At 47.1% G+C, this 115,343-nt stretch carries 96 protein-coding genes and 5 pseudogenes (1 of these 101 running past the window's edge); 82 read left to right on the top strand and 19 right to left on the bottom strand.

Going from position 1 to position 115,343, the window contains the following annotated elements; translation table 11 throughout:
- The 7 genes and pseudogenes from BLT91_RS19905 to BLT91_RS19880 all read left to right on the top strand — a co-directional run.
- Window positions 1–547, top strand: partial view of an SDR family oxidoreductase gene (locus BLT91_RS19905; RefSeq protein WP_090824119.1) — the 3' portion only. It extends 236 nt beyond the left edge of the window; only the last 547 of its 783 coding nucleotides appear in the window; its start codon lies off the left edge, out of view; it ends in the stop codon at window positions 545–547.
- Between the two features lie 193 nt (window positions 548–740).
- Window positions 741–1,013 (top strand): YolD-like family protein, encoded by a 273-nt coding sequence (locus BLT91_RS33960; protein ID WP_090824117.1) that lies wholly within the window; start codon window positions 741–743, stop codon window positions 1,011–1,013.
- Window positions 1,014–1,458: 445 nt separating this feature from the next.
- Window positions 1,459–2,043: an NADPH-dependent FMN reductase gene (locus BLT91_RS19895; RefSeq protein WP_090824115.1), complete on the top strand. Its 585-nt coding sequence runs from the start codon at window positions 1,459–1,461 to the stop codon at window positions 2,041–2,043.
- Window positions 2,021–2,182, top strand: coding sequence for a hypothetical protein (locus tag BLT91_RS32350; protein WP_217635255.1), 162 nt, complete (start codon window positions 2,021–2,023; stop codon window positions 2,180–2,182). The genes BLT91_RS19895 and BLT91_RS32350 overlap by 23 nt, the downstream gene beginning before the upstream one ends.
- Window positions 2,179–2,925, top strand: a complete 747-nt coding sequence (locus BLT91_RS19890; protein ID WP_090824113.1) for an MgtC/SapB family protein — start codon at window positions 2,179–2,181, stop codon at window positions 2,923–2,925. The genes BLT91_RS32350 and BLT91_RS19890 overlap by 4 nt, the downstream gene beginning before the upstream one ends.
- Before the next feature lie 202 nt (window positions 2,926–3,127).
- Window positions 3,128–4,066, top strand: a complete 939-nt coding sequence (locus tag BLT91_RS19885; protein WP_090824111.1) for an AraC family transcriptional regulator — start codon at window positions 3,128–3,130, stop codon at window positions 4,064–4,066.
- Between the two features lie 44 nt (window positions 4,067–4,110).
- A pseudogene (locus BLT91_RS19880) lies at window positions 4,111–4,269 on the top strand (NAD(P)-binding domain-containing protein); the annotation flags it as partial.
- Here BLT91_RS19880 and BLT91_RS19875 read toward each other — a convergent pair.
- Both BLT91_RS19875 and BLT91_RS19870 read right to left on the bottom strand, forming a co-directional pair.
- Entirely contained in the window at window positions 4,269–4,478 is a 210-nt protein-coding gene (locus tag BLT91_RS19875) for a hypothetical protein (RefSeq protein ID WP_090824107.1), read from the bottom strand. The pseudogene BLT91_RS19880 and the gene BLT91_RS19875 overlap by 1 nt on opposite strands.
- Before the next feature lie 94 nt (window positions 4,479–4,572).
- Entirely contained in the window at window positions 4,573–5,007 is a 435-nt protein-coding gene (locus tag BLT91_RS19870) for a hypothetical protein (RefSeq protein WP_090824105.1), read from the bottom strand.
- 328 nt (window positions 5,008–5,335) lie between these two features.
- On the opposite strand from BLT91_RS19870, the gene BLT91_RS19865 reads away from it, so the two are divergent.
- Both BLT91_RS19865 and BLT91_RS19860 read left to right on the top strand, forming a co-directional pair.
- Window positions 5,336–6,079: an SDR family NAD(P)-dependent oxidoreductase gene (locus BLT91_RS19865; protein ID WP_090824104.1), complete on the top strand. Its 744-nt coding sequence runs from the start codon at window positions 5,336–5,338 to the stop codon at window positions 6,077–6,079.
- 108 nt (window positions 6,080–6,187) lie between these two features.
- Window positions 6,188–7,239, top strand: a pseudogene (locus BLT91_RS19860) (hypothetical protein).
- Window positions 7,240–7,314: 75 nt separating this feature from the next.
- Here the strand turns inward: BLT91_RS19860 and BLT91_RS19855 are convergent.
- Both BLT91_RS19855 and BLT91_RS19850 read right to left on the bottom strand, forming a co-directional pair.
- Window positions 7,315–7,974 carry a M50 family metallopeptidase gene (locus tag BLT91_RS19855; RefSeq protein ID WP_090824102.1) on the bottom strand — a complete coding sequence of 220 codons (660 nt, stop codon included), beginning with the start codon at window positions 7,972–7,974 and terminating at the stop codon, window positions 7,315–7,317.
- 287 nt (window positions 7,975–8,261) lie between these two features.
- Window positions 8,262–9,119, bottom strand: coding sequence for a LysR family transcriptional regulator (locus BLT91_RS19850; protein WP_090824100.1), 858 nt, complete (start codon window positions 9,117–9,119; stop codon window positions 8,262–8,264).
- Window positions 9,120–9,235: 116 nt separating this feature from the next.
- On the opposite strand from BLT91_RS19850, the gene BLT91_RS19845 reads away from it, so the two are divergent.
- The gene (locus BLT91_RS19845; RefSeq protein WP_217635254.1) at window positions 9,236–10,162 is read left to right on the top strand and encodes a ketopantoate reductase family protein; all 927 of its coding nucleotides are present in this window, start codon (window positions 9,236–9,238) and stop codon (window positions 10,160–10,162) included.
- A 114-nt stretch (window positions 10,163–10,276) separates the two neighbouring features.
- The gene (locus BLT91_RS33610) at window positions 10,277–10,399 is read left to right on the top strand and encodes a hypothetical protein (RefSeq protein WP_302847523.1); all 123 of its coding nucleotides are present in this window, start codon (window positions 10,277–10,279) and stop codon (window positions 10,397–10,399) included.
- Window positions 10,400–10,775: 376 nt separating this feature from the next.
- Here BLT91_RS33610 and BLT91_RS19840 read toward each other — a convergent pair whose 3' ends face one another.
- Together BLT91_RS19840 and BLT91_RS19835 are read right to left on the bottom strand one after the other, a co-directional pair.
- Entirely contained in the window at window positions 10,776–11,549 is a 774-nt protein-coding gene (locus tag BLT91_RS19840) for an SDR family NAD(P)-dependent oxidoreductase (protein WP_090824096.1), read from the bottom strand.
- A gap of 85 nt (window positions 11,550–11,634) precedes the next feature.
- Window positions 11,635–12,207 carry a DMT family transporter gene (locus BLT91_RS19835; protein ID WP_090824094.1) on the bottom strand — a complete coding sequence of 191 codons (573 nt, stop codon included), beginning with the start codon at window positions 12,205–12,207 and terminating at the stop codon, window positions 11,635–11,637.
- Window positions 12,208–12,476: 269 nt separating this feature from the next.
- Here BLT91_RS19835 and sigK (BLT91_RS19830) point away from each other — a divergent pair, with 269 nt between their 5' ends.
- Both sigK (BLT91_RS19830) and BLT91_RS19825 read left to right on the top strand, forming a co-directional pair.
- Window positions 12,477–13,055, top strand: a complete 579-nt coding sequence (gene sigK, locus BLT91_RS19830) for an RNA polymerase sporulation sigma factor SigK (RefSeq protein ID WP_090824092.1) — start codon at window positions 12,477–12,479, stop codon at window positions 13,053–13,055.
- A gap of 55 nt (window positions 13,056–13,110) precedes the next feature.
- Complete coding sequence (locus BLT91_RS19825; protein ID WP_090824090.1) at window positions 13,111–13,782, top strand: ABC transporter ATP-binding protein; 672 nt, start codon at window positions 13,111–13,113, stop codon at window positions 13,780–13,782.
- A 232-nt stretch (window positions 13,783–14,014) separates the two neighbouring features.
- Here the strand turns inward: BLT91_RS19825 and BLT91_RS19820 are convergent, their stop codons facing one another.
- Together BLT91_RS19820 and BLT91_RS19815 are read right to left on the bottom strand one after the other, a co-directional pair.
- Complete coding sequence (locus BLT91_RS19820) at window positions 14,015–14,191, bottom strand: hypothetical protein (protein ID WP_175532415.1); 177 nt, start codon at window positions 14,189–14,191, stop codon at window positions 14,015–14,017.
- 112 nt (window positions 14,192–14,303) lie between these two features.
- A complete protein-coding gene (locus BLT91_RS19815; protein WP_090824086.1) occupies window positions 14,304–15,479 on the bottom strand; it encodes an MFS transporter in 1,176 nt (391 codons plus the stop codon).
- Window positions 15,480–15,960: 481 nt separating this feature from the next.
- Here BLT91_RS19815 and BLT91_RS19810 point away from each other — a divergent pair, with 481 nt between their 5' ends.
- The 7 genes from BLT91_RS19810 to BLT91_RS19780 all read left to right on the top strand — a co-directional run bounded on the left by BLT91_RS19810 (window position 15,961) and on the right by BLT91_RS19780 (window position 24,410).
- Window positions 15,961–17,298 carry an extracellular solute-binding protein gene (locus tag BLT91_RS19810; RefSeq protein ID WP_090824084.1) on the top strand — a complete coding sequence of 446 codons (1,338 nt, stop codon included), beginning with the start codon at window positions 15,961–15,963 and terminating at the stop codon, window positions 17,296–17,298.
- A 22-nt stretch (window positions 17,299–17,320) separates the two neighbouring features.
- Window positions 17,321–19,099: a cache domain-containing sensor histidine kinase gene (locus tag BLT91_RS19805; protein ID WP_175532414.1), complete on the top strand. Its 1,779-nt coding sequence runs from the start codon at window positions 17,321–17,323 to the stop codon at window positions 19,097–19,099.
- The gene (locus BLT91_RS19800; protein WP_090824080.1) at window positions 19,077–20,618 is read left to right on the top strand and encodes a helix-turn-helix domain-containing protein; all 1,542 of its coding nucleotides are present in this window, start codon (window positions 19,077–19,079) and stop codon (window positions 20,616–20,618) included. Before BLT91_RS19805 ends, BLT91_RS19800 begins: the two co-directional genes overlap by 23 nt.
- Before the next feature lie 136 nt (window positions 20,619–20,754).
- On the top strand, window positions 20,755–22,065 hold the full coding sequence (locus tag BLT91_RS19795; protein ID WP_090824078.1) for an extracellular solute-binding protein: 1,311 nt from the start codon (window positions 20,755–20,757) through the stop codon (window positions 22,063–22,065).
- A gap of 67 nt (window positions 22,066–22,132) precedes the next feature.
- Window positions 22,133–23,068 carry a carbohydrate ABC transporter permease gene (locus tag BLT91_RS19790; RefSeq protein WP_090824076.1) on the top strand — a complete coding sequence of 312 codons (936 nt, stop codon included), beginning with the start codon at window positions 22,133–22,135 and terminating at the stop codon, window positions 23,066–23,068.
- Window positions 23,068–23,889, top strand: a complete 822-nt coding sequence (locus BLT91_RS19785) for a carbohydrate ABC transporter permease (protein WP_090824074.1) — start codon at window positions 23,068–23,070, stop codon at window positions 23,887–23,889. Before BLT91_RS19790 ends, BLT91_RS19785 begins: the two co-directional genes overlap by 1 nt.
- 74 nt (window positions 23,890–23,963) lie before the next feature.
- The gene (locus BLT91_RS19780) at window positions 23,964–24,410 is read left to right on the top strand and encodes a hypothetical protein (protein ID WP_090824072.1); all 447 of its coding nucleotides are present in this window, start codon (window positions 23,964–23,966) and stop codon (window positions 24,408–24,410) included.
- 242 nt (window positions 24,411–24,652) lie between these two features.
- Here BLT91_RS19780 and BLT91_RS19775 read toward each other — a convergent pair whose 3' ends face one another.
- Window positions 24,653–25,108 carry a hypothetical protein gene (locus tag BLT91_RS19775; RefSeq protein ID WP_090824070.1) on the bottom strand — a complete coding sequence of 152 codons (456 nt, stop codon included), beginning with the start codon at window positions 25,106–25,108 and terminating at the stop codon, window positions 24,653–24,655.
- 954 nt (window positions 25,109–26,062) lie between these two features.
- Here BLT91_RS19775 and nagA point away from each other — a divergent pair.
- The 22 genes from nagA to sigK (BLT91_RS19660) all read left to right on the top strand — a co-directional run bounded on the left by nagA (window position 26,063) and on the right by sigK (BLT91_RS19660) (window position 58,092).
- Window positions 26,063–27,223 (top strand): N-acetylglucosamine-6-phosphate deacetylase, encoded by a 1,161-nt coding sequence (nagA, locus tag BLT91_RS19760; protein WP_090824065.1) that lies wholly within the window; start codon window positions 26,063–26,065, stop codon window positions 27,221–27,223.
- A gap of 297 nt (window positions 27,224–27,520) precedes the next feature.
- A complete protein-coding gene (locus BLT91_RS19755) occupies window positions 27,521–28,867 on the top strand; it encodes an ABC transporter substrate-binding protein (protein WP_090824063.1) in 1,347 nt (448 codons plus the stop codon).
- Window positions 28,868–28,975: 108 nt separating this feature from the next.
- A complete protein-coding gene (locus BLT91_RS19750; RefSeq protein WP_254777030.1) occupies window positions 28,976–29,926 on the top strand; it encodes a carbohydrate ABC transporter permease in 951 nt (316 codons plus the stop codon).
- Window positions 29,923–30,804, top strand: a complete 882-nt coding sequence (locus tag BLT91_RS19745; RefSeq protein ID WP_090824060.1) for a carbohydrate ABC transporter permease — start codon at window positions 29,923–29,925, stop codon at window positions 30,802–30,804. The genes BLT91_RS19750 and BLT91_RS19745 overlap by 4 nt, the downstream gene beginning before the upstream one ends.
- A gap of 12 nt (window positions 30,805–30,816) precedes the next feature.
- Window positions 30,817–33,537 (top strand): alpha-mannosidase, encoded by a 2,721-nt coding sequence (locus tag BLT91_RS19740; RefSeq protein ID WP_090824058.1) that lies wholly within the window; start codon window positions 30,817–30,819, stop codon window positions 33,535–33,537.
- A 29-nt stretch (window positions 33,538–33,566) separates the two neighbouring features.
- Window positions 33,567–34,484 carry a class II fructose-bisphosphate aldolase gene (locus BLT91_RS19735; RefSeq protein WP_090824056.1) on the top strand — a complete coding sequence of 306 codons (918 nt, stop codon included), beginning with the start codon at window positions 33,567–33,569 and terminating at the stop codon, window positions 34,482–34,484.
- 38 nt (window positions 34,485–34,522) lie between these two features.
- Window positions 34,523–38,011 carry a glycoside hydrolase family 38 N-terminal domain-containing protein gene (locus tag BLT91_RS19730; RefSeq protein ID WP_090824054.1) on the top strand — a complete coding sequence of 1,163 codons (3,489 nt, stop codon included), beginning with the start codon at window positions 34,523–34,525 and terminating at the stop codon, window positions 38,009–38,011.
- A gap of 67 nt (window positions 38,012–38,078) precedes the next feature.
- Window positions 38,079–38,804 (top strand): MBL fold metallo-hydrolase, encoded by a 726-nt coding sequence (locus BLT91_RS19725; RefSeq protein ID WP_090824052.1) that lies wholly within the window; start codon window positions 38,079–38,081, stop codon window positions 38,802–38,804.
- A gap of 24 nt (window positions 38,805–38,828) precedes the next feature.
- Window positions 38,829–41,264: an alpha-mannosidase gene (locus BLT91_RS19720; protein WP_090824050.1), complete on the top strand. Its 2,436-nt coding sequence runs from the start codon at window positions 38,829–38,831 to the stop codon at window positions 41,262–41,264.
- 13 nt (window positions 41,265–41,277) lie between these two features.
- Window positions 41,278–43,872 (top strand): glycoside hydrolase family 2 protein, encoded by a 2,595-nt coding sequence (locus BLT91_RS19715; protein WP_090824048.1) that lies wholly within the window; start codon window positions 41,278–41,280, stop codon window positions 43,870–43,872.
- A gap of 214 nt (window positions 43,873–44,086) precedes the next feature.
- Window positions 44,087–44,893, top strand: coding sequence for a DeoR/GlpR family DNA-binding transcription regulator (locus BLT91_RS19710; RefSeq protein ID WP_090824046.1), 807 nt, complete (start codon window positions 44,087–44,089; stop codon window positions 44,891–44,893).
- A gap of 156 nt (window positions 44,894–45,049) precedes the next feature.
- The gene (locus BLT91_RS19705) at window positions 45,050–46,429 is read left to right on the top strand and encodes a sedoheptulokinase (protein ID WP_090824045.1); all 1,380 of its coding nucleotides are present in this window, start codon (window positions 45,050–45,052) and stop codon (window positions 46,427–46,429) included.
- Window positions 46,419–47,081, top strand: a complete 663-nt coding sequence (locus tag BLT91_RS19700; RefSeq protein ID WP_090824043.1) for an aspartate/glutamate racemase family protein — start codon at window positions 46,419–46,421, stop codon at window positions 47,079–47,081. Before BLT91_RS19705 ends, BLT91_RS19700 begins: the two co-directional genes overlap by 11 nt.
- 179 nt (window positions 47,082–47,260) lie before the next feature.
- Window positions 47,261–49,693, top strand: coding sequence for an alpha-mannosidase (locus tag BLT91_RS19695; RefSeq protein ID WP_090824041.1), 2,433 nt, complete (start codon window positions 47,261–47,263; stop codon window positions 49,691–49,693).
- A complete protein-coding gene (locus BLT91_RS19690) occupies window positions 49,694–50,353 on the top strand; it encodes a class II aldolase/adducin family protein (RefSeq protein WP_090824039.1) in 660 nt (219 codons plus the stop codon). It abuts the gene before it with no gap.
- Window positions 50,350–51,654: a four-carbon acid sugar kinase family protein gene (locus BLT91_RS19685; RefSeq protein WP_090824037.1), complete on the top strand. Its 1,305-nt coding sequence runs from the start codon at window positions 50,350–50,352 to the stop codon at window positions 51,652–51,654. Before BLT91_RS19690 ends, BLT91_RS19685 begins: the two co-directional genes overlap by 4 nt.
- Before the next feature lie 15 nt (window positions 51,655–51,669).
- Window positions 51,670–52,302, top strand: a complete 633-nt coding sequence (locus BLT91_RS19680) for a D-sedoheptulose-7-phosphate isomerase (protein ID WP_090824034.1) — start codon at window positions 51,670–51,672, stop codon at window positions 52,300–52,302.
- Window positions 52,299–53,276, top strand: coding sequence for an ROK family protein (locus BLT91_RS19675; protein ID WP_090824032.1), 978 nt, complete (start codon window positions 52,299–52,301; stop codon window positions 53,274–53,276). The genes BLT91_RS19680 and BLT91_RS19675 overlap by 4 nt, the downstream gene beginning before the upstream one ends.
- An 11-nt stretch (window positions 53,277–53,287) precedes the next feature.
- A complete protein-coding gene (locus tag BLT91_RS19670) occupies window positions 53,288–55,420 on the top strand; it encodes a Sip1-related alpha-galactosidase (protein WP_090824031.1) in 2,133 nt (710 codons plus the stop codon).
- A gap of 20 nt (window positions 55,421–55,440) precedes the next feature.
- Window positions 55,441–55,569 carry a hypothetical protein gene (locus BLT91_RS33605; protein WP_302847522.1) on the top strand — a complete coding sequence of 43 codons (129 nt, stop codon included), beginning with the start codon at window positions 55,441–55,443 and terminating at the stop codon, window positions 55,567–55,569.
- A gap of 218 nt (window positions 55,570–55,787) precedes the next feature.
- Window positions 55,788–57,308 carry an FGGY-family carbohydrate kinase gene (locus BLT91_RS19665; protein ID WP_175532413.1) on the top strand — a complete coding sequence of 507 codons (1,521 nt, stop codon included), beginning with the start codon at window positions 55,788–55,790 and terminating at the stop codon, window positions 57,306–57,308.
- Between the two features lie 244 nt (window positions 57,309–57,552).
- A complete protein-coding gene (sigK, locus tag BLT91_RS19660) occupies window positions 57,553–58,092 on the top strand; it encodes an RNA polymerase sporulation sigma factor SigK (RefSeq protein ID WP_090824134.1) in 540 nt (179 codons plus the stop codon).
- 902 nt (window positions 58,093–58,994) lie between these two features.
- Here the strand turns inward: sigK (BLT91_RS19660) and BLT91_RS31770 are convergent.
- Window positions 58,995–59,171 carry a hypothetical protein gene (locus BLT91_RS31770; protein WP_175532412.1) on the bottom strand — a complete coding sequence of 59 codons (177 nt, stop codon included), beginning with the start codon at window positions 59,169–59,171 and terminating at the stop codon, window positions 58,995–58,997.
- A gap of 192 nt (window positions 59,172–59,363) precedes the next feature.
- On the opposite strand from BLT91_RS31770, the gene BLT91_RS19650 reads away from it, so the two are divergent.
- The 9 genes from BLT91_RS19650 (at window position 59,364) to BLT91_RS19610 (ending at window position 73,187) form a co-directional block, all read left to right on the top strand.
- Entirely contained in the window at window positions 59,364–61,325 is a 1,962-nt protein-coding gene (locus tag BLT91_RS19650) for a putative thiazole-containing bacteriocin maturation protein (RefSeq protein WP_090824026.1), read from the top strand.
- Window positions 61,322–63,265, top strand: a complete 1,944-nt coding sequence (locus BLT91_RS19645) for a TOMM precursor leader peptide-binding protein (protein WP_090824024.1) — start codon at window positions 61,322–61,324, stop codon at window positions 63,263–63,265. The genes BLT91_RS19650 and BLT91_RS19645 overlap by 4 nt, the downstream gene beginning before the upstream one ends.
- 72 nt (window positions 63,266–63,337) lie before the next feature.
- Window positions 63,338–64,918: a SagB family peptide dehydrogenase gene (locus BLT91_RS19640; RefSeq protein WP_090824022.1), complete on the top strand. Its 1,581-nt coding sequence runs from the start codon at window positions 63,338–63,340 to the stop codon at window positions 64,916–64,918.
- A 709-nt stretch (window positions 64,919–65,627) separates the two neighbouring features.
- On the top strand, window positions 65,628–66,836 hold the full coding sequence (locus BLT91_RS19635) for an ROK family transcriptional regulator (RefSeq protein ID WP_090824020.1): 1,209 nt from the start codon (window positions 65,628–65,630) through the stop codon (window positions 66,834–66,836).
- 41 nt (window positions 66,837–66,877) lie between these two features.
- Window positions 66,878–68,233, top strand: a complete 1,356-nt coding sequence (locus BLT91_RS19630; RefSeq protein WP_090824018.1) for an ABC transporter substrate-binding protein — start codon at window positions 66,878–66,880, stop codon at window positions 68,231–68,233.
- Window positions 68,234–68,302: 69 nt separating this feature from the next.
- A complete protein-coding gene (locus BLT91_RS19625; protein ID WP_090824016.1) occupies window positions 68,303–69,187 on the top strand; it encodes a carbohydrate ABC transporter permease in 885 nt (294 codons plus the stop codon).
- Between the two features lie 35 nt (window positions 69,188–69,222).
- Entirely contained in the window at window positions 69,223–70,050 is an 828-nt protein-coding gene (locus BLT91_RS19620; RefSeq protein WP_090824013.1) for a carbohydrate ABC transporter permease, read from the top strand.
- 27 nt (window positions 70,051–70,077) lie between these two features.
- The gene (locus tag BLT91_RS19615; RefSeq protein WP_090824010.1) at window positions 70,078–72,111 is read left to right on the top strand and encodes an amylo-alpha-1,6-glucosidase; all 2,034 of its coding nucleotides are present in this window, start codon (window positions 70,078–70,080) and stop codon (window positions 72,109–72,111) included.
- Window positions 72,112–72,188: 77 nt separating this feature from the next.
- Window positions 72,189–73,187 (top strand): BadF/BadG/BcrA/BcrD ATPase family protein, encoded by a 999-nt coding sequence (locus BLT91_RS19610; protein ID WP_141225039.1) that lies wholly within the window; start codon window positions 72,189–72,191, stop codon window positions 73,185–73,187.
- A 663-nt stretch (window positions 73,188–73,850) separates the two neighbouring features.
- Here BLT91_RS19610 and BLT91_RS33000 read toward each other — a convergent pair.
- Window positions 73,851–74,194 (bottom strand): annotated as a pseudogene (locus tag BLT91_RS33000) (IS110 family transposase); the annotation flags it as partial.
- A 144-nt stretch (window positions 74,195–74,338) separates the two neighbouring features.
- Here BLT91_RS33000 and BLT91_RS33600 point away from each other — a divergent pair.
- Complete coding sequence (locus BLT91_RS33600) at window positions 74,339–74,470, top strand: hypothetical protein (protein ID WP_302847521.1); 132 nt, start codon at window positions 74,339–74,341, stop codon at window positions 74,468–74,470.
- A 241-nt stretch (window positions 74,471–74,711) separates the two neighbouring features.
- Here BLT91_RS33600 and BLT91_RS19595 read toward each other — a convergent pair whose 3' ends face one another.
- The 7 genes from BLT91_RS19595 to BLT91_RS19565 form a co-directional block, all read right to left on the bottom strand.
- Window positions 74,712–77,153: a hypothetical protein gene (locus tag BLT91_RS19595; RefSeq protein ID WP_090824006.1), complete on the bottom strand. Its 2,442-nt coding sequence runs from the start codon at window positions 77,151–77,153 to the stop codon at window positions 74,712–74,714.
- 86 nt (window positions 77,154–77,239) lie between these two features.
- On the bottom strand, window positions 77,240–77,944 hold the full coding sequence (locus BLT91_RS19590; RefSeq protein WP_090824004.1) for a sulfite exporter TauE/SafE family protein: 705 nt from the start codon (window positions 77,942–77,944) through the stop codon (window positions 77,240–77,242).
- A gap of 15 nt (window positions 77,945–77,959) precedes the next feature.
- Window positions 77,960–79,411 (bottom strand): aldehyde dehydrogenase family protein, encoded by a 1,452-nt coding sequence (locus BLT91_RS19585; RefSeq protein ID WP_090824002.1) that lies wholly within the window; start codon window positions 79,409–79,411, stop codon window positions 77,960–77,962.
- Window positions 79,412–79,442: 31 nt separating this feature from the next.
- Complete coding sequence (locus BLT91_RS19580) at window positions 79,443–80,285, bottom strand: carbohydrate ABC transporter permease (RefSeq protein WP_090824000.1); 843 nt, start codon at window positions 80,283–80,285, stop codon at window positions 79,443–79,445.
- Between the two features lie 11 nt (window positions 80,286–80,296).
- The gene (locus BLT91_RS19575; protein WP_090823998.1) at window positions 80,297–81,175 is read right to left on the bottom strand and encodes a carbohydrate ABC transporter permease; all 879 of its coding nucleotides are present in this window, start codon (window positions 81,173–81,175) and stop codon (window positions 80,297–80,299) included.
- 60 nt (window positions 81,176–81,235) lie between these two features.
- Window positions 81,236–82,474: an ABC transporter substrate-binding protein gene (locus tag BLT91_RS19570; RefSeq protein ID WP_217635253.1), complete on the bottom strand. Its 1,239-nt coding sequence runs from the start codon at window positions 82,472–82,474 to the stop codon at window positions 81,236–81,238.
- Window positions 82,475–82,824: 350 nt separating this feature from the next.
- Complete coding sequence (locus tag BLT91_RS19565) at window positions 82,825–83,613, bottom strand: creatininase family protein (protein ID WP_090823994.1); 789 nt, start codon at window positions 83,611–83,613, stop codon at window positions 82,825–82,827.
- A gap of 106 nt (window positions 83,614–83,719) precedes the next feature.
- On the opposite strand from BLT91_RS19565, the gene BLT91_RS19560 reads away from it, so the two are divergent.
- From BLT91_RS19560 to BLT91_RS19415, 30 genes and pseudogenes are all read left to right on the top strand, one after another.
- Entirely contained in the window at window positions 83,720–84,649 is a 930-nt protein-coding gene (locus tag BLT91_RS19560; RefSeq protein WP_090823992.1) for a U32 family peptidase, read from the top strand.
- Window positions 84,650–84,670: 21 nt separating this feature from the next.
- Complete coding sequence (locus BLT91_RS19555) at window positions 84,671–85,699, top strand: Gfo/Idh/MocA family protein (RefSeq protein WP_090823990.1); 1,029 nt, start codon at window positions 84,671–84,673, stop codon at window positions 85,697–85,699.
- Window positions 85,696–86,433: an amidohydrolase family protein gene (locus BLT91_RS19550; protein WP_090823989.1), complete on the top strand. Its 738-nt coding sequence runs from the start codon at window positions 85,696–85,698 to the stop codon at window positions 86,431–86,433. The genes BLT91_RS19555 and BLT91_RS19550 overlap by 4 nt, the downstream gene beginning before the upstream one ends.
- A 39-nt stretch (window positions 86,434–86,472) precedes the next feature.
- Window positions 86,473–87,240 (top strand): amidohydrolase family protein, encoded by a 768-nt coding sequence (locus BLT91_RS19545; RefSeq protein WP_175532411.1) that lies wholly within the window; start codon window positions 86,473–86,475, stop codon window positions 87,238–87,240.
- A gap of 5 nt (window positions 87,241–87,245) precedes the next feature.
- On the top strand, window positions 87,246–88,364 hold the full coding sequence (locus BLT91_RS19540; RefSeq protein ID WP_175532410.1) for a mandelate racemase/muconate lactonizing enzyme family protein: 1,119 nt from the start codon (window positions 87,246–87,248) through the stop codon (window positions 88,362–88,364).
- 46 nt (window positions 88,365–88,410) lie between these two features.
- Entirely contained in the window at window positions 88,411–89,514 is a 1,104-nt protein-coding gene (locus tag BLT91_RS19535) for a DUF4432 family protein (protein ID WP_090823982.1), read from the top strand.
- Window positions 89,511–90,344 carry an amidohydrolase family protein gene (locus BLT91_RS19530; RefSeq protein WP_175532409.1) on the top strand — a complete coding sequence of 278 codons (834 nt, stop codon included), beginning with the start codon at window positions 89,511–89,513 and terminating at the stop codon, window positions 90,342–90,344. Before BLT91_RS19535 ends, BLT91_RS19530 begins: the two co-directional genes overlap by 4 nt.
- A 23-nt stretch (window positions 90,345–90,367) precedes the next feature.
- A complete protein-coding gene (locus tag BLT91_RS19525) occupies window positions 90,368–90,775 on the top strand; it encodes a RidA family protein (RefSeq protein WP_368086834.1) in 408 nt (135 codons plus the stop codon).
- A 17-nt stretch (window positions 90,776–90,792) separates the two neighbouring features.
- A complete protein-coding gene (locus BLT91_RS19520; RefSeq protein ID WP_175532408.1) occupies window positions 90,793–91,605 on the top strand; it encodes an AAC(3) family N-acetyltransferase in 813 nt (270 codons plus the stop codon).
- Window positions 91,606–91,608: 3 nt separating this feature from the next.
- Window positions 91,609–92,406, top strand: coding sequence for an IclR family transcriptional regulator (locus BLT91_RS19515; protein ID WP_090823976.1), 798 nt, complete (start codon window positions 91,609–91,611; stop codon window positions 92,404–92,406).
- Between the two features lie 24 nt (window positions 92,407–92,430).
- Window positions 92,431–93,522 (top strand): lactonase family protein, encoded by a 1,092-nt coding sequence (locus BLT91_RS19510; protein ID WP_090823974.1) that lies wholly within the window; start codon window positions 92,431–92,433, stop codon window positions 93,520–93,522.
- A gap of 343 nt (window positions 93,523–93,865) precedes the next feature.
- A complete protein-coding gene (locus BLT91_RS19505; RefSeq protein WP_141225038.1) occupies window positions 93,866–94,789 on the top strand; it encodes a hypothetical protein in 924 nt (307 codons plus the stop codon).
- Between the two features lie 848 nt (window positions 94,790–95,637).
- Complete coding sequence (locus tag BLT91_RS19500) at window positions 95,638–96,930, top strand: neutral/alkaline non-lysosomal ceramidase N-terminal domain-containing protein (protein ID WP_090823970.1); 1,293 nt, start codon at window positions 95,638–95,640, stop codon at window positions 96,928–96,930.
- A 10-nt stretch (window positions 96,931–96,940) separates the two neighbouring features.
- The gene (locus tag BLT91_RS19495; RefSeq protein ID WP_090823968.1) at window positions 96,941–98,269 is read left to right on the top strand and encodes a hypothetical protein; all 1,329 of its coding nucleotides are present in this window, start codon (window positions 96,941–96,943) and stop codon (window positions 98,267–98,269) included.
- Between the two features lie 25 nt (window positions 98,270–98,294).
- Window positions 98,295–99,563: a DegT/DnrJ/EryC1/StrS family aminotransferase gene (locus tag BLT91_RS19490; RefSeq protein ID WP_175532407.1), complete on the top strand. Its 1,269-nt coding sequence runs from the start codon at window positions 98,295–98,297 to the stop codon at window positions 99,561–99,563.
- 20 nt (window positions 99,564–99,583) lie between these two features.
- Window positions 99,584–100,486: a Gfo/Idh/MocA family protein gene (locus tag BLT91_RS19485; RefSeq protein ID WP_090823963.1), complete on the top strand. Its 903-nt coding sequence runs from the start codon at window positions 99,584–99,586 to the stop codon at window positions 100,484–100,486.
- A 7-nt stretch (window positions 100,487–100,493) separates the two neighbouring features.
- The gene (locus BLT91_RS19480) at window positions 100,494–101,282 is read left to right on the top strand and encodes a glucosamine-6-phosphate deaminase (RefSeq protein ID WP_175532406.1); all 789 of its coding nucleotides are present in this window, start codon (window positions 100,494–100,496) and stop codon (window positions 101,280–101,282) included.
- Window positions 101,283–101,482: 200 nt separating this feature from the next.
- Window positions 101,483–103,282 (top strand): sensor histidine kinase, encoded by a 1,800-nt coding sequence (locus BLT91_RS19475; protein ID WP_090823961.1) that lies wholly within the window; start codon window positions 101,483–101,485, stop codon window positions 103,280–103,282.
- Window positions 103,275–104,330, top strand: a complete 1,056-nt coding sequence (locus tag BLT91_RS19470; protein WP_090823959.1) for a response regulator — start codon at window positions 103,275–103,277, stop codon at window positions 104,328–104,330. The genes BLT91_RS19475 and BLT91_RS19470 overlap by 8 nt, the downstream gene beginning before the upstream one ends.
- Window positions 104,331–104,461: 131 nt before the next feature.
- A complete protein-coding gene (locus BLT91_RS19465) occupies window positions 104,462–106,060 on the top strand; it encodes an extracellular solute-binding protein (protein WP_175532405.1) in 1,599 nt (532 codons plus the stop codon).
- Window positions 106,061–106,129: 69 nt separating this feature from the next.
- Entirely contained in the window at window positions 106,130–107,029 is a 900-nt protein-coding gene (locus BLT91_RS19460) for an ABC transporter permease (RefSeq protein WP_090823956.1), read from the top strand.
- An 11-nt stretch (window positions 107,030–107,040) separates the two neighbouring features.
- Entirely contained in the window at window positions 107,041–107,913 is an 873-nt protein-coding gene (locus tag BLT91_RS19455; RefSeq protein WP_090823953.1) for a carbohydrate ABC transporter permease, read from the top strand.
- 11 nt (window positions 107,914–107,924) lie between these two features.
- Window positions 107,925–109,088 carry an N-acetylglucosamine-6-phosphate deacetylase gene (locus tag BLT91_RS19450; RefSeq protein ID WP_090823951.1) on the top strand — a complete coding sequence of 388 codons (1,164 nt, stop codon included), beginning with the start codon at window positions 107,925–107,927 and terminating at the stop codon, window positions 109,086–109,088.
- An 18-nt stretch (window positions 109,089–109,106) separates the two neighbouring features.
- A complete protein-coding gene (locus BLT91_RS19445; RefSeq protein WP_090823949.1) occupies window positions 109,107–109,931 on the top strand; it encodes a sugar phosphate isomerase/epimerase family protein in 825 nt (274 codons plus the stop codon).
- On the top strand, window positions 109,928–110,959 hold the full coding sequence (locus BLT91_RS19440) for a Gfo/Idh/MocA family protein (RefSeq protein WP_090823947.1): 1,032 nt from the start codon (window positions 109,928–109,930) through the stop codon (window positions 110,957–110,959). The genes BLT91_RS19445 and BLT91_RS19440 overlap by 4 nt, the downstream gene beginning before the upstream one ends.
- Window positions 110,960–111,027: 68 nt before the next feature.
- On the top strand, window positions 111,028–111,846 hold the full coding sequence (locus tag BLT91_RS19435; protein ID WP_175532404.1) for a sugar phosphate isomerase/epimerase family protein: 819 nt from the start codon (window positions 111,028–111,030) through the stop codon (window positions 111,844–111,846).
- A gap of 63 nt (window positions 111,847–111,909) precedes the next feature.
- Complete coding sequence (locus tag BLT91_RS19430; protein ID WP_090823942.1) at window positions 111,910–112,614, top strand: sulfite exporter TauE/SafE family protein; 705 nt, start codon at window positions 111,910–111,912, stop codon at window positions 112,612–112,614.
- A gap of 411 nt (window positions 112,615–113,025) precedes the next feature.
- Window positions 113,026–113,661, top strand: a pseudogene (sigK, locus tag BLT91_RS19425) (RNA polymerase sporulation sigma factor SigK); the annotation flags it as partial.
- Window positions 113,662–113,746: 85 nt separating this feature from the next.
- A pseudogene (locus tag BLT91_RS19420) lies at window positions 113,747–114,400 on the top strand (ABC transporter ATP-binding protein).
- A gap of 187 nt (window positions 114,401–114,587) precedes the next feature.
- Window positions 114,588–115,016 carry an IS110 family transposase gene (locus BLT91_RS19415; RefSeq protein WP_254777029.1) on the top strand — a complete coding sequence of 143 codons (429 nt, stop codon included), beginning with the start codon at window positions 114,588–114,590 and terminating at the stop codon, window positions 115,014–115,016.
- Here BLT91_RS19415 and BLT91_RS19410 read toward each other — a convergent pair.
- Window positions 114,994–115,343: MarR family winged helix-turn-helix transcriptional regulator (locus tag BLT91_RS19410; RefSeq protein ID WP_141225037.1), on the bottom strand; the 350-nt coding region annotated here is incomplete at its 5' end. The genes BLT91_RS19415 and BLT91_RS19410 overlap by 23 nt on opposite strands.

Here is a 115,343-nt window from a genome sequence, read left to right as displayed (position 1 = left end):
CCAGCAGGAATGGGGAGCACTCGACGTCTTCATGGCCAATGCGGCCGCCACTGCGTTTAAGCCCGCCATGGAAACGAAAGACTACCATATCGACCGGACATATCAGGTCGTAATCAAAAGTGTTCTTCACGGCGTTCAACGCGCCGTACCGTTGATGGAAGGAAGACAGGGTCGCATTATTACCGTGTCCAGTCTGGGCAGCCGCTTTACGCTTCCGAACTATTCCAATATCGGCTCGGCAAAGGCTGCTCTTGAATCGCTGACGCGCTACCTGGCGACAGAGCTTGGACCGAAGGGCATCACGAGCAATGCGATCTCTCCTGGTGTAGTGGAGACCGATTCGGTGCGCTTCTATGCCAAGGACGAATACGAGACGTTTAAAACGAACGTGACCAGCCGCACGCCGCTTGGTCGTCTGACGCAGGCGGAGGATGTGGCAGGGCTTGCGCTGTTCCTGGCCAGTGATGCGGCCAGCTTCATCACAGGCCAGATCATCGGTGTTGACGGCGGTCTGACACTGATTATCTATGGCCCGGACGGCCGCTAATCTTGGGAATCAATACCATTACACTACAATGTAAGCGGGTTTAGTTGTCAGCTTGTTTTTTTGTCTTTTCACAGACCTCGTAATTTGTCCGGATTTCGATTATTTTGGTTGTGGTCGACTTCTACGTCTGGCGGAACGGCTAAATTGAAAATTTAGGGTAGTACCAGCTTCGCTGGCTCCAAGGGCAATGTAGATGGAAGTAAATTACAAAACTGCAATGAGGTGGTGTTTTAAAGTTATGCTTTTTGAAAATCGAGAACTTAGTAAAATTGCTTTGAAAGTAATCCAGGCATTTCAAGATCAACAGTTCGTCAAAATAAAGGTAATTAATGAAACAAATAACCATCAAATCATCGGTATAATTACTAAAATCGATCAGGTAACCCGTCGAATAAAATTATCACATGATCGAGGGATTGATTGGCTTCCTTTCGACGACATATTGAATGTGGAACCCGTAAATTAACTTAAGTTTTTTAATGAAATCAATTATAGCTTTAGAGGAAGAACCTATATAGCCCACTAAACCAGTTGGACACTTCAACCAGAACGTCTATATTGAGTCCTTTCACAGCAACTTGGAGTAGGAACGCGTGGATCGATTTATCCGCTACCACAACAATGAGCACATTCACGGCAGCCTCAGTGACTGGCCACCAAAGGAAAACTTCGTATGGTAACCCCTGGGGCTAAAGCCGAAAAAAATTGCGTTATATTACAAGGCTGCAAGAATGAACATGGCTAGTGTCCAAACTTAGGGGGTTGAACAAAGCTCTAGAACCCTTTATTTATCTGGGGTTCTTTATTTTTGGAAGCATAAGTTTGCCGCGGTAATTTGGAAGCATAAGCTTGCAAAAGCGTCAAACTTATGGGTTAAGTTACATATTTTTATTGAAAAGGATTATTTTCGAATGAGGACACATCTTCATTTTATTGGAATTTCATTAAGCCGATACAAGACTTCTTACGATCGACTTTTGTTGGATGCCGCCGGGCGGTTGCTGCCGAAGGATACGACCTTCGAAGTGCGAAGAGTCACAACATTGCCCGTCTTTAACGATCAGTACGGAATACCGGAATGTATATACGAGATTGCCGACACGATTAAGTGTAGCAGCGGATTGTATATCACAATACCGAATCACATCTATACATGCTCACTGACATTAACCAATATGTTGGGTTGGTTACATGCGTTAAACGATTATCCGCTTATGAACAAACCGGTAGCGGTTTTGGGAGCTTCGAAGGGAAGCTTTAAATCGTTTGGCGGCCATAAACTTATCATGAGTCAACTGCAGTACCAAGGCGCCGTGACTTTATACCGGAAAGAAGCAAATATAGATCAAGCGGCACAAAAGTTCGATGCTGACGGTAATTTATTGAATGAAGCATCCAAATTTTTTATATGGAAGCTCATGGGGGAACTCGTTGAGCTGTCCCAACGTTTGGGCAGCCCGTTAAAGTTGTTTCATGAAGAAGAAGCGAAGTTATAGCGAGAAACGGCCGTTCCTTAGATGGATCGGTGTCACGACGATCATCATTGAGATTCTTGCCAGTGAATTATGGAAAAAAGAAAATAAATTAAAAGCTTCACGCCTCAGGGACCGATCGGAGAGTGGGAAATTAAAATGAATAGTGTATGGCATATAAGCAACGTTGAATATTCACTCAGAATTTTGCTTGCGCTCCTTTGCGGCGGGCTCATTGGATTCGAACGGGAGTGGAGTCGTCATGCTGCTGGGTTTCGTACACATATACTCGTTTGTTTAGGCTCAGCCGCACTTATGCTGCTTTCCATATATGGTTTCTCCCAATTCGTAGCGGAAGCGAACGTCAGATTGGACCCAACCCGGCTTGCAGCACAAGTCATTAGTGGAATCGGTTTCCTAGGTGCAGGCGCCATCATGCGTAACGGTAACGTGATAACGGGGCTTACGACGGCAGCCTCCATCTGGATTGTAGCAGCCATTGGTTTATGTCTGGGGGCAGGCTTCTACTACGTGGCCTCTCTGTCTACGGCTCTCGTGCTCATAAGCTTGTTTGTGTTTTCCAAATGGGAGCGGAAGTTGCTGCATAGACGCAGTCACCATGAAGTAGTAATACATGTTGTCTATAACTCAGGTATCATCGAGGATATCATGAACATCTTTCAAGAGCAAAAGGTTCAGGTGGTCGGGATGGAAATGAAAGAAGCGTCTCATTCTATTGGAGAACAGGGAATGGAACTACGCTTTCGACTAAAATCATCGAGTTTGGAGCAGATAATTAAAGCAATTGCGCGAATCGGAGTACGAGGAGAGGTCGTTACGATGGATGCCGGAAAGTTGGAAGTTTACTCCATTATCGGTGCTCGTACGGCGGCCGCCAAGCGATAGTACTATCCACTATATTCATTGATGATTAAATAAATTATGTAGTAAAGAGACGTTATCGGGGTCACCGACTGTAACAGCAGACCTTAACACATTTGTAATAAGGAGAGGGATTTAAAAATTACGATGAAGTGAAGAGAACGAACAGAGTGGTGGAAGTTCCGTTCCCAAAAGGACTTATAACAACAAAGGCAGGTAAAACTGAATGTCAGACCAAAAACTCGGCACTTTATTGGAAGAGAGCATCTCCATTCATCAAGAGGCGTTGGATCAAATCATTGCGATGTCGGAAAGGATTACCACTGCAGAAGGTAGCACGCAAACCTTCATTCCGTTTCTTACAATTTTCCGTAAAAGCCTTCAAACTACGCCGATTCCTGATATAGTGACCCCTTCATTTTGTATCCTTCTTCAAGGAACAAAGAAACTTCACTTTGGCCGAGACCTCATTCAATATTACCCGGGCGAATTTTTTGCATCTTTGATTGATATCCCTGCATCACAAAATATCATCGATGCTACAAAGAAGTCACCTTTTATCTGTCTTCGCATTGATTTTACGTCGAAAGAAATCGCTTCTGTGGTGATGGAGGCTGAAATCAGCATGAAACCAAGGGATACTAAGCTGAACGCCGGAGCGATCATTGGAAAATCCGATGCTGACACTTTTGACTTACTTATGAGGTTACTGAAGCTTATCGACAAACCCAAAGAAGCACGCTTTCTGTCTGCACTCATCAAGCGTGAAATGATATTCCATCTACTGTCACGAGATAATGGGCTCTTATTTTTCCAACAGGCGGTCTTAAACCAGCAAACTGACGGAGTCGGCAACGCCATCGAATGGATTAAAAATAATTACACTCGTTCCTTTACCGTCGAGGAGCTTGCAAAATCAATTAACATGAGCCTCTCGGGACTGCATCATAAGTTTAAAGCCATCACGACAATGAGCCCTTTGCAGTATCAGAAGTTGCTCCGCCTTCAGGAAGCAAGACGCATCATGTTGAGCGGTTCTATGGATGTAACGACTGCCGCTTGTGAAGTCGGCTATGATAGTCCATCGCAATTTAATCGAGAATACCGGAGGCTTTTTGGCCTGCCTCCTCTTCAAGATATAAAGACTGTGCGGAAAGCTCCATAGCCGACTCATTCAAGCATCGTTAGGTGCACGGCTAATCTTTTTACTTGAGTGAAGGGGATATTCTCATCGACGGCGGAAACGCATATTTCCCCGATAAGCAAAGAAGAAATAAAGAACTGCAAGCCAAGCGCCTCCGCTTTATCCGTGCGGGTATTCCGAGCGGCGAAGAGGGGGCGCTGAATGGCTTTGCGATTATGCAGGGCTATCCAGCATATTCATCATTATCACCGAGCCCATAAATTTCTTTTATATCATCTTGTTCTTCTATCCTTTTTGCTTCCCCTTCGTTAACTTCTGTTTTTTCGTGATTTCCTTTACCTATTTTCGACACTTCTTTGACTTTGCCACCATTAATGGTAAGTATGTTAACAATGTCGATATTCATATCTTCCTTGTTTTCCAATCCAGACATAAGAAAAGACCTCCATGGATTTTTTCCGAAATTAAGATTGCCAATAATCGATATATTATTCAGGTACGGGAAACGATAGCAAAAACGGGTAGATTTATGTTTTGGAGGGAGGCATCTTTCCGACGTCCGACTTCAGTTGTTGCTTGAGCTTCGCGATTTCGTCACGTAGTCGGGCCAATTCTTCGGTCTGCTGCTTCCTCACTTTCTGTAAATCGATAATTACTAGCTCTTGAGCTACTATTGTCGCAGCGCGATCCCCGAGCGTTTCGTCGTGACGTTTGGAAAGCTCAATTCGTTCTGCCGCCTCCGTTTTTATCATGCCGACGAACAGTTCTACGCTCCGACGCGTGTGATACTCTAGCTCTTCGATTTGCTTCGCATATCCGCTGCCGTTACCTACCTTGAGTTGTTTCAGTTCGTACAGCGCCGCCAGATGCTTTATAAGCGCATCCTGAGTCTCTAAGCCGCTCTCGGCCGTTAGCCGTTCAAGCTTTTCCATCAGTTCCGGGCTAATATTGTTCACCTTCATCGTTTTCGCTTCGTTAGAAATATGTATCTCCGTCCATACAATAAGTTAACTTCCAGCTTCCTTATTGTATGAATGGTTAACCAGGTTTACTTAGGCCTAAATGCATGCGATGTTATCATGTTTATTTTATGCGAAAAGTATACGTCAAGGCCAATTTTGCCTAAATGTTAGCTTGATATGAACGGAATGCGATAAATGAATGAAAGATCATAAAATATTGCACAATAAATTTTTAGAAAATGGAGTTGACAATCCAAAAATAGTCTGATAGTATTTGTTTTGAAGAATGGATTAATTAATCCATAAAAATGAAGGGAGACAGGATATCATGAATTCGAATCAATCTACAGCACTGATTACAGGGGGAACAAGTGGTATCGGCCGGGCGGTTTCAAATCAGCTCGCCGCGCTTGGCATCCATGTCGTGGTTACGGGGCGCAATACGGACCGCGGCGAGAAAACGGTTGCAGCAATACGCGCAGCGGGAGGTAAGGCAGATTTCGTGCAGACGGATCTTCGCGATGCGTCAAGCGCACGAAGCCTGGCAAAGCGAGCAGTCGAACTTGGTAACGGCCGAGTCGACATTCTTATCAACAATGCAGGGATCTTTCCGTTCGGACCGACGCATGAAACGACAGAGGAAGATTTTGAAAGCGTGTATGCGCTGAACGTCAAAGTACCATTTTTTCTCGTCGCCGAACTGGCACCGCTGATGGCGGAAAGAGGCAAGGGTTCGATCGTCAACATATCGACAATGGTCGCCGATTACGGAATGTCCGGCATGAGTCTTTACGGCTCGAGCAAAGCTGCAATCAGTCTTCTTACCAAAGCGTGGGCGGCTGAATATGGCCCAAGTGGTGTTCGTGTCAATACCGTCAGCCCCGGACCTACGCGTACGGAAGGCACTGATGCAATGGGCGAAGGGCTTGATCAGCTTGCTGCCCAAGCACCGGCAGGCCGCCCTGCTTCAGCGGATGAGATTGCTGAGGCCGTTGTCTTCCTCGCGACGGATCGTTCCAGCTTCATTCACGGAGCAAACCTCGCCGTCGACGGAGGACAAACCGCAATTTAATTATTGACAGTGATTCGAGAGGCGTAATGAGAGATCTCTCCGCCTAGGTTCAGAAAAAGGGGCGTGTCTTCAGATCTAGTGACGATCTGAGGGCACCCCCTTTTTACCTTGTATAATTTGTTTGTTGATAGGGAGCTGCCGCAATCGTTCAACTTGATTGGTCTTGGAAGAAGAGAACTGACTGATGAATCATTTCAGGCAAGTGTCGAACAATCCATTCGTAATTTTTCCAGACGCGAAGCGAACAATAATGCATTGATCAAAGCTTTCTTGATCGCATTCCGTTACTGCGTTCTAGATATTGGCTGTAAAGAAGATTATAAGAAGTTGTTACAACTGATTTAACAGAGGGAAGAGGAGCTACGCATTTCGCCGAATCGCCTGTTTTATTTATCCGTTGGACCTGAATTTTTCGAAACGATCGCAGCTAACATTGAGGGAAGCGGGCTCGGTTCCGCGAATGGTTGGAAGCGTCTGGTGATCGAGAAACCTTTCGGCCACAACTTGCAATCTGCTCGGGATTTAAACTCGAAGCTGAGCAAAGCTTTTGAGGAGCATGAAATTTTCCGAATCGATCCTTATCTCGACAAGGCGATGGTGAAAAAGCTTGAGATTCTGCAGCAAAATCCGGTCCTTCAGGCATTATGGACCAATCTTACAAAAAGAGCGTTCCTTTTTATATCCGAACAGGCAAAAGATTGAAGGAGAAATCAACGCGGATCGTGATTGAGTTCAAGGAGATATCTAAGACTTCACAAGCAACTGCCGATGGAAAAGTCCCTAATCTCCTGGTAATTGAAATCAGTCCTAACGAGGGCATTACGCTGCAATTAAATACGAGGGATCCTCAGCATAAAGGGGAGTTTATGCCCCTTTAAATCGACTTTCATGAGCACCAAGACGATGTTCCCGAAGCTTACGAAAATTTAATTTACGACGCTTTGCACGGAGATCCCACATTCTTTGCGCATTGGGACGAAGTCGAATTGTCATGGAAATGGGTTCAACCCATCTTAGAAGCATTCGAAGAGAAATTGATTCCGCTCCATCTGTATGAAGCGGGATCATACGGATCTGCCGAATCCGATGCTTTATTAGCGAGGGTGCTGATATGGGTAAGCCAGCGTTTAAGATCGAAGCTAGTGGGAATATCAAATTGATTAGATAACTTGCTCTTTTGAGATGGTTATTTGTTGTGCTTATTGAAGTATTATAGATTAATTCTATTATGTTGCCTAATGAGTGACGAAGTGTACAAATATATAATATGCAGCATAAAGTGATTGGACAAAGAACAACCAACCCCAGATTTGAGCAGGTATATAGGTGGCATTGGCTAAATTGGTTGCATCACCAGCATTTTTACTATCACGAATGCTGAGTTTCAGAACTATAAATGAAGAACTTACAGATTGTGCAAGAACGATTGCTGATAGTAAAAAGCTAGCATGCAAAATTAATATGCCAAAATCTTTATAAACGATAAATCCAATAATACAAATAAAGGATATTACCCATATTAGTCCATATATATTCCTTATCCAAAATAACAAGCAAACTAGCAGGAGCACAATAAAAGATATTAGGATCAGCTCATATCTAGCCTTGGATAAAGCAAAGTAAAGACCAATTGCAGCGAGTGATGATCCCGAATAACCGGCATACGAAATTAAAATTCTTGACATCCAGTTTCTGGTGCTTACCCTGGCTTCCCCACTAGTATCACTAAATAGAGACATTGAGTGAACCTTACCGCTAAATAGTAAAGCACTTAAGCAATGCGAAGCTTCATGGATAATTGTATTAGCGACAGCCATGTATTTTCCTACAATGGGAATGTTTGTGATGAGTAGAGCAATAACTAAATAAATATAAATTAGTGTTACATGATTCATGTGATAACTCCTTATTGTCTGTTGTGAGGTTAGTTAAGATGTTGAATCACTTAAGGAAATCAAGGCAAAATGAAAATTAGACCTACAACTGTCCAAGGTTGTAAGTCCAATTTCCGGGGTCTCATTGATGTAAAAGGGTTCGTCTTTAGAATAGCTAAGATTGCTTAAACCAACCTTAAGTTTATATAATAATTGTGTGAAGAAACCACAGGTGAAGGCAAGTGTTGAGCTGGTGCGTTTTTTTCTCGCAAGGATTTGAAGATGAACAATTCATCAGTCTCGAGCGATTATAAAACAAGTGTTGCCGGTTTGAACGTCTCGAGAAATGCGTTGAGCGCTTTACTGACAAAGCGGTCCTTGTGGCGAATAAAGCTGGTCTTGGTGTACTTATACTGCTCGGGCAGCGGATGGCTGCTCAGAGGCAGACGAGTATTACTGATCACGGATAGCGGCAACAATGAATTGCCGAATCCGGAGTCGACGCAATTGAGCAGAGTTTCAAGCGTACCAATCTCCAAATATTTCGGGGCTGTCAACCCTTCGGATTTTAACCATTGCTCCGTAATCGAGCGATATAGGCAGCCTTTCGGAAATACAACCCACGTTTGTTTCGCCAAGTCGTCGGGGAATTTGCTAGAATTTGTAACCAAGCGAATTTCTTCCGGATGCTCGAAATCGTACGCCAGCTTTTTCGATGCTGCCTCCCCCGTTATAAAAGCGCAGTCCAGTTCCCGTTTCAGCACCCGGGCGGTCAGTTCCTGGGAAGATCCGGTACGCAGGGTCAGCTCGACGTCGGGATACCGGGACTGAAAATCGGCGAGCTTCGTCATAAAACGGCCGGTCGCGAACGTTTCCACGATGCCGATCAACAAAGGGCCGCTCGGATAGCTTGTGGACCGAACTCTACTGATCACTTCCTCCAGACGTTTGGTAATGTCGTAAACTTGCTCGTAAAAAATTTGTCCTTTCTCCGTCGGCACAACACCACGTGGATGCCGCTGGAACAAAGAAACGCCCAATTCTTCCTCTAGCTTGCGCAGACGAGTAGTGACATTCGACTGCACGTACCCCAAACGCTCCGCTGCGCGAGATAAGTTCTCCTCCTCGTAAGCAGCGGTAAAAATGTAAAGATCCGATAATTCCAATGGAAACATCCTTTTCAGATATCACTGATAGTGATGATGTGTTTATTTTTAATCATTTTACACTATATCGGATAATGTCTACAATAAAGAAAAAAGCAATTGGAGAGGTTGATAGTATGAATATCGTCATCGTCGGAGCAGGCGCGGTCGGAGGGTATTTCGGTGGGAAAATGATGAAAGCCGGTGTTCCGGTCAGCTTTTTCGTCAGAGAAAACCGGTTTCGGCAGTTGAGTGAAAATGGGCTTCGTGTACGCAGCATGCACGGTGATTTTTCGGTTCGTCCGAAATTAACCAAAAGCGCGGAGGAAGCGGGGCGACCCGATATAATCATCGTGGCTGTCAAAACGTATCAGCTGGAAGGTACGTTCCCGGCGCTCGATGTCTGGGTTTCGCAAGGCGCGAAGGTGGTACCTCTCCTCAACGGGATCGAGGCGGCAGAACGATTGGTGGAACGTTACGGCGATAGAACAGTACTGGGTGGATTGAGCTATGTCGAATCGACGCTCGACGCGGAAGGACAAATCGTACAAACGAGTCCCATGCAGGAAATCTTATTCGGAGCGCTTAACACGGACAGCGAAGCGGCTGCGATGCAACTGATGCAAACGCTACGGTCTTGCGATTTCAAAGTGACGCTTAGCGACAACATCAAACGAGACATGTGGGAGAAATATATGTTTCTGACCGTACTCAGCGGTATGACTTCGGCGACAAGAAAGCCGCTGGGCGATATTTTGACCGATGAAGCAGCTTCGCATTTTTTACAAGATATGCTGGATGAGTTGGCTCAGCTTGCTCGCGCGGAGGGCATTACTTTCCCAAAGGACATTAAAACCAAAATAATGGGAAGATACGCAAATGCCTCGAGAACTATGACATCATCCATGTATCGCGATCTCGTTAATGGATTGCCTCTGGAACTAGAAAGTTTGCACGGATACGCCGTTCGATTAGGGGAGAAACATCGGGTCAACACCCCCTTTGTACGGTCCGTATATGCATTGCTTCACCCACATTCACATGGACAATCAGGCAGCATATAAAAAAATGCGATTCCATGAAAACACTTTTGCAATGCTACACAAGTAACCGGTGGAACGGGTATAAGAACATACAGAGGGAACCGCCAGAACGAGTTCTCGCTTATCTTTGAAATAATGGTACAGCTACAGCTGGGGAGTGTTATCAGACCGAACAAAGTGCTGAGTGCCCAGGAGCCTCTGCTGAGCCAACTGGACAGCATGGAAGCGCTGCGGCGATCTTGCAGCTTAAGAAAATAATGTATTCCAGCGAACATTCCAACTAAAAAGGCGTGCAAAGACCGCTTTTTTCAGAATAACCGAAAGAGTCAAAAAACGAGCCCTAGAATCGCTTCTAGGCTCGTTTCGCGTTTAAAGAGACATATCGCAACCTAAATTTCTTGGATTTTTCCAATGAAGATGAAGGAATAACACAACCTTCTGAGCAAAAGTCGTTTTGTTTTGACATAGCCTTGCCCTTGGCTAAAAGTAGGCGCTCGCCAGTTCTCATTATGGATTTCACCCTATAGATGCACCCGTACTGAGTGTACATACATAAATAAATAGAGAGCGGAATGGTTATCCGCTCTCTCTGTTTTTGAGATTTCAAGCGATATTAATCATTTTCCAATTCTAATCAGACTCCATTATGTGTAACGCCCCCATCAACAAATAAGTTTTGCCCAGTTACGTAACCCGAACTTTCTGAGCAAAAAAATAGAACAGGTGCGATCATTTCCTCCAATCGGCCAAACCTTCCCATTGGCGTCCGTTGCTCGATTAACGTCTTGAAATCCGGATTGTCAAGAGCCTTTGCGTTAAGGGCAGTTCGAATAAACCAAGGACTAATTGCGTTTACGGTAACGCCGAATTTTGCCCATTCATTGGCGAGCTGTCTCGTCAAATGCACGACAGCTGCTTTACTTGGTCCATATGCCGATGAGAAGGATAATGTTAATTCAGAAGCCGCGGAAGCGATATTGACAATACGTCCGCTTTGGCGCTCAACCATATGCTTGCCAACCGCTTGAGACATGAGGAAAACGGACTTGAAGTTGGTATCGACGACTAAATCCCATTCATCCTCGCTCAATTCAAATGCAGTATGACGAACGTTCGCGCCAGCATTATTAACTAATATATCGATATTTCCAAAAATATCCAAAACCTGGTGAACAACTGAATCAATGGAGTTTTTGTCGGTAACATCGCAAGTAATGCCAAGCGTACGTCGTCCTGTTGCATTATGTATTTCATTTGCAGCCTCCAACACCTCAGCTTCAGTCCTAGCAGTCAAAACGACATCTGCTCCCGCTTGTGCTAAGCCTTCTGCAATAGCTCGCCCTATCCCTCGTCCAGCACCGGTAACGATAGCTACTTTTCCGTTTAAATTGAAGTTGACTTGTGTCATTGCAACGCACCTCCCACTAAAAAGTTTTTATCTAATTTAACATAATTTCTGCTTATTTATACTTTTCTTTATGCTGATTTAACTATTATACCTTTTGGGGAGAAACTTCTTGATTCCGTTTTATAGAAGTTAGTAACATACCGATTATCACAATTAGTCCCCCGGCAATTTGTGAAATCACCAGGCCCTGACCTAAGGAAACCGCAATAATAGCTGTAAAAACAGGAATCAAATTCATGGTTATGCCAGCTTTTCCTGCACCTAACACCTTAATGCCTTGATTCCAAAAGATAAACGAGTCGACTGCTGGGAATACCCCCAAATATATAATCCCTATAATGCCGAATGAAGTTACTTTCTCATACTGAAGTGGTTGCAAAAATAAAAAAGGAAGCATAAGAATACTACCAACAATCGCTCTCATCGCTACCAAAGTAACAGATGGAATGCCCTTTGCTTTTTTTACAAGTAATGAATAGACTGTCCAGGATAACATGACCAGAAACATGATTGCATCGCCCTTGTTATACTGGGTATGAAACACTAGCAGCGGGTTTCCTTTGGTCAAAACAATCAGGACACCTATAAATGAAGTGATTAATCCGATGAACTGAAAGGTACTTATTTTTTCTCTTAGGAATATCAACGAAAAGAGCATGATCAAGGCTGGAGTGAAGGTAGTTCAGCTTCAGCAGACTGACCTTTTATTATTACGTTTATTCTTCTTAGTGATAACTATATTCTATGACTATGAGTATGGTATTGGAATTATCTTTTACTAAGAAATTGACAATTTGCCTTAACGAACCTTTCTCCAATGGTGCTTAATACAATTTCTTCATCATGAGATTCAATTATTACATTCTCACCTATAAGTTCACCTTGTAAAAAGATCGAGATTGGCTGCTGAAATACACAGATAATTTCATGGAACATTATCAATTCATCAAGGTGGCTCATCACGGCAATAAAACATTTACGTTGCTTCGTGTTCACAACCTCAAAAAATTCGACAATACTGGGGAAGATTTAGAGGATTTGATCTCCATCGGGACGATTGGATTGATTAAGGCGATCGAGTCGTTCTCACCGAACAAAGGAACAAAGCTGGCAACGTTTGCGGCTCGATGTATCGAGAACGAGATACTTATGCATCTGCGTTCATTGAAGAAAACGCGGAAAGACGTGTCGCTGCACGATCCCATCGGAACGGACAAAGAGGGGAACGAGATTACGTTGATCGATATCCTCGGAACGGAAGCCGATGATGTGGTGGATAAGGTTCAGCTAAAGATAGAGAAGTCGAAGATATATCGGAATTTAGAGATATTGGATGAGCGTGAGAAAGAGGTTGTCGTGGGTAGGTTTGGATTGGAACTGGGTGGCGAAGAGCGGACGCAGCGGGAGATTGCGAAGGAGCTGGGGATTTCGCGTTCGTATGTGTCGCGGATAGAGAAAAGGGCTCTTATGAAGCTATATCATGAGTTTTATAAGGCGAAGCGGTAAGGATAATGAATGGCATACTTCATTTATTTGGGATCAAATAATGGAGGTGAAGTTCATGACTTTAATTCATATTGAAAATGCCAGTAAATATTATACGATGGGCGAGGGAACCATTAAAGCGTTAGATGACGTCTCGTTGGATATTGAACATGGAGAGTTCGTGGCTATCATGGGCCCGTCTGGTTCTGGTAAATCCACACTCATGAACATAATCGGTTGTTTGGATGTCGCAGATAAGGGTGTTTATGACCTTGATGGTCAAGCAATAAACTTACTTAAGGATTCTGGGCTTGCTGAGATTCGCAATCAAAAGATTGGCTTCGTTTTTCAAAGCTTCAACTTGCTGCCGAGATTAAGTGCGTATGAAAATGTGGAGTTGCCTTTGATCTATCGGGGAATGACGAAAAAGGAAAGAGAGCCATACGTTCTGCAGGCATTAGAATCGGTGGATTTACTGGATCGCAAGAACCACTTTCCTTCGGAATTATCCGGCGGTCAGCAGCAGCGTGCAACTATTGCCCGAACGTTGGCTGGAAATCCGCCGATCATTCTGGCCGATGAACCAGGTGCGCTGGATTCGAAAACGGGTGTAGAGATTTTGGGTATTTTGAAGAGACTAAATGAACAAGGACGGACGATTATTTTGATTACGCATGACATTTTGATTGCTCAGCAGGCGAAGCGGATTGTGCGTTTTCGGGATGGGCGATTGTATACAGATGTTTAATATTTAAAAGACCGGAACTCCGAGAAATGGGTTCCGGTTTGTATTATTTTCTTTGAGTTATTCAATGAAAATTTCAATAAATGGGCAGATTAGCGGTAATTACATTAAAAGAAATCCGAAATGAACGTTCGGACGTACCATAAATAAAACCGGTTTTCGAAATACGAAGGCATTTTTTTGTGTTTCGAAAAATTCAGCTTGTATAACCAATACGTCGTGTGAACCTTTGCAGTCATCCACATACTTCCTCTTCCTCTACTACCTCGTACTCGCCGGGGTACAGAGTTACTTCATCACCATAAAGCAGCACTACCACTTCGTTCTCCATAGTCTTAGGGTCGACTATGGCTTCCTCGATAACATCGCACTCCATACCGATGGAGTCGCTAATGTCCGAAACATTATCCACAGCAGGCATATTAGCTGTGATGCAAACCTTCTTGATCGAGCTTAACGTGGCCTGATTCCGGCCTGTTAAAACGACCTTTGCACCTTCATGCTTCAGAAGATGCTACTTATATTCAATTAAGCGACCGATTTATTCTTTCTTTATTCGAGTTTTTTCTGTTCTTGAGGAACCCCCTCGCGTACACTGAAAAAAGAAGCAAGGCCGCAATTCCCGATATCGAGGCAACGCAGAACAGCGCACGGTAACCCATGTACTGAGAGACCCCTCCTAACAGAATGGATCCAAGACCGATCCCCAAGTCGAATGCAGTAAAGAAAGAAGCGTTGGCGATCCCTTTTTTATCAGGCGGCGCAAGGTTTATCGTAGCGGCTTGCAGAGCCGGTTGCGCCGCGCCAAATCCTATGCCATATAGGACTGCCGAGACCAGTACGCCGAAGAGACCGTAAGAAACTGCCAACGTCAAAGTAGCCACAATGCTCATACCAAGAGCAGGAATGATGACGATCGCCTCGCCATAACGATCTGTAAGCTTCCCTGCTATCGGTCGAATGAGGGTAAGCGTTACAGCGTAAACCAGAAAAAATGTTCCGGAGTTAACAGCTATTGTTCCAGCGAAAAGCGGCATAAATGTAATAATTCCCCCAAACGATATCGTCATAAAAAATGTTACCAAGGAGGTCGGAAAAACGGATTTATCCAAATAGGATATAGGCCCTGAGACGTTTCGGGGTTGAAAAGGAATATTTGTCACGTATGCTATCAAAAGCGCTGCAATGACAAACCCTGTAGCCAGCAGAAAAAGAGCGTGAAAGGAATAATTCTCTGTGATCCACACGCCGACAACCGGTCCGACGGCCATCCCTAACGTTGTGAACATACCAAACCATCCCATTCCCTCTCCTCTTCTATTGTTCGGAATGATGTCAGTTACTGCAGTCGCAATAGAATTGGTCGAAATTGCCCAACTGACGCCATGAAACATGCGTAACGCTACAAGATAAATTAATCCCCCTATCCAATCATACAAATACATGGTAAGTGCAAAGAGAATTAACCCGCCTATCATAAAAGGACGCCGACCGTAACGGTCTACCATGCCTCCCACGAGGGGGCGAACCAAAACAGCTGAAAGAGTAAAAATCCCTGTGACGAGTCCAACCTGCGATTCCGTCCCGCCTAATTGCTTGATGAATATGGGCAATGTCGGAATCAATATATAAAATGCCATAACTAATAAAAGCATAGCCAACGAAATGTGGATGAAGTTTTTGGTCCATATTTTATTCATATGCCGTGAATCGCTCCTCTCAACGAATACAAATCAAAAGATCATTTCGAAGTTGATTAAACCAGTGACTTCTACGTATAGCACGAGGCCTGTGGTTGCTCGAAACCACTGCGACAGACCGAGATGCTTGAAAGTTTCGATCTGCATCTTGCCTCTTTAAAAAAAATGCAGCCCACCTTGAATTAAATAAGTAGTTCTCATACACTTTCTAGATGACAATTATGGCGATCGGGGAATATCAATTTATTCTTTTTCCAATGGGGAACATTCCTAATTTCTTGGTTGGGTGTGGTGGTGTCATATTTATTGAGAAATTTGGCTCGCGGTTTAAAAGGACCGTCACGGGGGTTCCCTGACGGTTTTTCTTATTTACGAGTTAACTGGACGCGATGAAGCGCATAAGCTGTTTCGATACTCCGTCGGCTATGAAAATATGATAAGATATTTTGTATATTGAAAGACGAAGGGAAGAGTAAGATACATGAGATACATTTCTTCCGGAATCTGGAAAATTTTCATTTTGGTCGCCATCTGTTATCTTATTGCAGGCTGCACATCGGCGGCCTCTCCCGTTCCGTCAGCACAAGCAGACGCTGAACCGAAAAAAATAAAGCTAACCGTCTGGCACGATTGGGCAGCGCAGGATTCAGCCTCGGACACCATGAGAGAGCTGCTTTCCCAGTTTCAAAAGGATAATCCGCAAATCGAGCTTCGCGTGCAAAGCGTGATCCCGGATGCCTACCGATCGAGGCTCAAGACGATGGCTGCGGCGGACGAGCTTCCTGACGTTTTCCTGATCGGTCCCGATTCCATGACACGGGAATTCGTCAGGGGCGGGCTTATTCAGCCAATCGACGATTTTTTGAAAGCGAATTCAAAGTGGGCTGAGGGATTTGAGCCGCGATCGTTTGACTCCTTCACGGTAGAGGATAAAAAATATTCCGTGCCGATGACCATATCTCCTACGTCTCTTGTGTTTTACAATCAAGCCATATTTGATCAATACAGTGTACCGATCCCTCAAACGTGGGAAGAACTGATTCAAGCGATCAGCACATTCAATAAGCATGGAGTCATTCCGATTGCGCTCGGCAACAAATCGGCCTGGGTCGCTCCCTCGAGTATTTTCAGCACGCTTGCCGATCGGATTACGGGAACCGGCTGGTTCATGGATGTGATGTCGCAGAGCGGAGCGAAGTTTACCGACAGGCCATTTATGGATGCGCTTGCAAAAATGCAGCAGCTGGCTCGCGCCAGAGCGTTTCAAGACAATTTCAGCTTCATCGACAGCAAACAGATGGAACAAATGTATTTTCGCAAGCAGGCGGCGATGTTTATCGAAGGGGGCTGGGCTGTCGGCAGCTTAATTGCGGAAGCGCCCAAGGATGTGCTGGAATCAACGCACATTACGCTGCTTCCCGCGATTCACGGCGGCAAAGGGGAGCCTATGGCCACTTCAGGCGTGGTGGGAAAAGGCTTTGCGTTAAACGCCAAGCTGGAAGGGGAACGCAGGGATGCCGCCTTAAAGCTTATTTACACGATGGCCAGTCCTGAAGCACAAAGGAAAATTTTAAACGGCCATATGCTGGTAAGCTATCGGATCGATGTAGACCGTACGGCTGCACACCCGTTATTCATTGAGCTGCATGACCTCATGAAAAAGGTGAAGCTGCTGCCCGCCTACGAAACGCAGCTGACAACTGCGGCGGTGGAAACGCTCAATGAAGGCATTCAGGAGCTGTTTAAGGGAGGCAGTCCGGGGACGATAGCCCAGAAGCTGCAAGATACGCAAGCCAATGTGCTTGGCAAATTCCGATGAGCAACGCGACACGGAGGAACCCATGCGACAATATATAAGAAGATCGCTGCAAGTGAAGCTTACCGTCATGATACTTTTGTCCACGACCATTCCACTGTTTTTACTCGGGGCATTTTCTTTCTTCACTTCGGCCCGCATCAGCGAGGAGAAAACGAAGCAAACGGGGATGGACGCCCTTAGTCGCATTCAGACTAACGTCCGGTTTATCACGCAGGAGGTCGAGGATATGTCGATCTTTCTCACAGGCGATAAGGACGTCCAGCAATACATGAGCGGTTTCGATTATGATTCTCCCGAACGCGAGCGCATTCTGACATTAACGACGAATCTCATCCAATCTAAGGCCTATATATCCAATATTTCGATTTATTCCATAAACAAAACGATGCCACTGCACACGCAAAATATATACTTCTCCAATTTGTCCAAGGTTATTGAGGACTGGAATATTAGCGGCAAAAAGTGGACTACCCTTTATTTGGCGAATTCGACGAACGGCCCTGAATATACGTTCTCCTTCTTACGCGCTGTCAAGAGCACAAATAACTTCGAGCCTTTGGGCTTTATATGCATCAGTATTAATGTGAAAGAGCTTTCCGGTTATTTCGATAAGCCGAATTTCGGCGTGGGCGAAGGAGACTTGCTGCTGCTCGATACGCAAGGCATCGTCATGTCGGGGAACAGGAAGGACTGGCTCTCCCGGCATTGGGAGGAACTATTCCCCGGTTCCGAACCGGCAGCATGGGAGAAGATCCACGGTACGTTTACCTATGGCAGGGATGACAATAAACAGACGGTTCTCTATCAGCGCATACCGGATCTGAATTGGACGCTGGTCGGTCTTGTACCGTACGAGCTATATACGGAGGAATATCGCTACATCTGGCTGTTGACGGGGAGCGCAGTAAGCTTGGCGGCCGTGTTGACGTTTGGTTTGAACTTGTTTTTCATTCGCCACGTCACGAAGCCGTTAAAGGTGCTGCGGCGGCTGCTTGTACGAATCGATCCGAACGAGCCCATACCGCTGTATCAGTTCGAATCTCCGGATGAAGTGGGTCAGCTTGTCGGCAGCTACAATCAGCTGGGTGAGCATATTAAGAGGCTGAAGGAGCGGCTGATCAAGATGGAAAGCCGCAAAAAAGAAGCAGACATCCGTGCGCTGCAGGCACAAATCAACCCGCACTTTTTATATAATACTCTTTCATCTGTTCATTGGATCGCGCTGATAAGCAATGAACACCGGATTGCCGAAATGGTCGGTGCGCTCAGCGATTTTCTCCGATTTAGCTTAAATAAAGGAAACGACTATTGCTCCGTGGGGCAAGAAATCTTGCATGTCAAAAATTACGCGGTCATTCAATCCATCCGCTTTCCTAATACATTCGACCTGGAGTTCGACATTGACCATCGGATTGAAGACCTGCCTATGCTAAAGCTCCTTCTGCAGCCTTTGGTGGAAAATGCGATGATTCACGGCATGCAAAAGGCTAAACGGAGGGGGACCATTTATGTCAGCGCAGTTAAGGAAGACAGGGTTATTCGTTTTTCAGTACTGGATGACGGCGTCGGTATGCCGCAGTCTGTACTCGACAAACTGATCGCTGATACACAGCAGTCGATGGATCAACAGCCAAGTGTCCCGTTCGTAAGCTATGGGCTGCGAAACGTGAATGAGAGGCTTCTGCTCCATTACGGGCCTTCTGCTGAGTTGGCCATTGAAAGCCAGGAGGATCTGGGAACCAGGGTATCGTTCATCATTCCGGTAAAGGAGAATAGACATGAAAATTATGATCGTCGATGATGAAATTATTATTCGGGAAGGCCTTTCCAAGGTTATCGACTGGAAGCAGCTCGGGTTTACCTTCCTGCCGCCTGCTGAGTCCGCTGAGGAGGCTTTGGAGCGGATGCCGGCGGAAAGGCCGGACCTGATCCTATCGGATATCCGCATGTTCGGAAAAGACGGACTGACGATGGCTAAAGAAGCGAAGGTGCTATTGCCTAATGTAGAGATCATCATGCTGACAGGCTATGATGACTTTGAATATATGCAACAGGCGATTCGCAACGAGGTGAGCGACTATTTGCTGAAAACAAGCCGGCCGGCAGATATTATTCAAGCCGTGCACCGTGCCGTGCAGCGCATCCGCAATAAGTGGGAGACACAGAGTCAAGCGATTCTGAAAGATAAAGAAATACGAAAACGGTGGCTTGAAAAAATGCTGACGGAAGGCATAAGCGAGGGAAATCATCTGCTTAACGACTACTTTCCGCTCTTAAAGCCGGAAGAGACGCAGCTTCAGGTGCTTTTGATCAGGGCGGCAGGGTGGGGGGATAAGGACAGTAACAGACCGTTGCTGCAATTTGCGGTCGATAACATGCTGCGCGAGATGATTCCTTGCGAGACGATGCATATGACCTCCATGCTGGCAGTTGTATTAAGGGTCGAGGAAGGCTGGCGTGTGGAAGGGCGATACCGGACATTAGCTGCCAAAATCGAACATTTGCTGAAATGCACCCTTTATTGTGCAGTAGGCACTCCTGTAAACAGCGGGAATGAGCTGAATATTTCGTACAGGAACGCGGTACAGGCTTCGAAATTTTGGACGATGTACGTGCAGGAACGGAATTGGAGTTATGAGCAGATCAAGACGCGTAAGGGCTGGAGAACGCTCTGCTCTCGCGAAGAAGAATCCGAACTGTCGCAGTTGCTGCTGTCGGGCGATACGCTGCGGCTTAACCAATGGATTGGCTCCTGCATTTCCGAGTATTTGGTGCATCCCGATGCGACATACGATTCGTTATCTTCGTATATTCAATCGCTTGCGATATCCGGTTTTCGCTGGCTAGAGAGGGTGGCAAGCGAATCCGAAACAGGCCAGGCGCGGATTCCTGATTTCACCTCATGGGGAGAGCAGAACGGCGAGACGACGCTTCGCGATTCGCTGCAGCAGTACCTGCATGCCGTGATGAATGTATACCGGCAGAGCCTGTCCAAGGGACCGACTGGTTACGTAGAGCGTGTCATCTCTTTCGTGAGGGCTAATATAGGCAGCCAGAAGCTGACCTTGGTCCAAGCCGCACGCCACGTGCATCTTCATCCCGGCCATCTTAGCGAGGTTTTTAAAAAGGAAACCGGTAGCAACTTTATCGATTTTCTGGTGAAGCAGAAGCTGGAACTCGCCAAGGAAATGCTGAAGGATCCGTCAGTCAAAGTTAGCGATATTTCGCGATCACTAGGATACGAGGATGTCAAATATTTTAGCCAGCTGTTCCGCAAGCATTACGGGCAAACCCCTTCTGAATACCGGGAGCAGGCTTAACCGAAAATTTTCTAACATGAATACGAAGATTCTCCCCTTTAGTGAAACTGGAATTATCCTTACAATTAAAACTGAAGAAACGAATTAGACTACAAGATGAATGGCTTTCAAGATCAAACTTTTGGGGAGGTTGGCTATGAAGAAGGTAGCAGCATCGATCACCGTATTATCTATGATGTTTTTGGCAGCGTGCGGGAGCCCGCAAACCACCAATGTCAAGCAAGACAAACCGGCCGAAACCAAAACGGCAAGCACAGGGCAATCCGGCGAGAAGAAAACGTTAGAATTTTGGTACATCGATCCGGGCGATAAAGAAAAAGTATATTTGGAAGCGGTGGAACGATTTAAAAAGAAGCATCCCGATGTGGACGTCAAGTCACTACAAACACCTAACGACACCTACAAGCAAAAGTTTGCCGTAGCCATGTCCGGAGGTAATCCGCCCGACGTATTCCATTCCTGGGGCGGAGGTTGGCTGAAGGAATTTGTAGATCAAGGTAACGTTCTGGATATTACTGGGAAGTTCGACGCGAACAATTTCAGCAAGGTTGCGCTCGACAATGCGACCTTTAGCGGAAAGACGTACGGCTTGCCTCTTGGATTGAGTATAGCCGAGTTTTGGTACAACAAGGAGATCTTTGAGAAGAACGGACTCAAGCCTCCAGCTACTTGGGATGAGCTTACGAAGGTCATCGATACGCTGAAGCAAAATAAAGTGATCCCCCTCGCCTTAACGAATCAGTCCAAATGGCCGGGAGCTTATTATCTGATGTATTTTGCCGATCGCTTGGAAGGGTCTGAGATGTTCAACAGTGCTTTAGGGCGTAAAGGCAGAGGGTTTGACGACCCGGGGTATGTGAAGGCGGGCCAATATATCCAGGACCTTGTCAAGCGGGATGCCTTCAACAAAGGGTTTAACGGCGTTCCTTACGACGCCGGTGCAGGACGCCAGCTTCTCTATACAGGTCAAGCGGCGATGATGCTGATGTCCAATTCGATTGTTAACAATGTACGGCAGGAGAAGCCGGATTTCGAGAAAAAGCTGGACTTCTTCCCATTCCCGTCGATACAGGGCGGCAAAGGAGATATTTCCAGTTTACAGGGCGCTACAGCACCGGTGTGGTCAGTTTCCAAGAAGTCGAAAAATCCGGAGCTGGCGATCGAATTGGTTAAGGAATTATCCACCGTGGAAACGGCTCAGGCTTATTCGGATCGTACGGGTAGCGTCGTTGCGGTGAACGGTGTGAATTACAAGGATGAATACGCCAAGAGGATAGCCGAACAGGTCAAGCAAGCGAAATCGATTTTCTGGCCTTATGACCAGACGCTGCCGCCGGACCTTGGCGAGCTGCACAAGGACACAACGCAAGGGTTGTTCGGATTGTCGATCACGCCTGAAGAGGCGGCCAAGAAGATGGAAGAGAAGGCCAAACAAATGCTCAAGTAATTTCATCGGCACAATAAGGGGGGATGCGTAATCCCCCCTTATTTCTAAAAAGAAGGATGTGAGGATTATGGATACTACGATTGCGTCTTCTGTCGACAGCAAGTCCCGTCTGGCAATGGCAAAGAAAAAGGTCTGGTCCAAGAGGCTGACCGTCGTGTGGTTCATTGCGCCAGCGTTTCTCGTATACCTTATCTACATTTTATATCCGATCTACGGGACCTTTTACTATAGCCTTTTTGAATGGAAGGGCGGCCCCGATAAAACCTATGTCGGTTTTGCTAATTATGCCCGACTCTTCTCCGAAGCGGAGTTTTGGACTTCTCTTGCGAATAACCTTAAGGTTGTATTCTCCTCTGTATTTATTCAAATCCCGTTAGGGCTGCTGATGGCGTTATTGCTTTTTTCTTCCATTCGGGGGCTGCGTTTTTTTCAAACGGTTTACTTTATGCCCTTTCTCATGTCTACCGTGGCGATCGGTATGCTCTGGATATTCATGTTCGATCCGTTAAACGGTTCCCTCAACAAGCTGATTGGGCTCTTCGGCATGGATAATGTCGCTTGGCTGAGTGAAGGTAAAACGGCGATGGCATCCATTCTGCTGGTTATCGTTTGGCAGTACGCGCCCTTTTACATGATTTTGTTCAAAGCGGCGATGGTTGGCATTTCAGAGGATTTATACGAGGCTGCTTCTATAGACGGGGCGGGAGCATGGGCGCGTTTTAGCCATATCACCTTCCCGATGCTTGTACCCACTATTGTGAGTTCTTCGATCTTGGCCGTGGTAGGCTCTTTAAAAGCATTTGATATTTTCTATATCATGACGGGCGGCGGGCCAAATAATGCAACGGAATTATTAGGGATTTACATGTATAAGCAGGCCTTTATCAATTTTAATATGGGGTATGCGAGTGCAATTGCGTTTATGATGTTCCTGATTGCCTTTTTGGCAGGCGGCATCATTCAATATGTAGAATTCAACCGGAAAAAGAAGGGGGCCTACTAATGGCGATTCGCGCTCTCAAATCCGTGCCGTTATATTTATTTGCCGTCATACTGCTCGGTTTCACCGGTTACCCCTTCTTGTATATGGTTATGACGTCCTTTAAAACGCAGGAGATGTTCTTCACGGATCCGTTTTCCCTATTCACGGCCATTCGATTTGACAACTACTTGCTTGCGTTTCGGATGGGCCTCATCGGCTATTTTTTGAATAGCGTTTATATTTCGGTTTTGTCCGTGTTATTGATCGTGTTGTTAGCCGCCTGGGCGAGCTATCCAATAAGCCGTATGCGTTTCGGGTTAAGCAAGCCGCTTTTCATGCTGTTTGTGGCAGGGATGATGCTGCCGATTCACTCCACATTAATTCCAATCTTTAAATTAACGAAAGATATGGGGAACTACGATTCCTTAATGGCGCTCGTTGGGCCGTATGTCGGTTTTGGGCTGCCGATTTCGATATTCATCTTAACGCAGTTTATGTCCGAGCTGCCCCGTGAGGTGGAGGAAGCGGCAGAAATCGACGGCTGTTCGCATGGCCGCATTTTCTGGAGCATCATTCTTCCCATGCTGACTCCCGCTATAGCTACGATCGTTATATATAATTTTATCCATATCTGGACTGAGTTTATTTTTGCACTGGTATTAATTAATAGTCCTGAACACATGACGCTTCCTCTCGGGATGCAAAAGTTTTACGGCGAGCTAACCGTTAATGTTCCGGCCTTAATGGCGGCTTTGACGATGGCAAGCCTGCCGATCCTGCTTGTATATTTCCTTGCGCAGGAAAAAATCGTAACCGGATTGACTGGAGGAGCCGTGAAATAAGCCTGAAGCTTAATTGGAACACAGTCTTTTATCTTTAGAAAATGTTAATTTTAAGGATAGGAGTTCGATAAGGCATGGAAATTGGAATCAATTTATTTTCTGTGAATCAAGCCTTAAATGAGGATTATTTTAAAACCCTGGAACGGGTAGCGGAGTGCGGTTACAGAAACGTCGAGTTGATAGCTACTAATAAGTACGGCGCCCGATTTGGCGATTCAATCCCTTTGCCTGCTTTGAAGAAGAAGCTTGCCGAGCTGGGCTTAAACCCAATTGCCGCTCATGAAGGGATCATGCCGGGGGTTAATTTGAATGAGATTGATTGGGATTTTATCATTCGCAATGCTCCGGAACTTGTCTGCCCGCTCCCCGTCGCTTTCAACGAAGGCATATTTCACATAGCCCAACTGTTTGATTTTTTGGTATACGTGCTCAAAATCGAAACTTCCTGTCCCAAGATCTACAAACAGATCAGGCCTTCTATACTTCATATTGCAGTCGATTTAGATGGAGGCTCGATATGAACGCTTGGATAAGCTTACTGTGCGTGCTTTGGGGAACAAACATTTCGTATGTGGGTATTGTTCTTTGGTCGGAACAACGATTCCCAGTATACTAGAGGCGCTTTTTTCATTCAAAGCTCAAATTACTTCATTACAGGAATGGCTCCTTATTCTAGTAAAGCTAGAAATGTGCTAATCAATGGTCATTTGAATACCAGAGTCTTTAAGCATCACAAGAATATCTTCATGTTTTAGTAGTTCATCTAGTTGAGCATTCTGGAATCTTTCATGTATCTGTTTTTTACTCCTATCACTAAGAGGAATGCTATTGTTTGTTGTCCCTTTGTAAAAGTACCTGTAGAGTTTACTTCAGTATTTACAAAGCCGTAATCGGGTGTTCCTATATTTGAAACGAGTAAGATTCCAGGTAATTTTGCATAGATGATAATATTTTCTTGTCCAGAAATCGTACGTATATCTAGTATTCGTTCGAAATATGAGTAGACACGTTCTCTAGCATCAATTTGCTCAGGGAAGACATTTTCAAGATCGGCCACCAAATAGAGATGTAGGTAAGTATTAATAGGCGGATTGCCTTTCCCGATCAAATACTTTCGCCATTCTTCTTTCAAATCGTGTAGCAGATGCTCAGCAACAGTGCCTTTTTGAACACTATTATTTATTCCACTTATAGCAACTCTCCAGAGGACAGAAATCATGAAATATTGAAGTTGTTCATCATATTGAAATACTGTTATCCCTTTGTGGTATGGAATAAAAAATGTTTTTTGAAAAGTCCTTTCTTTTATACTAAATATATCCTCGCATTTCTTACATAGTAAATATTCCTTATATGTATCTTGTATTCGTTGATTTGGAGTTCCAAAATTTCTAATAGCCCCACTTGTACAGCTTTTAAAGAAAGATATTAGTGAAAATGAGTTCGACCAAAGGTTTGGGTATCGAATAATCGCCGTTTATCCAAACGTAATTGATGAGGCTAGGAAGCTCAAGCCAACAATCCCACAAGTGGATGGCATAATTCGATCAAATGAGAGGTAGCCTGATGGGCTCCCTGAAAATTATCCGAACATACACAATTTGTATCTACACCGTGGAGGGGGCGCTGATTGTATTGACGAAGTGTGCGCGGCAGCTGAGGCGTCCTGTTGAGATGCTGAGGGCTAGGAAGAAAGATCAAAAAAAAATAGCAAATACCTCATCCAATGCGCAAATATTGATGGAAAGAACCAAAAAAAGAATTGGACAGTAAGAAATCTAAAGAAATATTAATTAAATACCAAGAAGAAAACAGTAAGATATATTCCGATTACATGAAATTGTATCTAGAAACAAAACTCTTAGACGATAAAGACGCTTTGATATCTCTAAATGAGTTAACCACATCTAATACCTTGAGTGATATAACTAAAAGAGCCGTTGATCTCGGCAGGAGTTACAAAAAGTATGTTGAGATATCCAAAGCTCACGATGACTTGTTGTACCCAATTATGTGATTATTGGAGAAATGGCGATGTTTTTTATCGTTTATGCGCGATTAGCAACCCGTTAGGCGTCGATATCTAACCCTAAGGGGTAATTTATTCTCTTTTTTTTTCTAATAGACTCTAGTATACTGATCCTGAATTTTTTAGTAGACGGGAGGAATCGTATTGGACTCATCAAAATGGATTACTAATGTCCGAATTGTTGCTGAAACGGTGATCATCGAAAAGGGTTCTGTGCGTGTTGATAGAGGAAGAATTACTGCCATTCACGAAGGTATACCTGTTCACATGGAAGGTAATGAGATTCTCGATGGTGAGGGAAAGCTGCTTATCCCTGGCATGATTGACGTCCACATTCACGGTGCAAAAGGATATGACATGATGGACGGCACCCTTCAAAGTATCGAAGTGGTATCGGAGACATGCGCTGCCACGGGCTGCACATCGTTCTTGGCTACTTCGGTAAGCTCCAAACTGGAGGATTTGCTGAACATGATAGACAATGTCAAGAAAGTGGCTGGGAAAGAGCGTGGTGCGTCGATCGTCGGTATTCATACAGAAGGTCCGTATTTGAATGTAAAACGAAAAGGGATGCAGAACGAAGCCTTCCTTCGGCATCCGGACCGAGCGGAAATGGAGCGGGTCGTGGAGCAAGCGGGCTCACTCTTGAAAATGGTCACGATCGCCCCGGAGCTGCCCGGAGGAATGGAGCTTGTCTCCTATTTGCGAGATCGTGGAATTATCGTGGCGATTGCTCATTCGGATGCTACGTATGACGAGGCAATAGAGGCTTTTCGTCTAGGTGCAAGCCATATCACGCATTGCTTCAATGGTATGCGTCCGATACACCACCGAGAACCCGGTGTGGTTGTCGCTGCTTTTGATCAGCCGCATGTTAGTCTGCAAGCAATTGTGGATCATGTACATCTTCATCCCGCAATTATTCGACTGATGCACAAGATCAAAGGGGCAGATGGGATGGTACTCATCACGGATGCCCTCCATGCGATGGGACTGGGCGACGGGGACTATCAGTTCGGCGGGCACCCCGTGAAGGTTGTTGGTGGTGTTGCGCAATTACAGGACGGAACGCTTGCTTCCAGTACTGTAACAATGAATGAGGCATTGAAAAATACAGTGGAGCTAGGCATCTCCCTACATGATGCTGTTACCATGGCGTCACGGACACCGGCGGACCTGTTAGGCCTTCCACAGAAGGGGAGAATCGCAGTCGGTGCGGATGCCGACTTGGTTTTGCTGGACGAACATTTTCAAGTTGAATGGACGATGATCGGCGGCAGAATGTTTAGTCAGACTAGCGAATAGTGAAACAAGAAACATCTTCCCATCCGTTTTGGATGCAGGGGGATTTTTTTTGATTTACTTCTTTTGTAAGTTTGTGGATGCTTCCTGTTGAAAATGTGGCCTTATGAGGGTTTTGAGGCTATTCGCCACAAAACATCATCTGTAAGCGCTTGAAAAGTTGTTGACAATGTAGGCGTTGTGAGTATTATAAGGTTATAGGCTTCAAGAAGCCACATTGTAAGCGTTTAATTATGTGGGATTGTTAACCTGCTATGTGGCATTGGTCGTCTAATCATTTTATTAGGGGGATGAAACCGTATGAAGAGAACAAACAAATCCATGATGGTTCTATTAAGCACAGCGCTTAGCACCGGATTAGTGTTGACTGCTTGCAGCACGGATAAAAATGCAAGTCCGAGTGCAAGTACTGGTGCTAGTCCGGCTGCAAGTGCTGCAGTAGAGAAACCGAAGGGTAAAGTTACATTGGATTTCTGGACTCACTGGGGTTCCACAACGCGCCGTCCTATTATTGAGAAAATTATAAGTGATTTTAATGCTTCTCAGGATCGCATTACCGTTAAACATACTTTCTTACCTTATGGAGATGGTTGGACGAAGGAACTAGCTGCCATTGCTGCTGGTAATCCACCCGATGTCATCATTCACGATATTAGCCAAGTTGCCCAGCGTGCCAGCAAGAAGCAAGTAACGAATCTGACGCCTTACTTGGCGAAGGATAACATTAAAGATCGGTTCTTCCCGCACTTATACAATGCGATGCAGTATAAAGGCGAAGTTTATGCTTTGCCGTTTGTAACAGATACTCGCGTATTATTCTACAATAAGGCTATTTTCAAAGAAGCAGGACTCGATCCAGAAAAACCGCCAAAAACATGGGCTGAGTTGGAAGAGTACTCCAAGAAAATCGATAAAATTAACAACGGTAAAATTGAGCGCTTAGGCTATCATCCTCGTTTGGCAGGAGGCCAAGATATTTTCCTGAATAATGCGGATGACGGAAGACCTTGGCTAGACGACAAAGGTATTTATATCAATTCACCAAAACGGATTGCTGCACTTGAGTGGTATAACAGCTGGGATGCCCGTTTAGGCAAAAAGGAAGTTGATGCATTCAAAGCAAGCTTTGGAAGCAAAACAAACGATCCGCTTATCGCTGGGAAATTAGCAATGAAAATTGATGCGGGCACATTCTGGACCCAAATCCGTGACTTTGCTGCGAAGAAAGAAGACTTTGGTATTGCTGCAATGCCTGAATACAAAACAGGCAGCGGAAACTGGAGCGTCGGTGGAGGTTTTACCATTGAAATTCCGTTTGGCGCTAAGCATCCGGATGAAAGCTGGGAGTTCTTGAAGTATATGACGGATGTTGATGCACAGAAATATTGGGCACAGTTCAACTTCGATAACGTATCCAATATTAAAGCATCTAATGATCCGGAGCTGATCAAGGATCCAATCTACAAATTTACAGTAGATAACTTGAAAAGTACTGTGCTTGCGCCAGTACCTGTAACAGCACCTGATTTTGCTAACCTGCTTAATCCACAAATTGATGAGGCGATTCTAGGGAAGCAAAGTCCGAAAGAAGCTTTGGATAAAGCTCAGAAAGCGGTTGAAGACTTGGTCAAACAAAATACAAAATAAGCAGTAGATCATAAGGGTGGAGTCGTAGTGTATTACTGCTCCACCCTTTTATCATAAGCTTATGCTTCGATGCCAGTGTTCTGAAGAAAACTGTTAGGAGGGACACAAGTGAATCCCCAATTGAATAAAGTTACCCATCCGAAAAAAAGAAAATGGTCGTTGGACAAGAGAGAAGCGTTGGAAGGCTATGGTTTCGTTGCCCCTTGGTTTATTGGTTTTCTGGTTTTTACTGCTGGTCCTCTCTTGTTCTCGTTATACGCTAGCTTTACGAACTATGACATCACCTCTCGCATGGACTTTATTGGTTTCGACAACTACAAACGCATGTTCACAGAAGATCCTTTGTTCTGGAAATCACTCAGAAACACCCTTTATTACGTAGCACTTGCCGTTCCGTTAACCACTATGGGCTCTGTGATTCTTGCCGTTTTACTGAATGTGAAAATTCCCGGCATGCGATGGTTTCGGACGATTTACTACCTGCCAACCGTCTTATCCGGTGTAGCTGTTTATATGCTTTGGATGATGCTGCTAAACCCTGATTCTGGTCTCATTAATACGGTTCTCGGCTGGATTGGGATCGAAGGACCTGCTTGGCTGACAGATCCAGCTTGGACGAAGAATGCGATTGTCATGATGAAAATGTGGGCTGTTGGCGGAGGGATGCTGCTGTTTCTAGCGGCGCTGCAAGGTGTATCCGATCACCTGTATGAAGCGGCTGAAATTGATGGCGCATCCAGCCTTCGTAAGCTTTGGCATATCACGGTGCCGATGATTACGCCGGTTATCTTCTTTGATGTTGTCACAAGCTTGATTGGCGGTTTCCAAATTTTTCAGGAAGGCTACGTGATGGCCGATGACCCTGGCGCTCCGGGATCTCCTGCGAACTCGCTATTATTTTTTAATCTCCATATGTTCCTGAAAGCTTTCAAAATATTTGATATGGGGTATGCCATGGCGATGGCCTGGTTCCTATTCGTTATCGCAATTATCGTTACCATCATTAATATGGTGATGTCGAAGTATTGGGTTCACTACGAAGGAGGGGATTCACGATGACCGTCGCTGCAGCAGTAAATAAGAAATCGTACCATCAAAGCCGCAAGACCAAGCAAAGGATCTCCAAATGGGTCGTAACCCTTATTCTCATTGCTGGCAGTTTGTCTTTTCTAATGCCGTTCTGGTGGATGATTCAAACATCCTTGAAATCGTTGACAGAAGTCGTCACATATCCGCCGACCTGGTTTCCTAAGAAATTCGAATGGTCCAATTATAAAACGGCGTGGGAGGCAGGGAATTTTGCGAGATATTCGGCGAATTCGTTGTTGATTGCTTCGGTTGCGGTGTTCGCGCATGTGATCTCAAACTCATTCATCGCTTATGGGTTTGCTAAGATTCGTTTTCCAGGGAAAGGGCTGCTGTTCTCGATAATTCTTGGAACAATGATTATTCCGGGATTCGTGACTCTCATTCCACAGTACATTTTGTTTTCCAAATTACATTGGGTTGGGACTTACTTGCCCTTAGTTATTCCAGGTTTTTTTGGAAGCGCATTTCATATTTTTCTAATTCGTCAATTTTACTTGGGTATCCCAAATGATTTGGTAGAAGCAGCTAAAATCGACGGCGCAAACCACTTATATATTTGGCGCTCCATTATGCTTCCTCTTGCTAAACCTGCACTCGCTACGGTTGCGATCGGTACATTTACAGGGGCCTGGAATGACTTCCTCGGACCACTGCTTTATGTGAATGATGAATCAAAGTATACGCTGCAGCTTGGTTTACAAGCATTTAAGGTAAGTTCAGGCGTTAGCCAATGGCACTTACTGATGGCGGGCTCCGTCATGGTGATGATTCCGGTTATTGCAATATTCTTTATTTTCCAAAGATATTTTATTGAGGGTATGAACATTAGCGCTGGTACGAAAGGGTAAGGAGGAACAGGCTTGGATCGCAAATATCGCGTTTTTATCTACCACCACACACACTGGGACCGGGAATGGTGGGCGACAATGCAGGATTTCCGCATCCGTTTGGTGGAGCTCATCGATGAACTGCTGGATACGCTGGATAACGATCCTGAGTTTCGCTGCTTTTTACTCGACGGTCAAACGATTGTCCTGAAGGACTATCTGGAGATTCGGCCTGAAAATCAAGATCGTCTTCTGCGTTTTATCCATGAAAACCGTATTCAATGCGGTCCGTGGTACATCTTGCCGGATGAGTTTCTTGTTAGCGGTGAGGCACATGTGCGTAATTTGATGCTGGGTAATCGGATGTCTGAAAAGCTCGGCTATCCGAACTTGGATGTCGGCTACATTCCAGATACATTTGGTCATATCTCGCAAATGCCGCAGATTCTTCAAGGCTTCGGAATCGACAATGCGATGGTTTGGCGAGGGCTCGGTGGAGCTTCAACTGAATTTAAACAAGAGTTTCTATGGGAAGCTCCAGATGGCACGCAAGTCATCACTTACTGGTTTCCAGATGGCTATTATATGGTGGATTTTCTCCACTTTGACAATCCGCTCAAGACGTATGACGAAACCTATGGCCGAGTCCGGAAATCGCTCGAACGCTGGGCTCCCCGGGCAACGACGGATTGCTTGCTAATGCCATATGGCGGTGATCACAGACTCATCGATACGCGATTGCCGCGACTAATGAAGCAGGTAGGCGAAGATTTAAAAGAGATCGCAGAGCTACATTGGGGGACAACCAAGGATTTTATCGAAGCTGCTCGTGGTCAAAATCATTCGTTGGATGTAATAAAAGGCGAGCTTCGTCACTTCGGAGCAGATCTGCCTCATGTACTTCCCGGCGTTTTATCAGCCCGTCTTTACTTGAAACGGCATAATTTCATCGGGCAGCTTGCCTTGGAACGATACGCGGAGCCATTCTCAGCGCTTGCCTGGTTAAGCGGCCGCAAGTATGAATCGACACTCCTATGGACGGCATGGGAGCTTCTTGTTCAGAATCATCCACACGACAGCATTTGCGGATGCAGTATTGACGAAGTACATCGGGAGATGCTCCCTAGGTTCGCGCAATCTAAACAAATCGCCGACATTTTAACGGAGAAAAGCATTCAGCACATCAACAATCGAATAAATACAAGCGATTTGGCCGAAGATGCACTAGCGATTGTTATCCATAATTCACTCAGCTGGACGCGCAGCGACACGGCTTCCGTTTGGGTGGATCGTAAGCTTATGATTCATCCTAGAACCTATGTACTTGAGGACCCGGAAGGACAAGAGGTTCCTTTTCAAGTGAAGGATGTCAGCGGCATGAAGCCAATGACGGATAAACATTTTTACACAGAAGTAAGCTTTCCGGCTGCAGATCTTCCAGGTCTTGGCTATAAGACTTACTCCTTGCGTAAGAGAGAAACAGCATCTGATCCCAAACAGGTCTATTTCAATGCCCTGCAGCCATCTGCCAAGATCAAGGGCAGTGAGCTGATAACCGATTTGCAAATCGGACCGAATACACTGGAGAACACCTTCCTTCGAGTGGAGGTCAATCCGCGAAATGGTACGCTGCGAATCACGGACAAACGAAGTGGCCACATCTATGAAGGCTTAGGCGCATTTGAAAGTGGTGGAGACGCAGGAGACACCTATAATTACGCAGTTCCCTTGATTGATCAAGTGCTTCGTACGACGGATACTTCCGTTAAGGTTCATGTTTCGGCAGCTGAGACGGGGTACGCGAGAGTAACTCTTCAAGTGGATATCGATTGGTCCTTGCCTAAGAAGATTAGAAGTGATCGGTTAAGCAGAGAATCGGCCTACACGGATTACCGCATTACGAATTATGTAACGCTGGCAGCCAGATCCGATAGAGTGGATGTTCGCACAGTATGGAACAATCAAGCGGAAGACCATCGCTTGCGGGTGTTATTCCCGCTGGGTGAAAAGTTCGAGATCTCGCATGCCGAAGGGCACTTCGATGTTGTGGAGAGAAATGCCGCTATTTTGGACGCCGGAAACGGATGGCCGGAAACGTATGTACCGCAGAAGCCTCAACAGGGCTTTGTCAGTGTTATCTCTGGAGATAAAGGAATGACAATGGCCAATAAAGGATTGACCGAGTATGACATGTTGGATGATGAGCAGGGTACGGTAGCTATTACGTTATTAAGGGCTGTAGGCTGGTTATCCCGTGAAGATACACTGATAAGGATTGGCGGAGCAGGTCCTGAAACGCCTGTACCCAATGCGCAGAGCCTTGGAGCAAATGAAGCGGAGTATGCAATCCTCGTTCATCAAAGAGATTGGTTGGAAGCCAATTCGTATACAAGAGCACATGAATATTTATCAGCTAGCTATGGATCGGTAACTGGCAAGCATGGAGGCGATTTAGAAAAAACAGGCGGTTGGCTGGAGATGGAGGACAATCATACGCTCATGCTCAGCGCTTGTAAAAAGTCTGAAAAGAACGATGCGCTTATCCTGCGCTTCTGGAATACGTCTAAGAAGGCTACCGCTGCTAAAGTAAAAATGAAGTTAACACCTCAGCAGGTACGCTACGTGAAGTTGAATGAGCAGCCGATGGAGACGAATGACCTGATCATCGATGCCGACGGAGCGTTCACCGTACATGCGAAAGGCGCAGAAATCATTACGCTTGCCATCAGCTTTCCTGCTGAAACAAAAAGGTAAAAATAATCAGATATAAGGGAGAGATCACAATGAGTACTGGATTAAGACCGAAAAACGTCCTTACACTAAAACAAGCCTTAGAGGTTGCCGAGAGATACGGATTCGCCATTGGCTCGTTTTCCCCTAGATATACACCAATGATCACGGCTGTTTTGAGGGCAGCTGAGAAAATGAAGTCACCGGCTATTGTTCAAATATCTCATAAAGAGTTGATCCGATATGGCATCTCACCAAAGGAATTCGCAGATGAATTTTATGAAAAAGTGGTTGCTGAAGGAATCACTGTACCACTTGTCCTACATCTCGATCATACGAAGGAACTGGAGACCATTGCTGAAGCGATTGACGCCGGTTTTACTTCGGTCATGATTGATGCCTCTGAGAAAAATTTGGAGGACAATATTGCCACTTCCAGAGAGGTTGCGGATTATGCGCGTGCTAAGGGCGTCTCGGTTGAAGCAGAGCTCGGTATGATTGGTACGACGGATTTTGTGGAAACGGATAAGGACGAAGAATTGTATACCGACCCACAGGAAGCACAACGCTTCGTTCATGAAACAAACATTGATGCACTGGCCGTTTCCTGCGGAACAGCTCACGGTGTTTACATGGTTAGACAGCCTAAGATCGATGTCGATCGACTGCAAGCTATTCGCTCTCTTACGCCAATTCATCTAGTTCTGCATGGTGGATCAGGTGTGCCGGCTGACATGATGGCAGAAGCGATTCGTCTACCGGGCGGCGGAGTGAGCAAAGTGAACATCGCAACAGATCTTGAGCTTGCTTTCTTAGGCGCATTGGGACGGGAGGAAAGGCTGACTAATGCAGAATGTAAGGCGCTGGAACCTTCGCTTTTGGAAAAAGGGAGAGCTGCTGTTGAAAACACAGTCATCGATAAAATGAGTCATTTCTTGGGAAGCAAAGCGCAGGCAGATCATTTTGTTTAGGACAAAAATGTGTAAATGACTGAGGAGCTGGAGCTTAAATGGAAGAGAAAGTGATATGGAGCATTGGTTCGACAGAAAGCGGTGCAGAAGATCTTTTTGATAATTACAAAGTTCCCAATCGACTCGGGGACATCATCTGGGATGCAGATGCCAAATGCAGCACAACAAAGGGCACGAAATGGCCGATGTTTCATCCCAGTGAGGCTGACCCCGATGGGGGTTACAGGTTGCATCCCTATACGATTCAGTTTAACTTAGAGGAGCAGCTTGCCCAGAATTATGTATTAACGATCGACTATCTAGTGATTGCTCCAAGAGCATCCTATTTGGAAATAAGCGTGAATGGCGTCTCCGGTTATGCTTATGTCCGTCCCACACCGTCCCAATCCGGAGAAATTGCTCTACAGTCGGGGCTTCATACAACGATCTATTCGGACGGCAAAGCAGAGATTATTGTACCTGGTCACCTGCTAGCCCGAGGCAAAAATAAGATCGAGCTCATCTGCCATGACGGAGGGGAGATTCTCGTCATTGATCGGATCGAAGCCATAAAACGCTTAGACCGCATGGCGAATGGAGCGGGTTTGCTCTATCAAAAGCTTGCATTTTCTCCGGTTAGCTGCCGGAAAGATTCGGTGTTGAACCGCGTGGAGGTTCAATCCTCTGTGCTCTATCGACGATCAGCCTCAGGCGAGCTCATTAATGTTTGCCACCTCTATGTGGAGCTTGCGGCAAGCCTAACCAAAGGTGAGCTCACCTTGCACATTAGCGGATCGAACCGTAGCGAAGAGCATTCAATCGAGCTGTCAGCGGTCGCTTTGGGTCACGTTCATTTCACCTTTGAATGCTTTGATGGCGAAGGCCCTGTCACCTACGTCTTGCAAGGCTCCCTAGATGGTAAGGAAGTAAGATGTGAAGGTGAATTCTACCGAAGAAGAAAGTGGAAGGTGTACATAACTCCTCACGCGCATACAGACATTGGCTACACCCACCGCCAGTGGGAGGTTGCTGAACGGCTGTGCCGGAATGTGGACACCGCCTTGGATATCATTGAGAAGGAAGCTGATCCGGCAGAACCGGCCTTTACCTATCATTTGGATGCCGGCTGGGTGCTGGAAACGTACCTAGCAACCCGGGATGACCGAAGAAATAAGCAGTTAATTCAGGCCTTACAAGCAGGCAAAATCAGCCTGGCAGGCAATTATGCCGACTTATTGACGCAATTCGCAGGGCTTGAGGATTTGATTCGGAATCATGAATTTGTAAACGATTTGCTACAGCCGGCAGGTATGAGGCCGAAAATTAACGCCGTAGTGGATGTTGCATCGTTAACAAGCTCCCTTCCGGCAATCATGGAAGGCAGCGGGATCAAATATTTGATTCATGCGAATAATCAGGATCGCGGGCCTTTTCGCTTGAATGGCGGTCTGCACAAGCTGTCCCCGTTTTATTGGGAAGGACCGCAAGGCGGTCGGGTTCTCTGCTGGTTGGCCAAGATGTACTGCGAATTGCGCAAAGTATGCGGAAGTCCCCCAATGGTGAGTTCCGCTGAGCGCGGTCTCGATATGTGGCTGCAAGAATTTGAAAGAGAAGATTACGCGCCTGATGCTGTTTTATTATATGGCCAGGAAGCAGACAATACAGACATGGATCCACAGCCGGTTGACTTCGTAAAGCAGTGGAACCGTGATTATACTTACCCGAAATTGATTGCCTGTGATGTCAGTGAGTTTTTCGAATATGTGGAAAACGAATATGCCTCCAAGCTGCATACGGTTAAAGGCGACGGAGGCGCTTATTGGGAGGATGGTGCTGGGTCATCGATCACGCCTACCATCCAAACAAGGAAAGCGCAAGCGATGCTGCCCGCTGCTGAAAGGTTGGAAGCTCTCGCCGTTATTCATAGCGAGGGATGGGCTTATCCGCTTAAGCAATATGATGAGGCATGGCGGGAGGTGCTGCTTTATGACGAGCATACCTGGGGCGCTTTCTTAAGCGCAACGGAGCCGGAAGCGCTGCTTCAAAAGGACCAATGGGCTGTTAAACAGCACATGGCCGACAGCGCATATCAGTGGGCAAACCGTTTGTTGCATACTTCGGCGACAAGACACAGCTTGAATTGGAACAACAATGGACGAGAAGTTGTCGTATATAATCCGCATAGCTGGTCCTTCAGCGGAAAGGTACAGGTTGAAATTGCTCCGCAGGAGATCGTCCTGCATCCGGTGACGCTTGAGGAGATTCCGATGCGTCCTATCAAGGTTCTTCCTTCCCAAGCGGTAGTCGAGTTATGGGTGGAAGATCTTCCTGGACTAAGCTATAGGCGGTTTCTTTTGCAGAATAAAGAGGCTGCCAGTCTTACAGAAAAGATGGCTAACCATGAAATGTCAGAAAACGCACCCTGCACGTATACGATGGAAAATGATGGTTATCGAATAACGATCGATTTGAATCGTGGGTGTATATCGAGTTGGCTCGACAAGGCGCTTGATCAGGAGCTTGCAGATGCGTCCAGCCCATGGGGCTTTGGACAGCTACTGTATGCTGAGGGCGGAGAAGGCACTAGGCTGATGAGTAATCAAGCTGATTTGCCGGATGGCGACCCTCAGGTGCTGACCGAGTTTATGCTAATCGAAATGAAATCGGAGTCCTTTTCATATGGTCAGTCCGTCAAGCTCAGAGGCATTGTGCCTTACGGTGAGTTGGAGATCGAATGGACGTTGTACCATCTTACCAAGCAAGTGGAAGTAAGCTACAGCTATAAGAAAGAAGAGAGGCTGAACAAGGAAGCCGTTTATATTGCATTCCCTTGCAGCTTACCGGATGCACAGGTCCTTTCGGATTCTCAGCTCGGCTGGATGGATTGGGACAAGGACCAGCTTCCAGGAGGCTGCAAAGAATGGCTGCCTTTGCAAACAGGCATCATTGTGCAGAAGGAACATGCCGCCGTTCACATCGCTTCACCGGATATACCCTTGTTCTGCGTAGGAAATATCGTGCAAGGGAAATGGCCTAAGGAGATGAAGCTGAGCGGAGGAACGGTATTCTCTTATGTGTTGAATAATTATTGGCATACCAATTATAAAGGCTCGCAAGGTGGAACGATCCGCTTCCGCTATTTCTTATCCAGTGGTAAGAAACAGACTCTAGATCAAGCCTACCGGATCGGATGGCAATCGAGACAAGCGATGTATGCACAGCGGATGAGCTTTCAGGATTTCCGTGAAATGTCGGAACCTTATGCCAATGTGTCTGGAGGCACATTGGCTAAGCTGGACACCGTGCAAGCGGTCATTACTACATGGAAACAGGCAAGACGAGCAAACGGTTTTATCGTAAGGCTGCAGGAGATTGCAGGATTGGAACAACGGCCAAGCCTGTCCATTCCGGGGAAACGCATTACAGCAGCTTGGCTCACTGACCTTCTTGAGAATGAACGTAGTGAGCTGCCGCTGGCGTCAGACGGTTCTATCCGTATTCCGATTCAATCATGGGGCTTAGCCACAGTGCGAATTGAAGTGGAATAAACCTTATCCCCTGTGCGGAAAGGGAGAAACTGTTCATCGCTTCCGGGCGAATAAAGGGAGGAAGCCAATGTCGAAAGCCGTTAAACTTGCAGAAGATTTCTATGTTATATCTGGCGATAAACTAACCCATCCGTGGGACGCGAGTGCTTATTTACTCACCGGCAGCGAGCCTGTGCTAATTGACTGTGGCGGTACGGAAGGCTATCCGGCGCTAAAGTGTAACTTGGAGGAGTTAGGGCTGCAGCCACAAGACATTACGAAGGTGATAGCGACTCACGGTCATTGGGATCATGTATCCGGCTTTGCGCAGTTGGCAGAAGAAAGCAGCGCTGAGCTGTGGATTCACGAGTCAGATCGGGAGCAAGTAGAGCAAGGCGATTACGATCGAACGGGTGCTTTTATCTATGGCAAGCCATTTCCTGCCTTGCAGGTTCATCGGACGCTAAAAGATGGAGAGACGCTGCAAATTGGCAGGTTCACTCTGGAAGTTATTCATACTCCTGGTCATTCTCCGGGGAGTGTGTCCTTGCTGCTTAACGATGGCATTCACAAAGTATTAATTGCCGGAGATACCCTGTGGGGAGGCTACCATCCCAAAGTCGGTTCCGATATTGAAGCATGGGGTCATTCCCTGGATAGGCTGTTGACCTATGATTTTGACTTGATGACATTCGGTCATTTGCCTCCGACTTTGGTTTATGATGCCAAAAAGAAAGTAGCTGAAGCACGAAAACAGCTAGGCGTCTACTTTAACCCTTGGTTTAAGCCCATGTATGAAACGTTTCAGTACTAACCAGAGAAAAGGTAGGGGGAAATCATGAAACATAAAAAACTTTACATGATCGGGAATGCCCATCTGGATCCGGTATGGCTTTGGCAGTGGCAGGAAGGCTTCCAAGAGACGAAAGCAACCTTTCGTTCTGCTCTCGATCGAATGAAAGAATATGATGATTTTATTTTTACTTCCAGTTCGGCTGCCAATTATGAATGGGTTGAAAACAACGACAAAAAAATGTTTGAAGAGATCAAGGAACGTGTACAGGAAGGCCGTTGGCAAATCGTTGGCGGATGGTGGATACAACCGGACTGTAACATTCCCGGAGGGGAATCTTTTGTCCGTCAAGGCTTATATGGCCAGCGTTATTTTAAAGAGAAATTGGGCGTAACCGCGAAAGTTGGTTATAACGTCGACAGTTTCGGACATCACGGCATGCTGCCGCAAATTTTACTCAAAAGCGGTATGCCTTACTATATTTTTATGCGTCCAATGCCGAATGAAAAAGGCCTGCCAGGACGTCTGTTCCACTGGGAATCGGATGATGGCAGCCGTGTGCTGACTTATCGGATTCCGTTTGAGTACTGTACCTGGGGTAAAGACCTTGAAAAGCATGTTCGCCGCTGCATGGAAGAGCTGAAAGATCCATTCGGCAACTTGATGGTTTTCTATGGGGTTGGTAATCATGGGGGCGGTCCAACAAAGGAAAACATCAACAGCATCAAACGCATGAATGCGCTGCCTGAATTTCCGACGATGGAGATGGCGGCTCCGAATGAATTTTTCGCGGATATGGAAGCCATGCAGCTGCCAATTCCGGTTGTCCACGACGACCTGCAGCATCATGCCAGTGGCTGCTATGCGGTTCATTCGGGCATCAAACACTGGAACCGCCAAGCGGAGAATACACTCCTTGCTGCGGAGAAATGGTCATCATTGGCTGAACTTGTGACCGGGCAACCTTATCCGGTAGACTTTCACCGCGCATGGAAAAATGTGCTGTTCAATCAATTCCATGATATCCTAGCCGGTACAAGTCTAGAATCGGCTTATGTGGATGCGCGGAACATGCACGGAGAAGCGATGACCATTGCAGAACGAGGCTTGAACTATGCGATTCAGTCGTTCTCCTGGAATATCGGGATTGAACAGGAAGAAGGCATGAAGCCGATCGTAATCTTCAATCCGCACTCTTGGGAAAGCCGTATAAATGTTGAGCTTGAAATTGGCGGCATTAAGGATACGACAACGTTGGTGGATGAGACTGGCAAGCAGGTTCCTTTCCAACTGGTACAATCTCAGGCAACGGCTGGCGGCAGATTCCGTCTTAGCTTCATAGCGCAGCTGCCATCTATGGGGTATCGCGTGTATAAGGTAATGACAACCTCGCAGGAAACCAAATTGGGAGCGCAGCCTATCAAAGCGAACGACTATGCGATGGAAAATGATAGGCTACGCCTTGAATTCGATCCGAAGACGGGCTTCATCTCCAGCTTATTTGATAAGAAAGTACAATATGAAGTATTCCGAGGCCCCGCGGCTAGACCTGTTGTTATTGAAGACAAGTCGGATACTTGGAGTCATAATGTTTTTCATTTCAACAATAAAGTTGGCGATTTCATTGCGACAAGCGTGCAGCGCGTCGAACATGGGCCTGTTAAATCAGTGATCCGGGTCACAAGTGAATATGGCAGCTCTAAGATCATACAAGATTTCACCCTATATAAAGAATTGGATTATATCGATGTCAAAATGACCGTAGACTGGCGTGAGCAGTTCAAAATGCTGAAATTGGTATTTCCGATAAATTTGGTATTTACAAAGCAGACCTTTGAAATCCCTTATGGCTTCAAAGAGCGGGAGCATAATGGAGAAGAAGAGCCAGGTCAAAGCTGGGTAGATTACGGCGGCATTTTACGTGATATCGGTGAACATGGAGGGACTTCTTATGGTGTTTCACTGATGAACGATGCAAAATACAGCTACAGTATTATGAATAAAGAGCTGGCGATGACCGTGCTTCGCAGTCCGATTTATGCCCATCATGATCCAGTAGTTCCGGACCCGCATGGTCATTATTCCTTCATCGATCAAGGTATTCAAACGTTCACTTACAGGCTGCTGCCGCACCAAGGAAGCTGGGAACAGGCTGGCACGGTCAAGCATGCCTTGGAGCTTAATCAGCGTCCGACAACGATCATTGAGTCCTATCATGAGGGAGAGCTTCCGCAGAAGGATTCCTATTTGACGGTAGATAAGGATAATATCATCGTCAGCGTAGTGAAAAAAGCCGAAGAGGGCAGCGATCTGATCATTCGTGCTTATGAGACAACCCGTGAAACGACCGTAGCCACCATCCGGTTACCCCGCATGGATCGTGAGATTACAGCTAAGTTCGGTCCTTGTGAGATCAAAACCTTCCGAGTTCCTGCCGATTCGAGTCTTCCGGTAATGGAGACGGATCTCATCGAGTGGTAAGGAGGTGTCTGCGATGGCAGTGAAACAAATTCTTCTAAACGGCAGCGATTGGCTCTATAAAGACTTCCTCGGTGAGGACTGGATCTGGCGCAATGCTGAGAAACCCGACACCAAGGATTACCGCTGGTGGAGGGAAGGGACGGTTCCTGGAACCGTCCTCTATGACCTATGGCAAAATGGTGAGGTTTCCGATCCCTATTTTGAACGGAATAGCCTCTTGGCTGAATGGGTGCCTGAACGGACCTGGATTTACAAGAAATCGTTCGACGTTGATGCTTCACTTTTAGGACAGAGCGTCCAACTCCACTTCAAAGGTGTTGATTTTGAAGCGCAATTTTTCCTCAACGGCACCAAAATTGGTCATCACAAAGGGATGTTTACGGCTGCTGTATTCGATGTCACGGACACCCTCCATTATGGCGGAACGAATCTGTTGTCTGTTGTAATTGAAAAGGCACCGGATGAGCAGCCCCAGGTTAGTAAAACGAGCTATGTTCGCGAGCATAAAAGTCGGATGACCTATTGGTGGGATTTTTGTCCGCGGATGATTCATCAAGGGATATGGGATGATGTATATCTGGAGGTTACAGGTCCCATTCGTATTGAGGATGTTTACGTGAGGTCAAATCTTTCCGATGATTCTAGGCTTGCTAACCTGACGATTGCCTCGGTACTCACCTCTGGGAAACAAACGGAAGTCCGGATGGAAACTTGCATTCTATCAGGTGATGAGCAACTTACTACTATCGTCTCTGATCATTCGTTAGATGCGGGGGAAACCAAGCTCACAACCTCTGTGCAGCTGGAGCATCCACAGCTTTGGCAGCCAAACGGTTCTGGAGCAGCACACTTGTATCAAGCACGGGTTAATGTATTTGAAAAGTTAACTAACCCTAAGGGGCGTGCTAGCTGCGAGCTAAGTTATTTCAAAGAAACAAAGTTTGGCATTCGCAAAGTGGAATGGCAGCATAATGATACTCCCGATCCAACGGCTAGACCCTATATTCTGACGGTCAATGGGCATAAAACGTACATGAAAGGCTGGAACTGGGTGCCTATGGATGTCATGTATGGCAGGTTACAGCCCGCTAAGCTGGAACGACTGTTGACGTTGGCCAAAGAAGCCGGTGTGAATATGCTGCGAGTATGGGGGGGAGGGTTGATTGAAAAGGATGCCTTCTATGAACTTTGCGATCAAAATGGGATCATGGTTTGGCAGGAATTCATCCAATCCAGCTCAGGTATTGCTAATAAACCGAGCGAAGATGCGGGTTTTATCGCGATGATGGTTCAGGAAGCTGAACAAATTATTCCGCAAAAGCGGAACCATCCCTCTCTAGTTCTGTGGTGTGGAGGAAATGAACTACAGGATAGCGAAGATCGGCCGCTTGATGATTCCGAGCCTGTGCTCGGAGCGCTTCGGCAAGTGGTAGAAACGCTGCATCCGGATGCACTTTGGCTGCCGACGTCGCCAACCGGACGCTGCTTCGAGAATAGCTTAACCAACATTGTGCAGGATCCAACCGGGCAGCATGACGTACATGGACCATGGGAGTTTCAGGGATTGTCACAACATTATGAGCTCTATAATAAAGGAACCTCGCTGCTTCATAGTGAGTTCGGCGTTGAGGGAATGACACATTTGAAGACGCTGAACCATACGATTTCTGAACCTAAACAGTGGCCGGCAACAAGAGACAATCCTGTTTACTTTCACCGAGGTTCATGGTGGATTAATGAACCGATGATGCAGGCATCATTCGGAAATCAGCTGTTAGAGCCGGCAGTGCTGATTCGGGCAAGTCAGCTGCTGCAAGCAGAGGGGCTGCGCTATGCCATAGAATCTAATCTTCGTCGAATGTGGCAAAATAGCGGGACTCTTCCTTGGCAGTATAATGAGCCCTTCCCGAATGCTTATTGTACTTCCGCGCTGGATTACTTTACGACTCCTAAGCCAGTTTACTACGCGGTGGCAAGAGCCTATCAAGCGATTCATGTTTCAGCTAGCTTCGATAGGATTGCTTGGGCGGGACAAGAATCATTAAAAGCGGATATATGGGCTATTCAGACGGAACTCAACAGGCTTGGTGAGTTAACCTCTCATTGGAGCCTAGTTGGCGCAAGCGGACGCGTATACTCTGAAGCCAAATGGCAAGGAGAAATAGTGCCGAATGGTGTAAAGTATTTAGGGACTTTAGAGCTTCCCCTGTGTGAACTGCAGGAGCATGTGTTTTTTTTACGCATCCATCTCATGAACGCTGCGAATGAAGTCATAAGCCACAATTGCTATCCTTTTAGCGCTAGCGCAAATTTAAAGCCAATGCTCAGCTTGCCGCAAACCCGTCTACAGGTGGAGAAGACCATTCTTGAAGAAGGGGCGATCTGGCAGCTTCAGCTTACGAATATAGGTACTGGGGCAGCTTTTCAAGTTCATCTGGAGGATTCCCGTCCTATCCTTGCAGAGGGCTTCGTCTATTATTCAGACAATGCCTTCAGCTTATTCCCAGGCGAAAGCAAGCTAATCCACGTTAGATGGAGCTCTGTCCAGGAGTCTGACAGAAAGCTTGAAATCTCTGCTTGGAACAGCCCGATTCAGCACATATTTTGATATATACAGCAGCAATCCGCTTTATGTGGGGCTTTGGATGGGGACTCTATTGACAAACCTTTCAAAGAAAAATGACATTAGAAACGGTATAATAACCGAATAATTCTAATACACAATAGTTCTTATCCCCATGGGAAATCCCAAATCAGAAATCCCTTTCTGATACGGAAAATAATAGGTGAAAAGATATTCGAGGATTAGAGGGGGATTGGTCATGATAGCCATACATCGTAGAACCAAAATAAAAGAATTGCTCTTCCAGGAGCGCAGTGTCAGGGTCGCTGATTTGGTGAAGGAGTTCAATGTCTCCGAAGAAACGATCCGCCGCGATTTGAATCAATTGGAGCAGGAAGGCATCATCCAAAAAAATTACGGTGGCGCCATCCTGATGGAAGAACTGCAAAACAATTCACAAGTGATTCCACCTGTCGAGCAGCGCAGATTTCAATATTATGAGGAGAAGGATGCCATAGGGAAGATGGCAGCATCTCTGGTGGAAGGCAATCAAATTGTCATTCTTGACTCCGGCTCAACAACTTGGTGCGTAGCCCGTCACCTGCGTAATGCACAGAACCTGATGGTGGTTACGAACGGAATGAATGTGGCTGAAGAAAGCAGTCAAAATGAAGATGCTTCTGTCTTTGTCATTGGTGGAAAACTAATTAAGCAATCAATGAGCCTTGTGGGTCCGCAAGCGGAGCTGGAGCTGCAGAAATATAATGCGGATTTCTCCTTTCTAGGCGCCTCGGGGATATCCATGCGTAAAGGGTTTACAAGCTCTGATCTCTACGAAGCTGAAGTGAAACGAGCCATGATCTCTGCAGGGCAAAAGATTGTAATCGTTGCTGATCATAGTAAATTCGAGCGGCAGGGACTCATCTCGTTTTCCAGCTTTCAAGATGTTGATATTCTGGTAACGAGCGATTTGGTAGAACCGCGCATTCTTGACGATATTCGTAATAGCGGTGTCAAAGTGATGGTTTGTCCCGTTAAACAATTGATGCAAGATGAAGACTTATGAACGGCAAGTAACAGGTAGAAATTTGTGGTGGTATTGAAATCCTAAAGGGCTTCTAATACGACCACTTTTTAGTTCAAGTTCACTTGGTTCTTGTTTCGACCGAGAGTTTAATAACAAGAGTTAGAACGGTTAGAACGATGAAGGGAGTACGCCCCAATGTACTTGGCAGGAATTGATATAGGCACGACGTCCATTTGTGTCATCGTGACGAATGGGGAGGATGGAAGTGTAGTTCGTACCCTATCCAAGGCGAACGATGCCGCGCTGCCGTCTATGAAACTTTGGGAACGTGCCCAAAATGCAGATCGGATTGTAGAGCTCGTAAGAGAGCTAATAGAAGAATGTCGGGATGACTGGAACAATGTAGGGGCGATCGGGATTTCCTGTCAAATGCATGGCGTGCTGTATGCGGACAAGGAAGGGTACGCTGTCAGTCCGCTGTTTACCTGGCAGGACGGCCGTGGAGATTTGCTGCTGGAATCCGGTAAAACGTATGCGTCCACGCTAAGTGAATTAACAGGTTATCCACTGCATACGGGATTTGGCTTAGTTACGCACTTCTCCTTTACAAAGCAACGCGAAATTCCAAGCGGTGCAGAGAAGCTGTGCACGATTGGTGATTATTTAGCCATGCAGCTTTGCAGGGAAAAGACTCCTTTCATAGACAGCTCGAATGCAGCAAGCACCGGCCTCTTCTCATTAAAGAACGGAGAGTTTGACAAGGATCAGCTGATTGAGGCTGGGATGGAAGCCGGTTTCTTACCTGAGCTTGCCCACACCGCAAAATTGGCGGGAGAAACAGCAGACGGGAAAAAGGTGCTTTGGGCGATCGGCGATAACCAAGCCAGCTTCCTGGGCGCTGTTCCGTCATTCAAAGGCACTTTACTTGTGAATATCGGGACGGGCTCGCAGGTATCTGTATATTCACCTGATTATATCGAATGTCCTAATCTAGAAACACGTCCCTTTATTGATGGCGGGTTTCTACTTGTAGGAGCTTCTCTAAGCGGAGGGAAATCGTACGAGCTCCTGGAACAATTTTTTCGTGATGTGTGCGGCGCATTCGGGAAGACCGAAGAACGAACACTGTATGAAGTGATGAATCGCTTGGCGGAAGAAGCACTAAAGGACCCGTCACCGCCTCTGCGGGTAGGAACCCAGTTCTTTGGAACAAGAGAGCACCCTCACAAGACCGGAATCATAGAAGGCATTCGGCCGGATAATTTCAATGCAAAGAAGCTGACTGCTGCTTTTCTTCATGGCATTTTGGATGAGCTGGACGGGTTTACGAAGGGGCTTCCGGCAGACCTCCTCGTCCAGTTAACAAGGCTTGCTGTATCCGGCAATGGGATACGCAAAAATATGGCCATGCAGCGGCTGGCAAGCTCAAAATGGCAGCTGCCGATCACATTTGCAAAGGTGAAAGAGGAAGCCGCTTTTGGAGCAGCCGTTCATGCAGCAGTCGGCAGCGGTTTATATAACGATTATGCAGAAGCACTGCAAAGGATGCAAAGGAGTGATTCAGATGACAAATAAGCTTGCTATTATTCATACGACCCCTGTAACCGTAGATAGTTTAAAAGCGTTAGCGGCGGAACTTCTTCCGGGCGTGCATGTGATGAACTGGGTAGATGATTCCATTTTGCCGCAGCTTGCGGCAAACGGCGGTCAAATCGATGAGATTGAAGATCGTTTCCGTCAATATGCCCTGATTGCGGAAAAAGCAGGAGCTTCCTGTATTTTGAGTGCTTGCTCGTCGATTGGCGAGTTAGTGGCTCGTGTTCAGCCTCAGCTTCAAATTCCCATCATCCGCATCGATGATGCGATGGCGGAATTTGCGGTGAGTTCGGCGCAAACGATCGGCGTAGCGGCAACGCTTGAAACAACGCTTCAGCCGACGAAAAGGCTCATCTCAGGTAAAGCCGAGCAGGCCGGCAAAGATGTGCGGATTGAATCGATTGTGGCGAAGTCAGCATATCAGAAGCTGCTCACTGGTGATAAAGAAGGTCATGATGAGGAGCTCGCTGCCGTACTCCGCAGCCTTGCAGCCAAGACGGGTGTCGTCGTGCTCGCGCAGGCATCCATGGCAAGAGTCATCTCCCAATTTGCTTCCGAAGAGCAAAAGCAATTCCTCAGCTCACCGCGTCTTGGTATGCTGCGGGTTAAACAAGTGATGGAGCAGCTATAAGCCTTTTTAATATAAAAAGCAGTTAAAAGAAGATATCAACAATGACGAAAACATCCACGCGTTCACCGGTTATCACTTTAAATGCCGTTACGCAAACAGTTATGGAAGAAATGAATGAATTTTTGAGCAGCGCAGGAAAAGTGGACGTCTTTAACAAATAAAGAAGGAGGATTCTCGCGATGAAAGAAAATAAGCTTTATATGATAGGAAATGCCCATCTGGATCCCGTTTGGTTATGGCAATGGCAGGAAGGATTCCAGGAAGCGAAAGCAACTTTCCGTTCCGCATTAGACCGAATAAAGGAGTCTGAAGACTTTATTTTCACTTCCAGCTCAGCTGCGATGTATGAGTGGATTGAAAATAACGAGCCTGCCATGTTCGCGGAAATTAAAAAACGCGTGCAGGAAGGGCGCTGGAACATTGTGGGCGGCTGGTGGATTCAACCGGATTGCAACATTCCAAACGGAGAATCCTTTGTCCGTCAAGGGCTATATGGCCAACATTATTTCAAAGAGAAATTCGGCGTAACGGCTAAAGTAGGCTATAACGTTGATAGCTTTGGGCACAACGGTATGCTTCCGCAAATCCTGAAGAAAAGCGGGATGGACTATTACGTGATGATGCGGCCGATGCCAAATGAGAAAGGGCTGCCAAGCCGTCTGTTCATGTGGGAATCGGATGATGGCTCACAAGTCATGACCTTCCGCATCATGTATGAATATTTGTCTTGGGGCAAAGATTTGGAAAACCATGTTCGCCGCTGTCTGGGCGAGTTCAAAGAGCCGCTCAATGAATTGATGCTCTTCTATGGCGTAGGTAATCATGGCGGCGGTCCAACGAAGGAAAATATTGAAAGCATTCGCCGCATGAATGCGGATCCATCGCTGCCTAAGCTCGAATTTGCGACGCCCGATGCGTACTTCAAAGAGATGGAGAGTAAGAACTTACAGCTTCCGGTAGTTCATGATGATTTGCAGCACCATGCGAGTGGCTGCTACGCAGCTCACTCCGGGATCAAGCACTGGAATCGCAAAGCGGAGAATCGCCTCATGGCCGCAGAGAAATACTCGGCGCTGGCTTCATGGATTACAGGTCAACCTTATCCGAAAGAGTTCAACCAAGCATGGAAAAATGTGCTCTTTAATCAATTCCATGACATCTTGGCGGGAACCAGCCTGGAGCCTGCCTATGAAGATGCGATGTATTTGTACGGGGAAGCAATGGCTATTGCTGACCGTTCGCTCAATTATGCTGTTCAGTCTTTATCTTGGAACATCAACATTGAGCAAGACGTTACGATGAAGCCAATTGTTGTCTTTAACCCGCATGCATGGGAAAGCCGAGTGAATGTAGAGTTGGAAGTTGGCGGAATCAAGCCAACAACCGTTTTGCTGGATGACAAAGGGAATCCGGTACCGTTCCAAACGGTACAATCCCAAGCGTCTGCCAATGGCCGATTCCGTCTAAGTTTCATGGCCGATCTGCCTTCCATGGGATATCGCGTGTACAAACTGGTAGCGGAATCTATTTCGCATAAACCGGTTGACGAACCCATTCAAGCCAGTGATCTGGTCATGGAAAATAAGCGATTCCGGTTGGAATTCGATAAAGAAACAGGCTATATCAAAAGCTTATACGATAAAGTTGTCGATCACGAAGTTTTAAAAGGAGAAGGTGCGAAACCGATTGTACTTGATGATAAATCGGATACATGGAGCCATGATGTGCTGCATTTTAACCAATTAGCCGGCACGTTTAAAGCGAAAAAAGTGTTCCGCGTCGAGCACGGCCCGGTGAAATCCGTCATCCGTGTTGTCAGCGAGTATGGCAGCTCCAAGCTCGTTCAAGATTTCGCTATGTATCAGGATCGCGATCAAATCGATGTACAGGTGATGGTGGATTGGCGTGAGTCCTTCAAAATGCTGAAGTTGGTTTTCCCTGTGAATGTGATCTTCAGCAAGCAAACGTATGAAATTCCATACGGCACGATTGAACGGGAACATAACGGCGAAGAAGAGCCGGGTTTAACATGGATTGACTATTCGGGCGTGACACGAAAAGGGAATATCATGTACGGTCTGAGCCTGATGAATGATGCCAAATACAGCTATAGCATTCACAACCACGACATGGCGTTGACGGTACTCAGAAGTCCAATCTACGCGCACCATGTGCCATATGAGCCAGATCCTAACGGTGAGTATTCCTTTATTGATCAAGGTATTCAACGCTTCTCGTACGCTTTGCTGCCGCACGAAGGTACTTGGGAGCAGGCGGGTACGGTGAAACGTGCAGCGGAACTGAACTGCAAGCCGATTGCGGTGATTGAATCGTTCCACGAAGGGGAGCTTTCACAAACCGATTCATTCGTGAATGTAAACCGCGACAATATCATTGTGAGCGCGATTAAGAAAGCTGAAGATAACAAGGATCTCATCTTACGTGTGTATGAGACGAACAAATCAGCAACGTCAGCAATGATTGAACTGCCGCGATGGAACCGCGTAATTATGGCGGATTTTAAACCATGCGAGATTAAAACGTTCCGCGTGCCGCAAAATCCAGAATTACCGATCAAAGAAACCAATATGCTGGAATGGGACGTGGAGTAAATGGAAGCATCGGTTTGGCAGCAGCTGCAGGAAGCCGGGCGATACATGTTGAATAACGGCTTGGCTTGGGGAAACGCCGGCAACATCAGTGCGCGAACCAAAGATGACCATTATCTGATTACCGCAAGCGGAACTGATCTAGGGGAACTGGGTGAAGACGACTTCGTTGAGTGCTCATTATCGCAGGGTGTCTGGGCATCTGTAGAAGGGAAGAAGCCATCGAAGGAAGTGCCCATGCACCAAGCGATCTATGAATCTCGCACTGATGTAGGCGCAGTGCTTCATGCTTCCCCCTTTTTCAGCACAATGCTGGCCTGTTCGGCAGAAAATCTGCCATCCGAATGGTTTGTTGAAACGATGTACTACTTGGAGCGCATTGAGCGAGTGCCTTATTTTCATCCAGGGTCTCACGAGCTTGGTGAAGCAGTACGCGAGAAAGCTTGCAAAGCCAACGTGCTGTTCCTCGAAAATCACGGCGTGCTCGTTTACGACAAGAACGTGAAGGAAGCCCGGATGGCGATGCACACGCTTGAAATGGCTTGCAAAATGTATGTGATGGCGAAGAGCTCAGGCATTTCCCTGCGTACGCTGCCAGAGGCCGTGGTTCAAAGCTTCTTGAACGAGTCGGGCTACAGGCCAAGAAGGAGGTTCTCCGAGTGATCGGTATTATCGCAGACGATATTACAGGCGCTAACGACATCGGCATTATGTATGCCAAGGCAAACATGACCACACATGTCTACCCGATGGAAGCTTGGAAGGGACGAGCGAATAGCAAGGGAAACGAGCCTAAAGTGCTCGTCCTCGATACGCACTCCCGATTGGATACCCCGGATGAAGCTTACGATAAAGTATTTCAGATGACGAAGAAGCTGCAGGAAGCTGGGTGTGCACGTTATATTAATAAAACGTGCTCCGTTTTCCGTGGCAATATCGGAGCAGAATTCGATGCCATGCTAGATGCCTTAGAGGCATCTTTTGGCATTGTGGTGCTAGGTTTTCCGAAAAATGGACGTACTACGCTCCAAGGCATCCATTACGTACATGGAAAGAAACTGGAAGAATCCGAGTTTCGTAACGACCCTGTGCATCCGATGCGTAAGTCCAGTTTGCTTGATATATTACAATCTCAAACGAAACGCCGTGTAGGACTCATAACTATTGATACCGTCGAACTAGGCGCTGATGGATTGAAGGCGCAAATTGCTGAGATGAAGCGTTCAGGCTTTCACTATGTAATCGTGGATGTGCGCGATCAGCAATCACTGAAAACAATTGCTCAAGCCGTTCAAGATGAGCCAATCCTTTGCGGCAGCTCGGCTTTGGCGGAGGAATTAGCTTTGTTTGAAAAGCCGGATGCTCTTCAAACGGATGGTGCTAATCATCTTCCTGAGCTTGGTAGATCGGCTGTGTTATGCGCCGCAGGGAGCTTAATGCCGCAAAGCGCTGCTCAGATCACCTATGCGAAAAAGCATGGTTTGCAAGCGTTGGAGCTAGATTCTTTGTTATTGTTTGATCCTTTGGAGAAACAAGCGCATTGCGATAAAATCGTCGAAGACGTGTCGCGACTTCTCGAGGAAGGTCAAGACGTACTTATTCACGCCTCTAATAATCCTCAAAAGGTGGCAGAGACGAAAGTGATGGGCGCTGAGCGTGGACTCGATAATACTGCGGTATCGGTCCTTGTTTCGAATGCATTGTCTGATGTGGTGCAGTCTGTTGTCGATGAGACAGGACAGCAACGCCTGCTTATCGCAGGAGGGGAAACGTCGGCGGCTGTGTGTGATAAGCTTGGCATTGGCGGACTAAGTATCTGGCAAGAAATAGAGCCAGGCCTGCCGTCCTGCTTAACACTCCAAACGCCACAGCGGTTTTTGGTACTGAAATCAGGCAGCTTCGGCAGCGAACCTTTTTTCATAGAAGCGATTGCGCATTTGAAACAAACCGAACCATGTTTGTAGAGAGGAGAATGGTGTATGAGTAAAACGTTAGTGCAGCTACTTGTGAAATATCCTGATTTGGAGCCTTGCCGCGCTTCGATCCAAGAAGCATTTGAGGCCATGAAGCAGTCGTTTGAAAAGGGAGGCAAAATGCTGCTTGCCGGTAACGGAGGAAGTGCAGCAGATTGTGAGCATGTCGTGGGCGAATTGATGAAAGGCTTTATGTCCCCGCGTAAACTACCTCTGGAGCAGAGGGAGAAATTGATGATTCACGGCGAAGAGCAGGGGATGTACTTGGCGGATCATTTGCAGGGTGCGCTTCCGGCAATTTCGCTTGTCAGCCATACGGCGTTTGCAACGGCTTACAATAACGATGTGGCGGCCGACATGGTGTTTGCGCAGCAGGTATACGGCTATGGCAGACCGGAGGATACGCTCGTTGTATTCAGCACATCGGGGAACTCAGCCAATATCGTGCATGCGGCGCAGGTAGCCCAATCGTTGGGGGTCACTACGATTGGGCTCACCGGTGAAGGCGGAGGCCGATTGAAAGAGCTTTGTGACATCATCATCCGCGTACCGTACCGTTCAACTCCGGACATTCAGGAACGCCATCTTCCGATCTACCATGTGCTATGTATGATGCTAGAGGAGGCATTCTTTGCATGAGTTTCCTGCTGGGTGGAATAGATATCGGCGGCACCAAATGTGCAGCTGTACTGGGGGCTAGTACGGGCGAGACGGTAAGCATCTTGGATAAAATCAGTTTCCCAACTCCGTCGACGCCTGAGGAGGCGTTGGTGCAGCTTGGTGATGCGCTGGAACAATTGGTGCACCGCAACAACGCAGGGACATTACAAGCGATCGGAATTAGCTGCGGCGGGCCTTTAAGCAGTAAGGAAGGCCTTGTTCTATCGCCTCCTAATTTACCGGGATGGGATCGAATCGATGTTTGTACGCCATTTCGAAACCGTTTCAGAGTTCCTGTCGGTTTGCAAAATGACGCTAACGCCTGCGGGCTAGCGGAATGGAAGTGGGGCGCCGGCCGCGGCTCGGAGAACATGGTGTTCTTGACGTTTGGAACCGGCATGGGTGCAGGACTCATTCTAAACGGCCGTTTACATGCAGGTGCTAACGATATGGCAGGTGAAGTCGGACATATCCGTTTAGCGGAGGATGGACCTCTAGGTTACGGGAAATATGGTTCATTCGAAGGATTTTGCAGCGGTGGCGGGATCGTTAGGTTGGCTCAAAAGATGGTGGAAGACGGTAAAGATGTGGAGAAATCGACACTGCTTTCTATCGATAAGCAAATCCATGAGCTTTCCGCGAAAGATGTGTTTGAAGCAGCCCATGCCGGTGATGAGCTGGCGATGATGGTCATTCATACCGTTAGTAAGCAGCTAGGCAGAGGACTGGCGATTCTTATCGATATCCTCAATCCGGATACCATCGTTATTGGCAGTATTTATGAACGGCAGGAATCGATGCTTGCCCCTCTTGTGATGGAGGAGCTGCAGCGCGAAGCATTGCCGATTTCGCTCGGTGTTTGCCAAATTGTTCCTTCAGGCCTAAAAGACAATGTCGGAGATGCTGCCAGTCTATCGGTCGCGCTTCATGAATATGAAAAACAACGGAAATAAAGGAGGTCTCTATGTTACAAGGAAATGATATAAGATCAAATAGCTTGCAGGCTGTTCTAGGTCGGATCGGCGTTTCGGTTTCGCCAGACTCCGGTCCGGTTATTCCGTTAATGTACAGCGCTAGCGAAGAATCTGTCGGAACGGATGAACTCGGAGCATACACGGAGACGAATCAAACCTATTGTAATGAGAAAGATACGGCTCTCGTACAGCTCTGTTTTCGCGCTTATGACACGTTTGTGTTGGCGTCAGTAAAGGGGCAATTTAACAATGCCAACGATTTCGGCAAGCAGCTTTGCTTTGCTGGGCAGAACGGCATAATCATTAACGCTGGGGAGATGGCGCAAACGGACGGCTTGATGGCCAACTATCAGCATAAAGACTGGTGGACGCGTCCTCATTTTAACAAGGAATGGTCGACTTTACCCGAACGTACTCAATCCTTGTTGTGGCGTAAGGAAGAAGTGTACTATCATTTGCTTCCGGTATGCGGTCCTGTGTTCCGTACGGCTGTATGCGGCGGAGCCTCCGGCTTGCAAATCCGTGTTTCCTCTCATCAAGGCGGAAGAACTGGGTGTGAAGCCTTTTCATTTGTGCTAGGCTCTGGAACGGATCCTTACAAACTTATAGATAAACAAGTGCAAGCTGCGCTGCAAGTTCTTGATTACCCGACGCTGCCTCGCGCACAGAAGCCTTATCCTGAAATCCTCGAATCCCTCGGCTGGTGCAGCTGGGATGCTTTCTATCATCAAGTCAATGAAGAAGGCTTGTTGGTAAAAGCTGAAGAGCTGAAGACTGCAGGTCTACCTGTTCAATGGGTGATGATTGACGATGGTTGGTCACAAACCATTGACAAAAAGCTTTCATCTTTTGAAGCGGATCAAGAGAAGTTCCCACAAGGACTCGCAGAGACGGTTCGTCAGCTCAAAGATCAGCATGGCATTCGCTGGGTTGGTGTGTGGCATACGATTGCAGGCTATTGGGGCGGCATACATCCGGATTCTCCACTCGCGAAACAGTACAGTGACTACTTGTACAGCAATGCCAAAGGAAGCTTAATTCCATACCCGGATGCGGGCCGTGGCTTTGGTTTCTGGCATGCTTGGCATTCTTTCCTGGAGCGTCAGGGAGTTGATTTTGTAAAAGTCGACAGCCAAAGCGCCGTCTTGAATTTCACGAAGCATGAGTGGGCAATCGGTGAAGCTGCTGCTGCGGCTCATCAGGCGCTGGAAGCTTCTGCTTCACTGCATTATAATAATACAATCATTAACTGTATGGGGATGGCAGCAGAAAATATGTGGCACCGCCCTAAATCCTCTGTATCCCGCAACAGCGATGATTTCGTACCACAAGATCAATTTGGATTCGCAGAACACGCTCTGCAAAATGCGTACAATTCGTACTATCACGGCGCGTTTTATTATGGTGACTGGGATATGTACTGGACCAAGAATCACGATGATATTCAAAATGCTGTGCTTCGGTCGGTCAGCGGCGGACCTATTTATTTCAGTGATGCCCCAGGCAACACTGATACTTCGAAAATATGGCCGCTCATTTATGGCAACGGTCGGATTATTCGCTGTGAGCAAACGCCAAACCCTACGGCAGATATCTTATTCCTAGATCCTACCAATGAAACAGTGCCGCTCAAGTTATGGAATACAGCTAGTACATCAGGTGTCGTTGCCGCGTTCCACATCGGAAAATATACGGATGCAGTTAAAGGAACGATTGGTCCGTCTGACGTTCCAGGATTAAAAGGCGATCAGTTTGTGCTCTACGAACATTTCTCCGGTGAGATGAAGATCTTGGGCTCTAACGAACAAATTGCCTTCGAACTGCAGCCGGCACAATGTGCGCTTTACTTGATCATTCCGATTGCCGGTCCTGTAACGCCAATTGGTTTAACTGACAAATATATTGCTACGGATGCTGTTAGCGAATTGAATTCAGATGGAACACATGTCTCCCTTCAACTAAAGGAAGGCGGGACGTTCCGGTTCGTGTCAGAGCGTAGCTCAGTTACTGTGAAGTTAAACGGCAAGCCGCTTCCTGTTGTATCTGTCTCTGAACAGTTATTTGAAGTAGAGGTTCCACTTCTGGAAGATAAGTTGCTGGTTGTTCTTTCAGTAGCGGAATAACGCAATTGAGGTGAGATGACATGGAAGAGACGATTCATTGGGAAGCGGACATCCCGGTACTGGAGGAAAGAGATGTCGTCATCATTGGAGGTTTTTTTGCCGGAATCGCCTGCGCGGTGGAACTGGCTAAAGCCGACTCCAAATCATGATCATCGAGCCACGGACATATTTGGGGCGGGAATTAACCGCCCCTCTTCGTCCGTGGCTAAATCTTTCTTCACGTGATATCACAAAATACCCTGAACTTATTTGGAGGAACAGCGGCTCTTTTTTGATGCCCCGTGGATGATGAGGGAAGGGACGCTTGGACGTGGCTCTTATCATCGCATCGTGACCGCGGGAACTTTCTCAGGATGAGGTGACATTATTGTTTTTAGCGCTAGATATCGGCACAACGAATATAAAAGCTGGGGTTGCGAATGAGAATGGGAAACTGCTGGCTACAGCAATTCGGCCTAACAGGAAGCACGAGCATTCGCTAGGCTATGTGTATTATGATCCGCAGGATCTCTGGAATACGATTAGCTCTCTGATCAACGAAGTGGTTACGGCCACGGCGGGTGTCGGATCGATTCATGCCGTAGGCATTACCAGTATGGCCGAAAGTGGACTGCTTGTAGATCGTTTAACGGGGGTTGCCAAGACGATGATCATTCCTTGGTTTGAGACGTGTGCAGTCCCGTTAGAGAGGCGGATCAAACAGGAGATAGACCCGTTCGAGCAGTTTTGTCAAAGCGGACTTCACCCCTCCTTTAAACAAGGGTTGTCGAAATTGCTTTGGATTCAGGATTCGCAGCCTGCGGCGCTGAAAGGGAGCGTCTGGCTGTCAGTCTCCTCCTTCGTTGCTTTTTTACTGACGGGGAAGTTCGCGGAAGAAGAAACTCTTGCTGCCCGAACTTTCGTATACCGCGTGGATCAACGGGGGTGGAATCTGCCATTGATTCGGCATTTTGGTCTAGAGGAAAGCCATTTCCCAACCGTGGTGACAATGGGTACTTCAGTAGGTACCATGCTGCCCGATATCGGCCGGGGACTTGGTTTAGGATCTGGAATAAGCGTCTGTCTTGCTGGCCATGATCATGTGTGCGCATCCTTGACAATCGGTCAGCCGGAACGCGGGAATGTGTATAATTCGATGGGTACAGCCGAAACTTTGGTTGGAAACTTCGGAGCACGCGTGCTCGGCATGGACGACTATCAGTCAGGGCTTGCATTTGGACGGCATCCGCTGCCTGACCAAATGTTTTGGATGGGTGGTCACTCTGCTTCAGGTGGCTCGGTCGAGTGGCTGAGGGGTTTGATAGATACGGGGGATCTGTCGTATGCCGATATCCTCAGTTTGCTCGACCAGGTTGATCCGAGTCCGACCGGTATTTTGTACTACCCGTATTTGTCCGGTTGTGGAGCTCCTTCTACAAATGCTTTGGCTAAAGCAGCGTGGATCGGGCTTTCGGCGCGCCATCATCGAGGCGACATGTTCAAAGCTATTCTGGAAGGAAACGCCTACCAAATGGAATGGCTGCGGCTGGAAGCCGAAAAAGTTGGCAGAGAGCCCATCAACAAGCTGGTAGTTGTCGGTGGAGGTGCCAAAAATAAACACTGGCTGCAAATCAAAGCAGACGTGTCCGGCATCGAGCTGCACCATCCCGACCTGCCGGAAGCAACGCTGCTTGGGGCTGCATTGACAGCGGGTGTCGGCTCTGGCGTTTATCGGTCTTTCGAAGAAGCGATGTGTGTTATCCCAGTCGGTCGATCGCAGGTGTACACGCACAATCCTGACCGGCACAAGTTGTATCGGTCCATCTTTGAAAATGGCTTCTCGCATCTTCGGCCGATGCTGCTTGATTATGATATGTGGCTTAGCCAGCAGATTCAAAACGAACTCTAACCGAGTAATAATCAAGAACCTTCATTCTCACGATGATCGTGGGAATGGAGGTACTCTACTCTTTAGCATATTTACTCGTTTGTTACTTAGGTGGAAAACCTCCTGCTAATTTTAACTCAGATGTAGAGGGCGAGGCTAATTAACTGGAATTCCTCCAGCTAATAAAACTTAACAGGATAAAATCCAGTTATATTTCGAGAATGCTCAAATGATGAAATTAGTTGGATTTTTTCCGTATAAACAAATGAATAACTTTACGTTGCTTCGTGTACACAACCTCAAAAAATTCGACAACACAGGAGAAGATCTGGAGGATCTGATCTCAATCGGGACGATCGGATTGATCAAAGCGATCGAGTCGTTCTCGCCGAACAAAGGGACGAAGCTGGCAACGTTTGCAGCACGCTGTATCGAGAACGAGATACTTATGCATCTGCGTTCATTGAAGAAAACGCGGAAAGACGTGTCGCTGCACGATCCCATCGGAACGGACAAAGAGGGGAACGAGATTACGTTGATCGATATCCTCGGAACGGAAGCCGATGATGTGGTGGATAAGGTTCAGCTAAAGATAGAGAAGTCGAAGATATATCGGAATTTAGAGATATTGGATGAGCGTGAGAAAGAGGTTGTCGTGGGGCGGTTTGGATTGGAACTGGGTGGCGAAGAGCGGACGCAGCGGGAGATTGCGAAGGAACTAGGGATTTCCCGTTCGTATGTGTCGCGGATAGAGAAAAGGGCTCTTATGAAGCTATATCATGAGTTTTATAAGGCGAAGCGGTAAGGTTGGTGTAGTTTAAGTTAAACTTATTTTTAGACAGGTTAGTAAATATCTGCGTCAGGCAAAAGCCTGACGCAGATATTTATTTTGGAAAATTTGGACATGACTCTGATTATTTTCCTAATTATTTACTAGGGTTTTATATCTAAAGTGTAATAAGAACTGACGTTCTTATGAGGGTGGTTCAAATTCATACCGTCCATAGAAACGAAGTGATCGTTCGGGGATAATAGTGCCATCCAATGGATTCTCTTTTGTCGGATAAGATTTGATCGGAAATGGTCTTCTCCTTGGTGCTTTCCTGGCACCAATGCAATATTTCCCGATGGATGGCAGGATAGCGATTGAGATCTATCCCGAATATAGCCTTCATTGTAAAATGACACAGGATTACATTACATTGGATGTCCATGTGTTGTTGCTCGAGTGAACATGCGGTACGAATGAAGAGAGAACCAACACACCGCTGAAACACTCTCAGAAGCATATCCCGCTGTAGCACTTATTCCGTCTCATTCATCCAAGATTGCGACTGGACGAGCCCACCCGGCACACACTTTTTCCAATTTTGATAGGAAATCAGCATACTTTTAATAAATTTCCAAAATTTAGGTAATAAAGAGCGGAATATAGGCATTTAGATCAGTAACAAGAGCGGAACTAAATTCATATGTTGTCATGGGGTAGTCGTATAAATAGCGGAATTCATAGGGGAAGTTGTTTCCTGATTATCTTGGTTCTTTTCTTCTTACCAGTGCCAGACTATGCTACCGGTACAACTATTTATTAAACGGAGGTTTGAGCAAATGAATGATTTCAAAAATGATCTACAGCAACTGAATGTTTCCGATTTCAAGGCGAGCGAGGTGACACCTTGGAACGCTGAAAGCCAGCAAGATGCTCGATTATGCTTCTTTTTTTGCTTTAATTGCTTTAACTGCTTCAATTGCTCCAATTGCTTCAATTGCTCCAATTGCTCCAATTGCTTCAATTGCTCCAATTGCTTTAATTGTCACCGATGCCACAACTGTCATAACTGTCATAACTGCCAAAACTGTCATAACTGCCACCGTTGAGGACATAAGAGAAAAGCCCCTCCAGCCAACCAGCCAACCGAGGGGTTTTTTTTCATGTCTATTTAAAAGTATACGCTTCACTACATTGGCTGCAGGGGCTTCTCATAAAGAATAAGACATGAGGGACAATTAGCCGAACATAAGATTACTTATGATGAGTTGGAACAGATTGAGAACAGCTTACGGAGGAGGAATAGAATGTCAAATTTGAACCCTTCGATGCGGCCGAAGATGAAAAGGGATTCGTTTTTTCTCCCTGATCCAAACGGTAGTGTGTATTTTCGAAACAATGTAAGCTCGTTCCGCATGGAAGGAGACTGGATCGATCAGTGGATTGAAAAATTGATACCGATATTCAACGGGGAGCTTAGTTTGGAGGAATTGACTGACGGATTGCCGGACCAACACCGGAACCAGGTTTATGGAATTGCAGAAATGTTATATCGTAATGGGTTTGTACGAGATGTGAGCCAAGACACTCCATATCAATTGTCTGAAGAGGTTCTTAAAAAGTATGCATCTCAAATTGAATTTTTGGACCATTTCGGTAACTCCGGTGCGTATCGGTTTCAGTCCTATCGTCAGTCCAAGGTATTGGCGGTAGGATCTGGCCCATTTTTAATCTCAGTTATTTCCGCTCTGCTTGAATCCGGACTGCCCAAATTTCACGTTTTGGTGTCGGGCTCAGAGCCAACCGATCGGCAACGGATGCTAGAACTGGAGGCACATGCTCATAAAACCGACCCCGAGGTAGCCATAGAGGAGGTTACCCTGCAGAAGGAGGGGGTTAGTGGTTGGCGGGAAGTTGTGAGGCCGTTTGATTCGATTTTGTTTGTGTCACAGCACGGTAATATCGAGGAACTGCGGATTCTTCATTCGGTTTGCAGGGAGGAGAGGAAAGTGTTTCTTCCTGCAGTTTGTCTGGAGCAGGCGGGTATGGCGGGCCCTCTTGTGCATCTGGACTCTGAGGGCTGCTGGGAGTCAGCGTGGCGCAGCATACACGAATCCGCGATTTGCAAAGATCCCCAGCTGCACACCTTTTCTTCCACAGCGGGAGCGCTGTTAGCGAATGTGATCGTGTTTGAATTATTAAAAAAGATTACGAAAGCGATCGATTTAGAACAAAGTAATTCATTCTTCCTGCTTAATCTGGAGACTTTGGAAGGAAAATGGCAACAGTTCGAGCCCCATCCTCTTGTGACCGGACGTGCTGCAGCTGAATGGATTCACGATTACGAACTGCAGCTCGAACGGAGATCAAGCAAAAGTGAGAGCGGTTTGCTTCCTTACTTCAGCCGGTTGACATCGGCGGAATCAGGAATTTTTCATATTTGGGAGGAAGGGGACTTAAGGCAGCTGCCGCTATCTCAATGTCGCGTTCAGGCAATCGATCCGCTATCGGAAGGGCCGGCTAGGCTGCTGTCGGACATTGTTTGTACCAATCTGACGCACGAGGAAGCTCGGCGGGAAGCAGGGCTGGCCGGAATTGAAGCGTATGTTTCGCGAATGGCAGGCCTGCTCGTTTCGACGTTATCCACCTATCAGGAAGCAGAGGGCAGCAGGATAGAACCTCAGGAATTTATCGGCGTTGGAGCGGGAGAAACGGTTGCGGAAGGCATTGGACGAGGGTTGCAAAGGTGTTTGGCCAAGGTGCTGGGCAAGGAACTGACGTGTCAGTTGTCTTCTGTCTCTCGAGTACAATTGTCTGCGATTGAAGATAAATATTGCGAGTTTTATTTGCAGGCTTTGACGACGATGAAGGGAGCGCCGATGATTGGCTTGGGAGAGGCAGTGTCCGGTTTCCCTGTTGTGTGGGTCGGTACGAGTGATCGATGGTATGGCGGTGTAGGCTTGAATGTAACTCTTGCGTTGCGGGATGCTTTGCAACAGGCTCTGTCGGAGGCACAAAACCAACCGACTAGCCTCTCATCGCAAGACTTGGAGATTCCGTCCGTATGTCTGGCGGAACAGTTGCCTCTAAGCCTTGGGATCCCATCGTACGAATTGACGGTAAATTCGGAGGTTCTGCTGTCCGCCTTGCAGGTCTTGGAACAGAACCGGAAGCGGCTCGTGGTCTTCGATTTGGCAGTAGCACCATTTTTGAAAGAAGAAATGGCAGGAGTATTCGGCGTATTGCTGCGAGAGGAGGGTCCCCAGTGAGCGCCATCGTTATGATTGTGGGAGATGGGTTGTTGGCTGACTGCGTGTACGAAGAACTGTCGGCCCAATTCGAGATCGTGCGTCAGATCGATTTCGAGGCAGGAGTGCCGGAAGCGGTGGATTTGGCTCTGGTTCTGCACGATGGGTGGCATCCTTACGTTCATCAAAAGGCTGAAGAGTTGCTGCAGCGGGCCGGCATCCCTTGGCTGCGAGGCTTCGTTTCTTTTGGCGAGGGCGTGATCGGGCCTCTGGTTCGTCCGGGGACACGGGGGTGCTCCCAATGTGCGGACATGCGACGCCTCATGGCTGGGCGCGATAGAAGGGAGATGCGGGCGCTGCAACGGAGGCTGGATGCGAATGGGGGAGTACCGCGAGATGCTTGGGCTTCGCGTACGGGACTTTTACATGTAGCTCACCTGCTGGTGGCGGAAGCTCAGAGGATGTTGCAGGACAAACCGGTTCAATTGGCAGAGAAATTGTTTTTGATCAACCTGAAAACGATGGAGAGCACACTTCACTTCTTTCTCCCTGACCCGCTGTGCACGGTTTGCAGTCGATTGCCTGACGATTCATCGGCAGCAGCCCGCATTTCGTTGCAACCAAGTCCGAAGATAAGCTTAGACAGTTATCGCTCCCGCCCGATGGATGAACTGAATAAAGTCCTGACCAAAGACTATCTGGATTACCGGACCGGCTTTTTGAATGGGAAAATGGTTGACATTGCATCGCCATTTGCCGATGTGAGCGTGAATCTGCCGTTGATCGCTGAAGACGTAGGAACGGCAGGTAGGACTCATTCCTATGCGGTGAGCGAATTGACCGCCATTTTGGAAGGATTGGAACGTTATTGCGGTCTGGCGCCCCGAGGCAAAAGGACGGTTGTCCATGGCAGCTTCCGCAATCTGGAAGATCAAGCGCTCAACCCCGTCAAGGTAGGGGGGCATACGAAGGAACAGTATGCTCAGCCGGGGTTTCCGTTCACAAAATTTGATCCTGACCACCCTATCGATTGGGTATGGGGCTATTCGTTTTTACAAGAGCGTCCGATTCTGGTTCCGGAGCAGCTCGCTTATTACAGCATGGGCTGCGGGTATAGTTTCGTTTCGGAGTCTTCCAACGGATGCGCGTTAGGAGGAAGTTTGGAGGAGGCTATTTTTTACGGCATATTGGAAGTAGTTGAGCGAGATTCGTTTCTGATGGCATGGTATGCGAAACTGCCTCTCCCGCGCCTTGACCCTTATTCCGCTAATGACCGGGAATTACGGCTGATGATCGATCGTTTGCGGGCTGTGGCGGGGTTTGATGTGTATTTCTACAACTCAACGATGGAGCACGGGATCCCAAGCGTTTGGGGTATAGCGAAAAACAGGAAACAAACAGGGGTAAATCTTATATGTGCTGCCGGAGCTCATCCTGATCCAGTACGGGCGGTGAAAGGCGCGGTTCACGAGTTGGCCGGCATGGTATTGAATCTTGATAATAAATTCGAGGCGAACCGAGAGGCGTATGTTGGGATGCTTCACGATTCCTCCCTGGTGCAGCAGATGGAAGATCATTCACTGCTGTACGGTTTGCCGCAGGCGCAGGAGCGCCTGCATTTTCTGCTCGAAGAAAATCGCCCGATTCGATCGTTTGAAGAGGAATTCAAGCGGGGGGCAAGGCATGCTGATTTAACGGAAGATCTGAAAGACCTTCTTCAGTCGTTCCGCCGATTGAATCTAGATGTGATTGTGGTGGATCTGTCTGCGCCGGAAATCATTCGAAATGGACTGCATTGCGTGAAGGTGCTGATCCCGGGGATGCTGCCGATGACATTCGGACATCGCTTTACCCGCGTGGCAGGGTTGGAGCGGGTGTTGAGGGTGCCGGTCGAACTCGGATATGCGAAAAAGCCGTTCATGCTAGAACATCTCAATCCATATCCGCATCCGTTTCCTTAGTTTTTGAACGATGGTATCAAATGTTGAAACGTGGAGTGGTTCACACCCTCGTTCATATCGGGAGGGAGAAGCATGAGTCTGGAGGCATTTCTGCACAATCTGCATTTTGACATTGACAAGACCAAACCGCCGGACTTGGTGGTGGATTGGGAAGACGGACCGCTTGCATATAAGCTCTATCGTGGTTTACCTGTGATTCCGTTATCTCCGGAAGTACCGCTGACGCTTGATGGCGGTGAAGCGCTGTTGAGGCCCGACCTTCGCCATTTGGGTCATTTCCTCTGGTATATATTCGGGCTCACTCAATTGTCCCAGTCAGTCCCTGCTTCGAATTCCATGGTACAAAACATTGGCCTGCTGCAGTCGTACCGGCGGTTTGTTCCCTCCGGGGGAGCGTTATATCCAAATGAATTATACGTGTATCTGAAGTTGGAGGATTTGCCCGAGGGGGTATATCATTATGATGCGGCGCACCACCGTTTGGTGTTGCTGCGCAAAGGCAACTTCGATTCTTATTTAGCTCGAGCTCTTGGCAATCGCTGTGACGTGTCGGCTTGCTTTTGTACTGTTTTTGTATCTACCCTGTTTTGGAAAAACTTCTTTAAATACAATAACTTTTCCTACCGCCTGCAAGGACTGGACGCGGGTGCGTTAATCGGGCAGCTCTTGGAAGTGGCGAAACGGCTCGGCTTCGCGTCGGGCGTATATTTCCAGTTCCTTGATCGGGCCGTGAATAATCTCCTTGGGATATCGGAACGAGAGGAGAGCGTGTATGCGGTGATTCCGCTGTCGGCGGAGCCTGCGATCCAATGGTTTGCGGGTAGGAATGAGGGAGAGCGGGGATGCTCCGCCACCGAATTATGCAGTGAGTTGAGGGCGGTTCAGCATGATCACTATGTCCGATCCCGGAGGGTCAAGGAGTCTCCGATGCTAATCAAGATGAACGAAGCATCCCTTTTGGAATCGCTTCGGTCGATACGGGAAATCGGCAAAGAAAAGATCGTTCACTGCGAGGATGAGGCAGTGGCTTTGCCCCAAATGAAACGGTTGACGTATGATCTGGCGTCAATAAGCCGAAAGCGGTTTTCGCCGGACGGTGATTTTGTTATGGGCAAAATAAGCCAAGAGCAGTTGGCTTCGCTGCTGCAGGAGGCAACGGCTTCTTTCAGGTATCGGAATGATTTGGATGGAGCCCATGAAAACCCCGTTTCTCGCGTCTCGCTGTACGGCTGTTTATATAACGTTGACGGCATTCCGGACGGCGCTTACCATTATGATAGCGCTGCCCATACGTTGCGACGGGTACGTCATGGAGATCATCGCCTAAAGCTGCAGCAGGGAATGCCCTCCGACAATGTGAATCTGTCCCAAGTTCCGCTATGCTTTCATGTGGCAGGGGACAAAGGTCATCTCGTAACATCCCTGGGGTATAGGGGATACCGCATCCAACAGATGGAAGCGGGGATGCTCGTGCAGCGTTTACTATTGGCGGCATCCGCCATTGGGATAGGGGGACATCCGCTTCTCGGATTTGATGCCAGATTGTGTGATGAGATCTACAAGATGACTTCGCAAGGAATAACCAGCCTGATCCAAATCCCGGTTGGACCATATCGTCATTGTCCCCGATTAATTGGAGGTTTGCACGGTTAGATGAGGCAGGAGTGAAGCACTAGATAATCTTAGAAAGAACAAGGTTGTGGTGCAAAGCTCTAAAGAATGATTACATGCTTGAAATGAAATCATCAAAAGAAAACATAATTGATTTCATGTTGGCTGTAAATCGAGATGCTCCTGCGGCCAAACGATTTTTCAAGAAAGCATCGACTTAACACAGAATCAATCGGCACGTATGATTACCGTTGATAAAAAACAGCTTACCCTATCGCAGTTCAGCAATTAAAGGACGAGAATGCTATGAAATTCCATTTTCCTGATCGTTTGCTTAATCTAACTGGGCAATAAGACAGGTTTCAACGATATTTCTTCATTTTGATCCCCCGGATCGAGTATGCTTCAAAATAGACTCTTGGCAAACTAATGATATAATCTTTGAATTGTCGCGTAAATCGCGGCTTTTTTCTGTTGCATTGAGCTGCTGCGCTAATAGGGAGTTTAGTGAATAGTCTGCGTGAATGAAAGTTATAAAATGGAAACACTTTACTTGTTCGCTTCGTTTAATTCTATAGAATTAAACGTTTAGTGTTGAATCACCAATGTCAAGCACCCGATAAGGTATCTTTCGCTCGTGCAGGAACATCAAACCCAAATTGTTGTTGACAGCCGAACGAGATTGGATTTATGATGAAATTATTCCAGTTAGTTCGTTCTCAGAACGAACTAAAGTAAAGGGTGATGCTCATTGGCAGATAAACAGATTATTACTGCCAACACAAACTTCATGCGGAAGATGAACCAAAGCTTGGTTTTGGATTTGATCCGCAGCGAGGAATGGATTTCACGGGCGGATATCGCCAAAAGATTGAAAATCAGCAAGTCCACCGTCTCTGCATTAGTTGATGACTTGATTCGGCTGCGTTTGGTGGAAGAAATTGGATCAGGTAGTTCAACTTCGGACGGAGGACGAAGGCCAACTCATCTCGCTTTTAACATGAAAGCCGGCTATGTCGTCGGTATTGAACTGGGCGGCAATCAAATGCTGCTGCTTATTTCGGATTTAATGGGCAATTTAGTTTTCAAAGCGAAAACGGATACACTTGTCGGTAAAGGGGATATAACTTCGCGTCTGATCGCCTTCACGAAGGAGAGCATCGAAGCTTCCGGGATCCCTCTTGCGGATATGATCGGCATAGGCGTGGCGGTTCCGGGTATTTGTGACATTAACAATCGAATAGTTTTGCAAGCGCCTTCTTTGAATTGGATTCAGGTTCCTCTATGGGACGTTCTTGAAAGCGAATTCAATAAACCTGTGTATATCGACAACGACGTCAACTTGGCGGCGATGGGCGAAAGATGGATCGGGGCCGGCAAAGGAGTCGATAACCTGTTGATGGTTAGCTTTGGGACCGGTGTCGGCGCCGGAATTATAACCGATGGCAAATTGGTACGAGGCTATCGTTATTCGGCGGGTGAAATCGGTTACTTCTACGATGTTCGTGATTGGCAGGACGAGCAGTTTAACCGCATCTCCACCTTCGGTACGTATGAGAACCGCACTTCGCTTCACGCGGTTGGCGCTTTGATCCAAGCAGAAATCGACAAGGGGCAATCGACGATGTTGCGGAAGCCGTCAGAGGGTATAGCCTCTTACGATGATCTTGCATGGGCGGCGGAAAAACACGACGATGTTGCGCTGACTGCGCTCGATACTGTCACCACGCACATGGCACTGGGAATCGCCAATATGGCCAGCATGTTAAATCCAGAGGTTATTATAGTGGGAGGTGAGATGGAGCAAGCGGGTCATATTTGGGTGGAGCAAATCCGCAGGAAACTGGTAAAGATGGTCCCGATTCCATTTCAAATCATGTCTAGTACATTGAAGAAGGAAGCGGAAGCATTAGGGGCGATCGCCATAGTATTGGAAGATATGAACCGTCTGGTTCTCTGAAAGCACGTGAAACAAATACATTTTATGATGGGGGTTTACACATGAAAAAATGGTTAGGAATTAGTTTGGCGTCAATGATGGCAATCGGTATGGCAGGATGCTCGAATGGAAACACGAATAATACCGCGAACTCCACGGTCGCTCCAAATAATGCTTCCCCAGCGCCAACCAGTCTGGCAAAGCAAGCTTTGACGATTTGGGACTGGACCGATCCTTATGCCGATCAATATAAAAAGCCGATGGACATCGTGCTTGCAAAATATAAGCAAGAAAACCCGAATGTCGAATTGAACATCGAGAAAATTACTAACGACGACATACGGACCAAATTATTGGCTGCCGCTTCAGCGGACAATCTGCCTGACGTGGCATACATTGATGGTCAGTCGCTCGCGGAATTCCAGAAATCCGGCCTCATCACTCCACTGGATGAATTCGTTCAGAAGTGGGGTCAGAAGAACGATTTTCCGAAAGCGGTATGGGATTCGGTCGTATTTGATGGTAAGACCTACGGTATTCCTGGCGACGGCGACGTAAGAACGCTGCTTTATCGGAAGGATGCGTTCGAAAAGGCAGGTCTGGACCCGAACAAGCCGCCGAAAACATGGTCGGAATTGATTGACGATGCGCAGAAGCTGACGGCGGCCAAAGATAAAACCGGCATTCCATATGGCTTAGGCCTAAACGGCGGCAATTCCGAGCATACGTCGATGAACTCACTCCAATACATTTGGGATCTCGGCGGAGACTTCGTAACGGCGGACGGCAAGCCGGCGCTGAACAGCGAGCCAGTCGTGAAAACGCTGCAATTCATGACCGACTTGGTGCAAAAAAATAAAGTCGCTCCCCCCGATAGCTACCTGAGAATGAAGAAGGAAGTCGCTCAAGCCGTCATCGGTAACGAAACGGCGATGGCGATCGTCGGTTCTTGGGAATGGCGTTCGGACGCCAGCTTCCTGAAAGCGGCCAATCTGAAGGACAACGTACTGTCCGCACCGATCCCGCTCGCGGACGGTGCGAAGGTAACCCAGCCATATACGGCGGTCGGCTACGGTACGTGGGTCATCTTCAACAAATCCAAAGTGAAGGATGCGGCCTGGAAGTGGATCGAGCAGGTAACGAGCCCGGAGCACGAAGTCAACATCTTTAAAGACGGCACCGGCAACATGCCGATGCGCGTATCGGCTTACAAAGACCCGATCTTCAGCTCCGATCCGATCTTCAAAACATTCATCGACGTCGTTCCGAATGCGCGTCCGCGTCCGAAGACGGCTAGCTACGAAGTGCTGTCCCAAACTTATCGTACCGCCGTACAGGAGGCGCTGTCGGGTAAGAAATCTCCGCAGCAAGCTCTTGACGACGCACAAAAAGCGGCTCAATCCAAGATTGATAAATAAAATTTGAACGGATGCGGCGCTCAATTATAAAAGCGCCGCTCTTGTTTTCTGGAAGGAGATTTTGGTTTTATGCCCAGCTTTCGAAAAAGCGACTTGCCTATAGCCGTGCTGCTTCTGCTTCCCGTCTTTTTGTTTGTCGGCGTGTTCGCCTTTTTTCCCGCTTTCTATGCTGCATATTTAAGCTTTTACCGTAGCGATTTCCTGATCATGAATAACCACTTTGTCGGTCTGGACAACTATGTGAAGGTACTGAAGGACGGAGAGTTCTGGTCCTCACTCGTCAAAACGCTCTCCTTCACGTTTTGGTCCGTGCTCGGCCAGTTTGTCTTAGGCCTTCTGCTTGCGCTTGTATTAAATCAGAAAATTAAAGCGACAACTACGCTGCGGGTGCTGATTACGATTCCATGGACACTGTCTCCGGTCGTTATCGCGGTCATTTTTCAGGCGTTATATGTGCCAAATCGGACCGGACTGCTTAATTATTTCCTCATGTCCTTGGGCATTGTCGATCAACCGATCGCCTGGCTTGGGATCGGAACGGCCATGGCGATGGTCGTTGTTGCGAACATATGGTTCGGGATGCCATTTTCCCTGATTATGCAGCTTGCCGGTCTTCAGTCGATTCCCAATGACGTCTATGAAGCGGCGACAGTCGACGGGGCGGGGCTGTGGCGGAAGTTTTTCCAAATCACGCTTCCTCTGTTGAAGCCTACGATTCTGGTGAATCTGATCTGGATTTCAATCAGCACGCTGAATGAATTCGACCTTGTGTTTGCGCTGACTGGCGGCGGTCCGATGAACCAAACGAACTTGCTCGGCATCGATATGTACAACACAGCTTTCAAAACGGGTCAATTTGAAGTCGGATCTACGATTGCGGTGCTGATGTTCATCATCAATGCGCTGCTCAGCCTCATTTACGTCAAAAGCTTGAAAACCGAAAATTACTACTAAGATACGATGTCTGATTAATCATAGGAGAACCGATAATGAAAACAAATCGAGGTTTTGTCTACGGAAGCTATATCATTGCCGTCTTCTGGGCGCTCATTTCGGTCATTCCGCTGCTCTGGATTGCCGGTCTCGCCTTTAAGGGGCAAAGTGAATGGACGGCATATCCGCCTACGCTGTGGCCGAAAAACCCGACGACGATCAATTTCGAGAGGGCCCTGCACAATTCGCCGATCCCGAATTATTTCATGAACAGCGTGATCGTTACGGTCGTGTCCTTGTTTTTCTCGCTGCTGCTCGGTTCTTTAGCCGCTTATGCATTCGCCCGCTTGCGATTTCCCGGGAGGAATTTCGGGTTCTATCTGATTTTCTCCACCCGGATGATCCCGGCTCTGCTGACGGTTATTCCGCTTTATGTGATCATGCACAAGCTGCACCTGCTCAATTCCCTGTGGTCGGTAATTTTGGCGTATACCGCGACGGGCATTCCGATGGTCGTATTCGTCATGCGCGGATTTTTCGAGGGAGTGCCCAAAGAGATCGAGGAAGCAGGTATGATCGACGGATGCAGCCGTATGCAGTCATTTTTCATGATTATGCTACCGCTCGTTAGACCGGGACTTGCGGCGTCTGCGATCTTCGTGTTTGTCCGCACATGGAACGAATTCATCGTCGCCTTAACTCTTACATCTTCCGATACAATGAGAACACTGCCTGTCGGCCTGAGGAACGCAATGGGACAGCGCATGGGCGAGCTTGGACCTATGGCCGCCTATGCTTTAATCGCCATTATTCCGATTATTATCGTCTTCCTGGTTTTCCAGAAGCATTTTGTAAGTGGTTTAGTGCAAGGCTCTAACAAATAAAAGCCATAGAAAAGGAATGGAGCAAACATGAAACACGAACATATTCAGGGAGGAACTCTCTCCACAGGACTTTGGCATGTTCCGGTCGAATACGACGTGTCGAATACGATGCTGATGGCTCAATATGATGGTATCGGCGGCATTCGCAAATATTCGGTCGCGGGCAAATGGAGAATGCTGAAAGAAGCGTCTTGGTACTGCGGTTGGAGCGTTAACGGCGAGCTCACCCATAACGATGTACGCAAGCAAGTGACCTGCCGTGGAAAAAAACAGCGGATCGCCTACGACACTTTCCGTTCTGTCAACATGAACGTGGAGCAGTATTGCCATTCGAATGAGAATGTTTTGTATACCGTCTATCAGGTTCATAATACTGGCGGCAGCGCGGTGACGTTCGATCTGCACTTCGGATTCGAGATTGACGTGGAATCCTATTATTCTTACAACATCCGGCGGTTCCGGAAAGCGGAAGCAGTCGTTCCGGCGGTAACGCCCGAGAACTCCATGGGCTTTACCATGACGATAGCTGAGGATTTCTCGTTACAGTATCGTTCGAATCACTCACTGGAACAGCTTGTCCATGAAGACGGCAGATGCAATATCCACTATCGGTTGACGATTGCTCCAGGGCAGACGGAACGATTGGTATTTGTCATTACAGCAGGCGCGGCTGTAGCCGTAACACAAATGGATGCATGGCTCGCGGCAAGTCAAACCGCCGCTGCCGCTGTTGACAAAGAGAATGTTTGGTTGGAGGAAACCTTCAGCTCCAGGGACAAAGAACTGAATGCCCTGTACGGTTTTTGCCTGAACGCTTCGCTGTCCTCCTTCAAGGATTTGGGCGGGGGCTTTCGCGGCTATTTCGCGGGAATCGATTACCAAAGTCCGCCGCGGACTTACTTCCGTGACGGTTATTGGACGCTTCTGCCAACCTTGCCGTACAAACCGGATTGGGTGCGCGGCCAGATTTTGACGCTGGCTAACGGGATTCTGGAAAATGGCTCCTGCCCAAGTGCCGTCATTTACAATCAGGATAACGGACAGTACGAGCCGTTTTGGCCGGATCATTACGATTCGCCTTCGTTTTTTGCCATGATGATTTACGATTATTTGGCGTGGACGCGAGACTTCAGCCTGCTGGAGGAGAATGTCAACGGGAACACCGTAGAAGCATTGATGGAAAAAGCTTTGGGTTACCTGACAAGCTTCGTCCCTCAGGACGGTTACTTATTTATGAAGCCTGAGAACCGCAGAGACTGGGCGGATAATGTCTTCCGCGAAGGCTACGCGGTGTATGATCTGGCATTGTACATTCGCGCCCTGTCCGGGGCGTCGTCCATTTATTGCTTGCTGGGGCAAACGGAAAAGGCGGACGATTACGGAAACCGCAGCCGAGGTGCGCAGGAACAGCTAAAGCACCTCATGAAGGAAGACGGTTTCTTCAATTATAAAAATAGCAATGGAGCCGTCGAACCAAACATCTCCATCGAATTGTCGCTGCTGATTTTGTACGGCATTCTGGATGAAGCGGAGCAGCAATCTTTGCTGGCTGAAATGGCAGCGCAATTGGAAACCCGCAACAACAAGGAGCAGCTTTTCGGCGATTGGGGGACCATGGCCGTTTATCCATTCTATAAACATGTGCATCACCTGGTCGAAAAAACGATGGCGCCATATCGTTACCACAACGGTGGCGACTGGCCGTATATGAGCGGGATCTATGCGTGGGCCAAATTATGGGCCAAAGACGAGGGCTGGCGTTATCCGCTAACCCGCTGGTTCCAGGCATCTCTGGAGAACGGATGGCTGACGCCAATCGAGTACTACGGGCCTGTATACGGCAAAGGTTCCAACCTGCAAGGGTGGAGCGCAATGCCCGCAGCCGCCATGCTCATGGGCGGAGCAGGTTTGTGGCCGCGTCTTGAGGATGAGGAGCTCGCGCTTCACACGCCACCTTGGGGAGACTGCACCTTCAAACATATTCAATTTCGCGGACGCACATATCGGCTTTCATTTGCTGGTGGCCAGTGGGACATTCATAGCGATGCACTCAAAGCATAGCCTCTTTTTTTGACGAATTAAAATAGAATAGATTATAGAGACAGCACATAGAACCGCTGTCAGGACGGAGTGAGAGAGTGAGAAATACTGGAGTGCCCTTGCTGGTTGTCGATGGTGGAGGAACGAAATGCTTGGCCATGTTTCTCGGATCTGACCGTAGCCTGCTTGGAGAAGGACGATCGGACGGATGCAACTACCAGACGGTAGGGGAAACCGGTGCCCGGGAATCGCTCAGACAGGCGATCACTCAGGCGCTCGGTCAAATGGAAGTAATAACCGGAAACGATCCGGAAACGATAAATGTGGAATGTGCGGTTTTCGGCATGGCGGGCCTTGATACGGAACGGGATCACGAGGTACTGACCCGTATCATTAGGGACGTTTTGAAAAGCGAGCGCATTGAGGCAAATAAAGTGATCGTCGAAAATGATGCCTTGATTGCCTTATTCGGCGCAGCAGGAGGCCAGCCCAGCGTATTGGTCATCTCAGGAACAGGATCTATCGTATGTGGGGTAAATGAATTGGGACGCTATGTGCGTAGCGGTGGCTGGGGCCACGTGGCTGGAGACGAAGGCAGCGGGTATTGGATCGGTACGAAAGCCGTTGCATCCGTTTTTAAAATGCTCGACGGCAGAGGAGAGACAACACTTCTTGGCGACGGAATCCTGACCTTTTTGGGCCTTGAGAATGCCGAGGATTTGTACAACTGGATTTATGGCGAAGCGTATTCCGTTGATAAAGTTGCGGATCTGTCAGCGATCGTCAAGAAATGCGCGGATGAAGGAGATGCCGTCGCCATGAGTATCGTGGAACAATCGGCGCAGGAGCTTTTCTCCGGCGTAATGGCGGTTTTGAAGGAATTGAAGATGGTGAACGACCCGTTTCAGCTGTTTTTGCAGGGTGGGGTCTTGTCGCATGTGCCGGAAATCCAAACCAAGCTGATGGGACTTCTAGACACAGCGGTTCCAGGTATGTACCAAGTTGCTGCGGACACTGCGCTCGAACCGATCGACGGAATTATTTCCAAAGGATTCGATTGGCTGAACAAGCACAGGCAAGAAATCGCCAAACGATAGCATAAAGGCAACGATATGGAGTCGTGTATTTGTTGTGGATGTTATTTAAAAAGGGACCACTGAGAGGTCTCTTTTTTGCAATTTTTAAGCATAAAATGGTGCAATCCTATAGTTTCTTCAAAGGATTATAGTGGATAACAGAGAGAACGAGAGCATATTTTTTGTCATCTTTGTGTTCGTTAAATTGTTAGACAGATTGTAAGTCGCTCAACTACCATGAAAATTAACTTCGGTTACTCGGTAAAAAGACAAAGAATAAGGCGCCGCTCACTCATTTTTTTAAAATGCGCAACGCTATGATATTGGAGATCAGTAGATCAGGACACTTCTAAAATTGTAACGTTATAGCATAAGGTTTCAAGTCTTCGAACCTAATTCCGTACAATAGCTCCAAGTTTTTGCTTATCAAAATAATCTTTACCTAAGTCTACATTTATCCTTTTCTTGTCAGTACATAATAAATGATTCTTAGCATAGCATGGGCCACTACAATAACTGCTCTTTTCCTACCTTTTCGTGCTAATGTTCGCCTATACATGGCACCAAGATAGTTTTTGGAAGCACCTACGGAATTCATTGAAGAACGAGCCCGACAATATAATCGGATTTTCGTTGTCCATATCACGGTTGTGAATTAAAAAATCAATTCAGCAAGTGTGGATCTCAGTCTAGGTAGAAAGGTTCTTTCTTGGTTAAGATCGCGTATATCCAGTGGATCAGTCTATTTACACAAGCGATTACGGCTACTTTAAACAGTTTGCCTTCTGCACGTTTTTTGTCTAAATAAGCGCTTATTTTTTGGTGATTTTATTTCGGGTTATTGTTGCAGCAATTTTGGTTCCAAAGCCGGGTATCGATTGGATTAAATCATACTCCATTAATTCTTCAGCCAGAGCCACTATCGATTTATCAAGTTTCGCAAGATGCTCTTGGTACTGAAGAAGCAAATTAATGAGCAGTTCAAGCGAGTTTAAATGACTCGGAAAAGCAGTCTTCTTGAAGGGATTTCACTTAGCAATTGTACATGAAGAGCTTTCAGATATATTACTTCAAAACTCAGATGGCAATTAATAAAAAGCATAATGGATAAATTTAAAATGAAAGAAAATGTAATATATGATGCAGTAAATACATCATGGTTGTAGGTTTCGATGATGGCTTTAGAAAACGCAGAAGCAAATAAAGTGGAATATTGTAAAAAACTTGGAATTCCGATTAATGAAAATGATTTGTTGACAGCTAACCTACTGAGTGAAATTGTAGCGGATAAAGGGGGAAAATAAAAATATCACACGGAAATCAACAGATTACTATAGATGATTGGTTAAGGGGTGTTGACAAACAGGCTTAGGGATATCTGTTACCTAAGCCTGTTTTTTCACATTAAAGGAGCTAAATTATTCCTGTAAAAAAGGCGATCGTCTAGGGTAAGTACCCGAATGACGATCGCCATAATCGTAAATAAGTATAGATAAGAACCAGAACTCAAAGAGGTAAGCCTGACCCAGGAGACTTATACTCGTGTTAACGATAGTCAGCACGTATGATGAGTTTGCCCGTTAATCCTGTCAGATCAATCGTCTCGGTACTGGAATTGAATTTAGTGTAAGGGCAACCGTTTACTTCAACGCCGATTAGCTGCTTATGTGCAGGAATACGAAGCCGCAGTTGAAGGTTACCGATGGGTCTCTGGCTAGGTACATCGAGGTCGGCCATTATTTGGTTATGCTCGATTTTGGAGGTAATGGTATAGCTGATTGGCCCGAATAGGCTAGGGGCGTCGTGAACTTGAATTTTTTTACCGTTCTCAAGCCAGCCCCTCGGCGTGGAAAAGGCCAACTGCAAGCTTTGCGGTTCCCCCTTGTTGTTGGTCATTTCATTGATCAGCATAAGCCGCAAGAGCTGCAAGAAGAAACCGTTGTTGGCGGTGTTCGGCGAGAGGTACATCCCCCGGTAGTATTCGTTCGGTGCCCAACCGTTTTCAAAGCTCGGCGGGGTGCAGGAGGTTCCGATCTCGCAGGCGCCGAACTGCAAGGGCCATTTGGAGGCAAGGGGGCCGACACTTGCCGCTTCACCGGTAATAAAGGTGTTTCTGGTCATGCCGTGAGCCAGTTGATTGTATAAGCTGAGAACCAACTGATCGGATTGGTCGTTATCCGCGAGAAATTTCGCTTGCTCCGTCTCGTAAACGTCGTTGATCGCACCGTCCCGAACCTTTAATAGCCCCAATAGGCGAGCTCCATGGTTGTAGAGATATTGGAGCGTAGCTTTCGCTTCCGGGGATTCTGGAGCGTATACCTGAGCTGAAAATCCATAATGCGCGACCAGATTCCAGTAACTGCCTAGAACTGTCGTTGGCAGATGGTCATAGGGTTCTTCCTTGTCCAGCAGCATCACCTGAGTGAAGAGACTACCGTCTGGCATTACGGTGCTGGATTGTTTGATGGCCTTATCAAACCAGACGCGCAGATCGTCTGCAATTGGTGCGTACTTGTCGGCCAGATCAGTTTCCCCCAGTTCTCTCCAGACGGAAACCATATTTTGCAGGCCGAAGAGCGCAGTTCCGATTTGGTGCAGTCCGTAGACCAAGCCCTTAACATCGCTTGAGTATTGCTGACGCGCCAGCAGATGATTGGGATCGCCGGCATGCTGTGTTGCCAGATCGACTGCATAAGCTTTGTACGCCGCCAGATTTTCGATAATCAGAGAGGAGTCGCCCGTTAAGCGGTAATAGTCAGCAGCATGAGAGAGTTTCTCGCCGATCTCCCAGTTGCGGCGGGTGCTGCCTTTGGACAGGGGCAATAAGTCCTGCAAGGCTCGTTTATAAACGCCGGTGAACCCATAGCGTCCGAGCACCCCCATCGTGCTGCTGCTTTCTGGCTGATAGAAGGCCTCATAGGCATTTCCCAAGCTATAGCGCCAAGTCATCTGCAGATCCTGAATCAACAGGTTGCGCTGGGCATCCATGACATTACTTTCTGGAACTTGGAAGAGTCTTCCTTCCGATAATCGGTTCTCCCAGTAAGCCGCAGATTCGACCCGGGCCCGCTTTTGTTCGCCTTTGTCCACATGGATCGCGGGTGCATTGACGATCGGGGTGACCGGCCTCACGATATAGACAGAATTATTTTCATTATTTGGGGCATCGAGGTTGTAGACCAGATCTGAATTGCTGAGCGTGGCACCAGGGCTGAAATACAGATATGTGCGACCCTGCTCGTCGACCAATTGATTCCCCTCTTGGTGGAGATTGCAGCTGCTGCATACTTGGAACCGGATGTTAGCGGGCTTATGGCCCGACTTGTCACGGTCGGCCGTAATTTCTACGTAGCTGGCTACAATATCAGTGCCTGGCAGGTTGGTCGCGAGCGACTCTTGTTGATACTCGATCCCGTCATGATCGCGGTATTGCAGCTGAAGGATCGGGAGATATCCCTTGTACAATGCAGGAGTGCTTAAGTTGGCCAGACAGGAGCCGAATTGCTCTTGACCTCCCGCTCCGACAAAAATTCTAGTGCTAAGGTTATCGGCTTTATTCGAGATAATCTGACTGCCATCGGCTACGGTCAAAGCCAAGTCACCGCGGGCGGTTAGCTGTTGCGGCTGCCCGAACGGGATGTAGTAGACTCCCGTATCTGTTAAAAACCCTCCCTGCGCAGCGGGGGCAATCGCGTACATGATGGGTGTGAAGAAGTCCTTCACGTTGTCATAAGTGGGACCTTCAGGCTTGGCAAGAATCTGTTGGCCGTAAACATCTTGGGACGTTGTCAATGCCTCAACTACGCGGTTCTTGTACAGGGCGCTCAGAGCTGGCTGCTCAGTACCGGGCGGGCATCCGACCGTTCCGGGGTGAAGTCCTATCGCAATCCCCGGTTCTGAACTTGCCGCAGAAGCCGGAAGGGCAGCCGCCAGGAATAGGCACAACAGCACGAAGTTCATCAACAACGATTTGACTAACCTTTGCATAAAATGAAATCACTCCTTTAGATAATAGGCTTATAGTTTAGAGGCAAGCGTGACCGATGTTACATGCGTGATCACCTCCCTTTCATCTATACACTGTGAATCAAGGAATTGACGCCGGTTGCAAGAAGGAGTAGAAACGTTACGCGCCGGAACCATGTTTGGTTGATTTTGTTATGCAGAGTGATACCGATCGCCTGACCAATAAAAATCGCCGGTATCAACAGTAAGTCCTGAAGCAGGTCGGTCTCGAAACGCCCGCTTGCAAGCTGAAGAATCAGACTGACCAGATAGACAAGACAGTAGAAGGCCATGGACGTGCCTCGAAAAATGTTCTTGTCTACACGTTTCGAAATCAGGTAGAGTACGATGGGCGGTCCGGGCATTCCGACGCTCGAGGTCAGAAAGCCTGATAGAAACCCAATGCGTTTGCCATTACCCAAGGGAATAGAAATCCGAAGCATCATAAAGACCGCAGCCGCGATAATCGAGATGCCGACGATCAGTTTGAGCCACATCACGTCCGCTATGTAATACAAAATCCCGCCTAGAGGCAATCCGAGCAGACTGCCTGTAATAAGCGGTTTCAGCAAAACTATGTCGATATCCTTTCGAACTCTGGGAAGGGTCGATAAGGAAGAAATAAAAGACAGAAGCACGCTTAATGTGATGGTGTAATGAGCCGGATAAAGCAATATTAACAGCGGGATGGCAATAATGGCGAAGCCAAATCCCGTGCAGGCTTGAATGAGGGCTGCCAGCACAATAATGAGAAACGTAAGCGTCCATACCATAAATGTACCCCCAGCTTATTCTGTTATGGACGGTCGGTCGAGGTAGACGGTCTTGAGCTGGGAGTAAAATTCCTTGGCCGATTTACCCTGTTCCCGGGAATTGGAGCTCGATTCCTTCATGCCTCCAAACGGGACATGCGGTTCCGCGCCCGCCGTCTCGGAATTAACATGCACGATGCCGCATTCCGCTTCATCGATGAAGTGCATGGCTTTGGCGATATCCCGGGTAAAGACCGCTGTGCTCAGGCCGAAGCTGCTTTGATTCACGAGTGAGATGGCTTTGCTAAGGTTGGCTGCAGAGACAACGGAAACCACTGGGCCGAATATCTCTTCCGTCGCAAGACGGCTTTCAGGCTTTACATTCGTGAAGACTGCAGGCGACACAAAATAGCCGTTCGAGTCGAGAGAAACTCCGCCCGACAATAGGCGTGCGCCCTCGAGTTGACCGATTTGAATGTACTTGAGAACTGTTTGTTGCTGATCGAGCGAAGCTAATGGTCCCAAATAAGTTTTAGGATCAAACGGGTCGCCGACCTGCAGATTACGGCAGCGATCAACCAACGCCTCAGTGAAGGAGTTCATTAATGACGCTTCAACGATCACTCGGCTCGTGGCGGTGCACTTTTGACCTGAAGAGCGCATTGCACCTCGAACGGTCATTTCTACAGCAAGTTCGAGATCGGCGTCGGAAAGCACAACCGCAGCATTTTTTCCGCCCATTTCGAGTTGGTATTTAACTCCACGCGAGGCGCATGAAATACCAATGCTTCGACCAACGCCGTTGGAGCCGGTGAAGGAGATGGCGCGCACCTGTGGATCATTCACTAAGGCGGCACCCAAGACAGATCCCCGACCATAAACGACATTCAGTACGCCTTCCGGGAGACCCGCTTCCAAAAGCGCCTGTGTAAGGTGATAGGACGTCAGAGGTGTTAAATCCGCCGGCTTCCATACCACCGTGTTGCCGTAGACTAAAGCTGGGGCAATCTTCCAAGCCGGAATAGAGATAGGGAAATTCCAAGGTGTGATTACCCCGACGATGCCGAGTGGTTCCCTGCGGGTATAGAGCATAGTGCGGGGGTCGGCTGCAGCATATACCTCACCCGTCTCCTGACGTGCTTCACCAGCGTAGTAGCGCAGAATTGCAGACGCTCGCATCGTCTCCCCCTTGGCCTCAGTAAATGTTTTACCCTCTTCGAGGGACAAGTCCCGGGCAATTGTATCGACTCGCGATGCAAGCAAATCGGAGGCCCGGTACAGAATCTCCCCTCTCTCCAAGAGACCCATTCTCCGCCATCCGGGATAAGCTGCTGCTGCAGCAGAGACCGCATCCTGCAGATCAAGCGGGTCGCTATCCGGAAATTGCGCTAAAATCTCTGAGCTTTGGCTAGGATTGAGGTTGGGGCGCAATTGTCCCGAACGTGATGCGGTCCATTGTCCGCCGATAAGATTATGATAGGTTTCCATCTGTTACAGCTCCTGTCTAATATTGTATGAATTATCCTTTAAGGGCTCCTGCCGTTAATCCCTTTGCGATTTGGTCTGACAACAGCATATAAAGAATTAAGACCGGCAGAAGCGCAATCAACATCCCAGCGAAGAGGTATACCCACTGGGCGGTAACTTCAGCGTTCACATCTAGATAATATAGACCTACAGCGACGGTATAATTGACCGAGCGGGTTATGAACACAAGTGCATAAAAGAATTCGTTCCATGCCCATAGAAAATTTACTACAAATACGGCGGCTATCCCCGGACCGGCCATAGGAAGGAATATCTTGATAAAGGATAGAAGAAGCGGAGCCCCGTCAACGGCTGCGGCTTCTTCCAATTCGTGTGGAATCGACTTGAAAAATCCGGACAAGTAATAGATAGAAAACGGCAGCATTAACCCTGTGTAGATGATGATCAACCCGATCTTGGTATTTACCAAGTGCAGATTTACCCATAGAAAATAGAGGGGTACGACGGCCAGAATGACCGGCAGCATAATCCCCACGAGGAAAAATTGCTGCAAAAATCCTGCCCATTTTACGCCACGAATTCGGGAAAGTGCATAAGACGCCAGCGTTGCGACAATCAGGGAAAGCGTCGTCGAGATGAAGCTGATTACGATGCTGTTGCCGAAATACGAGCCCATTTTGGCGCGCTGCCAGGCTTCAACAAAATTGGACCATTTCCATGTTTGTGGGAGTTGCCAGGGAAGAGAAGTGATAAATTCGGAATTGGCCTTAAGAGACTGCAGCGCAACCCAGATAAAAGCCCCAATCGTGAGGAAAGTATAGAAGCCGAGAATTAGATAAATCATCAACATTTTAGCCCGGATTGCGAGAGACATTGATCAACCTCCTAAAATTCATAGGATTCGCGACGATTCAAGCGATTCGCAAGCCAGGTGATCACTATGATCACAAACATCATCAGCGTAGCTAGTGCAGTGGAGTATCCGAACTTGTTGGAAACAAAAGCGATGCTGTATACATATGTAGCTGCGACCTCTGTTGAGTTCATCGGGCCGCCTTGGGTCATTACGAACACCCAAGCAAAAGCCTGAATAGCATGGATGATCCATAGAACGATCAAGGATCGCAGGACGTCCCAAAGAAGGGGGAGGCTTATGTGAAAAAACTGCTGTCGGTCGTTAGCTCCGTCCACCTTAGCGGCGTCGTACATATCGGTGGGAATGCGCTCCAGACCTGCGGAGATAAGTACAACATACATGCCGATACTGTGCGAGACAGATGCTACCGTTACTGCTAATAGCGCAGTATGGGTATTCCCCAGCCACGGGGTGGCAAGCGATTCCAAGCCTATCGCTTTTAGTAAGGCATTGAGCAGCCCCCAATTGGGGTTGAGGAAAAATTTCCATATCAGGGATGTGACTAACACCGATATGACCACCGGCGTGAAGATAATAAATCGAAAAAATCGCTTAATGCGTATGGGCTGGGACAGGCACCAAGCCAAAAAAATGGCAGGCACGAAGAGCATAAATAAGCTAAGGACGGTGTAGATCAGCGTGTGCTGTAAAGACGTCCAGAAAAATGGGTCATGGACGGCGTTAATATAATTTTTAAAACCTACGAAACTATACTTGGTCTTCAAGGAGCGATCAGTGAAAGAATACAGAATCGTCTGCACCATTGGTAAAATGAGTACGACCGTATAAAGCACAATCGCCGGCAGAACGAATGGCCAGAACAAGCGTTGGCGTAATCTCTCCAGCATACGAACCTCCTGAGAAAAAATAGTGGCGGGGGGGCGATTGCCTCCCCGCTCATTGATGTTTTACTGACCTCGGAGTCGAGTGAGATTGGTATCGATCTCCTGCACCATTTGCTCCGCTTTGACACTCTTGAAGTACAGGTGAGTGACAGGCAAGTACCAAGCATCAGCCCGCTGCTTGTCAAAGATGATCCCATAGTAGTAGTAGGTGAGTGAGGCGTTCGCCGCATCCTTCAGCATGCTGTCCAGTCCGGGAATGGAAGCGGGGGTCGGGACGCCCTCGTAAGGTGAGATGAAGCCAAGATCTTTGGCCCGTGTTGTCTGCTCTTCTTTAGAAGTAAGGGTACGAAGATATTCGACTGCGAGTTCCGGGTTCTTCGATTTATCGGCGGCGCTCCACTGAAAGACCGTGCCGAAAACGCCTTTTTGGTCACCCTGGCCACCCGGTACCGTTGGAAACGGAACGATTCCGATCTGAAAATCAGCGGGAATGGACTGCTTCATCTCGCCTACAAGCCATGAGCCCATTAGAATCATGCCGGCTTTGCCACGGAAAAATTCAGTCTGTGCGGCGGTGAAGTCTGTCCCCTCGAAGCCTTTCAGGAAGTCGCCATCGCCCACTAATTGCTCCAACTTCTTTGCAGCCCGCAGGAAGCCAGGGTTATCGGCGGCCTTCTTGTTGCCCCAAGCAACGTCCATCACCGCCTGCGTACCGACCTCTCTCTCCAGCAAATAGTCCCACCACATGCCCATATAGCCGTTGTTTGTTCCAGTGACAGCAATTGGATCTACTCCTTTAGCCTTCAGAGCAGCGGAAACCTGAATCAAGTCGTCCCATGTGGCCGGAGGTTTGAGTCCGTACTGATCGAACATCTTTTTATTGTAATAGAGTCCTAATACGATTGCCTGATCGGGAACTGCATAATACTGGCCTTTTAATTGCGCAAACGAGCGGAAAAGCGGCATGATCGAATCTTCCCAAGTTTTGCCGTCGTAATCGGAGCGCTTGGTCGTTTTCAAGGTGTCGGTCAAGTTTTTCAGTTGGCCTTCTTCCACCCAGTGATAGGAGCTGGTGTTGGCTCCGTTGAAGATATTGTCAACATCCAACGGATCGCCGCTTTTCCAGCGCAGTTCGAGTTGAGGGCGGGCTTTCGTATTAGAAAAAGTGTACGTCAACTGTGTACCTGGGAATTGTTTTGTCAAGTTATCGCCTACACGTTGGACCGCTTTAAAATTATCGGATCCTTCGGGCCATAGGGCTCCTACTTCCAGCGGGCCGCCTTTAATTTTTGTTGCTTGCATTCTAGGAGAAGGAGTACTGGTGACACTGGAGTCGCCAGTCGAGGCTGGAGTAGCACTGCTGCAGGCGGTCGTCGTTAAGAGACCAGTTAAGAGAATGGAGCTAATACAATGCTTTAAATTAATTTGCATGTCGTTCCCCCTTTGGTTCAATATGGTGAACTTAAGTACAGAGAAAGATTCTATAATTAATTTAGCATGTTGATGACATCATTTCAAGACAAAAATGCGAAAAAAACAATGATATGTTATGTAAAGAGACATCATTTTAAAATTCGACAAGAACTAACAGCGTTTTCAGTGGGAAAAAACGGAAGTTAATGTTAGAATATATAACATTAGCTGATGCATTTTCATGTTAGTTGATGGAATCGGACAAATTCCTCGGCTACAGCTCGGTTAATAAGATCAAGCAGCAGCTTCCCGTGTTCGGTACTGGCCTGGCCTGCGTTATCGCTGTAGCCGTCTATGGCTGCCCAACTACCATGACGCTGGATGAGCGGTCCGGCTGCCGGGTCTTTGTGCACGGAAGGGATAGGGCGATTGAGCGGCAGAGGAAGCAGATCGGTTTGCACCAACTCTGGATGTAAGGCCATCATTAACGATGTCTCGAAACCTCCGGCATGGCCGGGCACAATACCAAGGCTCGCCGCTGCTCCCTCCCGCAAGATCGTCTCCCAAGCGATCGTCCAATAGGATGCGGCTCCTGCAATCACCGGGTGACGCAGGGCCAGCTCGCGGGCAGCGAGCCTTACGCACTCCTCGTTGCCGCCGTGGGAATTGAGGAGATAAATTCGGCGGAAGCCGCTACTTACTAAGGAATCGGTTAAGTCTTTCAGCACTCGAAGCAGTGTTTCAGTGGAAAGAGATAAAGCGCCGGGATAAATCAAATGGTGATGCGAGGCGCCATAAACGACGACCGGACAGACCACAATCGGAATATCCCGATTGGCCTGCGAGGCGGCAGCAATGGAGATACTTTCAGCCAATAAAGAGTCTACCTGGACTGGAAGATGCGGTCCGTGTTGCTCAATCGCCGCCACAGGCAGCACGACGGTCGTTTCGGGTGCCCATTGTCCAATCTCTGTTCGGGTCAATTCGTGGAATCGCAAGCTCTGGGGTCTTACGTTGGATGTTTGCAATGGAAAAAACCTCCTTTACATATGTCTGAGTTCTATATTATACTTTTTTTAATCATTTTTGAAGTTCATTTCAAAATAATGAACTAATTTTATTGGAGGTGCTGTTGTGGAAGAAACTTATAAGTTTTTAGCAGGCTTAGGTTTTCCTACGAGAGATGCTCACGATCTTCCCGATTCGACCAAACGATTTCCAGATGGTGCCCAAGTCAGGATTGAAATCCCAAGCGTAGAAGGTCCAAACGTACTTGCTGCTGTAATAGAGGCGTCAAAAGAGTATGAAGTGCCCATCCATCGTGTTTCTCAAGGAAGCGGTATTATGCTCTGTACCGATGCGGAAATCCGCGAGATGTTCGCGCTTGCGGCCGGCCATGGTATTGAAGTGAGCTTATTTGTAGGGCCACGCACGACTTGGGATATTACGTCTGCCAGTCATACCCCGTCAGGTAAAGGTCAAGCTTTGCGCCATGAGGGGATGGATCAACTGGTTTATGCCTTGGAGGACATCAAGCGCGGCTGCCGACTGGGGCTCCGCGGAGTATTGGTAGCCGACGAGGGGCTCCTTTTGATTGTAAACGAGATGAAGAAAGCAGGCCAGCTGCCTGCCAATTTAGTGGTTAAGGTATCCGTATCCATGGGCGCCGCAAACCCTGTCTCGATCAGACATATCGAGGAGATGGGAGCGGGCACCTACAATGTACCCTCGTCACTTACACTTGCAAGGCTGGGGGCAATCCGCCAAGCTGTCAACATCCCATTGGATCTCTATGTGGAGTCCCCGGATGAGTTTGGCGGGGCGATCCGCTTCTATGAAATTCCGGAAATTGTGCGTGTCGTATCACCTGTCTATGTGAAATTCGGGCTTCGCAATGCAGCAAATGTTTATCCGAGCGGCGCTCATATTGAGCAGATGGCCGTGGCTCAATGTCGAGAGAAGGTACGGCGGGCTGCCCTAGGACTGGAGATTCTTCGCCGTTACTATCCCGAGGCGATCATGTCCGAGACAGGCGCCAGCGATCTGGCCGTGCCTCAAATTTAACCGCCGAATGGGGGAAACTCAGTGTCTAACCGTACTATAGGTATTGGTATTATCGGTTGCGGCGATATTGTTATGGCGCAGCACCTACCCGCTTTGATGGAGAATCCAGTGGTTCGTTTGACCGCCGTTTGTGATGCAGACCCGCAACGGGCGGAGCATGCCGCACTCATTTCGGGCGACGTATATCATACGACAGATTACCGGCGCATTCTAGCTGATGCAAATGTGGACGCAGTTCTAGTTTGCACACCCCCTTGGGTGACACCCGGTATTACAATCGATGCGCTGTACGCGGGTAAGGATGTTCTGTGCGAGAAGCCTATGGCCACATCGGTTGCAGAGGCGGAGAAAATGGCGGCCGCCGAACGGCAAAGCGGGAGCTTGCTTCAGGTAGGATTTACATACCGACACGGTCCGTTAATGGAGGCTCTGCAAAGCTGGATTGCCAGAGGCCGGCTCGGCCATCCTCTGCAAATCCGACTTGGTATATTCGACGAGATTTTGAACCCTGAGGGTGACCCTGAGCATTACGGACGTATTCTAAACACTTTACACCATGGACCGCCTTGTATTCACGATGGCGCCCATGCTGCGGACTATTTGGCCTATTTAACGGGCTCATCACCTGTGAGGGTAGTCGCCTACGGATTGACCTCCAGCCCTGAATTCCCTGCGCCCAATTATAATGCCGCCCATATTGAGTTTGCTAACGGTGATCGGGCTAAGCTGGAAATCGGTTGGTTTTACCCGCACCTGCCAAAGGGTGAATTCCAAATCCTGGGACCGGGCGGAATGGCTTATTTAGACCGGACTAACAATGAAGCGGTTATCATTGAGGGGAAGGTAACCGAGCGGGTGCAATTGTCAGAGGATAGGGCGCGGTCTTGCTTCCGGACGCAGCTTGCCAAGTTTACGGATCATATCCAAATGCGTAGAACCCCTGTACCTGGCAGTCGCGAAGGCATCGCAAGTCTTCGTCTCACCTTAGCTATCGCCGATGCGATGGCAACCGGGAACCCTGTGGAAATGAACCAGGAGGGAATAACGTGAATATTGACGCGCATGTACAGATCGGTGAAGGACGCTACCACCGTGTAGTTCCGGAACGTATATTGGAGCAGATGGACAGTTGCGGCATTAACCGAGCGTTGATCAGCCCGATCGACCGAGAGATGGCCGTTCACAACCGGGAAGGCAATGATCGGGTGCTCGCACTTGTTAAGCGGTATCCGGACCGGTTTCTCGCTTATGCAACAGCCAATCCTTGGTACGAAGGGGCGGCTGTTGCTGAACTGGAGAGGGCATTGGGGGAGGGGGCGGCAGCAGTCAAGCTGCATCCGCCACTACAAGGATTCATGATCATGGAGTCATTGGTTCATCCGCTGATCGAAGTCGCCGCCCGTCATCGCGCACCAGTCTATGTCCACACGGGTACACCGGCTTATGCCTTGCCATTGCAGCTCACAGAGCTTGCGTTAACTTTCCCTGAAGTTTCGTTTATCATGGGAAAAAACGGCAAGACGGACTTTTGGATCGATGCCTTTCCCGCTCTGGAAAGGGCAGCCAACCTATACGGGGATACTGCCCATGATTTCCCAGAGAGAGGGATGGCCCGCCTATGTAAGGTCATTGGGCCTGAGCGTATTATATTTTCCAGCAATCATCCTGTTTCTCGTATGACGCTCGAGGTGGAAAAGGTCAGGGCTATCGATGTAACCGAAGCAGAGAAGGCAGCCATATTAGGCGGAAATATGGAGCGGCTGTTGGCCGCGCGGTTCCGCTGATTCCTTGCATCGGATTTTAGAATGACAGGAGGCATGATCATGAAGGTCGACTTTCACGTTCACCAGCCAGGAAGGCTTGGGGACGGCACCTATCCTTATAAGTCCGAGGATTATATCGAATTCATGGATAAACATGCAATCGATATTAGTGTGATGCTTACAATAGACGGATTTTGGCAGGATCCGATCGCCTGCAATGACTACCTCTCTGAGTGGTGCGTATCGTTTCCAGATCGGCTAGTGCCCTTCTGTACGGTGGATCCGCGTAAATCGGGAGCTGACAAGGAAGTGGAGCGATGCGTTACCGAGCTGGGGATGAGGGGGGTTAAGTTTCACAATTGGCTGCAGGGATTCAGCCCCCTAGAAGCATTTATGGCACCTATCTGTGATGCAGCTGCAGCTTTAGGAATTCCACTTTTCTTTCATGACGGTACGCCTCCCTACTCCTCGCCCTTGCAGATTGCTGAACTTGCGGCGCGCCACCCGAAGCTTAAAGTGATCCTCGGGCATTCCGGACTTCACGATCTCTGGCCAGAAGCGATTGCTGCGGGTCGACGACATCGCAACGTCTACCTATGTATGTGTGCGACGCCGCCCTTTGCCATGAAGCAGATCGTCGAGCAGGTACCGCTGGAACAAATTGTGTTCGGTACGGACGGCGGGCTGTTTCATACAGCCGAACAGCCTTATGTTGATTACCGTTTTCGTGAATTTGACGCTCTGGAAATACCGATGTCAGACAAGGAGCGGATCCTAGGGTCAAACGCTATTCGACTATTAGGCAGATCCGTTGAAGGAAGGAGATGAAATTGTTGAAAATAATCCGCATTGAAACAATTCCTGTGCAAGTCCCTCTTCACCCGGAACGTGCTATACGTTCTGGTCGAGGCAACCATCTGGTCTCGCCATTCTTATTGGTTAAAGTTCATACCAATGAAGGCATCATCGGTTTGGGAGAGGTCTCCTGCACGCCCGGATGGAGCGGCGAGGATCAAGTGACGGCGGAACATTTCATTCGGAATTTCCTTGCGCCTCTAATGATCGGGGAAAACCCTTTAAACATTGAGGTATTGACGCAGCGCATTCAGAAACGAATCGCCCATAACACCTTTACCAAGGCTGCTCTAGAAATGGCTTTATGGGATATTCTCGGCAAAGTTGCCGGTCTCCCTGTCTATCATCTTTTAGGGGGACCAGTAAGGGAATTCGTACCCACCAAGTTTTCTGTCACTGGGGTAGAGCCGAATAAGGCTGCAGAGATTGCGGCTTGGGCGGTGGAGCAGGGCTTTAGCAAGATGAAGCTGAAGGTAGGGACGGGGCATGAGGAAGACGTTGCCCGTGTCAAAGCGGTGCGGAAGGCAGTTGGCCCAGCGGTTAAATTAGGTGTAGACGCCAATGGCGGTTGGTCACCCAGAGTGGCGGTACAAACGATAAACCGTTTGTATGATGAGGCAGGCATCTACTTCGCCGAGCAGCCGGTGCCTGCGCTGGATATGACATGGCTCGCTGATGTACGGGGGAAGGTACCCGTTCCGATCATCGCAGACGAAAGCCTTAATACGCCGCAGGATGCAATGGCTCTTGTACGAACTGGCGCCGCCGACGTCCTCTCTCTTTATGTAGGCAAAGGCGGCGGCATCGGTCCTGCTCGCAAAGTGGCTGCGGTTGCTGAAGCGGCAGGCATTACCTGTACGGTAGGCAGCAATCTCGAGCTCGGAATTGCCAGCGCGGCGATGATTCATCTCGCCATGGCGACACAAGGAATTGGAGCAGAAGAATATCCTTGTGATATTCTTGGACCGTTTTTCTATGAAGACATGCTTCTGCAGGATTCGCTGCCGATCAAAGGCGGAGAAGCGCGGCCGTTGGAACGGCCGGGACTGGGAGTGGAGCTCGACGAACAGAAGGTGGAGCATTACAGGGTTCGTTAGGAAAGCCCGAAAAAAAGCATCGGCAAATCAGTAGGGAGGGATAACGATGTACGTACCGCGCATCAACGGTGCTCGCATTAGCTGCGACTACATGTATCGGGGACAACGGATCGCGATGATGGAGAACGAAACGCTGGCGGTCACGCTGCTTCTCGATCAAGGAGGGAGCATAGTGGAATTTCGTTATAAGCCACTGGATGTGGATGTGATGTTTCGGGCTCCTTGGGGGATGCGTACATGGGGCAGTTGGATACCTACTGTGGCCAATCCGCGCGGGAACTGGATTGATCACTACCCCGGCGGATGGCAAACGGTTTTTCCGGCCGGCAGTGCAGCCTCTGTCTACAAAGGCGCTAACCAGGGGACGCATGGTGAAGTAAGCCTTATGGGTTGGGAGTATGAGGTGATTAAGGATACTCCTGAAGAGGTGGCTCTTTTGATGCGTGTTGAGGCTCAACGACTGCCGTTTCGCATGGAGCGTACGTTGCGGCTCAAGCGGGGCGGCGGGATCTTGGAGATTGAGGAGACGGTAGAGAATCTGAGCCCGCAGCCGCTGCACTGTATGTGGGGGCAGCATCCGGCGTTGGGCGAGCCGTTTCTGGGACCGGAGACGGAGCTGCATCTGCCTCCTTGCCGTATCTCCCGCTCTCCTTCCGGGGAGGACCTGCCAGGCCGGGTGGTGCCCGGGACGTCTGGGGCATGGCCGTACTTGCCTGGAAGAAACGGTCAGCCGATTGATTTACGGCGCATGCCACCTCGGGAGTACCCTGCGTCCGATATGCTTTTTGCCGCCGAACTGGCCGAAGGCTGGGCGGCGGCGTGCAACTCGCGGATCGGTATGGGCTTTGGCATGAGCTGGCCCCTTGAGCACTGGCCATACCTTTGGATTTGGCAGGAGTTGGGCGGAAGTGCAGACGCTCCCTGGTTCGGCCGTGCCTACACGATGGGGATTGAGCCTTTCAGCAGCATCCCGGATGAGGAGCTGCCAGGACTTGCTGGCGCTGTCGCCAATGGTACCGCGCTGCTCTTCGCCCCTTACGAGCGACGCTCACTGAAGTACCACGCTATCGTTTTTCCGTATGAGGGGACTTTGCAACGAATTTCACAGAATGGCGAAGTAGAATGGCAGATTGGGAGGGGCATGCATTGATAGATTACCATACGCATTTGGGAGAACCGAAACATTATAGTACCGAATATTTGGCTGAAGGCTTTAAAATGCGCGGCAAACCCGTACAACGAACTACTCCGGATGAGCACTACGAGGAAATGAAGCAGGTTGATAAATGTATCGTACTGGCCTTCCGCAGCCGTCACCTGGGGTTTGAAGTGCCTAACGAATACGTAGCTGAGTATTGCCAGAGGGATCCGCAAAAGCTGATCGGGTTTGCCTGTGTGGACCCGCATGACTACAATGCATTGGATGAACTAAAGGAATGCGTGCAAAATCTGGGCCTTAGGGGGCTGAAAACAAGTCCCATTTACCAAGCCTACGATCCGATGGACGAGAGGATGCTGCGAATTTACCGTTATTGCGAGGATAACAGGGTACCGATTCTGACCCATCAAGGAACCACTTTCCCACGCCGGGCCCCCATGCAATGGGCACACCCGGAGCAGGTGGAGAAAATTGCATTGGCTTTCCCTGAGCTCAGAATCATCATTGCGCACCTTGGTCATCCGTGGGAGAACGAGACTATTAGTGTAATCCGTAAGCATCCCCATGTTTACGCCGATGTCTCGGCGCTTTATTATCGGCCGTGGCAGCTCTATAACTCCCTCACGTTGGCTAAAGAATACGGGGTTTGGAAAAAATTAATCTTCGGAACGGATTACCCGATTTGCACCGTTGATGACTCGATCAAAGGACTTTGGAAAATGACCGAATATGCGCAAAAGATGCCTTTCCCAAGCTTCACGCCCGAGGATATGGAGGCTCTATTGAACAACAACATTTTGGCGGATCTTAATCTGGCTTAAAAGCATTAACGGAGGATGAGGAAATGAGCATGGGGAAGCAGGAGTTGTGGACAGACCGGGCGCCGGTTGCGGTAGGCGAGTACTCTCAAGGGTTGAGGGTCGGGGACTTCGTGTTCGTCTCAGGGCAGATTGGGCGAGATCCGGCGACCGGAGAGCTGGCGGAGGGTATTGAGGAGCAAACGGCACGTACGTTAGAAAATATTCTTGCTATTCTTGAAGCGGGGGGCGCAACGCTCGATGACGTGGTAAAATCAACGGTTCATCTTAAGGACATGAGCTTGTTCCAGGCCTTCAACCGGGTTTACGGCACGTACTTCTCACCCCCCAAACCCGTAAGGACTACGGTGGGCAGCTTTCTGCCCAAAGCTCTTGTGGAGATTGACGTGATTGCGTATTCTCCATTGAATCGGCTGACAAAACGGGACGAATGAATGGAGGTGATCTCCCTATGCCGCTGGCATTAACGAAGCAGTCCTTGGTTGATTCGTTCCGCCGTTTAGGCATTCATACCGGCACCCGCCTCGTCATCCATAGTTCCCTTCGCAGCCTCGGCCCTGTCGAGGGCGGCGCAGAGACTGTTCTTGACGCGCTGCTGGAGTGCATTGGAAAAAGCGGTTTGTTGATGGCACCCACTTTCACGTACAATAATGATATCTTCGACCCCGGAGCGACACCGGGCAGAACAGGCATGTTAAACGAGGTTCTACGGATACGCCGCGGCGCCGTTCGCTCCCATCACCCTACCCATTCGGTGACGGCTATCGGCGAGGATGCCGCGAAATTCTGCGAAGGACATCACGAAGTACCGGGTCTAGGTATCGATAGTCCTATGGACAAAGTGGCCAAGGCGGGTGGCGGCATTCTGCTGCTGGGTGTAGGTCATACGAGTAACTCTACGGTTCACGTAGGTGAATCGTATGCTGGTGTTCCTTATTTGGATATTCCATTCAACCCTCGCTGGCCCAGCCGTATCCCAATCGCGGGAGACATTCAACAGGAAGTGAACTTAACTGAATACCCAGGCTGCAGCCGCGCTTTCGGAGTTATCGAAGCTTCTCTTCGTCAGCGTGGAGTGATTCGAGACGGCTTGATCGGAAAGGGGCTAGCTCAGTGGGTGTCCGGGCAGGATGTGATCTCCGCGACTATGGACCTGTTAGAGCGAAATGCAGGTGCGTTGCTTTGCAGCGATCTGGACTGCTACCGTTGCAGCCGGGGCCATAAACGGCTTAGTGCAAGTTTATGGAAAGGAGAGGAAAATTAAACGATGAATAAAAGGGAATCCAAATCCCAGTTGATCCCAAATGTTGACCGGGCATTCAAGATTTTGGAGCTTCTAAGCGAATCCCCCCAAGGGATGCGCTTTGCTGATATCTACGAGCAGCTATCGCTGGCCAAAAGCAGTGCTTTTGTTCTTTTGGAGAACCTAGAGATGAAGGGATACATCGAAAAAACTCCTGAGGGTAAATTTCGTGCCACACTGCGGCTTTTTCAAATAGGCAGCCGGGTTCTGAACAATTTGGACGTTCGGTCCACCGCGCTTTCGTATATGATAGCCCTTCGCGATGAAATTGGTTTACAGGTTCATTTGGCCATGCTGGATGGCACGGATATTGTTTATTTGGAGAAAGTGGAAGGCACAGGCTTTATTAAGTTCGACACTTACGTCGGTAAGCGGACACCGGTACACCTGACCTCCGTGGGCAAAGCGATTGCAGCCTTCCTGACTGAGGAGCAGGTGGATGAGATTATAGCGGCCCGAGGACTAGGGGGAGGAACCGAAAAAGCAGTTGCTACAATGGCAGAGTTCAAGGCGGTGCTCCAGACCGTACGTGAGCTGGGATATGCGCTAGAGGATGAGGAAGAAGTGCTGGGAGTGCGGTGTATCGGCGCGCCGATCCGGAACCACTTGGGCGAGGTGACGGCTTCGATTAGTATCATTGGCCTGCACCGGGAGCTGCCGGTCGCCCGTATTCCGGAATTCGGCAAGAAGGTAATGGAGATGGCTGAGCGGATTTCGTCGGCTTTGGGCTGCCCGTCTCTGGTGTCTAACGTAGAGGTTTAGCGGAAGCGGAAGGAGTCGTTTTTTGTGTTAGCAGTGAACAATCACAAGGTTACCGTTTATGTAGGATCGTATGCGGGAACGGACGCTCCAAACCTTTACCGGTTTACGTTCGATTCGGTTTCGGGAGCGCTTCAAGTCACGGAACCGATTGTCGGTCTCGAGAATCCTTCTTTTTTCATTCACCATCCAGCTGGTCGTTATTTGTATGCTGCTGCGGGATTCCATGAAGGCAGCATTGTCGCGTATCGGTTCGACACAACCGAAGGTCTGATCGAGATCAACAGACAGCCGGTTCATGGGGGTCTGCCCTGCCACCTGAGCATAAATCCGGATGGAAGCGCGTTGTTTGTCACGAACTATCGAAGCGGAAACGTTGCTTTGCTGCCGATCCGGGAAAATGGAGCGTTGGATATCGTCAGTGACGTGTCCTTACATTCGGGCTCTGGCCCCATTCCATCCCGGCAGGAAGAACCGCATCCGCATGCGGTGGTTCAACATCCGGCGAGACCTTATGCAGTTGTCGCCGACCTTGGAATTGATCGTTTAATCGTATATGAGGCGGGGCCCGGACAGAAATCGTTGAAGCAAGTGGTTGATATAGCGCTTCGCTCTGGAATGGGGCCACGCCATTTATCTTTTCATTCTACTTTACAGATCCTGTATGTGATCGGAGAGCTGGATAGCACTGTCAGCGTATTCTCCTATTCATGTGATGGTCTATCCTTTACGGAGATTCAGTACATTTCTGCGCTTCCGTCCGGTTACACCGGTATCAATTATTGCGCGGATATTCACGTTTCACCGTGCGGAACGTTTTTGTACGGCTCGAATCGGGGACATGACAGCATCGCGGTTTTTCGCATCGACCCTTCCAATGGGACGCTATCAGCGCCTCGTCATACGCATACAGGAGGAAAAACGCCTATCGCATTCGCGTTGACCCCGGATGGGCGTTTCATACTTGTCGCCAATAAAGATTCCGATTCGATTGTCACGCTGGAAGTCGATCCAGTTACAGGCGAACTTAAGATGTTTAGTGAGTTGACGGGTATGGTTAAACCGACTTGTATATGGATGAGCAGGGAGGATGAACATAATGAAGTTGGGTTTTGCTGAACGTATTGTCACGCCTCCCGTCGGCACTTGGTTAGGGGGCTTTTCGAGCCGGACGGATCCTTCGCAAGGGGTCCGGGACGAGCTTCGCGCTCAAGTGGCATGGCTGCAAAGTTCTGATTTCGACCACATTATGGTTGTATTGGATCAAGTCGGTATTACTCAAGCCTGGACCGATGCCTTGCAGAAAAGCCTTTTCGAGGCTTGGGGGCTTAACGCCGATCAGGTGCTGGTCCATTGGACCCACACCCACTGCGCTCCGCTCTACAGGGAGCCAACGCCGGGCTTTGAGCATGCAGTATTCTCCCCGGATTATTTCGAAACGCTGCTCGAAGATGTCGTCGAGGTGTGCCGTGCGGCCAAGGAGAATCTAGAAACCGTATCGTTTTCATTCGGAAGCGGTAGCTGCGACCTAGCAGTTTCACGTCGTCTGATCAAAGATGGCGTAAATCTGTTCGCCGCGAACCCGTTCGCTGCTGTGGATCATGAGGTGCCCGTATTGGCAGCTTACCTTCCCGATGGGAGCTGTAAACTCATTCTGTTCAGCTATGGCTGTCATCCTACCATGACGAACAATTTGCTTTTCTCGGCGGAATATCCTGGAGTTGCGCGTCGGGTAATCGAATCTCGCGTATTGGGCGCTCGGGTTATGTTCCTTCAGGGCTGCGGTGCCGATGCCGTGATCGGCGTCCACAGCAGCGAGAAGGAACGCTACCTTCTGGATGACCAATGGGAGGACATGGAGGCAACTGGTCGCTGTCTTGCTTGGAAAGTGCTGCTTATATTAGCCCATAAAATGGAACCCATATCGGGCAATACCTTGTCCAGCTTCACCATTTCTCGTAATCTATCCTTTGAACATTTCCCTGCCCGTGCCGAGCTTGAGGAACGTGCTTGCGGCACGCATCTCGGCGATGCCCGCTGGGCACGCTATCAGCTGCAGCGATTTCAGGAGGAGCCTGTTTGGCCCCAGAGCGTAGAAGCCCGATTTCACGGACTTCGGATCGGCGACGTCTATATCCTGGGTCAGCCTGGAGAGGTGACGTCCGCTTACGGCCTTCGCGTGAAGGAACGTCATCCGCGGATGAGACTGATTACCCTAGGCTATTGCCATGCCCAAATCGGCTATATCCCGCGTCGATCGATGTACGACGAGGGAGGCTACGAGGTGGATGCATGGCGCACGTGGGGTTATCCATCGCGTTGGGACCGGAACATCGAGCAATTATTCGAGTCAGCCGCGGAAACTGTAATATCCCGCTTGCTGTAAGCAGAGAAAACTTATTAATTTCAGTTGCTCAATGTGTATAATGAAAAACGATACTGTTCACACACCTATTCTGTAATGCATGACGATTGTATGTCTGCATAGAGAGTAGGTGTTTTTTTCTTATCATTCAATCAACAGAGTTTTCTGGTTGGTCTATTTTTCAGGGGCGTCTTATGATGGCAGTAATCGAGAATCAGAACGTATTAAAACAGAACATAAAAGAGATGAAGATGGCGGGACAGTAGTTCTAGAACTGGAAATAAGTAATAAGTGTCTTGATGTTAATGTTAGATGGGGATGGTTGTGCAGAAATTCACATATATGCTTATCATGAATTAAAGTTTTGCACCACAACCGTTTACACAGTCTATTTTACAAACTCCCAAAACATCGTCTTCATGGCAGTCCGTCTGGTTCCAGGTTCGAAGCATCGGTTTGAATTACGGTAGCAACAGCCCTTGGTTTCCAGTAGCCGCACGTTTCTATCATAACTTCTTCTAGCTAATTTCAAGTGGATATGCTGCCAGACCTTTTCAACATGAGGGTCTGTTCGATTCTGCCTTTCCGCTAACGTAAGGACTTTTTACGGTTCACCCTAGTAACACTTGATTCAATTCAACAACTGTTCAGCATTCCTGCATGTTTTGAAACCGCGTATGGAAGTTGTATTTTTCTTATCCCGCAATTCATTTCACTAAATTGACAAGACTACCATATTTTCATTCATTAAAACACACAATTACGTTAAAAAAAACATATCCGTTTAAAGTCTGTTTTATTAAACTATGACTAAGTAAAATTATCCAGAGGAATGTGGAATAAACTGGAAACAAGAAGGAGGTGCTTTTATGAGTTTAATTCTTGGCGTTGCAAAAGTAGACATAACACCGGAAAAGCCTATTCCGCTTGCAGGCTATGCACTCAGAGAAAATTTTGTATTTGATGCGGTTAATCATCCGCTATATGCTACAATTTATTTTTTTCAGGAGCGGTCGGAGAATGATACTACAATTAGCAGCAGCTTACTTGTTTCTGCGGATCTCCTTTGGTGGGGTTCAGACAGGATGCAGGGTATTTATGGCAGATTACAAGAAAGATGGGGGATTTCTCCAAATCATGTAATTTTGAATGCCACCCATACGCATTCTGGGCCACAAACGAGTACGTATTTTCCACGCATCGGCATGGTAGATCTGGATTATCTCGACACCCTTGAAGACAAGTTGTTCGCCGGTATTGAGCTGGCTTGGAGCACAATGGAGCCTGTTCGGGTGGAACGCGGATTAGGAAAATGTTCCATTGGTATCCATCGCAGAAAGTGGTTTGAAGGTAAAATAATGATGAAGCCAAACGAAGAAGGTCCTGTGGATCCGGAGGTCAATGTCATTCGTTTCGTTAAATCCGATGAAATTACAAAGGCCATTCTCGTCCATTATACATGCCACCCAACAACGACAAATGACAATAAAGTTTCCTTCGAATTTCCGGGCAAAGCCATGCAATATGTAGAGCAAAGCATAGGAAATGGGAGTGTAGCCGCCTTCTTGCAGGGATGCTGCGGGGATATTCGACCGAGATTGATTCGTGACGGTGATTTTTATCGTGGGGGCGATTATGAAGTTTGCCATTATGGCAGACAACTAGCGGATGAGGTTTTATCCGTTTTGCAAACAAGTATGCAGCAGCTCGCTCCACGCTCGTTAACCGGGATGAGAATGACAACCCTGCTCAATCTGCAGCAGCTTCCTGGAAGGGACTTCTTAATTAGTTTGTCGAAAAATGACAATAGTGCAAGGTCCGATTGGGCGGCTTTGCTGCTGAAGGAACCAGAGCGGATGCTGCCCTATCGAAATTTGGAAATGACACGCTTAGACATAGCCGAAGGTCTCTCCTTTCTTTCATTTAATGGGGAGGCGGTGGTTGAATACGGGCTCATGATCAAAGCAATGTCTGGCGGTAGGATTCTTCCCGTTCCTTACAGCAACGGCATGATTGGCTACTTGCCAACACGGCTGCAGGTTGAGGAAGGGGGCTACGAATCAAATGATTTTATTGTCGGATTCGGTTTACCCGCTCCCTTTGATGCTGGATTGGAGGATGCTATTCGAGAGCAACTGTCTACTTTAGTTAAGGTTCCATAGGAAGGATTTGATGTACCTGATGAAATTTTTTCTTTCGAAAGAAGATATTACACCTGATCGTCCGGTTTTTTTAGCGGGTTATGGAGATAGAAATCGAAAGAGTGAGGGCGTACTTGATCCGATATATGCACAGGTTGTCTTACTCAAGTCCAATAAGACGTTACTCATACTTACCTTTGACTTTTTAGGCGGCGATCGAAGTTTTGTTACTGGAATGAAGAACGAATTGAAACGTAATTTTGGTTTTCAGGAGGATGATATTTTAATCAACTTTTCTCATACCCACTCTTCTATATTTGTAACTGGCGAAGACCCCGATCTTAGGAGGGGGAACTACAGTATCGATCAGGAAAAGTGGCCGGAAACCAAAGAGGATGTCAATTTTACTGAAGATATCCGTTACTTTCTCTTTATCAAGAATAAAGTTGTGCAAATGGTATTGTCAGGCATGAAGCAATGGATTGAGGGAACAGTTCAACTATTCCGAGGGACTTCAAATTTGGCGTTAAATCGGAGATTGGTTACCGCAGAAGGTACGAAGTTCGCGCCAAACTATAATGGGGAATTCGATAATGATTTACTTGTGCTTCAGTTAAGCGATACAAATCATACTAAGCGAGGGATTCTATTCTTTTATGCGTGCCACCCTGTATGCCGTAACAGCTACCAAATTTCATCTGATTATGTTGGGATTACACGTGTTGAAATAGAAAATTATTTCCCTGAATCTATCGCCATTTTTATCCAAGGATGTGCGGCGGAGCTCAGGCCGAGAAAAAGTGCGTGCGGCGATATCTTTAAGAAATTGACTGAGGATGAAATCCAAGAGATAGGGTCAGGGTTTGCTAACGAAATAGTCGGCTTACTGAACAATGATAACGGCGTAATTATAAACGGAGATTTTCGCACTAAGTTAGTTGATGTACAGCTGCAAACTACGGAGATGAGCCTTGCCGAAATAGAGTCGATTTTAACTGACCCAACAAAGGGCGAGGCGCGTAAACGTGCCGCCCGAAGGATGATTCGGGCGATCCGCGAAGGTACGGAAAAACGCAGTATCCAGCATTACATTCAGTGCTGGGATTTGGACCGTCAAACCAGGCTAATCGCTATGGAGGGGGAGGTTTCTACAGAATACTCCTTAAAAATCAAAAAATTATTTTTGAACAAGACAACAATTGTGCTTGGCTACAGTAATGGGGTATCCACTTATATTCCCACCGCAAAAATGGCTTTGGAGGGTGGATACGAAACGGAAATAGTCTTGACGCACGATCTAAGAGGACCGTTGACCCCCGACGTGGAACAAACAATCTTTGAACAAATAGTTAACATGTAAAAAAATGATTCAGGAGGGATTAGGTATGGAAAAAAAATTAGCGATTCACGGTGGTAAAGCTGTTCGAAACTTACCACTCCCCCCCATGGTACGCGGCGGACTCGTACTTGGAGAAGAGGAGGCGAAGCTTGTAGAACAAGTCGTTCTTGCGAAATCGCCTTTCCGATATTATGGCTTGAATTCCCTGAATTGTGTGACCCAACTGGAAGATCAAATGGCAGCTGATTTCAATGTTCCGTATGTATTGGGTGTAACCTCTGGAACTTCTGCCCTAATTGTAGCTTTAAAAGCACTCGGTATTGGTTATGGGGATAAAGTGATCATACCCGCCAATACGTTTACTGCTACGGCTGGTTCGGTTATCTGCTGCAACGCTGTTCCGGTTTATGCGGATATAGATGAAAGCATGAATATGGATCCGGATGATTTGGATAGGATTTACGATGAGGAAGTTAAGGCGATTATAGCTGTTCATATTAACGGGAATCCATGTGATATGGATCGGATTATGGCATTTGCCCGCAAGCATTCTATTTACGTAATTGAGGATGTAGCCCAATCACTAGGAACGAAGTATAAAGGACAACAGGCCGGTACCATCGGTGACATAGGTGCTTACAGTTTTCAAATGCAGAAGGTTTTGACTGCCGGTGAGGGTGGAGCGATTGCTACAAGAAATCCAGAATGGTTTGAACGGGCCGTTCGTTATCATGACCAGGGTGGATTTCGGGAAAAATCGAGATACCAAATGGAAACGACGGATGAAGCAAATGGTATGGTAGGTCAAAATTACCGAATGAGTGAGCTTACGGGTGCCGTTCTTCTCGAACAGTGGAAAAAGCTTGACTTCATCATCTCAACTGCGCAGAAGCATCATCGTTCGATTTGCAAGAAACTACAAGAGAGTATACCGGGAATTCAATTGCGTAAATCCATGGATATTGAAGGGGACAGCCGATCTGTTCTGGGAATTTTCTTGCCAACCTCGGAAAAAGCAGATGAGTTTTCCCGTGCGGTAGAAGCTGAAAGCGTAACCTGCTTTAAAATGTACGGCGGTAAACCTGTATACATGATCCCTTACTTGATGAATAAGCAAACAGTGGATAGAGATCATTTTCCTTTTAATTATCCATTCCGTCATCCTGTCATTTATGAAAAAGGGATGTGTCCTAGAGCCGAAAATTTGCTTTCACGCTACGTCCACATACCCATCAATCCGATGTTAACAGAAGCAGATGCAGACGATATTGCGGAAGCGATTATTAAAGTATATATCGGTTTGGGATTAGCCTAAACTTCATTGGAGGGTGTTGAATGGCAGATCTAAAACTCGGAATGATCGGACTTGATACATCGCATGTAAAAATATTTGTACAGTTGTTAAACGAAACTGAAAATGAACAGCACGTTTCTGGGGGGAGGGTAGTGATCGGTTATCCAGGTGGTTCGTCCGATTTTAAGCTCAGCATGGATCGCGTAGAGGGTTATACAAGCGAACTTCGTGATAATTACGGCATTAAAATAGTCGATACGCCTGAGCAAGTTGCCGATTTCGCCGATGCGATTCTTTTAACAGCCGTTGACGGACGATCCCATCTCGATCTATTCCGCACAATTGCCCCATTCGGGAAGCCAGTGTTTATTGATAAGCCTTTAACGGTAAGTTATAAAGATGCCGTTGCTATTATGAAAATTGCCGAGCACTATAAGGTTACCGTGATGAGTTGCTCTGTTCGGCGGTATGCGCAGAGGATTCTGCAGGCAAAAACCAACAATGATTACGGGGCTATTGTGAACGTGGATTGTTTTGGAACACTTGCTTTTGAGTCGACGCAGCCAGGTTTTTTCTGGTATGGAATTCATATCGTTGAATGTCTATATGCTTTGCTCGGAAGTGGTTGTAAAGAGGTTATTACTTTTGCTGGTGAGGCTAGCGATATTGTTATAGGGACTTGGGAAGATGGCAGAGTGGGAAGCATGCGTGGAAATCATTTGCTCAATAAAAGCCAAGGGGTCTGGATCCATCGGGAAAAAGCAACCGAGTTCATCGATACTTCAGTTGAGGAAAAGTCGAAATACGTTACCATGCTGGAACAAATAATCAAGATGTGCAACACGGGCAAGTCTGATATAGATCCTCTGGAAACGATCGAAATCATTAGATTCATTGAAGCTGCTAACGAAAGCCGGATAACTGGCAAAACCGTTAGGCTGTAAAATAAGGATGGTGAAAGCAATCGAAGCGATTAGAATTGAGCCTTTAAAAACAAAACAGTTCGACAAACTAAAGGTTAATGTATTTGATAGCAGACGATCATTGGGTGTTTCTGCTGGTATAGATGCTGCGGCTAAAATAAAAGAATTGTTGGCTAGCCAAAAGCAGTTGCGGATGATCTTCGCGGCAGCGCCTTCCCAAAATGAATTTTTAGAGACTCTTTGCACAATAGAGGGCATAGACTGGTCACGCATTACGGTCTTTCACATGGATGAGTATATCGGGCTTTCAGTGGATGCGCCACAGCGGTTTGCTCGATATTTGTGCAATAAACTGTTCGATCGGGTACAACCTAGAGAAGTTTTATTGATTGACAGCACACAATCTTCTGAAGAAGAATGTGCCAGGTACTCCGCTCTTTTGCAGCAAGCACCGATTGACATCGTCTGCCTAGGGATCGGTGAGAATGGACATATCGCGTTTAATGACCCAGCCGTGGCCAATTTTCAAGATGAGCAAACTGTTAAAGTAGTCGAACTCGATACGGCTTGCCGGCAACAACAGGTGAATGATCGTTGTTTCGCGGAAATCGGTGAGGTACCGACTCATGCAATGACTCTGACCATACCGACACTAATGTCAGGTAAACATCTATTCTGCATGGTGCCAGGCTTATCCAAGCGGGTAGCTGTGCGGCGTACTTTAAATGAAGCAATTAGTATCGCATGCCCGGCAACCATTCTGCGCCAGCATCCGGATTGCAGTTTATATGTAGATATGGAGTCATACGGAGAATAACACCGTTGAGATGAAGCTGAAATAATTTTGTAATCATTAGTGGAAAAATGGCCCTAACAAATGTCTGATAACAGGCATTATTAGGGCTAAAATTGTTTGAAATAAATGTTTAAATAATCAGTTTATTTAATGAATTAAAATGTTATATTATATAACATAAAGTATAAATGTCTTTGCGTTTTTAAAAAGGAGGGGGATGTATGCATAATAAATATACGTTTACCATCAACCAAAAAATGATCCTTTTTGTATTTATCTTTTTTGGTATTCCCTTTCTGCTCTTGGGTTTTTATTGGTATAACACTTCGACTCAAATCATTGAGAATTATGTGATCCGCTTTTCACAGCAAATGATCCAACAAATGAACGATCATTTGGATTCCTATTTCAAGGAATTGGAAAAGGAAACCTCTCCCTTCCTAACATCCCCTCTCGTCAAAAACTTTCTGAATACAGATCCAAATGATATCTATGACCAATATCTCTGGAATCGACGTATAAACAACGAATTGTTTCTTAATCTAGTATCCGGTCGAACCGATGTCACGAATCTATCAATTGTCGCCAAAAATGGTACGGCCGTCAGCAGTAATCAAGACGCCAGTTCAATAAGTGCTTATAAGAAATATGCTAATCAAAGTATAAAAGGCAAAAATTTTAATATTGTTGGCATACGTTTCCTTAACTCTAATCCAGTGCTAACCATTACACGAAACCTTATCGATCCCGTTACCTACAAGTCGGTAGGGATGCTTATCATCGATTTGAATTATCGCGACCTGTCAAAAATGATAGGGCAAATCAAATTGGGACAATCGGACCAGTTATGGGTAACCGATTCAATAGGGAACATTATTTACCACCCGGACCAGCAATCATGGGGAAAGCCGCTGGCTGATGAGTTTCCTGATTACCCAAAGCTTAGTGGCAGTGGCTTTTATATCGATTCCTCGCACGGAGAGAAGAAATTGGTTTTATACGATAGTTTTGCATCTACAGGGTGGCAGCTGACTGATCGAATTCCGCTAAAAGAATTGAATGGAGACCTGAGTCGATTAAATCAACTGACCTTCTTTATTGGTATATTGCTCTTTATATTAGCCGTAATCGTTATTTTTTCCTTTTCCCTTTCCTTGACTTATCCGATTACGATTTTACGGAGATTAATGAAGAGAGCGGAGCTGGGCGATCTTGAAGTCAGAGCGCCCGCTACTCATAATCACAGTGAAATTAACGGCTTATACTGGAGCTTTAATAAAATGGTCTCAGAAATCAAGAGGTTGCTGGAGGTCGTGCAACATGCTGAATTGAAGGAAAAAGAAATGGAATTGAAGCAAATGGAATCCAAGCTTCTTTTGTTACAGTCCCAAATTAACCCGCATTTTATGTATAACTCACTAGAAGTAGTCAATTCTTACGCAATTGAAGCGGGAATCAAGCCCATAAGTAAAATGGTGAATGCGATTGCTAAATTGCTGCGTTTTAATTTGGGCGAACTAAAAAAGCCAGTGTCACTGGCAGAGGAATTTGAGCATCTGCTTACTTATTTAGGCATTCAGAAGGAACGTTACGGCAATCTAACTCTTGATATTAATGTAGATGATGAGGTTTTACGAAAGGTTGAAACCGTTCGGCTTTCGCTTCAACCGGTTGTTGAAAATGCATTTAAGCACGGTTATGAAAAGCATGGACTAAAATCGAAATATATTGGAGTTAGCGGGAGATTAGAAAAGAACGCCTATGTATTAACGATTAAAGATGCTGGAAAAGGAATGGAAACCCAAACGAAAGAAATGTTGAACACTCTCTTTAAAGGAATGACAAATCATCAGATTGTCTCCGAAAGTCGATTTTTACATGGACAAAGTATCGGGCTATGGAATGTGCATAGCCGTCTTCGCTTGACGTTCGGAGAGCCGTTTGGATTGAACATATGCGAATCCGATGCGAATGGAACAGTAATGGACATTATGCTTCCTCGGGGGGATATCGATGTTTAAAGTGCTGATTGTAGATGATGAACTACCAATCAAACGCAGCTTGAAAAAAATTATAGAAACTGAGCTCCCGGATTTTACAGTGATCGGTACAGCAGATAATGGGGAGGAAGCCCTGGCATTTATGGAGGAATCTCAACCCGATTTGGTGATTACGGATATCCACATGCCGGTGATTAACGGATTTGAGCTGGCTCAGGAAATCAAGAATCGAGGACTTGCTCCAGAGATTGTGATCATCTCTGGGTACAGCAGCACGGACTACTTCCGCCAAGCCCTATGGAACTGTGCTTCAGACTACTTAATGAAGCCAATCGATACCGACGAGGTAGTTGCTACTTTGATGCGATGTGCCGCAAAGCTGATTAAGCACAAGCAGGAGCTGCTTGAAAAAAGTGATTGGTATACGACTTCCAAATCTTTCATTCACCGTTTAGCCAGCCACATTTGGCTATTAAATCGGGATGCTATGGTTAGTGAACTTAAAGACCTTCATCAATTATTTGTCGATAAAAGGTATCATTTGATCATGATGCATGAGATGTACTTGGATGTATTGACCTTATTGATGGCGGAACTGGGGGAATTAAGCGGTTCTCGCTTCCACTATGTGGAATACACGAATTTGAAAGCGCTCGGTCGCCACGATAAATTGTACGAGCAAGTACAAGCGACGCTTATAGATATGATGGAAAACATTCGCGGTATGAGAAATTGGGGAACACATAAGACGATTCGCAACGCATTGGACAATATTCATCAATCCTATATGAATGAAACGCTTTCCTTAAGGGATATCGCGTTGTCCGTAGGAATGTCGCCAAATTATTTCAGCAAATGCTTCAGCGAGGAAGTTGGTATCAGCTATTCCCAATATATCAATCGACTTCGGATGGAGAAGGCTCTTGATCTATTAAATGATCCGTTATTCAAAGTATATGAGGTTGCCCATGCCATTGGATTCAGTGATTATACACATTTTGCAAAAGTGTTTAAAAAGAAATATGAGTTCTCGCCTACCGAATATCGGGCGAATATGGGAATCATTTAATAAATATAAGCGCTCTATTCCATGGAATAATTCATTCATAATTGTACATGATTCAATAACAATATCCATATTCGCGATGCTTGATAACCGTTACTATGAAAATAGAAATCGGTTATTGGAGGGGAAGGTTTATGAAAAAGTTGAGTAGGAATACAAGGTTTATCTTATTTCCGATTCTTATGGCAAGTTTTACATTGTTGTCTGCATGCAGTAGCAGTTCGAGCGATACGAAGGGTGCAGTGGGAACAAATGCTAGTACAACCTCCACCCCGATCGACATTACCATTTTGATGCAAGATGGTGCAAACGAATATGCACAAGGTGTCAAGGAAGATGACATGTATACGAAAGAAATGTCGAGACTGTTTAGCAATTATTCAGGTCGACCGTACAATATCAAATTTGAGATTTTGGGGCATGACGATTATTTTAAACAACTGACTGTCCGGTTTGCCTCGGGTGATCTCCCAGATGCCATTTGGACGGATAACATCAGCAATGGGGCGCATCCCACAGCTGTCGAAAACGGTGTATTTCTTGAGTTGGGGCCCTTGATCGACAAATTTGCTCCAAACCTTAAAAAGGATATTTCCGAAGTAACATGGAATGATCCGAAAGTGAATGCCAATGGAAAAATATACGGAATTCCTAAAAAGACTGCTGCGAAGAACATTTTGGTGGATCTGTATCGCAAAGATTGGCTGCAAAAGCTCGGGATGAAAGAACCGCAAACCATGGACGATTATTTAGCCTACTTCGAAGCTGTAAAAACTCACGATTTAAACGGGAATGGGAAAAATGATGAGATTCCTTATCTGATGCGGGAAAATCTCGACTTTTCCTATTCGTTCTTCGGTTACTTCAATGCATTTCCAAGTATTTGGCAATACAAGGACGGACAATTAATACCAAATTTAATTGCTCCGGAAATGAAGGATGCCATTAAATTTTACAAGATGCTATATGACAAAGGTTACATCAATAAAGACTTATTTACATTAAAAAATAATGATTGGGTGACGCAGATTCATCAAGGAAAAGCAGGGATGTGGAGTCACCAATCGGTGGATTTGATGAACGGCGACAACCATGATGCTTATACGGATCCAAATGCTGATATTGCAGCATTGCCAGGAGTGAAAAATGCACAGGGCAAAGCAAATTTAGTTCCGGAATCAACTGGAATTAGTGCCGTATATGCCATTACCAACAAATCCAAGTATCCCGAAGACGTCATTAAATTTTTCGATTGGGTGCATTCTAGCGATCCTGAGAAAAATAAATTTTTCGCCTTTGGGATTAAAGATCAAAACTTTACGGAAACGAATGGCAAAATCAATTTTGACCCAGAAACCGCAGTTAATAAAGCAAAGAATGTCACTACGTTTTTCCGAGTGATGATCAATCCGGAAGGTGATGCCAGGATTTCACCTCTATTAATCAATACAAGTAAATACGCCGCCTCTGTCAATCAGGCTACCGAATATGCAAAAATCAATACGATCAAACATGAAGACATTAATATGCCAATTCTACTGACGATGAAGACACATCCTGAATTAGGCTGGCAGGCAGGTTCGCTGTACCTGGATATGTTTGCCAAGGTCGTTACCGGACGCGAGCCGCTTGACACAGCGTTTGCTAACTTCGTTACAGATTGGAAGAAACACGGCGGCGATCAAGCTATTAAAGAGTCCACTGCTTGGTATAAACAATTTTATAAAAAATAATTTTTTTGACCTATTTCCATCCAACCTATGCTTCCGAAACAGATTCTATCATTAGAAAGGGGGATTCCTATGATCAAAAAGATTCAAGCAAATCACAGGTTGGCAGTTTTTCTTATCGCGCTTCCCGGCATACTCCACTTTTTGATATTCAAATACATCCCCCTACTTGGGAACATCATCGCATTTGAGAATTACGATTTGTTTAAAGGGATGATCCACAGTTCTTGGGTCGGGTTTGAACACTTCGAAAAGATGTTTACGTATGCCGAATTCTTTCACATATTACAAAACACACTAGTGCTGGCGCTCTATTCGATTATTTTTGGCTTTCCTGCGCCCTTGCTGCTTTCACTCCTACTGAATGAAATAAGGCTTATCTGGTTTAAGAAACAGGTGCAAACCTTTCTTTACCTGCCCCATTTTTTATCTTGGATTATAGTTGGGGGGATTTTTCTAAACCTGCTTGGTATTGAAGGGATGGTCAACAACTTTATGGATTGGTTCGGTTTAAGCCATATCGATTTCATTACACAGGTGGATTATTTCAGGGGAATTCTAGTTTCCCTCGGAATCTGGAAAGATGTAGGCTGGGGAATGATTATTTATTTGGCGGCGATTGCCGGAATCAATCCCAGTTTATACGAGGCTGCTGTGGTTGATGGAGCGAGCCGATGGCGGCAAATCTGGCATATTACGTTGCCCAGCTTGATGCCTGCTATTGTGGTATTGTTTTTACTGCGGATCGGCCATTTATTGGACTCCAATGTTGAACAGGTGCTTGTCTTTCTGAATCCGCTTGTTCGGGATGTCGGAGAAGTGATTGATACTTATGTTTATCGAATCGGTCTACTTGGCGCCCAATTTAGCTACTCAACAGCAATTGGACTGTTCAAGTCAATTATTGGCTTCTTCTTAATTGTGGGATTGAATAATCTCAGTAAAAAACTGACCGGTGACAGCATTTACTAGGGGTGAAGACAATGCCAATTTACAAGTCGGAAAAATTGTTTCATACAATAAACGGAATATTTTTCATTGCGCTAAGCCTGATAATGGTTGCTCCTTTGATTAATCTTGCAGCAATTTCGTTAAGTTCGCATCAATTTGCGGACACCCATCAGGTATATTTTTGGCCAAAAGGATTCAATTTTGATGTGTATAGATATATTTTCCAACAACCGGAGCTTTGGAAGTCTTTATCGGTCACGATATATATTACTGTTGTCGGTACGATAATTACGCTTTTTTTTACTTCAACGATTGCATTTTCTTTATCCAGACCTTTTATGCCGGGGAAAACCTGGATCCTGAAAGGAATCATAATCACATTCATTTTTTCCGTACCGCTGATTCCTTATTATTTGGTAGTACGTAGTCTTGGGATGGAAAATACACTTTGGGCTTTAATGATTCCGAACGCGCTCGGTGCGTTTAATGTCATTATTATGAAAACTTTTTTTCAAGGGCTATCTGCCGAGATCTTTGATGCAGCATATATGGATGGATGCAGCGAGTTTGGCATTTATGGACGCATTGCTGTTCCATTATCGATGCCAGCAGTCGCCACAATCGGTTTGTTTCATGCCGTGGGCCAGTGGAATTCGTACTTTTGGGCGTTGATCTTTATCAGAGCCAAATCGATGTATCCACTGCAAATTATTTTAAAACGACTCATCGTTGAGGATGATGCGGGCCGTACCTTTGGCTCCGACGATTCGTTGCTGAGCGCTTTTACGCCCGAGCAAATGAAGGCAGGAATTATCCTGTTTGCCACCATTCCGATCTTGCTCGTATATCCTTCTATCCAAAGGTATTTTGTAAAAGGAGCTATGGTAGGATCCTTGAAGGAATAGGGGGGGATGATATGAAGTCTGACCAAGTACTGCAACTAATAGGAATACATTACGTGACTAACCTGCCAGTTCAGATTACCATTAGAAATGGTAAAATTGCCGACATTCAAGCAATCCAGATGGAAAAGGAAAAATTGCCTATTATCGGTCCAGGGCTAGTCGATCTTCAAATTAATGGATACGACGATGATGATTTCAGCTCTTTTCCAATCGATTGTGAGCGGATCAAGCGGATTACACGGAAGCTGTGGCGGGAAGGGGTCACGAGTTATTTTCCCACAGTTACGACCAATTCGAATGAGAATCTCAAAATGGCATTGACTACGATTGCTTCGGCATGTGCGGAAGATCCAACCACAGCCGCCTGCATCGGCGGGATTCATTTGGAAGGGCCTTTTATTTCACCTGAGGATGGTCCGCGTGGAGCGCATAGTTTAGCTTATGTGCAGTCACATGATTGGGATTTGTTCCAAGGCTGGCAGGAATCGGCTAAAGGACTAATCAAGCTACTTACGCTTTCACCGGAGTGGCCGGATTCGGCAGATTTTATAGCGAAATGCACAGAAAGCGGCGTTACGGTTTCAATCGGACACACAGCCGCAACCTCGGGCCAAATTCGCGAGGCTGTAACAGCAGGTGCTAGAATGTCAACGCATTTGGGGAATGGCGCTCATTTAACGCTTCCGCGTCACCCCAATTACATTTGGGAGCAGCTAGCTCAAGACAACCTCTGGTCCTGCTTGATTGCAGATGGGTTTCATCTGCCTGATTCATTTCTGAAGGTCGTAATGAAAGTAAAGGGCAAACAGGCGATGCTTGTCAGCGATAGCAATCATTTATCAGGGATGCCGGCAGGAGAATATCATTCCCATAATCGGATTTATGTTGTCAAAACCCCTGAGGGGAAGCTCCATCTGAAGGATCAACCGAATTTATTGGCGGGCTCGGCTCAAATGCTGCCTTGGGGAATCGGGCGTCTGACATCCAATGGACTATGTAAATTGTCAGAAGCGTGGGATATGGCCTCTTTGCGGCCTGCGCTGTTTATGGATTTACCCGTGAAGGACGGATTAGCCGTTGGAGCCCCGGCGGATATTGTTGTTTTCAGATGGGAGAATCAACGTATTTGTATTTTGCAAACCTATAAAACCGGAGAACTATGCGATTTCAATTAGCAAGGAGTGGGACAATAGTTGTTCTGGGATAGACTTGGGGTCATAACCGATGAGGTTTCGATAGACTTTTTAGAAGCGTTGGACTGGATTTCACATAATGGACTGAAGCATGTGGAAATCCGTATGGTAGATGGAATCAATGTAATGGAATTGGATGACGATAAAATGGATAGGGTGTTTCAAGAAGTGCAACGTCGCGGTTTATTTATTTCTGCTATTTCATCTCCCATTTTCAAATGTCATCTGGATCCCACCCGTCCTACTGCTATAGGGGATCAATTTGGTAACCGTGCTCAAACAGTCGAAGCACATTACGATATGCTGCATAAGGCCATTCAGATGGCAAAAAAATGGGGGACAACATACATTCGGATTTTCTCATTTTGGCGTGAACAGGAACCTGAGCAGTATTTGGGAGAAATTATCACGCATTTACGACAAGCCGCAGCTATGGCAATGGCCGAAGGTATTATTTTGCTATTAGAAAATGAACATGCTTGTAATGGTGGTTATGCCAAAGAGGTGGCTTGTATGGTGCATGAAGTGAATTCCACAGCGCTCAAGGTGTTGTGGGATCCTGGTAATGAAGAAAGATGGAGTTCCTCTTTTCCGGAAGGCTACGGGTATGTGAGGGATCTATATGTTCACTTTCATTTGAAGCATTGGTATGTAGCGTTAGGAGATGAGCCTTTGAACTCACAGATGGCCGCCTTGAAACAAGATGGTTATACCGGTCTTTATACAATCGAGACCCATTTTGCCCCTAAAGGCGGCAGCAAAATGGATGGAACCCGTATTACTTTAGAACTATTAAGGGAGCGGTTTAAGGAGGAATGGGCATGAGTTATGCCTTCGGTATTATTGGCTGTGGCTCAATAGCCGGTGTGCATGCGGAGGCAATTCGGGGGATAGAAGGGACACGAATTGTAGGCGTGGCAAGTAGATCACAAGAACGAGCTAGAGCATTTGGGGAATCGATTGGCTGTTCTTGGAGCACTGACTATCGTGAACTGCTGCAAAATCGTGATATCGATATCATTTGTTTGACAACTGGCAGTGGTAGCCATTATGCCATCGGCATGGATGTACTGAATGCCGGCAAACATCTCCTTGTGGAGAAACCAATTGCAATGACCTCCCAAGAGGCCGATGCATTGATATCGTTAGCTGCGGAAAAAGGGCTCAAGCTTTCTGTTGTTTCACAAAGCCGCTTTATCCCTCATCATCAAATCGTTCACGATGTTGTTCAATCCGGGAAAATTGGTCGACTCCTGCTAATTGAAGTTTTTAGACCTTTTTTCCGCACTCAGGCCTATTATGATTCTGCGGATTGGCGCGGTACATTAGCCGAGGATGGCGGCGCCTTGATGAATCAAGGCATTCATTCTATCGATCTTTTGCAATGGATAGCAGGGAAACCGAAAAAGGTAATTGGACGGATAGCTACAATGACCCATAACATGGAAGCAGAAGATATGGGACTTGCTATGCTAACAATGGAAAATGAGGCCTTCGCGACCATCATGTGCTCAACCAGCATAAGACCTGGCTTCACCCCGAGTCTTAACTTTTATGGGGAGAGCGGTACAATCAAAATCGAAGGACCCAAAATTACTCATTGGACGGTACCCAATGCCCCTCTCCCGCAATTTCCAGAGGATCGTAAGGTCGGAGGGGGATCCACAGACCCAAGTAATATCAACAGTGATTATCATCGCTTCCAAATCGAAGATGTGATCGCATCGATCAAGGAAAATCGCAGACCGCTAGTAACCGGTGAGGACGGAAGAAATGCAGTGAAGCTTATCGAATATATTTATCAATCTTCCGCGAAAAATGGTCTATCGCTAGCGTTTTCTGTAACTGATTAACTTTGGCATATGCATCTGTAAAGCGATCCTTTTTTAATTAATTCAATGAAGCGAAGGAAGGGATTACGTTGAAGCTATCATGTCATTTAAGTACATGGGGGAATGAATATATAACTGGATTGGATCAAGTATCCGCTCTTGGTTTTCACGGATGTGAAGTATTCACCAGGATGGCCTTCGAGTATGAAGATAGAATAGAGGACTTTCGGGAGTTGCTCGATTCTCGTGGGATGATCCTTTCCGGTCTTCATGGGGGAGGTCGATTCGGTGAACAATCATTTCGTCGAGACATTGTGAATTATTGCGCCAGAGTGGCTAGATTTCTGGCTACTGTGGGGAGCGACCGAATGATTCTGAGTCCGACAGGGCCGCGAACGAATTATACACGAGAGAACTTTAACGTGGCAGCACAGACGCTGTGTGAGGTGGCGGACGTTTGTTATGAATTCGGAGTTGTTCCATGCTTGCATCCACATCTCCAAACAGATATTCAAAATGAAGCAGAAATCGAGATTATCCTAGAATTGACGGCCTCACACCATCTACAGTTATGCATCGATACAGCGCATCAAGCCATTGCAGGCGTAGATCTAGGTCAACTTATCACTCGGTATCAAAACCGAATTGGATATCTTCATGTGAAGGATGTGTCTCCATCATTTGTCGAACTTATCCGGGAAGACCGCCCGGAAAATCTACCCGTTAATTCACTTTTCTGCGAAGTGGGGGCAGGGATTTTAGATTTTCCTGATCTTAAACAACGACTTGAAGCCATTCAGTATGACGGGTGGTTGACAGTTGAGCTCAATCAATCCGGCATTACTCCTTTTGAAAGTACAGCTATAAGCAGAGATTATCTTGTTCAAAAGCTGGGTTTACGGCAATGATGTTGCTGGAGGCGTGATTTACGAAATGTCCGAAATTCTTGAACTACAAAGGGGGAATCGGATATGGAATGGATGCTCACATTTCTCATTATTTTGCTGGCGACTTTGATTCAATCCTGCACAGGCTTTGGATTCGCTATTATAGCCATCCCCCTCTTGATGTTGTTGTATCCAGCCCATTATGCTATCTCTCTAAGCATGTTTTTGTCTTTGAGTTCTTCTTTGTCCTCTCTTCCAAAAGTATGGAATGATGTCGACAGACCTTTGTTGAAACGTCTTTTTATAGGCAGTCTGCTAGGATTACCTTTCGGTGGGCTTTTGTTTTACACGTCCGATATGATGTGGCTGAAGATGATCGTCGGCTTCTCGATCATCATGTCTGCAATCTTCATGAGGGTTCGGATTTCCTTTCCAATGGGGGAAGGCAAACGGATTGGGTTTCTGTCCGGTTTTCTGACCTCAAGCATTGGAATGCCGGGCCCTCCTATCGTCCTCTTTCTGACCGCGAAAAATTTGGATAAACAAATTTTTCGCGGGACGTCCATTGCCTTTTACTGTCTTGTCTATTCAATCAGCTTGGTACTTCAATTTGCAAGCGGGCGTTTCGAGACTGACCTGCTCGAGTTCTTGACGCTGATTCCTGTGATTTTTATCGGCCAAGTAATCGGTTCTGTGTTATATAAGAGAATCAGCCAAAATTGGTTCCGGCGAGTGACTTTTCTACTGCTTCTAGCATCGGGTGTCAATTCTATAATTCACAGTATCTAGGAAGTTCTGGTTCAAAAGGTATCTTCAAAATCGTCAAAGTTATCAGGATGTGGTAGAAATTATGTCAGAATGTGCTAACAGAATACAAGTTACAAGGAATTGAAAAAATGCATATGATCAAAGAGGGGCAGATCGAGCATGTAAACATTCGCCGCCTCTTTTTGTTGTTCAACTCATCCACCAAATATTCGGATTAATTGCATAGAATTAATTGATAAACACATAGTCTGGAGTAATTCATTCTTGCAATAGAATCCCTACAGTCATTAAATGGTAACGCAGCTATGATATTCCCAATCAGACGGATCCCCCAATAGGAGAGCCCTTCAAACCCTTTCTACCTAAATCGTTCTTCAAAAAAAAAGGCACACCGGAATAACCGGGAAAGTACCTTTTTGTATAAAACCTTAGATGCCAGCATCGCAACACTTCGATACTTTGCCAGTAAAGATAATACGTTTGCACATATACAAACAAAACTCAATCACCACCAAGTCGACAGAGGTTAGGCGTTTAACGAGGAATTTTACGTTGCTTCGAGTACACAACCTCAAAAAATTCGACAACACGGGCGAAGATCTCGAGGATTTGATCTCGATCGGGACGATAGGGTTAATAAAAGCGATTGAGTCGTTCTCACCGAACAAAGGAACGAAGCTGGCAACGTTCGCGGCTCGATGTATCGAGAACGAGATACTTATGCATCTGCGTTCATTGAAGAAGACGCGGAAAGATGTGTCGCTGCATGATCCCATCGGAACGGACAAAGAGGGGAACGAGATTACGTTGATCGATATCCTCGGCACGGAGGCCGATGATGTGGTGGATAAGGTTCAGCTGAAGATAGAGAAGTCGAAGATATATCGGAATTTAGAGATACTGGATGAGCGTGAGAAAGAGGTTGTCGTGGGTAGGTTTGGATTGGAACTGGGTGGCGAAGAGCGGACGCAGCGGGAGATTGCGAAGGAGCTTGGAATTTCGCGTTCGTATGTGTCGCGGATAGAGAAAAGGGCTCTTATGAAGCTTTATCATGAGTTTTTAAGGCGAAGCGGTAAGGATAATGAATGGCATACTTCATTTATTTGGGATCAAATAATGGAGGTGAAGTTCATGACTTTAATTCATATTGAAAATGCCAGTAAATATTATACCGATGGGCGAGGAAACCATTAAAGCGTTAGATGACGTCTCGTTGGATATTGAACATGGAGAGTTCGTGGCTATCATGGGCCCTTCTGGTGCCGGCAAATCCACATTGATGAACATCATCGGGTGCTTGGATGTTGTAGATAAAGGTATCTATGACCTGGATGGTCAAGCAATAAACTTACTTAAGGATTCTGGGCTTGCTGAGATTCGCAATCAGAAGATTGGCTTCGTTTTTCAAAGCTTTAACTTGCTGCCGAGATTAAATGCTTATGAGAATGTGGAATTGCCTTTAATTTATCGGGGAATGAGCAAAAAGGAAAGAGAGCCGCTCGTTTTACATGCACTAGAATCGGTGGATTTGCTGGATCGCAAGAAGCATTTTCCATCAGAGCTATCTGGTGGACAGCAGTAACGTGTTGCTATTGCGAGAACATTGGCAGGAGATCCTCCGATCATTTTGGCGGATGAACCAACGGGAGCGTTAGATTCGAAGACGGGTAATGAGATTTTAGAGCTTTTGAAGAAATTAAATGCACAAGGTCGGACGATTATTTTGATTACGCATGACTTATTGATTGCCCAGCAGGCGAAGCGGATTGTGTGGTTTAGGGATGGGCGATTATATACAGATGTTTAGTATTTATAAGACCGGAACTCCTTGGGAAATAGGGGTTTCGGTTTATTTTATTCAATGAAAATGCCGGCATTCAGCTAAACATTCCCGTTAGGGCTAAGAAATAGCCTTTGTCAAAAAAGAAGCGCCTCGGTATGATGGGTTTGTCGACGGGTTTGTAACCCAATACCATCAAGGAGGCGCTCTCCCTATGAAGTTTAAACAAACAGACGGACAAAATCAACGTATTGAACGGATTACCACTCCTCATCTTGTTGTGGGCATCGACATTGCGAAGGAAACTCATGTCGCACAAGCGACTAATTTTCGCGGCATCGTACTTTCTAATCGTCATCTCACATTTTCAAATACAATTGAAGGCTTCGAAAAATTAGTACGGTGGATCGATGGCCTGAAACAGAAACACCGTTTACAGGGACTCATCATTGACATGGAGCCGACTGGACATTACGGGTCAAACCTGGCTAATTGGCTTGCCGACAAGGGCATAAACGTTGTCATGGTGAATCCGGCCACCACCAAAAGAAACAAGGAGAATCTCGACAAAAGTCCATCTAAGAATGATCCGAATGGATGCGCTTGTCATTGCCGATCAGTTACATTTTACTTTCCATATTAGCTGAAATCTTTTGCGATAAAGAGATTAACAGCTCTTTTTCCTGCTCCGTAAGTCCTTTCTCCGTTATCCTTTCCATTTCTGTCCAAACGACAGTGGCCTTGGCTACAAGCCCGCGGCCAGCTTCTGTTAGTTTTACAAGCGTAACACGCCCATCCTTTGGTGAGCGTGAACGAGTGACTAATCCAGCATCCTCCAGGCGTCGAGCCGATTTGGCCACCGTTGAATGGTCCAGTCGCATTGTGCGGCCCAGACTTTGTTGCGATTGCTCATCTTGCTCCCATAACTGCATAAGCATAATTTCCTGGCCAGCAAACAAGCCTATGTCAC

The organism is Paenibacillus sp. yr247 (assembly GCF_900103825.1).
In the GTDB taxonomy this organism is placed as follows: Bacteria; Bacillota; Bacilli; order Paenibacillales; family NBRC-103111; genus Paenibacillus_E.
The sequence above is the reverse complement of the archived record's forward strand: the minus strand, read 5'-3'. Positions and strand labels throughout refer to the sequence as shown.

What these genes read in the sequence shown, in the direction of transcription:
- BLT91_RS19835 (WP_090824094.1), bottom strand. Translation starts at nt 12,207, where the DNA reads ATGCTCTTTTCGTTGATATTCCTAAGAGAAAAAATAAGTACCTTTCAG.
- BLT91_RS32350 (WP_217635255.1), top strand. Translation starts at nt 2,021, where the DNA reads ATGAAGAAGAAGCGAAGTTATAGCGAGAAACGGCCGTTCCTTAGATGG.
- BLT91_RS19475 (WP_090823961.1), top strand. Translation starts at nt 101,483, where the DNA reads ATGCATAATAAATATACGTTTACCATCAACCAAAAAATGATCCTTTTT.
- BLT91_RS19790 (WP_090824076.1), top strand. Translation starts at nt 22,133, where the DNA reads ATGGATACTACGATTGCGTCTTCTGTCGACAGCAAGTCCCGTCTGGCA.
- BLT91_RS33600 (WP_302847521.1), top strand. Translation starts at nt 74,339, where the DNA reads ATGATGGCTTTAGAAAACGCAGAAGCAAATAAAGTGGAATATTGTAAA.
- BLT91_RS19615 (WP_090824010.1), top strand. Translation starts at nt 70,078, where the DNA reads ATGAAACACGAACATATTCAGGGAGGAACTCTCTCCACAGGACTTTGG.
- BLT91_RS19415 (WP_254777029.1), top strand. Translation starts at nt 114,588, where the DNA reads ATGAAGTTTAAACAAACAGACGGACAAAATCAACGTATTGAACGGATT.
- BLT91_RS19430 (WP_090823942.1), top strand. Translation starts at nt 111,910, where the DNA reads ATGGAATGGATGCTCACATTTCTCATTATTTTGCTGGCGACTTTGATT.
- BLT91_RS19775 (WP_090824070.1), bottom strand. Translation starts at nt 25,108, where the DNA reads ATGATTTCTGTCCTCTGGAGAGTTGCTATAAGTGGAATAAATAATAGT.
- BLT91_RS19705 (WP_090824045.1), top strand. Translation starts at nt 45,050, where the DNA reads ATGTACTTGGCAGGAATTGATATAGGCACGACGTCCATTTGTGTCATC.
- BLT91_RS19595 (WP_090824006.1), bottom strand. Translation starts at nt 77,153, where the DNA reads ATGCAAAGGTTAGTCAAATCGTTGTTGATGAACTTCGTGCTGTTGTGC.
- BLT91_RS19440 (WP_090823947.1), top strand. Translation starts at nt 109,928, where the DNA reads ATGAGTTATGCCTTCGGTATTATTGGCTGTGGCTCAATAGCCGGTGTG.
- BLT91_RS19710 (WP_090824046.1), top strand. Translation starts at nt 44,087, where the DNA reads ATGATAGCCATACATCGTAGAACCAAAATAAAAGAATTGCTCTTCCAG.
- BLT91_RS19825 (WP_090824090.1), top strand. Translation starts at nt 13,111, where the DNA reads ATGACTTTAATTCATATTGAAAATGCCAGTAAATATTATACGATGGGC.
- BLT91_RS19465 (WP_175532405.1), top strand. Translation starts at nt 104,462, where the DNA reads ATGAAAAAGTTGAGTAGGAATACAAGGTTTATCTTATTTCCGATTCTT.
- sigK (WP_090824134.1), top strand. Translation starts at nt 57,553, where the DNA reads ATGAATAACTTTACGTTGCTTCGTGTACACAACCTCAAAAAATTCGAC.
- BLT91_RS19725 (WP_090824052.1), top strand. Translation starts at nt 38,079, where the DNA reads ATGTCGAAAGCCGTTAAACTTGCAGAAGATTTCTATGTTATATCTGGC.
- BLT91_RS19730 (WP_090824054.1), top strand. Translation starts at nt 34,523, where the DNA reads ATGGAAGAGAAAGTGATATGGAGCATTGGTTCGACAGAAAGCGGTGCA.
- BLT91_RS19735 (WP_090824056.1), top strand. Translation starts at nt 33,567, where the DNA reads ATGAGTACTGGATTAAGACCGAAAAACGTCCTTACACTAAAACAAGCC.
- BLT91_RS19620 (WP_090824013.1), top strand. Translation starts at nt 69,223, where the DNA reads ATGAAAACAAATCGAGGTTTTGTCTACGGAAGCTATATCATTGCCGTC.
- BLT91_RS31770 (WP_175532412.1), bottom strand. Translation starts at nt 59,171, where the DNA reads ATGTCCTCAACGGTGGCAGTTATGACAGTTTTGGCAGTTATGACAGTT.
- BLT91_RS19800 (WP_090824080.1), top strand. Translation starts at nt 19,077, where the DNA reads ATGAAAATTATGATCGTCGATGATGAAATTATTATTCGGGAAGGCCTT.
- BLT91_RS19780 (WP_090824072.1), top strand. Translation starts at nt 23,964, where the DNA reads ATGGAAATTGGAATCAATTTATTTTCTGTGAATCAAGCCTTAAATGAG.
- BLT91_RS19650 (WP_090824026.1), top strand. Translation starts at nt 59,364, where the DNA reads ATGTCAAATTTGAACCCTTCGATGCGGCCGAAGATGAAAAGGGATTCG.
- BLT91_RS19715 (WP_090824048.1), top strand. Translation starts at nt 41,278, where the DNA reads ATGGCAGTGAAACAAATTCTTCTAAACGGCAGCGATTGGCTCTATAAA.
- BLT91_RS19580 (WP_090824000.1), bottom strand. Translation starts at nt 80,285, where the DNA reads ATGTCTCTCGCAATCCGGGCTAAAATGTTGATGATTTATCTAATTCTC.
- BLT91_RS19755 (WP_090824063.1), top strand. Translation starts at nt 27,521, where the DNA reads ATGAAGAGAACAAACAAATCCATGATGGTTCTATTAAGCACAGCGCTT.
- BLT91_RS19485 (WP_090823963.1), top strand. Translation starts at nt 99,584, where the DNA reads ATGGCAGATCTAAAACTCGGAATGATCGGACTTGATACATCGCATGTA.
- BLT91_RS19895 (WP_090824115.1), top strand. Translation starts at nt 1,459, where the DNA reads ATGAGGACACATCTTCATTTTATTGGAATTTCATTAAGCCGATACAAG.
- BLT91_RS33610 (WP_302847523.1), top strand. Translation starts at nt 10,277, where the DNA reads ATGGTACAGCTACAGCTGGGGAGTGTTATCAGACCGAACAAAGTGCTG.
- BLT91_RS19625 (WP_090824016.1), top strand. Translation starts at nt 68,303, where the DNA reads ATGCCCAGCTTTCGAAAAAGCGACTTGCCTATAGCCGTGCTGCTTCTG.
- BLT91_RS19525 (WP_368086834.1), top strand. Translation starts at nt 90,368, where the DNA reads ATGAGCATGGGGAAGCAGGAGTTGTGGACAGACCGGGCGCCGGTTGCG.
- BLT91_RS19785 (WP_090824074.1), top strand. Translation starts at nt 23,068, where the DNA reads ATGGCGATTCGCGCTCTCAAATCCGTGCCGTTATATTTATTTGCCGTC.
- sigK (WP_090824092.1), top strand. Translation starts at nt 12,477, where the DNA reads ATGGAACATTATCAATTCATCAAGGTGGCTCATCACGGCAATAAAACA.
- BLT91_RS19865 (WP_090824104.1), top strand. Translation starts at nt 5,336, where the DNA reads ATGAATTCGAATCAATCTACAGCACTGATTACAGGGGGAACAAGTGGT.
- BLT91_RS19640 (WP_090824022.1), top strand. Translation starts at nt 63,338, where the DNA reads ATGAGTCTGGAGGCATTTCTGCACAATCTGCATTTTGACATTGACAAG.
- BLT91_RS19885 (WP_090824111.1), top strand. Translation starts at nt 3,128, where the DNA reads ATGTCAGACCAAAAACTCGGCACTTTATTGGAAGAGAGCATCTCCATT.
- BLT91_RS19455 (WP_090823953.1), top strand. Translation starts at nt 107,041, where the DNA reads ATGCCAATTTACAAGTCGGAAAAATTGTTTCATACAATAAACGGAATA.
- BLT91_RS19515 (WP_090823976.1), top strand. Translation starts at nt 91,609, where the DNA reads ATGAATAAAAGGGAATCCAAATCCCAGTTGATCCCAAATGTTGACCGG.
- BLT91_RS19590 (WP_090824004.1), bottom strand. Translation starts at nt 77,944, where the DNA reads ATGGTATGGACGCTTACGTTTCTCATTATTGTGCTGGCAGCCCTCATT.
- BLT91_RS19815 (WP_090824086.1), bottom strand. Translation starts at nt 15,479, where the DNA reads ATGAATAAAATATGGACCAAAAACTTCATCCACATTTCGTTGGCTATG.
- BLT91_RS19450 (WP_090823951.1), top strand. Translation starts at nt 107,925, where the DNA reads ATGAAGTCTGACCAAGTACTGCAACTAATAGGAATACATTACGTGACT.
- BLT91_RS19690 (WP_090824039.1), top strand. Translation starts at nt 49,694, where the DNA reads ATGGAAGCATCGGTTTGGCAGCAGCTGCAGGAAGCCGGGCGATACATG.
- BLT91_RS19810 (WP_090824084.1), top strand. Translation starts at nt 15,961, where the DNA reads ATGAGATACATTTCTTCCGGAATCTGGAAAATTTTCATTTTGGTCGCC.
- BLT91_RS19890 (WP_090824113.1), top strand. Translation starts at nt 2,179, where the DNA reads ATGAATAGTGTATGGCATATAAGCAACGTTGAATATTCACTCAGAATT.
- BLT91_RS19490 (WP_175532407.1), top strand. Translation starts at nt 98,295, where the DNA reads ATGGAAAAAAAATTAGCGATTCACGGTGGTAAAGCTGTTCGAAACTTA.
- BLT91_RS19545 (WP_175532411.1), top strand. Translation starts at nt 86,473, where the DNA reads ATGAAGGTCGACTTTCACGTTCACCAGCCAGGAAGGCTTGGGGACGGC.
- BLT91_RS19520 (WP_175532408.1), top strand. Translation starts at nt 90,793, where the DNA reads ATGCCGCTGGCATTAACGAAGCAGTCCTTGGTTGATTCGTTCCGCCGT.
- BLT91_RS19870 (WP_090824105.1), bottom strand. Translation starts at nt 5,007, where the DNA reads ATGAAGGTGAACAATATTAGCCCGGAACTGATGGAAAAGCTTGAACGG.
- BLT91_RS19630 (WP_090824018.1), top strand. Translation starts at nt 66,878, where the DNA reads ATGAAAAAATGGTTAGGAATTAGTTTGGCGTCAATGATGGCAATCGGT.
- BLT91_RS19575 (WP_090823998.1), bottom strand. Translation starts at nt 81,175, where the DNA reads ATGCTGGAGAGATTACGCCAACGCTTGTTCTGGCCATTCGTTCTGCCG.
- BLT91_RS19805 (WP_175532414.1), top strand. Translation starts at nt 17,321, where the DNA reads ATGCGACAATATATAAGAAGATCGCTGCAAGTGAAGCTTACCGTCATG.
- BLT91_RS19845 (WP_217635254.1), top strand. Translation starts at nt 9,236, where the DNA reads ATGAATATCGTCATCGTCGGAGCAGGCGCGGTCGGAGGGTATTTCGGT.
- BLT91_RS19795 (WP_090824078.1), top strand. Translation starts at nt 20,755, where the DNA reads ATGAAGAAGGTAGCAGCATCGATCACCGTATTATCTATGATGTTTTTG.
- BLT91_RS19745 (WP_090824060.1), top strand. Translation starts at nt 29,923, where the DNA reads ATGACCGTCGCTGCAGCAGTAAATAAGAAATCGTACCATCAAAGCCGC.
- BLT91_RS33605 (WP_302847522.1), top strand. Translation starts at nt 55,441, where the DNA reads ATGGAAGAGACGATTCATTGGGAAGCGGACATCCCGGTACTGGAGGAA.
- BLT91_RS19500 (WP_090823970.1), top strand. Translation starts at nt 95,638, where the DNA reads ATGAGTTTAATTCTTGGCGTTGCAAAAGTAGACATAACACCGGAAAAG.
- BLT91_RS19570 (WP_217635253.1), bottom strand. Translation starts at nt 82,474, where the DNA reads ATGCAAGCAACAAAAATTAAAGGCGGCCCGCTGGAAGTAGGAGCCCTA.
- BLT91_RS19675 (WP_090824032.1), top strand. Translation starts at nt 52,299, where the DNA reads ATGAGTTTCCTGCTGGGTGGAATAGATATCGGCGGCACCAAATGTGCA.
- BLT91_RS19495 (WP_090823968.1), top strand. Translation starts at nt 96,941, where the DNA reads ATGTACCTGATGAAATTTTTTCTTTCGAAAGAAGATATTACACCTGAT.
- BLT91_RS19875 (WP_090824107.1), bottom strand. Translation starts at nt 4,478, where the DNA reads ATGTCTGGATTGGAAAACAAGGAAGATATGAATATCGACATTGTTAAC.
- BLT91_RS19470 (WP_090823959.1), top strand. Translation starts at nt 103,275, where the DNA reads ATGTTTAAAGTGCTGATTGTAGATGATGAACTACCAATCAAACGCAGC.
- BLT91_RS19670 (WP_090824031.1), top strand. Translation starts at nt 53,288, where the DNA reads ATGTTACAAGGAAATGATATAAGATCAAATAGCTTGCAGGCTGTTCTA.
- BLT91_RS19480 (WP_175532406.1), top strand. Translation starts at nt 100,494, where the DNA reads ATGGTGAAAGCAATCGAAGCGATTAGAATTGAGCCTTTAAAAACAAAA.
- BLT91_RS19700 (WP_090824043.1), top strand. Translation starts at nt 46,419, where the DNA reads ATGACAAATAAGCTTGCTATTATTCATACGACCCCTGTAACCGTAGAT.
- BLT91_RS19535 (WP_090823982.1), top strand. Translation starts at nt 88,411, where the DNA reads ATGTACGTACCGCGCATCAACGGTGCTCGCATTAGCTGCGACTACATG.
- BLT91_RS19840 (WP_090824096.1), bottom strand. Translation starts at nt 11,549, where the DNA reads ATGACACAAGTCAACTTCAATTTAAACGGAAAAGTAGCTATCGTTACC.
- BLT91_RS19585 (WP_090824002.1), bottom strand. Translation starts at nt 79,411, where the DNA reads ATGGAAACCTATCATAATCTTATCGGCGGACAATGGACCGCATCACGT.
- BLT91_RS19460 (WP_090823956.1), top strand. Translation starts at nt 106,130, where the DNA reads ATGATCAAAAAGATTCAAGCAAATCACAGGTTGGCAGTTTTTCTTATC.
- BLT91_RS19855 (WP_090824102.1), bottom strand. Translation starts at nt 7,974, where the DNA reads ATGAATCATGTAACACTAATTTATATTTATTTAGTTATTGCTCTACTC.
- BLT91_RS19695 (WP_090824041.1), top strand. Translation starts at nt 47,261, where the DNA reads ATGAAAGAAAATAAGCTTTATATGATAGGAAATGCCCATCTGGATCCC.
- BLT91_RS19720 (WP_090824050.1), top strand. Translation starts at nt 38,829, where the DNA reads ATGAAACATAAAAAACTTTACATGATCGGGAATGCCCATCTGGATCCG.
- BLT91_RS19680 (WP_090824034.1), top strand. Translation starts at nt 51,670, where the DNA reads ATGAGTAAAACGTTAGTGCAGCTACTTGTGAAATATCCTGATTTGGAG.
- BLT91_RS33960 (WP_090824117.1), top strand. Translation starts at nt 741, where the DNA reads ATGGAAGTAAATTACAAAACTGCAATGAGGTGGTGTTTTAAAGTTATG.